The organism is Chromobacterium subtsugae, from assembly GCF_035919665.1.
Taxonomy (GTDB): domain Bacteria; phylum Pseudomonadota; class Gammaproteobacteria; order Burkholderiales; family Chromobacteriaceae; genus Chromobacterium; species Chromobacterium subtsugae.
Genome location: NZ_CP142381.1, coordinates 2,826,951 through 2,939,469, shown reverse-complemented (window position 1 = coordinate 2,939,469; position 112,519 = coordinate 2,826,951). Strand labels below are relative to the sequence as shown.

At 64.4% G+C, this 112,519-nt stretch carries 108 protein-coding genes and 2 tRNA genes (2 of these 110 only partly in view); 52 read left to right on the top strand and 58 right to left on the bottom strand.

The genetic code is table 11. The features are described from left to right. Both U6115_RS14100 and U6115_RS14095 read left to right on the top strand, forming a co-directional pair. Positions 1–207, top strand: the 3' portion of a protein-coding gene (locus U6115_RS14100) for a hypothetical protein (protein WP_146008283.1). 198 nt of this gene lie to the left of the window's left edge; the window shows 207 of its 405 coding nt (coding positions 199–405); its start codon lies beyond the left edge, outside the window; it ends in the stop codon at positions 205–207. Between the two features lie 66 nt (positions 208–273). Beyond that, positions 274–2,982, top strand: coding sequence for a TraM recognition domain-containing protein (locus U6115_RS14095; protein ID WP_146008284.1), 2,709 nt, complete (start codon positions 274–276; stop codon positions 2,980–2,982). 526 nt (positions 2,983–3,508) lie between these two features. On the opposite strand, the gene U6115_RS14090 is transcribed toward U6115_RS14095, so the two are convergent. From U6115_RS14090 to leuC, 3 genes are all read right to left on the bottom strand, one after another. After that, a complete protein-coding gene (locus U6115_RS14090; protein ID WP_230623449.1) occupies positions 3,509–4,771 on the bottom strand; it encodes a 2-hydroxycarboxylate transporter family protein in 1,263 nt (420 codons plus the stop codon). A gap of 123 nt (positions 4,772–4,894) precedes the next feature. Beyond that, complete coding sequence (gene leuD / locus U6115_RS14085) at positions 4,895–5,533, bottom strand: 3-isopropylmalate dehydratase small subunit (protein WP_043580632.1); 639 nt, start codon at positions 5,531–5,533, stop codon at positions 4,895–4,897. After that, positions 5,530–6,960, bottom strand: a complete 1,431-nt coding sequence (gene leuC / locus U6115_RS14080; RefSeq protein WP_043580634.1) for a 3-isopropylmalate dehydratase large subunit — start codon at positions 6,958–6,960, stop codon at positions 5,530–5,532. Before leuC ends, leuD begins: the two co-directional genes overlap by 4 nt. Before the next feature lie 79 nt (positions 6,961–7,039). Here leuC and U6115_RS14075 point away from each other — a divergent pair, with 79 nt between their 5' ends. After that, positions 7,040–7,996 carry a LysR family transcriptional regulator gene (locus U6115_RS14075; RefSeq protein WP_230623450.1) on the top strand — a complete coding sequence of 319 codons (957 nt, stop codon included), beginning with the start codon at positions 7,040–7,042 and terminating at the stop codon, positions 7,994–7,996. 113 nt (positions 7,997–8,109) lie between these two features. On the opposite strand, the gene prmB is transcribed toward U6115_RS14075, so the two are convergent. The 5 genes from prmB to U6115_RS14050 form a co-directional block, all read right to left on the bottom strand. After that, a complete protein-coding gene (gene prmB / locus U6115_RS14070; RefSeq protein ID WP_043580638.1) occupies positions 8,110–9,012 on the bottom strand; it encodes a 50S ribosomal protein L3 N(5)-glutamine methyltransferase in 903 nt (300 codons plus the stop codon). 81 nt (positions 9,013–9,093) lie between these two features. Further along, positions 9,094–10,470 (bottom strand): phosphomannomutase/phosphoglucomutase, encoded by a 1,377-nt coding sequence (locus tag U6115_RS14065; RefSeq protein WP_043580641.1) that lies wholly within the window; start codon positions 10,468–10,470, stop codon positions 9,094–9,096. A gap of 68 nt (positions 10,471–10,538) precedes the next feature. Then, on the bottom strand, positions 10,539–11,567 hold the full coding sequence (gene trpD, locus U6115_RS14060; RefSeq protein ID WP_043580643.1) for an anthranilate phosphoribosyltransferase: 1,029 nt from the start codon (positions 11,565–11,567) through the stop codon (positions 10,539–10,541). A gap of 12 nt (positions 11,568–11,579) precedes the next feature. Continuing rightward, positions 11,580–11,969 (bottom strand): lysozyme inhibitor LprI family protein, encoded by a 390-nt coding sequence (locus U6115_RS14055; RefSeq protein WP_043580645.1) that lies wholly within the window; start codon positions 11,967–11,969, stop codon positions 11,580–11,582. Further along, entirely contained in the window at positions 11,969–12,538 is a 570-nt protein-coding gene (locus U6115_RS14050) for an aminodeoxychorismate/anthranilate synthase component II (protein ID WP_043580647.1), read from the bottom strand. The genes U6115_RS14055 and U6115_RS14050 overlap by 1 nt, the downstream gene beginning before the upstream one ends. 259 nt (positions 12,539–12,797) lie before the next feature. On the opposite strand from U6115_RS14050, the gene U6115_RS14045 reads away from it, so the two are divergent. Then, entirely contained in the window at positions 12,798–14,498 is a 1,701-nt protein-coding gene (locus U6115_RS14045) for an ATP-binding SpoIIE family protein phosphatase (protein ID WP_043580649.1), read from the top strand. Between the two features lie 18 nt (positions 14,499–14,516). On the opposite strand, the gene U6115_RS14040 is transcribed toward U6115_RS14045, so the two are convergent. After that, the gene (locus U6115_RS14040; protein ID WP_043580651.1) at positions 14,517–15,026 is read right to left on the bottom strand and encodes a NuoB/complex I 20 kDa subunit family protein; all 510 of its coding nucleotides are present in this window, start codon (positions 15,024–15,026) and stop codon (positions 14,517–14,519) included. Continuing rightward, positions 15,023–15,967 carry an AraC family transcriptional regulator gene (locus U6115_RS14035; RefSeq protein WP_052258419.1) on the bottom strand — a complete coding sequence of 315 codons (945 nt, stop codon included), beginning with the start codon at positions 15,965–15,967 and terminating at the stop codon, positions 15,023–15,025. Before U6115_RS14035 ends, U6115_RS14040 begins: the two co-directional genes overlap by 4 nt. A 140-nt stretch (positions 15,968–16,107) precedes the next feature. Between U6115_RS14035 and U6115_RS14030 the strand changes: the two genes are divergently transcribed. Beyond that, complete coding sequence (locus tag U6115_RS14030) at positions 16,108–16,572, top strand: hypothetical protein (protein ID WP_043580653.1); 465 nt, start codon at positions 16,108–16,110, stop codon at positions 16,570–16,572. Positions 16,573–16,618: 46 nt separating this feature from the next. Here U6115_RS14030 and U6115_RS14025 read toward each other — a convergent pair whose 3' ends face one another. The 4 genes from U6115_RS14025 to U6115_RS14010 all read right to left on the bottom strand — a co-directional run bounded on the left by U6115_RS14025 (position 16,619) and on the right by U6115_RS14010 (position 19,194). Continuing rightward, the gene (locus tag U6115_RS14025; protein WP_043580655.1) at positions 16,619–17,422 is read right to left on the bottom strand and encodes a hypothetical protein; all 804 of its coding nucleotides are present in this window, start codon (positions 17,420–17,422) and stop codon (positions 16,619–16,621) included. Positions 17,423–17,463: 41 nt separating this feature from the next. After that, entirely contained in the window at positions 17,464–18,198 is a 735-nt protein-coding gene (locus U6115_RS14020; RefSeq protein WP_052258420.1) for a Phenylacetic acid catabolic protein, read from the bottom strand. Between the two features lie 118 nt (positions 18,199–18,316). Continuing rightward, positions 18,317–18,733 (bottom strand): PaaI family thioesterase, encoded by a 417-nt coding sequence (locus U6115_RS14015; protein ID WP_047238200.1) that lies wholly within the window; start codon positions 18,731–18,733, stop codon positions 18,317–18,319. 376 nt (positions 18,734–19,109) lie between these two features. After that, positions 19,110–19,194, bottom strand: a tRNA-Leu gene (locus U6115_RS14010). A 183-nt stretch (positions 19,195–19,377) separates the two neighbouring features. On the opposite strand from U6115_RS14010, the gene U6115_RS14005 reads away from it, so the two are divergent. Further along, positions 19,378–20,067 (top strand): Bax inhibitor-1/YccA family protein, encoded by a 690-nt coding sequence (locus U6115_RS14005; RefSeq protein WP_043580657.1) that lies wholly within the window; start codon positions 19,378–19,380, stop codon positions 20,065–20,067. A 78-nt stretch (positions 20,068–20,145) separates the two neighbouring features. Here U6115_RS14005 and U6115_RS14000 read toward each other — a convergent pair whose 3' ends face one another. The 3 genes from U6115_RS14000 to U6115_RS13990 are packed head-to-tail and all read right to left on the bottom strand — an operon-like array spanning position 20,146 to position 21,498. Beyond that, the gene (locus U6115_RS14000) at positions 20,146–20,517 is read right to left on the bottom strand and encodes a hypothetical protein (protein ID WP_059184246.1); all 372 of its coding nucleotides are present in this window, start codon (positions 20,515–20,517) and stop codon (positions 20,146–20,148) included. Next, positions 20,510–21,073 (bottom strand): hypothetical protein, encoded by a 564-nt coding sequence (locus U6115_RS13995; RefSeq protein WP_043580661.1) that lies wholly within the window; start codon positions 21,071–21,073, stop codon positions 20,510–20,512. Before U6115_RS13995 ends, U6115_RS14000 begins: the two co-directional genes overlap by 8 nt. A gap of 38 nt (positions 21,074–21,111) precedes the next feature. Further along, on the bottom strand, positions 21,112–21,498 hold the full coding sequence (locus U6115_RS13990) for a hypothetical protein (RefSeq protein WP_146008285.1): 387 nt from the start codon (positions 21,496–21,498) through the stop codon (positions 21,112–21,114). Between the two features lie 703 nt (positions 21,499–22,201). On the opposite strand from U6115_RS13990, the gene U6115_RS13985 reads away from it, so the two are divergent. The 6 genes from U6115_RS13985 (at position 22,202) to U6115_RS13960 (ending at position 25,898) form a co-directional block, all read left to right on the top strand. Then, positions 22,202–22,519, top strand: coding sequence for a hypothetical protein (locus U6115_RS13985; protein ID WP_043580664.1), 318 nt, complete (start codon positions 22,202–22,204; stop codon positions 22,517–22,519). A 349-nt stretch (positions 22,520–22,868) separates the two neighbouring features. Beyond that, positions 22,869–23,378 carry a hypothetical protein gene (locus tag U6115_RS13980; RefSeq protein WP_043580666.1) on the top strand — a complete coding sequence of 170 codons (510 nt, stop codon included), beginning with the start codon at positions 22,869–22,871 and terminating at the stop codon, positions 23,376–23,378. A gap of 91 nt (positions 23,379–23,469) precedes the next feature. Beyond that, entirely contained in the window at positions 23,470–24,117 is a 648-nt protein-coding gene (locus U6115_RS13975) for a hypothetical protein (RefSeq protein ID WP_146008286.1), read from the top strand. 2 nt (positions 24,118–24,119) lie between these two features. Further along, positions 24,120–24,737, top strand: a complete 618-nt coding sequence (locus tag U6115_RS13970) for a YcbK family protein (RefSeq protein WP_043580670.1) — start codon at positions 24,120–24,122, stop codon at positions 24,735–24,737. A gap of 55 nt (positions 24,738–24,792) precedes the next feature. Next, positions 24,793–25,461, top strand: coding sequence for a hypothetical protein (locus tag U6115_RS13965; protein ID WP_146008287.1), 669 nt, complete (start codon positions 24,793–24,795; stop codon positions 25,459–25,461). A 50-nt stretch (positions 25,462–25,511) separates the two neighbouring features. Continuing rightward, positions 25,512–25,898, top strand: coding sequence for a hypothetical protein (locus U6115_RS13960; protein ID WP_043580674.1), 387 nt, complete (start codon positions 25,512–25,514; stop codon positions 25,896–25,898). An 82-nt stretch (positions 25,899–25,980) separates the two neighbouring features. On the opposite strand, the gene kdsA is transcribed toward U6115_RS13960, so the two are convergent. Then, positions 25,981–26,826, bottom strand: a complete 846-nt coding sequence (gene kdsA, locus U6115_RS13955; protein ID WP_208856048.1) for a 3-deoxy-8-phosphooctulonate synthase — start codon at positions 26,824–26,826, stop codon at positions 25,981–25,983. A gap of 259 nt (positions 26,827–27,085) precedes the next feature. Between kdsA and U6115_RS13950 the strand changes: the two genes are divergently transcribed. Together U6115_RS13950 and U6115_RS13945 are read left to right on the top strand one after the other, a co-directional pair. Then, positions 27,086–28,069, top strand: a complete 984-nt coding sequence (locus U6115_RS13950) for a nuclease-related domain-containing protein (protein WP_043580677.1) — start codon at positions 27,086–27,088, stop codon at positions 28,067–28,069. 80 nt (positions 28,070–28,149) lie between these two features. Next, positions 28,150–28,854 (top strand): glutathione S-transferase N-terminal domain-containing protein, encoded by a 705-nt coding sequence (locus U6115_RS13945; RefSeq protein ID WP_043580679.1) that lies wholly within the window; start codon positions 28,150–28,152, stop codon positions 28,852–28,854. Between the two features lie 48 nt (positions 28,855–28,902). On the opposite strand, the gene U6115_RS13940 is transcribed toward U6115_RS13945, so the two are convergent. Genes U6115_RS13940 through U6115_RS13925 form a run of 4 tightly spaced genes read right to left on the bottom strand, consistent with a single transcriptional unit; the run spans position 28,903 to position 35,233 of the window. Then, complete coding sequence (locus tag U6115_RS13940; protein WP_043580680.1) at positions 28,903–31,794, bottom strand: bpX6 domain-containing protein; 2,892 nt, start codon at positions 31,792–31,794, stop codon at positions 28,903–28,905. Further along, on the bottom strand, positions 31,787–33,661 hold the full coding sequence (locus U6115_RS13935; RefSeq protein WP_043580682.1) for a hypothetical protein: 1,875 nt from the start codon (positions 33,659–33,661) through the stop codon (positions 31,787–31,789). Before U6115_RS13935 ends, U6115_RS13940 begins: the two co-directional genes overlap by 8 nt. 19 nt (positions 33,662–33,680) lie before the next feature. Next, the gene (locus U6115_RS13930; RefSeq protein ID WP_065202559.1) at positions 33,681–34,121 is read right to left on the bottom strand and encodes a bpX5 domain-containing protein; all 441 of its coding nucleotides are present in this window, start codon (positions 34,119–34,121) and stop codon (positions 33,681–33,683) included. Then, entirely contained in the window at positions 34,118–35,233 is a 1,116-nt protein-coding gene (locus U6115_RS13925) for an AAA family ATPase (protein ID WP_043580726.1), read from the bottom strand. The genes U6115_RS13930 and U6115_RS13925 overlap by 4 nt, the downstream gene beginning before the upstream one ends. A gap of 292 nt (positions 35,234–35,525) precedes the next feature. On the opposite strand from U6115_RS13925, the gene U6115_RS13920 reads away from it, so the two are divergent. Next, positions 35,526–36,521 (top strand): glycosyl hydrolase family 18 protein, encoded by a 996-nt coding sequence (locus U6115_RS13920; RefSeq protein WP_230623451.1) that lies wholly within the window; start codon positions 35,526–35,528, stop codon positions 36,519–36,521. 67 nt (positions 36,522–36,588) lie between these two features. Here U6115_RS13920 and U6115_RS13915 read toward each other — a convergent pair whose 3' ends face one another. Genes U6115_RS13915 through U6115_RS13900 form a run of 4 tightly spaced genes read right to left on the bottom strand, consistent with a single transcriptional unit; the run spans position 36,589 to position 45,454 of the window. Next, positions 36,589–37,980, bottom strand: a complete 1,392-nt coding sequence (locus U6115_RS13915; protein WP_052258422.1) for an efflux transporter outer membrane subunit — start codon at positions 37,978–37,980, stop codon at positions 36,589–36,591. Between the two features lie 5 nt (positions 37,981–37,985). Further along, complete coding sequence (locus tag U6115_RS13910) at positions 37,986–41,090, bottom strand: multidrug efflux RND transporter permease subunit (protein WP_043580686.1); 3,105 nt, start codon at positions 41,088–41,090, stop codon at positions 37,986–37,988. Then, positions 41,087–44,188: an MdtB/MuxB family multidrug efflux RND transporter permease subunit gene (locus U6115_RS13905; RefSeq protein ID WP_043580688.1), complete on the bottom strand. Its 3,102-nt coding sequence runs from the start codon at positions 44,186–44,188 to the stop codon at positions 41,087–41,089. Before U6115_RS13905 ends, U6115_RS13910 begins: the two co-directional genes overlap by 4 nt. Positions 44,189–44,203: 15 nt before the next feature. Next, a complete protein-coding gene (locus U6115_RS13900) occupies positions 44,204–45,454 on the bottom strand; it encodes an MdtA/MuxA family multidrug efflux RND transporter periplasmic adaptor subunit (RefSeq protein ID WP_043580690.1) in 1,251 nt (416 codons plus the stop codon). Between the two features lie 713 nt (positions 45,455–46,167). On the opposite strand from U6115_RS13900, the gene U6115_RS13895 reads away from it, so the two are divergent. From U6115_RS13895 to U6115_RS13845, 11 genes are all read left to right on the top strand, one after another. Further along, a complete protein-coding gene (locus U6115_RS13895; RefSeq protein ID WP_043580692.1) occupies positions 46,168–47,694 on the top strand; it encodes an amino acid permease in 1,527 nt (508 codons plus the stop codon). A 236-nt stretch (positions 47,695–47,930) separates the two neighbouring features. After that, the gene (locus tag U6115_RS13890; protein ID WP_146008288.1) at positions 47,931–48,386 is read left to right on the top strand and encodes a hypothetical protein; all 456 of its coding nucleotides are present in this window, start codon (positions 47,931–47,933) and stop codon (positions 48,384–48,386) included. Between the two features lie 114 nt (positions 48,387–48,500). Further along, positions 48,501–49,202 carry a MarC family protein gene (locus U6115_RS13885; RefSeq protein ID WP_043580695.1) on the top strand — a complete coding sequence of 234 codons (702 nt, stop codon included), beginning with the start codon at positions 48,501–48,503 and terminating at the stop codon, positions 49,200–49,202. 106 nt (positions 49,203–49,308) lie between these two features. Then, positions 49,309–50,442 (top strand): L-threonine dehydrogenase, encoded by a 1,134-nt coding sequence (gene yiaY / locus U6115_RS13880; protein ID WP_043580697.1) that lies wholly within the window; start codon positions 49,309–49,311, stop codon positions 50,440–50,442. 189 nt (positions 50,443–50,631) lie between these two features. Further along, positions 50,632–51,813 (top strand): O-succinylhomoserine sulfhydrylase, encoded by a 1,182-nt coding sequence (locus U6115_RS13875; RefSeq protein ID WP_043580699.1) that lies wholly within the window; start codon positions 50,632–50,634, stop codon positions 51,811–51,813. A 199-nt stretch (positions 51,814–52,012) separates the two neighbouring features. Beyond that, entirely contained in the window at positions 52,013–52,654 is a 642-nt protein-coding gene (locus tag U6115_RS13870; RefSeq protein WP_043580701.1) for a TetR/AcrR family transcriptional regulator, read from the top strand. Positions 52,655–52,734: 80 nt separating this feature from the next. Further along, a complete protein-coding gene (locus U6115_RS13865; protein ID WP_043580704.1) occupies positions 52,735–55,188 on the top strand; it encodes an acyl-CoA dehydrogenase in 2,454 nt (817 codons plus the stop codon). Positions 55,189–55,340: 152 nt separating this feature from the next. Beyond that, the gene (locus U6115_RS13860; RefSeq protein WP_230623452.1) at positions 55,341–55,688 is read left to right on the top strand and encodes an acyl-CoA thioesterase; all 348 of its coding nucleotides are present in this window, start codon (positions 55,341–55,343) and stop codon (positions 55,686–55,688) included. 182 nt (positions 55,689–55,870) lie between these two features. Then, a complete protein-coding gene (locus U6115_RS13855) occupies positions 55,871–57,352 on the top strand; it encodes an OmpP1/FadL family transporter (protein WP_047238405.1) in 1,482 nt (493 codons plus the stop codon). Positions 57,353–57,810: 458 nt separating this feature from the next. Beyond that, complete coding sequence (locus tag U6115_RS13850) at positions 57,811–60,186, top strand: 3-hydroxyacyl-CoA dehydrogenase/enoyl-CoA hydratase family protein (protein ID WP_043581555.1); 2,376 nt, start codon at positions 57,811–57,813, stop codon at positions 60,184–60,186. A 193-nt stretch (positions 60,187–60,379) separates the two neighbouring features. Beyond that, complete coding sequence (locus tag U6115_RS13845; RefSeq protein ID WP_043581557.1) at positions 60,380–61,582, top strand: acetyl-CoA C-acyltransferase; 1,203 nt, start codon at positions 60,380–60,382, stop codon at positions 61,580–61,582. A gap of 132 nt (positions 61,583–61,714) precedes the next feature. On the opposite strand, the gene U6115_RS13840 is transcribed toward U6115_RS13845, so the two are convergent. The 4 genes from U6115_RS13840 to U6115_RS13825 form a co-directional block, all read right to left on the bottom strand. Further along, the gene (locus tag U6115_RS13840) at positions 61,715–62,590 is read right to left on the bottom strand and encodes a hypothetical protein (RefSeq protein WP_052258476.1); all 876 of its coding nucleotides are present in this window, start codon (positions 62,588–62,590) and stop codon (positions 61,715–61,717) included. Positions 62,591–62,880: 290 nt separating this feature from the next. Then, a complete protein-coding gene (locus tag U6115_RS13835; protein ID WP_043581559.1) occupies positions 62,881–64,767 on the bottom strand; it encodes a methyl-accepting chemotaxis protein in 1,887 nt (628 codons plus the stop codon). 103 nt (positions 64,768–64,870) lie between these two features. Beyond that, positions 64,871–65,740, bottom strand: a complete 870-nt coding sequence (locus tag U6115_RS13830; RefSeq protein WP_101527471.1) for an IS3 family transposase — start codon at positions 65,738–65,740, stop codon at positions 64,871–64,873. Then, positions 65,737–66,030 (bottom strand): transposase, encoded by a 294-nt coding sequence (locus U6115_RS13825; RefSeq protein WP_101527445.1) that lies wholly within the window; start codon positions 66,028–66,030, stop codon positions 65,737–65,739. Before U6115_RS13825 ends, U6115_RS13830 begins: the two co-directional genes overlap by 4 nt. An 89-nt stretch (positions 66,031–66,119) precedes the next feature. Here U6115_RS13825 and U6115_RS13820 point away from each other — a divergent pair, with 89 nt between their 5' ends. Then, positions 66,120–66,404 carry a hypothetical protein gene (locus U6115_RS13820; protein ID WP_146008289.1) on the top strand — a complete coding sequence of 95 codons (285 nt, stop codon included), beginning with the start codon at positions 66,120–66,122 and terminating at the stop codon, positions 66,402–66,404. Positions 66,405–66,729: 325 nt separating this feature from the next. On the opposite strand, the gene U6115_RS13815 is transcribed toward U6115_RS13820, so the two are convergent. From U6115_RS13815 to U6115_RS13770, 11 genes are all read right to left on the bottom strand, one after another. After that, the gene (locus tag U6115_RS13815; RefSeq protein WP_043577449.1) at positions 66,730–67,329 is read right to left on the bottom strand and encodes a Vps62-related protein; all 600 of its coding nucleotides are present in this window, start codon (positions 67,327–67,329) and stop codon (positions 66,730–66,732) included. 495 nt (positions 67,330–67,824) lie between these two features. Further along, positions 67,825–67,965: an Arm DNA-binding domain-containing protein gene (locus tag U6115_RS22805; protein ID WP_219945936.1), complete on the bottom strand. Its 141-nt coding sequence runs from the start codon at positions 67,963–67,965 to the stop codon at positions 67,825–67,827. A 263-nt stretch (positions 67,966–68,228) separates the two neighbouring features. After that, positions 68,229–68,316 (bottom strand) — tRNA-Ser (locus tag U6115_RS13810). 98 nt (positions 68,317–68,414) lie between these two features. Continuing rightward, positions 68,415–70,085: a DNA repair protein RecN gene (gene recN, locus U6115_RS13805; RefSeq protein ID WP_043577446.1), complete on the bottom strand. Its 1,671-nt coding sequence runs from the start codon at positions 70,083–70,085 to the stop codon at positions 68,415–68,417. A 19-nt stretch (positions 70,086–70,104) separates the two neighbouring features. After that, positions 70,105–70,980 carry an NAD kinase gene (locus U6115_RS13800; RefSeq protein WP_043577443.1) on the bottom strand — a complete coding sequence of 292 codons (876 nt, stop codon included), beginning with the start codon at positions 70,978–70,980 and terminating at the stop codon, positions 70,105–70,107. A 9-nt stretch (positions 70,981–70,989) separates the two neighbouring features. Further along, positions 70,990–71,658 carry a response regulator transcription factor gene (locus U6115_RS13795; RefSeq protein WP_043577439.1) on the bottom strand — a complete coding sequence of 223 codons (669 nt, stop codon included), beginning with the start codon at positions 71,656–71,658 and terminating at the stop codon, positions 70,990–70,992. Then, positions 71,658–73,946, bottom strand: a complete 2,289-nt coding sequence (locus U6115_RS13790; protein ID WP_052258158.1) for an ATP-binding protein — start codon at positions 73,944–73,946, stop codon at positions 71,658–71,660. Before U6115_RS13790 ends, U6115_RS13795 begins: the two co-directional genes overlap by 1 nt. A gap of 84 nt (positions 73,947–74,030) precedes the next feature. Then, positions 74,031–74,561, bottom strand: a complete 531-nt coding sequence (gene msrA / locus U6115_RS13785) for a peptide-methionine (S)-S-oxide reductase MsrA (RefSeq protein ID WP_043577438.1) — start codon at positions 74,559–74,561, stop codon at positions 74,031–74,033. A gap of 14 nt (positions 74,562–74,575) precedes the next feature. Next, positions 74,576–75,502 carry a histone deacetylase family protein gene (locus U6115_RS13780; protein ID WP_043577437.1) on the bottom strand — a complete coding sequence of 309 codons (927 nt, stop codon included), beginning with the start codon at positions 75,500–75,502 and terminating at the stop codon, positions 74,576–74,578. Positions 75,503–75,509: 7 nt separating this feature from the next. Then, the gene (locus U6115_RS13775) at positions 75,510–75,725 is read right to left on the bottom strand and encodes a DUF1653 domain-containing protein (RefSeq protein WP_043577436.1); all 216 of its coding nucleotides are present in this window, start codon (positions 75,723–75,725) and stop codon (positions 75,510–75,512) included. A 59-nt stretch (positions 75,726–75,784) separates the two neighbouring features. Continuing rightward, positions 75,785–76,240, bottom strand: a complete 456-nt coding sequence (locus tag U6115_RS13770; protein ID WP_052258156.1) for a GNAT family N-acetyltransferase — start codon at positions 76,238–76,240, stop codon at positions 75,785–75,787. A 66-nt stretch (positions 76,241–76,306) separates the two neighbouring features. Between U6115_RS13770 and U6115_RS13765 the strand changes: the two genes are divergently transcribed. Then, positions 76,307–77,254 (top strand): tRNA dihydrouridine synthase, encoded by a 948-nt coding sequence (locus U6115_RS13765; protein WP_043577434.1) that lies wholly within the window; start codon positions 76,307–76,309, stop codon positions 77,252–77,254. A 207-nt stretch (positions 77,255–77,461) separates the two neighbouring features. Beyond that, entirely contained in the window at positions 77,462–78,994 is a 1,533-nt protein-coding gene (locus U6115_RS13760) for a mechanosensitive ion channel family protein (RefSeq protein ID WP_047237683.1), read from the top strand. Positions 78,995–79,015: 21 nt separating this feature from the next. Here U6115_RS13760 and U6115_RS13755 read toward each other — a convergent pair whose 3' ends face one another. Both U6115_RS13755 and U6115_RS13750 read right to left on the bottom strand, forming a co-directional pair. After that, positions 79,016–79,162: a hypothetical protein gene (locus tag U6115_RS13755; RefSeq protein ID WP_167595293.1), complete on the bottom strand. Its 147-nt coding sequence runs from the start codon at positions 79,160–79,162 to the stop codon at positions 79,016–79,018. Positions 79,163–79,178: 16 nt separating this feature from the next. After that, positions 79,179–79,775, bottom strand: coding sequence for a LexA family protein (locus U6115_RS13750; protein WP_043577433.1), 597 nt, complete (start codon positions 79,773–79,775; stop codon positions 79,179–79,181). A 186-nt stretch (positions 79,776–79,961) separates the two neighbouring features. On the opposite strand from U6115_RS13750, the gene U6115_RS13745 reads away from it, so the two are divergent. The 3 genes from U6115_RS13745 to U6115_RS13735 are packed head-to-tail and all read left to right on the top strand — an operon-like array spanning position 79,962 to position 81,676. Then, positions 79,962–80,192, top strand: coding sequence for a ParD-like family protein (locus tag U6115_RS13745; RefSeq protein WP_043577432.1), 231 nt, complete (start codon positions 79,962–79,964; stop codon positions 80,190–80,192). After that, positions 80,189–80,980, top strand: a complete 792-nt coding sequence (gene map / locus U6115_RS13740) for a type I methionyl aminopeptidase (RefSeq protein WP_043577431.1) — start codon at positions 80,189–80,191, stop codon at positions 80,978–80,980. The genes U6115_RS13745 and map overlap by 4 nt, the downstream gene beginning before the upstream one ends. 3 nt (positions 80,981–80,983) lie before the next feature. After that, a complete protein-coding gene (locus U6115_RS13735) occupies positions 80,984–81,676 on the top strand; it encodes a helix-turn-helix transcriptional regulator (RefSeq protein ID WP_043577430.1) in 693 nt (230 codons plus the stop codon). Between the two features lie 16 nt (positions 81,677–81,692). Here the strand turns inward: U6115_RS13735 and U6115_RS13730 are convergent, their stop codons facing one another. From U6115_RS13730 to U6115_RS13710, 5 genes are all read right to left on the bottom strand, one after another. After that, positions 81,693–82,265, bottom strand: coding sequence for a type 1 glutamine amidotransferase family protein (locus U6115_RS13730; protein ID WP_043577429.1), 573 nt, complete (start codon positions 82,263–82,265; stop codon positions 81,693–81,695). A 123-nt stretch (positions 82,266–82,388) separates the two neighbouring features. Next, entirely contained in the window at positions 82,389–82,808 is a 420-nt protein-coding gene (locus U6115_RS13725) for a GNAT family N-acetyltransferase (RefSeq protein ID WP_043577427.1), read from the bottom strand. Between the two features lie 17 nt (positions 82,809–82,825). After that, complete coding sequence (locus U6115_RS13720) at positions 82,826–83,257, bottom strand: GNAT family N-acetyltransferase (protein WP_043577422.1); 432 nt, start codon at positions 83,255–83,257, stop codon at positions 82,826–82,828. Then, the gene (locus U6115_RS13715; protein ID WP_047238607.1) at positions 83,254–83,799 is read right to left on the bottom strand and encodes a GNAT family N-acetyltransferase; all 546 of its coding nucleotides are present in this window, start codon (positions 83,797–83,799) and stop codon (positions 83,254–83,256) included. Before U6115_RS13715 ends, U6115_RS13720 begins: the two co-directional genes overlap by 4 nt. A 137-nt stretch (positions 83,800–83,936) precedes the next feature. Next, positions 83,937–85,046, bottom strand: a complete 1,110-nt coding sequence (locus U6115_RS13710) for a nickel/cobalt efflux protein RcnA (protein WP_043577420.1) — start codon at positions 85,044–85,046, stop codon at positions 83,937–83,939. Between the two features lie 99 nt (positions 85,047–85,145). Here U6115_RS13710 and U6115_RS13705 point away from each other — a divergent pair, with 99 nt between their 5' ends. Then, positions 85,146–85,421 (top strand): metal/formaldehyde-sensitive transcriptional repressor, encoded by a 276-nt coding sequence (locus tag U6115_RS13705; protein WP_043577418.1) that lies wholly within the window; start codon positions 85,146–85,148, stop codon positions 85,419–85,421. 302 nt (positions 85,422–85,723) lie between these two features. Here the strand turns inward: U6115_RS13705 and U6115_RS13700 are convergent, their stop codons facing one another. Then, positions 85,724–86,137 carry a hypothetical protein gene (locus U6115_RS13700; protein WP_043577416.1) on the bottom strand — a complete coding sequence of 138 codons (414 nt, stop codon included), beginning with the start codon at positions 86,135–86,137 and terminating at the stop codon, positions 85,724–85,726. 144 nt (positions 86,138–86,281) lie between these two features. Between U6115_RS13700 and U6115_RS13695 the strand changes: the two genes are divergently transcribed. Continuing rightward, positions 86,282–86,650: a VOC family protein gene (locus tag U6115_RS13695; RefSeq protein ID WP_043577413.1), complete on the top strand. Its 369-nt coding sequence runs from the start codon at positions 86,282–86,284 to the stop codon at positions 86,648–86,650. Between the two features lie 87 nt (positions 86,651–86,737). Here the strand turns inward: U6115_RS13695 and U6115_RS13690 are convergent, their stop codons facing one another. Continuing rightward, positions 86,738–87,175 (bottom strand): MarR family winged helix-turn-helix transcriptional regulator, encoded by a 438-nt coding sequence (locus U6115_RS13690; RefSeq protein ID WP_043577410.1) that lies wholly within the window; start codon positions 87,173–87,175, stop codon positions 86,738–86,740. 81 nt (positions 87,176–87,256) lie between these two features. On the opposite strand from U6115_RS13690, the gene U6115_RS13685 reads away from it, so the two are divergent. Then, entirely contained in the window at positions 87,257–88,351 is a 1,095-nt protein-coding gene (locus U6115_RS13685; RefSeq protein ID WP_043577408.1) for an FAD-dependent oxidoreductase, read from the top strand. Between the two features lie 11 nt (positions 88,352–88,362). On the opposite strand, the gene dsbG is transcribed toward U6115_RS13685, so the two are convergent. From dsbG to U6115_RS13670, 3 genes are all read right to left on the bottom strand, one after another. Further along, the gene (gene dsbG, locus U6115_RS13680; RefSeq protein ID WP_043577406.1) at positions 88,363–89,115 is read right to left on the bottom strand and encodes a thiol:disulfide interchange protein DsbG; all 753 of its coding nucleotides are present in this window, start codon (positions 89,113–89,115) and stop codon (positions 88,363–88,365) included. Positions 89,116–89,294: 179 nt separating this feature from the next. Continuing rightward, a complete protein-coding gene (locus U6115_RS13675; protein ID WP_043577405.1) occupies positions 89,295–90,161 on the bottom strand; it encodes a pilin in 867 nt (288 codons plus the stop codon). 23 nt (positions 90,162–90,184) lie between these two features. Beyond that, the gene (locus tag U6115_RS13670; protein ID WP_043577402.1) at positions 90,185–90,739 is read right to left on the bottom strand and encodes a thymidine kinase; all 555 of its coding nucleotides are present in this window, start codon (positions 90,737–90,739) and stop codon (positions 90,185–90,187) included. Positions 90,740–90,994: 255 nt separating this feature from the next. Between U6115_RS13670 and U6115_RS13665 the strand changes: the two genes are divergently transcribed. Continuing rightward, entirely contained in the window at positions 90,995–92,023 is a 1,029-nt protein-coding gene (locus U6115_RS13665; protein ID WP_160310636.1) for a dienelactone hydrolase family protein, read from the top strand. A gap of 73 nt (positions 92,024–92,096) precedes the next feature. Here the strand turns inward: U6115_RS13665 and U6115_RS13660 are convergent, their stop codons facing one another. The 3 genes from U6115_RS13660 to U6115_RS13650 form a co-directional block, all read right to left on the bottom strand. Next, positions 92,097–92,786 (bottom strand): nitroreductase family protein, encoded by a 690-nt coding sequence (locus tag U6115_RS13660; protein ID WP_043577400.1) that lies wholly within the window; start codon positions 92,784–92,786, stop codon positions 92,097–92,099. Positions 92,787–93,065: 279 nt separating this feature from the next. Next, entirely contained in the window at positions 93,066–93,914 is an 849-nt protein-coding gene (locus U6115_RS13655; RefSeq protein ID WP_043577398.1) for a 23S rRNA (adenine(2030)-N(6))-methyltransferase RlmJ, read from the bottom strand. Positions 93,915–93,926: 12 nt separating this feature from the next. After that, positions 93,927–94,676, bottom strand: coding sequence for a tRNA pseudouridine(65) synthase TruC (locus U6115_RS13650; protein ID WP_043577396.1), 750 nt, complete (start codon positions 94,674–94,676; stop codon positions 93,927–93,929). A 466-nt stretch (positions 94,677–95,142) separates the two neighbouring features. Here U6115_RS13650 and U6115_RS13645 point away from each other — a divergent pair, with 466 nt between their 5' ends. The 6 genes from U6115_RS13645 to U6115_RS13620 all read left to right on the top strand — a co-directional run bounded on the left by U6115_RS13645 (position 95,143) and on the right by U6115_RS13620 (position 101,492). Next, positions 95,143–96,147 (top strand): BMP family lipoprotein, encoded by a 1,005-nt coding sequence (locus U6115_RS13645; RefSeq protein WP_162837608.1) that lies wholly within the window; start codon positions 95,143–95,145, stop codon positions 96,145–96,147. 116 nt (positions 96,148–96,263) lie between these two features. Beyond that, positions 96,264–97,793: an ABC transporter ATP-binding protein gene (locus U6115_RS13640; protein ID WP_043577387.1), complete on the top strand. Its 1,530-nt coding sequence runs from the start codon at positions 96,264–96,266 to the stop codon at positions 97,791–97,793. Next, on the top strand, positions 97,790–98,884 hold the full coding sequence (locus tag U6115_RS13635; protein ID WP_043577384.1) for an ABC transporter permease: 1,095 nt from the start codon (positions 97,790–97,792) through the stop codon (positions 98,882–98,884). Before U6115_RS13640 ends, U6115_RS13635 begins: the two co-directional genes overlap by 4 nt. Beyond that, positions 98,884–99,849, top strand: coding sequence for an ABC transporter permease (locus U6115_RS13630; RefSeq protein WP_043577382.1), 966 nt, complete (start codon positions 98,884–98,886; stop codon positions 99,847–99,849). The genes U6115_RS13635 and U6115_RS13630 overlap by 1 nt, the downstream gene beginning before the upstream one ends. A gap of 111 nt (positions 99,850–99,960) precedes the next feature. Further along, the gene (locus U6115_RS13625; protein WP_043577379.1) at positions 99,961–101,154 is read left to right on the top strand and encodes a molybdopterin molybdotransferase MoeA; all 1,194 of its coding nucleotides are present in this window, start codon (positions 99,961–99,963) and stop codon (positions 101,152–101,154) included. Continuing rightward, a complete protein-coding gene (locus U6115_RS13620; protein ID WP_043577377.1) occupies positions 101,151–101,492 on the top strand; it encodes a 2Fe-2S iron-sulfur cluster-binding protein in 342 nt (113 codons plus the stop codon). The genes U6115_RS13625 and U6115_RS13620 overlap by 4 nt, the downstream gene beginning before the upstream one ends. Positions 101,493–101,548: 56 nt before the next feature. Here the strand turns inward: U6115_RS13620 and U6115_RS13615 are convergent, their stop codons facing one another. After that, positions 101,549–102,640 carry an AI-2E family transporter gene (locus tag U6115_RS13615; RefSeq protein ID WP_052258153.1) on the bottom strand — a complete coding sequence of 364 codons (1,092 nt, stop codon included), beginning with the start codon at positions 102,638–102,640 and terminating at the stop codon, positions 101,549–101,551. Between the two features lie 65 nt (positions 102,641–102,705). Beyond that, positions 102,706–104,502, bottom strand: a complete 1,797-nt coding sequence (locus tag U6115_RS13610; protein WP_043577374.1) for a protein-disulfide reductase DsbD — start codon at positions 104,500–104,502, stop codon at positions 102,706–102,708. A 210-nt stretch (positions 104,503–104,712) separates the two neighbouring features. On the opposite strand from U6115_RS13610, the gene U6115_RS13605 reads away from it, so the two are divergent. The 10 genes from U6115_RS13605 to U6115_RS13560 all read left to right on the top strand — a co-directional run. After that, the gene (locus U6115_RS13605) at positions 104,713–105,513 is read left to right on the top strand and encodes an alpha/beta fold hydrolase (protein ID WP_043577372.1); all 801 of its coding nucleotides are present in this window, start codon (positions 104,713–104,715) and stop codon (positions 105,511–105,513) included. 98 nt (positions 105,514–105,611) lie between these two features. Beyond that, entirely contained in the window at positions 105,612–106,685 is a 1,074-nt protein-coding gene (pheA, locus tag U6115_RS13600) for a prephenate dehydratase (protein WP_043577369.1), read from the top strand. A 61-nt stretch (positions 106,686–106,746) separates the two neighbouring features. Continuing rightward, a complete protein-coding gene (locus tag U6115_RS13595; RefSeq protein WP_043577366.1) occupies positions 106,747–107,337 on the top strand; it encodes an LOG family protein in 591 nt (196 codons plus the stop codon). A gap of 8 nt (positions 107,338–107,345) precedes the next feature. After that, positions 107,346–107,957, top strand: coding sequence for a hypothetical protein (locus U6115_RS13590; protein WP_047236718.1), 612 nt, complete (start codon positions 107,346–107,348; stop codon positions 107,955–107,957). Then, complete coding sequence (locus tag U6115_RS13585) at positions 107,954–108,910, top strand: hypothetical protein (protein WP_052258152.1); 957 nt, start codon at positions 107,954–107,956, stop codon at positions 108,908–108,910. Before U6115_RS13590 ends, U6115_RS13585 begins: the two co-directional genes overlap by 4 nt. A 12-nt stretch (positions 108,911–108,922) precedes the next feature. Further along, on the top strand, positions 108,923–109,504 hold the full coding sequence (locus tag U6115_RS13580; RefSeq protein ID WP_043577364.1) for a uracil-DNA glycosylase family protein: 582 nt from the start codon (positions 108,923–108,925) through the stop codon (positions 109,502–109,504). 103 nt (positions 109,505–109,607) lie between these two features. Continuing rightward, positions 109,608–110,879 carry a nitronate monooxygenase gene (locus U6115_RS13575; RefSeq protein WP_043577362.1) on the top strand — a complete coding sequence of 424 codons (1,272 nt, stop codon included), beginning with the start codon at positions 109,608–109,610 and terminating at the stop codon, positions 110,877–110,879. 339 nt (positions 110,880–111,218) lie between these two features. Next, entirely contained in the window at positions 111,219–111,920 is a 702-nt protein-coding gene (gene folE, locus U6115_RS13570; RefSeq protein ID WP_043577359.1) for a GTP cyclohydrolase I, read from the top strand. 13 nt (positions 111,921–111,933) lie between these two features. After that, positions 111,934–112,356 (top strand): BLUF domain-containing protein, encoded by a 423-nt coding sequence (locus U6115_RS13565; protein ID WP_043577453.1) that lies wholly within the window; start codon positions 111,934–111,936, stop codon positions 112,354–112,356. A gap of 63 nt (positions 112,357–112,419) precedes the next feature. Then, positions 112,420–112,519, top strand: the start of a protein-coding gene (locus U6115_RS13560; protein WP_043577357.1) for an FKBP-type peptidyl-prolyl cis-trans isomerase. 308 nt of this gene lie beyond the right edge of the window; the window shows 100 of its 408 coding nt (coding positions 1–100); it begins with the start codon at positions 112,420–112,422; its stop codon lies off the right edge, out of view.

Below are 112,519 nucleotides of genomic sequence, written 5' to 3'. Positions count from 1 at the left end.
GTCGTTCCGGTCGCGGCCGCGGCGTGGTATTTGCAGGAAGGCAAGGTCCAGCAGCTGCAGGCCCAGACGCGCGAATACCAGCGCCAGGCAGTCAGGTCGGCGGCATTCGACCAGCTTTACCAGGCGGCGGACTCCGGCCTCAGGCTGCGCATGCAGAATGCGGTGGAGCAGGCCGCCGAACAGGCCGGCACGGCCGGTCGGCAATAAGAAAACAGGATCAAGTCTGGCAATGCGAATCATATATCCGGAAGCGGTGCGTTGATGGCGGCCCCGATGCGTCGGAGTCAGGTTGAACGCGACGTCGTTCCCTTTTCCCACAAGGTGCTGGGTTGGCTGCGCCGCCAAGAGCCGGCGTTTCTGACCGGCCTGGGCGTGGTCTACCTGCTGTGCCCGATTTTCCCGCTGTTCACGCTGGCTTTCGCCGGCGCAGCGATGCTGATGTCGCGCAACCGGGTGATAGACCACCCGAAGGGGCCGTTCTGGAAACCGGTGCCCGGCGGCGACAAAAAGCTGGCCTGGACCCGGATGGAAGGGCCGCCGGACAAGGGCGGCAAAGGCGTCTGGTGCATGGGCAACGCCATGGATACCAAGGAAGAGATTTGGGTCAGCGACGACACCATGCGCGTGCACGCCACCCTGTTCGGCACCACCGGCGGCGGCAAGACCGTGGCGCTGGAGGGGCTGATCTGCCAGGCGATCGGCCATGGCTCGGGCGTGATCATGGTGGACGGCAAGTCCGATCCGAAAACCTGGTTCGACATCGTCACCATGGCCAAGATGTATGGCCGCGAGGACGACCTCTTGGTGCTCAACTTCATCTCCTCCACCGGTTTCGAGAAGCTGGCGATCCTGGACGATGACGACGCCGGCGGCGCCAAGGACAAGATGGACTTGCTGGGGCAGATCCACTCCAATACCTTCAACCCCTTCACCTATGGTTCGGCCGACACGCTGACCGAGCTGGTGACCGGCCTGATGCGGCCGGATGGCGGCGGCGACGGCGCGATGTGGCGCGGCCGGGCCGAGGCGATGATACGGGCGCTGATGCGCGGCCTGGTGGCCATGCGCGACGCCGGCAAGATCACGCTGTCGGTGCAGGCGCTGCGCGACTACATGCGGCTGGACAAGCTGGGAGAGCTGGAAAGCGACGAGAGCATCCCCGGTTACGCCCGCGAACAGCTCACCGGCTATCTGGATGAGCTGCCGGGCTTTCGCGAGGCGATCAACGCCAAAAACAACGATCCCGCCGCCTTCGACACCTACTGGGAGCAGGCCAGCAAGCAGCACGGCTTCCTCACCATGCAGTTCACCGAACTCTTGGGCCTGCTGTCCGGCACCTATGGCCATATCTGCAATGTGGAGTGGGGCGATGTCGATTTCCAGGACGTGGTCTACAACCGCCGCATCCTGTACGTGATGCTGCCGGCGCTGGAAAAGGCGCCGTCGTCGCTGGCCAACCTGGGCCGGTTGACGGTGGCGGGCATCAAGAACGCGCTGTCGGTGTCGCTGAAGGCCCAGCTCACCGGCAGCAAGCAGGAGATCGTCGACTCGCGGCCCACCAACTCCGACACCGCGCTCCTGGCCATCATGGACGAATACGGCTCTTACGCGGTGGAGGGGTTCGGCGACGTGGCTGCGCAGGCGCGTTCGCTGGGCGTCAGCGTGATCTTCGCCGGCCAGGATTATCCATCGTTCAAAAAGGGTTCGGAGATCGAGGCCTCGCGCATCCTGGCCAACACCGGCATGAAGATCTTCCTGAAAACCGAAGACCAGGAAACCGCCGACATCGCCATCAAGCGCGCGGGCCAGGGCGTGTATGCCTGGGCCGGAGGCAAGCGCAAGCTGGAAAATTCCGACCGGCTGGTGGATACCGGCGACGCCAGCTACCGCGAGGAAAACCGGCTGACCTATCTGGATCTGGTGGACATGGCGGAAGGCCAGGCCTGGTTCATGAACCGCAATCATCTGATCAAGATGAATACCTTCTATGTGCAACTGGACGGCGCGGTGGCGAAGGACGCCAAGCACAACACGCTGTTCCCGCTGGGCAACGACATGTCAAAGGCGCTGGCCGCCGACAAGATCATGCAGGATGTGATGGGCGTGTCCGAGCCTGGCAAGGGCGGCGAGTCGATGCTGCGCTTCAAGCGGCGCATCTTTGATGATGTCGAGCAGCTGTTCCGCCTGGCCGAGCAGCGCGAGATCCCTGCCGACCCGGGGTCCGGCTGGAGCGCGGCGGAGCAGGCGGCCGGCGCGCTGGAAGAGGATGTTTTCGTGCGCATCAGCGATCTGCAAGCCGAACATGGCTTGTTGATGCGGGCGGCAGTGGTGGCCGAATTGGCCGGCGGCATGCTGGCGGATGTGCCGATGGCGGAGCGGATGGCCGAGCGCGAGGAGGCGGCGCTGGGCGCCAGAATGTCGCCGGATCAGCTGGCCGGCTATGCCGACAGCCTGCTGGAGCAGGCCGAGCTGGAGGGCGGAGCGGCGAGCGATGCGGAACGGGAGCGGATGCCGGCCGAGGCCAAAGCCGGGGTAGCGGCGCCGGATACGGTCGCGGAGGAGGAACATGCGCCGTTGCCGCTGACAGGCTTCTCCGCCGCGGCCTTTTTCCATGCCACCGAAACCGAGGCCGAGCCGGAGGAAGCGCCGGGAGGCAATTTCGACCTGGCGGATCTGGCGGGTTTCTTCGGCGCCGGCGGCGAAGCCGAGCCGCAGAGCCACCAGGAAGAGGAAGGCGGGGTCGATCCTTATCTGAGCGAGGTGCTGCTGGAGTGCGAGGCGCTGGCCGAGGAGCACGGCTTGCTCAAACAGGCCATGCGCATTGATGCCGCGCTGGCGACTCTGCTGGGGCGCGGCGGCGACGCGGAGCGGGAGCTGGACGAGATGGACCAGCAGGCCGGCTATATTCTGGGCAGCGAGGACGCCGGGCAGTTCCTGGAGCTGCTGCTGGCCGAGGCGGAAGAAGAGCGCGCTCAGGTTTAGCGCGTCTCGCGCGACAAAAAACGGCGGCGTCCGCGCAGGTGGATGCCGCCGTTTCGTTTTGCCGTTTGGCGATATTCAGGCTGACTGATCTGCAGCCAGCTCGGTGAGCCAATCTCCCCGGGTCAACATTGACCTCCCCTCGGAAAAACCAGCGGCGAAAAGCGTGCCAACTTTCTGATCAGCACTTACCGCGTCGTCAGCATTCGACGCGCCATCGCGGCAATTCAACTGCGGCAAGGCGCCTATTGTTATCGGCCCACCCTCGAGTTGTTTACCTGGCGGAGATTCAGCCCACGCTTGCGCCTAAGGCGTCGGACACTACGTCTTGACTGCCAATCTCCGGCAAGTCCCCCTGGCTCAAGTCATGCTCTCGCGGACGGGAGGGCGTCCCGCACGGAATGCATGGAGTGGTTCTTTCGTCTCAGATTCTCGATACTCCGCTGGCGCTGCCTGACAAGAGCGCGGGCGCAAAGCCTCTCTGAACGGGAGGCGATTGAGTGGCCGCGGTTTCTTTTGGGGTTGATCGCTAGTGGAGAAGCTTCATCAGCAGCGTGGCCAGAACGATCATGGCCGCCCCGCCGATGCGGGTCGAGATTTGCGCGAAGGGCATCATTTCCATCCGGTTGGCGGCCGACAGGATCGCCACGTCGCCGGTGCCGCCCAGGCCGCTATGGCAGGCGGCGACAATGGCCGACTCCACCGGATACATCTTCAGCAACAAGCCGATGCCGAAGCCGCTGGCCACCATGGCCAGCACGATCACCGCGCAGAGCAGAACATACCCGGGGGTGACGGAAGCCGCCATCTGGTTCCATGGCACGAAGAGGGTGCCCAGCCCAACCAGGATGGCGAATGTCAGATTGCTGGTCATGAACTTGTACATCTGGTAGGCCCCCAGCTCCACCTGCGCCGGCATCACCCTGCTCACCTTGACCAGGGCGGCTGTGATAATCATCAGGATCGGCCCCGGGATGCCGGTAATCGGGGCAAATAAAGACCCCAGGGTGAAAAAAGAACAGGTGAGCAGCAAGCCGCTTCCCATCAAGCTCAAGTTGATCGGCGCTTCATGCTGCGCGGCCAGCAATTCCCGATCTTCCCCGGTTTTGACCAACATGCCATTGCCGCTGAATCGCGGGCGCTTCTTGCCGTAGAAGTGGAGCAGGCCGGCCAGCAGGATGGCGACGACATTGCCGATCAGGGCCGCGGGAATCAGTGTGGCGACAATCTGAGCCTGCGGGATTCGGGTCATTTCGGAATAGCCGATGGAGAGCGGCAGAATGCCCTCGCCGATGCCGCCGCCCAAAATGGGAATGATGATGTAGAAGAAGGTGTGCCAAGGGGTGTAACCGAATAATAGGCCGACAAGCATGCCGGCGGCGACGGCGCCCAGCGTCCCCACCAGCAGCGGGATGAACATCCGCAAAAAGCCCTGCACCAAAACCTTTTGGCTCATGCCGAGAATGCTGCCGACCACCAGACAGGCAATGTAGAGGTATTGCAGATTGGCTGTCTTCATCGCCGTGGTCAGCGCTTTCAGCATGTCGGGGTCGAATAGCTTGTATCCCAGCAATGCCGAGGGGACAAACAGGCAGAGAATGGCCGAGCCGCCGATATGCTTGAGCACGGGAAGCCTCTTGCCAAGCTCGCCCAGCAGGAAGCCGGACAACATCATGACCGCCAGGCCGCCGATCAGGTCGTTTGGCAGGCGATGCGCGATGGCCGCGGCGACCACAATGGCGGCGAGAGATAGATAGAGCGGCAAGGGCAGCGGTCCGATGCGCATGGCCATCAACTTGTTCCAAGGCCTATTGCCTGCCGGCGGGTTGCTAACGGTTTCCTCTATATGCATTTTTGTCTCCTCAGATAGGGCGTGACGGCGCCGCCGGGCCGGTGGCCCGGCAGGGCGCCCCGCTTACGCCAAACGGTTTTTTGTCATGGATGCGATGTCTTTCAGCCAGGGCCGCTGCTGCCAATGCTTGGCGGCGAATGCGTGGATCTGGTCTTGCATGGCCAAGGTCGCGCCTATCATGTCCAGGCTTTCGAGGAACATCCGGCGATGGCGCTCGGACAGCGAGAAAGACGCCGCCAGACTCTTGCTTCGCACCGTCATGGATGCGACATCGATCGCGACCAGGCTGTTTTCCGGCGCGGAGACGTCGGCCAGAATGGCCTCGACATCGGCTTCGGCCAGCGCCACCAGCATCAGGCTGTTGTTCATCGCGTTCGAATAGAAAATCTCGCCGAAGCTGGGGGCGATCACCGCCTGGATGCCGTATTGCCGCAGGCCCCAGACCGCGTGTTCGCGACTGGAGCCGCAGCCGAAATTGGGGCCGGCGACCAAAATCCTGGCCGCCGCGTATTCCGGCCGGTTGAGAACGAATTCGGGCCGGGGTTTCCCATCCGGGCCGAAGCGCATGTCGTATAGCAGGCCTTCGGCCAGGCCCGCCTTGTCGATGCGGCGCAGGAATTGCTTAGGCATGATCTGGTCGGTGTCCAGATTGCTGACCGGCAACGGCGCGGCCATGCCTTCGATTCGGGTGTGAACGGTCATGCTTGGACTCCCAGTTTGCGAACGTCGCTGATGCAGCCGGCGACGGCGGCGGCGGCGGCCATGGCCGGACTCATCAGGTGGGTGATCGCATCCCGGCCTTGGCGGCCTTCGAAATTGCGGTTGGTGGTGGAGGCGCAGCGCTCGCCGGGATTGAGCACGTCGTCATTCATGGCCAGGCATAGGGAGCAGCCGGGTTGGCGCCATTCGAAGCCGGCTTCGATGAACAGCTGCGCCAGCCCTTCCTGTTCGGCCTGGCGGCGCACTTCGCCTGAGCCCGGCACGATCATGGCGCGCACCGTAGGCGCCACGCTGCGTCCGCGCACGATGTCCGCGACGGCGCGCAAGTCCTCGATGCGGGCATTGGTGCAAGAGCCGATGAAGACGCGCTGAACGGGCAAGCCTTCCAGTTGGGCGCCTTCGGCCAGGCCGGTATAGCGCAGCGCCCGCTGCATGGTGAGCCGGTCGGCGCCTTCCGGCGCCGACGCGGCGACGGGGATGCGGCCGCTGATCGGAATGGATTGGTCGGGGCTGGTGCCCCAGGTCACATAGGGCTCGACGTCGCCGGCCTGGAATTCCAACTCAAGGTCGAATGGGGCGCCGTCGTCGCTGCGCAGGGCGCGCCAGTCCGCCTTCGCGGCGTCCAGCGTCGCGCCGGCCAGGTCCGGGCAATGGCGGGCGATGTATTCCAGCGTCAGCGCATCCGGCGCGATGAGCGCGCCGCGCGCGCCGGCCTCGACCGCCATATTGCACAGCGTCATCCGCGCCTCTATCGTCAGCGCTTCAATGGCCTCGCCGCAGAACTCGACCACATAGCCGCGCGCGCCGTGCGCGCCGATCCGGTTGATGATCAGCAGGATCAGGTCCTTGGCGGTGGTGCCGAGCGGCAAGCGGCCGGCGACATGGATGCGCATGGTTTGCGCGAGGCGATACACCAGGGTCTGGGTCGCCAATACGTGTTCGACTTCTGAGGTGCCGATTCCGAAGCCCAAGGCCCCCAGCGCGCCATAGGTCGTGGTGTGGCTGTCTCCGCAGAGAACGACCATGCCGGGACGAATCATGCCCAGCTCCGGCGCGATGACATGTTCTATGCCTTGAAAGCGGTCGTTGGCATCGAACAGCGGGATGCCGTGGCGGTCGCAGTTCTTCTTCAGGTTCGAGGCCTGCAATGCCGAATTCGGCTCCTCGATGATGCGGATCGCCACGGGGTGGGTCGGGATGATGTGGTCGACCACCGCCACGTTCTGGCCGGGTTGCGAGACTGTGCGGCCGGCTTCCGCCAGCCCGGCGAAGGCTTGCGGGCTGGTGTACTCGTTCATGATGTGCAGGTCGGCGTAAAGCAGCACGTTCTGGGTATCCAGACGCGCCACCGTGTGGGTTTCGACCAGCTTCTGGTAAAGCGTTTGGGGTGGGGTTTGCAATGCGGTCACTCTTGTCTCCCGGTGAGCCTGAAAGCGAGGCGGCTTCCTTTGGAGGCAAGTTAGTGGATTGCAAATTTCTGTACAATAATTGAAATATCAAACTGTTTTTAACTTAAATGCAAAAATGAACTCCATATCCGACGTCGCTTTTTTCCTGGAAGTGGTGAAGGCGGGCACGCTGTCCGGCGCGGCGCAAGAACTGGGCGTATCCACCGCCGCCGTCAGCCGTCGCTTGGCCAATTTGGAGGCGCGGCTCGGCATTCGGCTGTTGAACCGCACGACGAGGCGAGCGGCCGTCACGCATGAAGGCGAGCTGTATCTGGCGGAGGGGAAAAAGATTCTTGCGGAGCTGGAGGAGTTGGAGCAAAGGCTGGCCAGCGCCCAGGCCATCCCAAAGGGGCTGCTGCGCGTCAATGCGACCTTCGGCTTCGGCCGCCAGTTCATCGCCCCGGCTATAGCGGACTTTGTCGAGCTTTATCCCGATGTCGACGTTCAGTTATCGTTGTCCGACCGCCCGGTCAATCTGATCGAAGAGGGATTCGATGTCTGCATCCGCTTCGGCGAGTTGCCCGACGCTCGCATCACTTCCAGGAAAATCGCCAGCAATCGCCGCCTGTTATGCGCATCGCCGGCCTATCTGGAGCGTTTCGGCGCGCCGGTCTCCCCGATGGATCTGCAGCGCCACCGCTGCATTGTGATCCGGGAGAGCGACGAAACCTATGGCGCGTGGCACCTTCACTCAGGCAATACGCAAGCCAATGTGAAGGTCCGCGGGACCGTCTCGACCAACGATGGCGAGGCAGCGGTCAGCTGGGCATTGCGGGGGCTGGGGATATTGCTGCGCTCGGAGTGGAACGTCGCGCCTTATCTGCGTTCGGGACGATTGCGCGAAGTGCTCGGCGACTGGCGGTTTCCGGCGGCCGACATTCACGCGGTCTATCCGATGAAGAACAACCTGTCGGCGAAAGTGCGGGCCTTCGTCAGCCATCTGGATAAGCACTTTGAGCCATATCGGCCCAGGGGGGATGGTAAGAGCGGCTGGTAGCATCCGCAAGCGGCAATGTCTTGGCGACCCGGCTCTTGAGTATGATGTCGGAAAGATCGGGATGGATGATAAAAAGCCGCCGACTTTTTCGCGTTGGCGGCTTTGCGGTCTAATTAGATACCGGCGGTTACGATATCTTCGCGCGTCAGCAGGAAGACAAATCCGTCTCCGCTTTGCGTCTCCATCCACATGAAGGGGAGGGTGGGGAAGCATTCTTCCAGCATGTCGCGGTTGTGGCCGATTTCCACCATCAGCACGCCGCGCTCGTTGAGGAAGTCCGGCGCGCGGCGCAGGATTTCGCGGGTGGCGTCCAGGCCGTCTTCGCCGGAGCCCAGCGCGATTTCCGGTTCGTGCAGGTATTCTTCCGGCAGCGCGTCAACCGACTCGGCATCGACGTAGGGCGGGTTGGAAATGATCAGGTCGTATTTTTCTTCTATGCCCTCGAACATATCGGTGTGAACCAGGTTGATCCGGTCCTGCAGGCCGTAATGCTCGACATTGATCGACGCCACTTCCAGCGCGTCCAGAGAAATGTCCACCGCGTCGATTTCGGCATCGGGGTAGTGGTGGGCCAGCTGGATGGCCAGGCAGCCGGAGCCGGTGCACAGGTCCAGCGCGCGGTGCACCAGTTCCGGGTGTTCGATCCACGGCTCCAGCGGCTCGCCCAGCAATTCGTAGATGAAGGAGCGCGGCACCAGCACCCGCTCATCCACGTAGAAGCTGAATTCGCCTTGCCAGGCCTCATTGGTGAGGTAGGCCACCGGCACATGCTCTTCGGCGCGGCGGCGGATCAGCTCCAGCACGTCTTCCAGTTCGGACGGCAGCAGCTTGGCGTCCAGATAGGGGTCGAGCTGGTCTATCGGCAGCTGCAGCGCGGTCAGGATCAGGTAGGCCGCTTCGTCGTGGGCGTTGTGGGTGCCGTGGCCGTAGGTGAGCTCGGCTTCGTTGAAGCGCGTGACGGCGAAGCGCAGCAGGTCGCGCACGGTGCTGAAATGGCTGGCAGCCTGTTGGTACATGGGTTTCCTTTCAATGCAAGGGGGACATGGTCGGCCCATGTCCCCTGGTAGTCTGGCGCTGCCGCCTGGCGGCGGCCAGCTTTAGAACGGCAGCTTGGCGCTGGTGGCGGTGCCCAGCACGCGGCGGAAGTCGCCCTTGATTCTTTCCAGCGCTTCTTCGGTATCGGCTTCGAAGCGCAGCACGATCACCGGCGTGGTGTTGGAGGCGCGGGCCAGGCCGAAGCCGTCCTTGTATTCGACGCGCAGGCCGTCCAGCGTGTTGACTTCCTCGGCGCCGTCGAAGCTGGCGGATTCCTGCAGTTTGGCGATCAGCGCGTGGTTTTCGCCTTCCTTGGCCATTTTCAGGTTCAGCTCCGGCGTGGATACCGCGTTGGGCAGCGCGTTCAGCAGCTCGCTCGGGTCTTCCACGCGCGATAGCACTTCCAGCAGGCGGGCGCCGGTGTAGATGCCGTCGTCGAAGCCGTACCAGCGTTCCTTGAAGAACACGTGGCCGCTCATCTCGCCGGCGAGCAGCGCGCCGGTTTCCTTGATCTTGGCCTTGATGAAGCTGTGGCCGGTGCGCGCCATCACCGGCACGCCGCCGTTTTGCTTGATCCAGGGCTTGAGCAGGCGGGTGGACTTCACGTCGAAGATCACCTTGGCCTTGGGATTGCGTTCCAGCACGTCGGCGGCGTACAGCATCAGCTGGCGGTCCGGCCAGATGATGTTGCCGTCTTTGGTGACCACGCCCAGGCGGTCGCCGTCGCCGTCGAAGGCCAGGCCGATTTCGGCGTCGGTTTTCTGCAGCGCCTCGATCACGTCCTTCAGGTTTTCCGGCTTGGCCGGATCGGGGTGGTGGTTGGGGAAGGTGCCGTCCACGTCGCAGAATAGTTCGCGCACTTTGCAGCCCAGGCGGCGGTACAGCAGCGGGCCGAAGGCGCCGGCCACGCCGTTGCCGCTGTCCACCACGATGTTCAGCGGGCGCTCCAGCTTGATGTCGGAGGTGATGCGCTCGAAATAGGCTTCGGCGATGTCTTCGGTGCGGTAGCCGCCTTCGCCCGCGGCGAGATCGCCGTCGACGATGCGTTGGTACAATTTCTGAATGTCCTGCCCGGCCAGGGTGTCGCCGGCCAGCATCATCTTGAAGCCGTTGTAGTCGGGAGGGTTGTGGCTGCCGGTGACCATCACGCCGGACAGCGTGCCCAGTTGGTGGGCGGCGAAGTACAGCATCGGCGTGGCGACGCGGCCGACGTCGATCACGTCCACGCCGGCGGCGCGGATGCCTTCGGACAGCGCTTCGCACAGTTCCGGGCCGGACAGTCGACCGTCACGACCCACCACGATGGCCCGCACTTTGCGGGCAAGCGCTTCCGAACCCACGGCCTGGCCAATCTGGCGCGCGACGGCGGCGGTCAGCGTCTTGCCGACGATGCCGCGAATGTCATAAGCCTTGAAGATGTCTTTGGATAGTTTGTTCATGATGGTTTTGTTGCGGTCGATTGTGTTTGAAGGGCGGCGCCGCTATCGCAGGCCGCCTTGTCCGTATTTCAGTTGCCGAATTGCCGGCTGAGCGCCACCAGCTGATCCAGCTTCTGGCGCGCCTTGCCGCTGTCCAACGCTTCGCGCGCCATGGTAACACCGTCGGCCAGGCTTGGGGCGATATCGGCGGTATAGATGGCCGCGCCGGCATTGAACAATACGATGTCGCGCGCCGGGCCGGGCTCGCCGTCCAACACCGACAGCAGCCGCAGCCGCGATTGTTCCGCGGTGTCCGCGCGCAGGTCTTTCAGTTCGCAGCGCATCAGGCCGAATTCGCCGGGCTCGACCTGGTATTCCAGTATCTCGCCGTTTTTCAGCTCGGCCACCATGCTGGGGCCGGACAGTGTCAATTCGTCCAGGCCGTCGCAACCATGCACGATCATCACGTGCTTGCTGCCCAGCTGCTTGAGCACGCGGGACTGGATGCCGACCAGATCGGGGTGGAAGACTCCCATCAGCTGCTTGTCGGCATCGGCCGGGTTGGTCAGCGGCCCCAGGATGTTGAAGATGGTGCGCGCGCCCAGTTCCTTGCGTATCGGCGCGACATGCTTCATCGCGCTGTGGTGGTTGGGGGCGAACATGAAGCCCAGGCCGATTTCGTCGATGCAGCGGCCGGCCTGTTCCGGACTGAGGGCCAGATTGACGCCCAGCTGTTCCAGCACGTCGGCGCTGCCGGAACTGGACGATACCGAGCGGCCGCCATGTTTGGCGACGCGTGCGCCGGCAGCGGCGGCGACGAAGGCCGCGGTGGTGGAGATGTTGAACGTGTGCGACTTGTCGCCGCCGGTGCCGCAGGTGTCCACCAGGTTGGCGCGGTCGGCCACCGGCACGTGGGTGGCGAATTCGCGCATCACGGTGGCGGCGGCGGCGATTTCCGAAACCGATTCCACCTTGACCCGCAGGCCGATCAGGATCGCGGCGGTCTGGGCCGGGCTCAATTCGCCGCGCATGATCTGGCGCATCAGGTCCAGCATTTCGTCGTAAAACAGTTCATTGCCGTCGATCAGACGGTTCAGGGCCACTTGCGGGCTGATCATGATGATGGATTCCTATGAGCCTTGGCGGCCAAGCTCGGCCAGCCTTTGCGTGTCCAGGTCGATCTGGCAGGCCAGGCGGGCGCGGTCGGCGCCGTTGCCGCTGGCGTAGCTGGCGGCCAGCCAGTCGCATTGCTGGCGGCGGTAGGTTTGGTACGCTTGCCGGGCGCGCAGCAGGGCGCGGGCGGCGTGGAAGCGGTTGTCGCTGGCGCGGTCCAGCTTGCGCATCGCCGCCAGGCTTTTGTCCTCCTGCGCGGCGAGCAGGCGTTGCGCGTCGGCGTGGCGCTGCTGCAGGCAGGCCGCGACGGCCGGCGTATCGGCGGCGCTTTGCGCGCAGTCGTCCAGCGCGCCCGCCCACGCGGGGGAGGCGAGCAGGGCTAAGGCCAGCGTCAGCCGCATGCGCATCAGGCGAATTCCTTCAGGAAATTGTCCAGCATCTGGTGGCCGTGTTCGGTGAGGATGGATTCCGGATGGAACTGCACGCCCTCGATCGGCAGCGTCTTGTGGCGCACGCCCATGATCTCGCCGTCGTCGGTCCAGGCGGTGACTTCCAGGCAATCGGGCAGCGATTCGCGCTCTATCACCAGCGAATGGTAGCGGGTGCAGGTGACCGGATTGGGCAGGCCGCGGAACATGCCCTTGTCCAGATGGCTGACTGGCGACACCTTGCCGTGCATCAGCTGCTTGGCGTGAATCACCTTGCCGCCGAAGGCCTGGCCTATGCCCTGGTGGCCCAGGCACACGCCCATGATGGGCAGCTTGCCGGCGAAGTGCAGGATGGCCGGCACCGACACGCCGGCCTCGTTGGGGGTGCAGGGGCCGGGGGAGATCACCAGGTATTTGGGCTGCAGTTCTTCTATCTGCTGCAGCGAGATTTCATCGTTGCGGAACACCCTCACGTCCTGGCCCAGTTCGCCGAAATACTGCACCAGGTTGTAAGTGAAGGAGTCGTAGTTGTCTATCATCAACAGCATCGGGGTTAAATCCTTGATTGCGCTGGATTTTGTTGCCATTCCAGCTGTTCAGTGCCCCGGCGGCGCTCTGTCGAGCGCGGGGCGGATATGAGATCCACTATACCGGATAGCGGCGGCATGCGCAGCCTACCGGCGCGGGGGGCGTCCGGCCTCTGGGGGAAGGAAGCCGCAAGCGGCGAGGCCCTGCTTCGGGTTTGACATGGATGCGCTTATGCGTCATATCGCAGATTGAATGGTGTCGGATAGTCAGGAAGCGACGATGGAAAGAACGTTCACCGTGCTGGTGGCGGAAGACGTGGAGGCCACCCGCCGGTTGATGGGGCTGGTGATCGAGGAAATGGGGCATGCGGTGCGGTATGCCGAAAACGGCCGGCAGGCGGTGGAGCAGTGCCGGCGGCAATTGCCCGACATGATATTGATGGACTGCATGATGCCGGTGATGGATGGGCAAGAAGCGATCCGTGAGATCCGCCGGCTTTGCGGCGACCGCTGGCTGCCCATCATCTTCCTCAGCGCCCGCAGCGATGAAGAGGCGCACATCAGCAGCCTGGACGTGGGCGCCGACGACTATCTGGTCAAGCCGATCAACCTCACCATGCTGGCCGCCAAGATCCGGGTGATGCAGCGCATCTGCGAGATGCAAAGCCGGATTTCGGCCGACTCGCAAAAACTGCTCAACTATTACAATATCAACGAGCGGGAGCAGCGTTTCGCCAAGCACGTGCTGGACAGCATCGTCGGCAGCGAGGAGCAGGACCTGCGCGGCGTGTGCGGCTGGCAATTGTCGGCCGAGCAATTCAGCGGCGACGTGCTGGCGCGGGCGCTGTCGCCGACCGGGCAGCTGTGCATCATGCTGGCCGACAGCACCGGCCATGGCCTGTCGGCGGCGCTGGCCTGCTTGCCGGCGGTGGACATTTTCTACGCGATGGTCCGGCGCGGTTTTCCCCTTACCGCGATGGCGCGCGAGATCAACGCCAAGCTGAACCGGCTGCTGCCGGTGGGGCGCTTCGTCGCCGCCGCCCTGGTCGCCATCGACTGGGAGCAAGCCCGCATCGAGGTGTGGAACGGCGGCATGCCCTGCGTGGTGTTCGCCGCCGATGACGGCGCGCTGCTCAAGGAGTGGAAATCGCAGTTTCCGCCGCTGGGCATTTTCGGCGTGGAAGACTTCCGCTGGGAAAGCGAAACCTATTTCTGGGAGCAGAGCGGGCAGCTGGTGCTGTGCTCCGACGGTTTGACCGAGGCGGAAGACGCGCAAGGCCGGCAATTCGGCAGCCGCGGCGTGTTGCAAGCGCTGGCGCGGGCTGGAGAGGACGCGCCGCTGGACGCGATACGGCTGGCGGTGCTGGCGCACTTGGGCGGGGTCAAGAACCGCGACGACATCTCCTTGGGCGTGGTGCGGCTGGAGGCCGACGCGAGCATGGCGGCGGAGCGGGACGCCGAGCCGCTGGAGCGCGACGACGGCGGCCTGCTGTCCAACTGGCAGATCCAGCTGGAATTCAACGCGGAGGAATTGCGCCGCGATCAGGCCCTTCCCATGCTGATAGGCTGGCTGAACCAATTGGGCCTGCGCGGCGGGCAGTTCAAGCAGGTGCTGCTGGTGGTCACCGAGTTGTTCAACAATGCGCTGGACCATGGCGTGCTGCGGCTGGATTCGCAAATCAAAGCGCAACCGGACGGCTATGAGCGCTACTTCGTGCTGCGGCGCGAGCGTTTGAACGGCTTGCGCGAAGGCTGGGTGGCCTTGCGGATCGAGCGCCGCCGCCATGAGGGGCGGGACGGGATATTCATCCGCCTGTGCGACAGCGGCGCGGGTTTCGATCATGTCTCGCTGCTGGAGGGCTTGAGAAGGGAGCCGTCCGAACTGCCGAGCGGCCGCGGCCTGCCTTTGGTGCGGGCCCTGTGCCGCCAGCTGGTTTTCCATGGCTGCGGCAGCGAGGTGGTGGCTGAATTTCCCCTTTGATTCCGGCTGTGGCGGGGTTCAGCGCGGAACGGTCGCGGCGGCGCCCGGCAGCGCCCTGCCGCTGGCGGTGGCGTTGCGCCTCACTTTGGCCTGCAGCTGCATCAGGCCGTAAAGCAGCGCCTCGGCGGTAGGCGGGCAGCCAGGCACGTAGACATCCACCGGCACGATGCGGTCGCAGCCGCGCACCACCGAGTAGCTGTAGTGATAATAGCCGCCGCCGTTGGCGCAAGAACCCATCGATAGCACGTAGCGCGGCTCCGCCATCTGGTCGTAGACCTTGCGCATGGCCGGCGCCATCTTGTTGGTCAGCGTGCCGGCGATGATCATCAGGTCGGCCTGGCGCGGCGTGGCGCGCGGAATCAGCCCAAAGCGGTCCATGTCGTAGCGCGCCGCCGCCGCGTGCATCATTTCCACCGCGCAACAGGCGAGGCCGAAGGACAAATACCACAAGCTGTTGCTCTGGCTGGCGCCGAACAGGCTATCCAGCGTGGTCAGCATGTAACCGTTTTTTTCCAGGCTTGGGGTCATGGCATGGCTTCCGAGTCGACGATGGCGCCACTGTAGCCATGGCGGACGCCGCCGGCTTGTACCGAAACGACATCGGGCGGCAGCAGAATGTCGCGGTTGCCTTCGCCCAGCACCAGCGGCAGCTCGTGGTCCTGGTACTGGATCAGGCTCATTTCCAGGTTGCGGTCGCCATGGCTGCGGCGCAGGAAGTCCCCCGGCGTCAGGCCGGACAGCGCGCGGAAGTCGCGCGCCATGTGCGGCTGATCGAAATAGCCGCAGTCCGCCGCCAATCCGGCCAGCTGGCCGGCGGCATCCGGGCGCGCGAGCAGCAGCCCCATCATGCTGACGAAACGCATTTGGCGGCGGGTGTCGCGCAATGACTGGCCATAGCTAGCCAGGAAGCGGCGCTCAAATTGGCGCAGGCCCAGGCCGCAGCGCTCGGCCAGGGCGCGGCTGTCGGCGAACAGCCAGTCCGGAGGCAGCAGCAAGGGGCCGCCGCCTTTGGCCTCCTCGCGGCGCGCGGCCTGCCGCCGCAGCCAATCTTCCAGTATGCGCGCCATCTGCCAGGGCTGGCGCGCGGCTTGCAGGGCGTCATGCAGCGCATCCGCCGCCGGGCGGCCCGCCAGTTCCTCAAGCGGCCAGCTTTGATCGGCGATGCGCTGGCAATCGAGGGGGAACAGCCTGCTTAGCTGCCCGGTGCGCAGCAAGGCGCTGATGAAGCGCGTGCCGGGCGACAGGCGTATCGCTATCGGCTGGCTGAACGGTCCGCTGACGAAGCATCGGGGCGTGCAGCCCAGCGGGCGGCCGTCGATTTCCGCCTGGCTTTGACCGGCCAGCAGCACGCCGATCTGGGGGAAGGGCGTGGCGGGAATGCGCACGAGGCCGCTGCCCTCCAGCTGGAGATGGAAGTAGCGGATCAGCGGCGCCAGGCGGGGGGAAGGCGGGAGCAGTAGTCTCGACATGCGGTGAATGATATTCGCATGCCGGCCGCCCCGCCCGCATTTTTACCGCGGCATCGCGATTCTTCATGCTTGTGCCATATTGAATGGGCGAGGCCATCGCCGCCGAAGCGAGGTTTCCAGGCATTCGACTAGGAGCGTTTATGAGCGGGCACGGATATTGGGCCGCGGCGATCGCGCTGGCGGCCATATTGAGCGTACAGGCTGCGTCGGCAGCGGATGCCGCCGCGGGGCAGTGCCGGACGTTGACGGATATCGAGGGCCGCTATCGTTGCGCCGGCGAGTGTGTGACGACGGCGGCGGACGGCAGCCGCTCCCTGGTGAAGGTGTCGGGCGAGGAGGATGCGATCCGCCGGTTTGACGGCTCCCAATGGATATATCAGATCGACATCACCGGCTCCGGCGGTTTCGCCGAAACGGAGATAGGCGGGCTGAGCGGCCATGTGCTGCAGACGGCGACGGCCCATGTCTCGGATCAGCAATATCCAGTGCTGGAGGAGTATGCCTTCGCGGCGGACGACCATTGCCGGGCGACCGGCTACGTCAAGACCGTGCGCAATCCGGACCCGGTGGCGCTGAAAGCATGCTCGCTGGCGTGTTCGCGCTAGCGGCATGGCCAAGGCCCGGCGGCTAGCCGAGCCTTGGGCGCGGGGCTTACGCCGCGTGGCCGGCGCAGGCGTGCAGCAGGCTTTGGTCCAGCACGTCCCACATCTCGGCCAACGGATCGATGAAGTCTAGCATGCCTTCCAGGATCAGCGGCGCGGTGGAGGCGGTCAGCGTGGCGGCCACGGCCTCGCGGACGTGGTTCTCATGCTGGCTCTCCGCGCCGCATTCGCCCCAGTGGTCCAGCAGATAATGCATTTCCGGGTCTTCCAGCCTGACGCCGTAATGGCCGGCGTCCACCAGCGCCTGTTTTTCCCCTGGAATCAACGCGCGGTTGGAGATGATTTCCAGCGCGAAGGCGGTGCCCAGGTTGCGCATCGTGGAATCGAAGTCGCTGCGGGCCCGGCGCTGGAAGGCCGCCATGGCCCGCCGGGTTTGCAGCAGCAGGCCGGTTGGGCGCTCATAGCCGGGATGGTCGGCCAGCAGCCGGTCCGATGCCTCCTTGAGCCCGGTTTCCACTTGCTGCTGGTCATTGACGTCGGCGAAGCGCGGGCGCGCGCCGCTGCGGTTGACGATATGGCCGGCCATTCTGGCGAGGTCGGCGCCGTGGCCTTGTTCGGACTGCGCGATTTCCGCCATCAACTGCGCCTGGCTGATCAAGCCCAGCATTTCCAGCGCGCCGGGAAAGGCTTGCCCGGGGCGGGTGGCGGCGCAGAAGGTCTGGATCTGGTGGAATAGAGCGGCGCAGGCTTCCGCATCCGGCGCGGCATGCGCCCAATGCTGGAAGATGGGGTGGGTGTAAGCGCGGTGGCTCTGGACTATCCGGCTTAGCTGTTCAATCGTGGTGGTGCTCATGGGATCCTCTCTTTTCGGTCGAAACCCCCTTTGTGCATGATCTAGAAATATTTTCTGCCGGCGCTGGCGTCGGGGACGCGATATCCCAGCCGGACGATGTGTTGATCGATATCGCGTTGGTAGACCTCCCGCAGCTCATTGTTGGTGCACGTTCTCAGGCCCCATTTCACCGCCAGCCGGCTGCGCCGCGAGTCGGATTTGCCGAACATGTCCAGCGCCATCGGGTACATCTTGTCCAGCGCCTGCTGGGCGCGGTGGCGGGAGTCGGCCTGTTCGCGGGCCCGGCGCATCAGCAAGGCGCCGTGGGCGAAGTGCATGGCCTCCTCCTTGAGAATCTCCCGGGCCTCGATGGCCAGCGGCCGGTATGGACTGTCCACCATCTCCTTGATCTGGTAATGGCCCTCCAGCTCGCAAAGAAAGCTGAAAGCCGCGCGTTCTTCCCAGGTGTTGAAGTCGGTAGTCATGCTTTCGGCGGCGAAAAAGCGGCGCTCTTTCTTGTCTTGTCGGAGCATGTGGGAGGTGTCTATGCCCATTTCGGCCAGCAGTCGGGCAAAGCGGCGGAAATGATCCACTTCTTCGGCGGCGAATTTGACGCAAATGTATCTTTCGTCGGCGTTAGGCGCCAAAGGATAGAAGGAGTCGACATAGGTATCGCCGGCGCTGAGCTCGCCCTCGCCATTGGCCAGCATCTGATGAATCAGGATTTCCCGAAATTCGTCGGGCATGTCCGCCTGCTCGATCGTGCCGGGCGGATGGTGGTATGCATGGTGTTCCATTTGCTTGCCTCTTGAATATTTGGCGTAACGACGCGTTGGTTTCCCCTTGCATGGATCCGGAATGACAAATGCCCAGCCTTCCCGCGCGGCGGCGGGAGCGGGGCGGTGCCCGTGATTTTCAGGCGTTGATATAGGTCAGCGTGTGATGGGAAACGATCTTCCCTTCGCTATCCGTTATGGTGGCGGTGCCGTACAGGATGCGGCGTCCCGCGGTCATGACTTCCGCCTCGCAGCTTAGGTCGGTGCGGGCTGCTCTGAGGAAATTGGTTTTCATCTCCAGCGTCACGGCGGGCGTGTCTACCCCGGCCACCGTCATCAGCGCCAGCCAGAAGGCCACATCGGCCAGCGTCATCATGCTGCCACCTTGCGCCACGCCGCCGGGACGATAGTGCTCGGGTTTCAATGGCAGGCGCAAAATCGCCTTGCCGGGCGAGACGGCCTCGACCTGGAAATTCCACCAGGGGCCGAAAGGCGATTCGGCGAGGATTTTTTTGGCTTGCGCGACATCCAGCAGCAACGGAGCGTCTTGTTTCATCGGGGAATTCTTGCCTTCGGCGCGCGGGCCGGCGATTTGGTTTATGTTCAAACAATCTAGGCGCGGCTGCGGCTTGGCGGCAATCGTAGAACTACGGCAATAAGCAAAAACTGTACTTTAGGATTGCTTTCGCGTGGTGTGATTGTCGAATCGGGGCGGGTTTGGCTGGCAGGGCGGCGGCGCCTGTCGCTTCGCCGTGGCCGGCAGGGCAAACTGTTCGAAGGCCGAGCTAGATTGGGACAGCTTGGGGGCGAATTTGCGACAAGCCATAGCGCATTACAGGGGGCTTGTGAAGGCTTGGTTTGGAGCGCTTATTGAAGGAGGCCTTGATTTACGGGCTTTAAGGCGAAACGCAGGGGTGAAGAAAAACCAGGGATGGTGCGAAAGGAGAGACTCGAACTCTCACGCCTTGCGGCGCTGGAACCTAAATCCAGTGCGTCTACCAATTCCGCCACTCTCGCATTTCGAGACTTGAAAACGAGTGATCTGCCACCCACATTCAATCTCGAAGAGGACGGAATGTTAACCCAACAGCCAGATTAAGACAAGTGTTTGGCCGACGACGGAAACTTATTCCCTCCGACAGGGTCTCTTGCTTACAATTCCAAGCGTTTCACAGAACAACTCACTCAGGAGAGCTTCACATGCACCCGGATTTTCAAACGGCCTATCAATCGACCCCTATGGCGGACGCCCGCCATAAGGTCTTGCGCAATACCTACGGCCTGCTTGGCCTGTCGATGATCCCGACCGTCATGGGCGCCATCGTGGGCACCCATATGAGCTTCGCCTTCCTGGCCGGCAGCCCCATCATCGGCATGCTGCTGATCATGGCGGTGTTTTACGGCCTGGTGTTCGCCATCGAGAAAAACCGCTACAGCTCGGCCGGCGTGTTCCTGATGCTGGGTTTCACTTTCATGATGGGCGTGCTGTTGGGGCCTCTGCTGCAGTTCGCGCTTAAATTCTCCAACGGCGGGCAGCTGATCATGACGGCCGGCGCAGCCACGTCGCTGGTGTTCTTCGTGATGGCGGGCATCGCCTCCACCACCAAGCGCGACCTGTCCGGCCTGGGCAATTTCCTGACCGTCGGCGCCATCGTGCTGATGGTGGCTGTGGTGGCCAACCTGTTCCTGCGCATGCCGGCGTTCCAGCTGATGATCTCCGCCGCCTTCGCGCTGTTCAGCTCGCTGATGATCCTGTGGCAGGTGAAGGTGGTGGTGGACGGCGGCGAGAACAGCTACATCTCCGCTGCCTTGTCCATCTACATCAGCATCTACAACCTGTTCACCAGCCTGCTGCAGCTGCTGCTGGCTTTTGGCGGCAACCGCGACTGATCCAGCCGAGCCGGCGGCGACGCCCGCAACGAAAAACCCTCCGCCTTTGGCGGAGGGTTTTTTCATGGGCGGAGCGATCTAAACCGCCAGGCTCCATGGCAGCGACAGCACCGATTTCAGCTCTTCCTGCCGGTCGGGCCAGCCGCCGGGGCAGTCGCCCGCGGCGCACAGGGCGCTCCGGGCAAGCTGCTGGCAGCAGCCGAGTATCATCATCAAGTCTTCGCTGGTGCCGTGCGCGATCATGAACGCGGCGTCCAGCATGCTGAATTGCATCTCCCGCTCCAGCGCGTCCTGGAAGACGCCGTCGGCGCTGAAGGCTTCGATGCTGATGGCGATGGTGTTTCTAGACGATGGCGATGAAAACAGCTCGATCTGGAAATTGCCTGCCCGGGCTCGTAAAAATTGCCTGACGCGGCTGAATTGCACGGCGTTCGGTTGCGGGCTAAGCATATTGCGCGTGTCGGCCGGTTGCGTCCCGCAGCGCTTCGCTGGCTTGGCGATACCATCCGTTCAGCAGGGTTTCGGCAGCCCTGACGGCGTCTCTGCTCATGGCGGGATTGGTTTTTTTCAGGGATTCGATCAGGCGTATCATGTCCAGCGAGCCATGCCATTCGGATTGGTGCCGCAGAATGGTTTCATGCCATTGGGTGTTTTCCGGGCGGGAGATGTAGCTTGAGTAGCAGCCGAAATCCTGGATGACGTCTTTTTGCTGGATGACGCGGCTGTGCCACGCTTCGTGCTGGTGCTCATGGTGTTCACTGACCAGAGCCCTGGCGCTGAGTTCCCAATCTTCCTGGTGCAGGAATGCCCTGACTACCAGCTGCTTCAGCGGCAGAAAGCCGCTGAGCTGTTCGATCAGCACAAATGAGCCGTGGGGCAGAATCGCCGAGCCTTTGGCGGGTTTGCCCCGGTGCGGAACCCGGCAAGGGTGGGTTTTCCAGTCGGCGCCTCGCATCTGGGTTGGCGACGGGTCGTAATCCGATAGTTTCAGTTCTTTCGCATTCATTTTGCCAAAATCTTTTATTGGGATGCCTCGGGCGCGCCTCACTGGGCGGGGGCGACTTCGTTCATCATGTTCCTGCGTAGATTGCTCAAGACCAGCGCCATCTCGCTGGGCGCCTGCAGCACCGCCTTGCGTATCTGCGAGGCGATTTCATCGGTGGGCAGGTTGTTCAGCTTCAGGTGGTCGCCGATGACGGCGGAGCACAGCAGGAAGTTGAATCCATTCGCTTTTTCCGTCAGGTCGCTCAGCCATTTTTCCGCTTCTTGCTTGTGGCTGGCTGCCTGATTCCTCATGTAGCGCTCCTGCTTGGTGATGCCGGCTTCGTTGGGGTTGCGCGGCTTGACGGCCATGTCGAGCGCGGCTTGCTCCAGCATTCTGATAGCCAGGCATTGCAGGCGGTAATTTTCAAGTGCGTTTTGCGTGCACATGGTGGTGTCCCCGGTCGATGTCGCCGGCGCTACATCGGATTTTTAGACGGCGCGGTGTGATTGCCTGGGCCGGTTTTGCGAGGCTGGTTCGGGCCGAGAGGCTCGTTTGTGGCTTCCTTCTGGGCTTCGTGAGCGATGCGGAGGAAGTGGTTGCGGTCTTCAAGATTCAGCAGCACTTCGGTTGAATGCTCGCCTGGAGCGGCTGCCGCGCCGGCGCTTCCCGCTGCCGCAGCGCCAGGGCTGGTTGTGTCGTGAGCCAATCTGGGTCTCCTGAAAGTGGGGCGTTATGCGGTGGTTTCGGCGCGATGAGGAGGCGCAGAACCGGCATGTCGCACAATATCATGATAAAATGTTCATCATAATAGTAATTATAGTATATGTTTTTCTTTGTAGGCATCAAGGGGTTTCTTCGATGGTGGTTGCTGGCATGGGCTGGGTGTGGCGCTGGCGGCCACTGGCGCTTGAGCATTTGAGTAGTGGATGTTTTATATCTATCTGATTTTTATGTATTTTTGTGATTTCTCTCGGATTTTATTCCATCTACCTGCCTAAGTGGCTCATTTTTTTGTAGTGCTATAGTATGTATTAAACTATAACAAAAATTTTCTATGTGATATTCTCGCCCCGTGTTGGCGAAATGCGCGCGGTCGAGTGGATGCGAAACGGGCGCTTAACGAGGCGGGAAGGGCGGAAAAGAGTTCATATGAGAAAAATTCAAGCGGTGCTCAAGGATATTGCGCAGAAGACCTTGCTGCTGGCCAGTCTGATCGACGAGGCGACCCGCGTCGGCGTATTGAGCCAGGAGCAGGCGGATGATCTGGTGCAGGGGGTGCGCATCCGGGGGCACTTGTCGAACAGTCTCGAAACCATGGCGTACTGGACGGCCAAGGACCTCAATGATCCTGCGCTGGCGGAGGAGTTCCAGGAATTGGTGATCAGCATCCGAGACTTTCTTGCCTGGGTGGATGAGACGGTCGGCAAGCTGCAGGCGGCGCTGCATGACGACAGCGCGGTGGCGTGATGGCGCGCTGGTTATTGGATTGCTAGGCTTGAGTCGCTTGCAATGCGGCGCGCGCCGCGGGTTTGAAGAGAGCCTGTCATGCGGGTTTGCCTTGGCGGCGCCGGCGCGGTTGGGTGCGCCGCTCATTCTCCGTCCCTTTCTTGTGAACCGCCCTGCCGTGTCCCGGCATGAAGCCCGACAAATCAGGCCCTAGTGGGCTTAATAACTCCTTACACTCGGAGTAAATGATTTTTTGTGGCCATGTGGTACACTCTAATAGTAATGAAACTAAAAGAAACAGCACTTTTCTCTAGGCCTTGGCGCCATGAGTCTTCGGTCGCTCACGACAGTCGGGTGAAGGAATAAGAAAATGTACGATGACGGTCGCGTATTTCTGGTGGCTGGATATTGGGCGAAGCTGAAAAAGGCCTTCGCCGCCGCTTCTGTGTATGTGATCGCGGATACCGCGACGATCGCATCGAGCCTGGCGAAACGCTGCATGCCGCAATTCCTGCCGGCTGGCGTGATGAGCCTCGCCGAGGTTCGCCGTTATGTCGCCTACATGAGGCGCATTGTTTCCGGCGACGAGATTTGCCTGATGCAGGAAGGCATCTCGCGCCAGCATGGCAAGCTGCCTGATGATCAGGTGTTTGTCGTGGTCGGTTTTTCCAAGAACCATTCGCCGGATCGGGATCCGGTGGTGAATTTCGTTGCGGCAAAAGGCGAAGCGGAAGCGACGATGCTGCAGCAGAGCGCAATGCCCAGCTTGTCCGTCTCCGGCGTGGCCAGCTTGGCGAAGCTGTTGGAACTGCAGTCCGGAATGGAGCGAGTCGCCTCCGGCGAAATGCCGGCCCTGAAAGAGCAAGGTGTCATTCGGTAATGATCGGGTCTAACGCAAAAGGGTGTGATGGATGTCTACGGTGAACATACCTGTGTATGAGCGTCAACTTGCGGCCGTTCTGCCGGAGGAATTGCGAACCAGCTATTTCAGGGGCGAGGTGCCGGAGTCGATGCGCGAGCGCTTTGACGAGTGGAAACGGCAGGCCTTTCTGGATGGCGGGCCGCCGGCCTCCATGACGGAAAGCAATGTCGCCAAATTCTTTTTGCGCGCGGAAGCGCTCAAGCAGCAGGACGCGCTGGGCGCGATGCCGCTGTCCACGTTGTTTCCGATGAGCAGCGCGCCGATCACCGCCCTGGACGCGGCAGCGGTGCGCCGCGCGGCGGTCGCCGGCCATACCGGCCTGACCCGCGAAGTGGTGGATATGGCGATCCGTCCCGCCGACGTCACGCCGGTGGCGCCCAGGGAAATGCAGAAAATGGCGGCCAGCTTGCAGCAGGCTTCCCAGGCCAAGCCGGAGGGCGTCAACGTGGACCGCAATTTGCTGGATTTCTTCCAGATGCGCGGCAATGCCAAGTACCGCAAGGATTTGATGATCAATGTGGCGCTGGAGGAGGCTCACGGGGCCAAGGGTTTGGCCGAGCGAGTCGAGCGCAGGATGGGGGCGCTGGGGGAGGCCGAGCAGGGGTTGGTCAAGCGGTTGCTGAATGGCGAATCTCCGGCGGATGTGATGAAGGATGCTCGCGCGCCGAAGAAGCCCACATCCTCGCTGGCGATGTAGCCATGGCGAGGTTGATTGCATTGCCGGACTTGTCCCGGCGCGGTTTTCTCCGGCAGGCCGGCGGCGCTTTTCTTGCGCTATCCGGCCTGTCCGCATTGCCGGACCGCTCCGATGCCGAGGCGCTGGCTGTCAGAGAGCAGGCGGGCAATCCGTTCGCGGCCATCTGGGAGCGCCCGCGCGAGGTGGTCATCCACCGCCAGGCAACGGGCGAGCGCCATCGCATCCTGTTATGGCATCCGCAGCAGGGCTGGCTGCGCGATGGTTATGTCGAGGCCTGCAATCTGCTGCGGGATGTGGTGGCGGGAGAGGTGAGGCAGATGGATTTGGGCTTGCTCAATATGCTTTACGCGATCCAGAGCTGGTATCTGGCCAATGGCGTCTACGAGCCGCTGGTGGTGACCTCCGGCTATCGCAATCCGGCGCGCAATCGCGGGATAGAAGGCGCGGCGAAGAATTCCATGCACACCTATGGCAAGGCGGTGGACATGCGCGTGCGCGGGCTCAGCACTGCCCAGCTGTGGCAGATGTCGGCCGCCCTGCGTGCGGGTGGGGTGGGTTACTATCCCGGCAAAGGTTTCGTGCATATTGACACCGGACGCGTTCGTTATTGGCAAGGATAGAAAAAGTTTATTATAATGGTAATTATTTTAAACTATTATTCGGTCGAGGGCGTGCATGGACAGCGATGGCGGTGCAGCGGCGAATGACGGCAGGGCATCTGGCAGGCTGGCGGAATTGCAACGTCGGCTGGGTTGTCATTCGATGCCGGAGCGAAGCCCGGCGGCGCATGCGGACCGTCGCGCCGCGCCTCAATCCTTGCAGACGGTATTGCTGACGGGCGGCGCTGCGGGTTTTTCGCTATTGGCCGCTGCCTTGTGCGGCCCGCTGGATCTTCCCTTTGCCGCAGCTGCCGCTGCCGCCGCTTACTGCGCCTGGCAGTCGCACCAGGATGACAGGCGCAGGCGGCTGGATGCCTGGGAGAGCGAGCAGGCCCGGCTGCGATTCGCGAGGGAAGAAAGCGCTTATGATCAATTGCGGACATTGCGCAAGTCGCAGGTTCTGCGCGCGTATGCCAGCTTGCGCGCGCAAGCGCGCAAGCCCATCCGCAGGGGGAGGCGAAGCGGCATGGTGGTGGAAGATGAGTTGAGCCAGACGGATTTGCAGCAGTTTTTCAAATCGCTCAACAGCGCCGCGCACGATCCAGATGGCCGCGCGGTTTACATTCCCCCAGCGACGCCCAGGGCCGGCGCGCGCGATGGCGGTCTGGAGGATGAGGAGATCGCCAGGCTGTTCGGCGTCGGCGGCAATCAGCTGTTTATATCGGAACAGGGCGCTTCCGAGTGATTTTCCCTGTGGCCGGCCCGGCGCAACCTTAAACCTTGCAGGATATCGACATGCGTTTTTTCGGATTCATCATCAACCCCTTGCTAGCGCCATTCAAGACGCTGGCGGCGATGCACCGCTCGCTCATGCCTGGGGCGAGGGAAAGCGGGGGAAGCGGCTGGACCCGGCCGGACAATCACGAAGCCGTTCGCGTCACCGCCGGCAAAACCTCGCGGCTGATCTGGTACTGCACCGCATGCTGCCCGCTGCTGGCGGCGCTGGCCTTGTTGAAGGGGCTGCCTTATCTGCTGGCTTACAATCTGATGATGGCGGCAGCCACCGGCGTGGTGCTCGCCTTGCGCTACGCGCTGATCGCGCGCCAGATGCAGACTGGCGACTTGGCGCAGTCACGCATCGGCGACGCCTTTCGGCATGGCTGGTGGTTTCCCAAAAGCTGACGCCGGCCGCTTTGGGCGGTCCGGATAAGAAAACGGCGCCGTTCCACCGGGAACCGCGCCGTTTTTGCATGTCTGCGAAGCCTTAGTCGACCTGCAGGGGCGAGAACGACTTGATCAAGTCGTCCAGCGCCTTGAGGTCGGCGAGGAAAGGTTCCAGCAAATGCAGCGGCAGCGCGCTCGGGCCGTCGCACTTGGCTTGCGCCGGGTCCGGATGCGCTTCCAGGAACAGGCCGGCCAGCCCCACCGCCATGCCGGCGCGCGCCAGTTCGGCCACCTGGGCGCGGCGGCCGCCGGATGCGGCGGCGCCGGCTTCGCGTTGCTGCAGGGCGTGGGTAACGTCGAAGATCACCGGGCGGTTGCCGGTCACTTTCTTCATCACGCCGAAGCCCAGCATGTCCACCACCAGATTGTCATAGCCCAGGCAGGTGCCGCGGTCGCACAGGATCAATTGCTCGTTGCCGGCCTCGACGAATTTCTCCACCACGTTCTGGATTTGCGGCGGGCTCATGAATTGCGGCTTCTTGATGTTGATCACGCGGCCGGTTTTGGCCAGCGCCACCACCAGGTCGGTTTGGCGGGCCAGGAAGGCCGGCAGTTGCAGCACATCGGCCACTTCGGCCGCCGCCGCCGCCTGCCAGGGCTCGTGCACGTCGGTGATGACGGGCACGCCGAAGGCGTCTTTGACCGCCTGCAGGATTTTCATGCCTTCTTCCAGCCCGGGGCCGCGATAGGAGTGGATGGACGAGCGATTGGCCTTGTCGAAGCTGCCTTTGAACACGTAGGGGATGCCCAGCTTGCTGGTGACGCGGACGTATTCTTCGGCGCTGCGCAACGCCAGATCGCGCGACTCCAGCACGTTGACGCCGCCGAACAGCGTGAAGGCGCCCTGGTTGCTGACATGGATGTTGGACTGGATGGGAACGTTGATCACGTGGTTCTTCCTATATCGGTAAGGCGCTGGCGCAAGCGGGGTGCCGTTCGGCTGGCCCGAGCTTTTCGCCGCATTGCGGAACGACGACATGATATACCCGGTATTCAGCCGCGCACCATCGCTGCCGCGTCAATTTTCCCATCTCCGAGCTGGCGGACGGCGGAGCAGTCCGGTTTGCTGTTGGGGCTTGAATTCAAAATTCATGATTTAAATAGTACAATAATGCCAATGAACTGTTGGATGGCGGCAAAATAATATGATTTTGAAAGAAAAAGCGTTTACCGAAGCCAAGGATTGGAAACAGGCGGCCGGCGACGCCGCGGAAAAGGAAATGGCTTTTTATTTGCGGCGCTATTTTGCCGACGATCAAGAGGTATACGTCCTCAATGATGTGAGGCTGGAATTGGACGGCGACGCCGCGCAAATGGATCATGTGCTGATTCATCCGGCGGGATTGACCATAGTCGAAAGCAAGAGCGTGTCGGGTAGATTGCAGATGAAGGCCGACGGGCAATGGCTGCGCTGGTTCGACGACCGCTCCTCGGGCATGGCGTCGCCCATCATCCAGGCCAGGATGCAGTCGGAATTCTTGCGCAAATACCTGCGCAGCCGCACCGCGCAGCCCGAGGTGATAGACCGCCTGGCGATGGATGTGATCGTGTCCATTTCCAGCAAGGGCCAGTTCATCCCGCCCAAGGGCATCGACGTGCCGGAGGTGTGCAAGACGGACCAGGTGGGCGAGCGCATCCGCGCCAAATCGCAAGGCGAGGTAGCGTTTCCCGCTTCGCACCGCCGCATCCTGGGCCAGTACCTGGCCAAGATGCATAAGCCACGCGCCGAGCCGGCGCCGGTGGAGTCAGCCGCCCCCATGCCAGCGGCAGCGGTGGCGCCGGCAAAGCCGGAAGCGCCGGCGCTGCAGCATCTGGCTTACATCTGCCCCTTGCTGAAACCGGCCGGATTGTTGCGCAGCCTGGGCGGCGGAGCGGCGCTGCGCAAGGTGTACGCCACTTTGTGCAAGGGCTGCCAATCGCAGCGGCTGGAATTCCGTTACGGCAAATTCGGTTACTACCTGAAATGCTTGGATTGCGGCGAAAACACCGCGATCCGGCTGGATTGCCGGCAATGCGGCAAGCAGACCCGCCTGCGCAAGCAGGAGGAATGCCTGTTCGTCGAATGCAAGGACTGCGATCTATCCGAAGTGCTGCACCGCAATGACCGGCCGCTGCCTGAGTTGGCCTGACGCCATTTGCGGCGGGGCAGGACATTTGGTTTCTTCGCCTTTATAGTGGATGCTTTTCCACCCTGACGATGATGACCGATATGAGCGACCTGTCCGCCTTCCCGATCACCGGCACATGGCCGGCCAAGCATCCCGACCGCCTGCAGCTGTATTCGCTGCCGACGCCAAACGGCGTCAAGGTTTCCATCATGCTGGAGGAGATCGGGCTGCCTTACGAGGCGCATCTGGTCAGCTTCGAGCGCAATGAGCAGCTGTCGCCGGCATTCCTGTCGCTGAACCCGAACAACAAGATCCCGGCGATACTCGATCCCGATGGCCCGGGCGGCAAGCCGCTGGCGCTGTTCGAGTCCGGCGCCATCCTGATTTATCTGGCCGACAAGACCGGCAAGCTGCTGCCCAGCGACCCGGCGGCGCGCTATGAAGCCATCCAGTGGCTGATGTTCCAGATGGGCGGAGTGGGGCCGATGTTCGGCCAGCTGGGCTTCTTCCACAAGTTCGCGGGCAGGGAATACGAGGACAAGCGCCCGCGCGACCGCTACGCCGCCGAGTCGCGTCGTTTGCTGCAGGTGCTGGAAGGCAGGCTGGACGGGCGCGCCTGGATCATGGGCGACGAATACAGCATCGCCGACATCGCCATCTGGCCCTGGGTGCGCAATCTGGTGGGTTTCTACGATGCGGGCGAACTGGTCGGTTTCGCCGACTTTCCCAATGTGCGATGGACGCTGCAGGCCTTCGTTGAGCGGCCGGCGGTGGCGCGCGGGCTGGCGATTCCGACCAGGGATTAGGCCAGGCGCCGGCCGGGAACCGCGTCCGCGGACGCGGTTCGGGCTGGTTCAGGAGACAGTCAGCATGGATATGCTGCAGCGCTCCATGTCCATGGTGACAATGCGGCCCTGCCGGTCGAACATCAGCCAGCTGTCGTTCTGCATCTTCAGTTGCACTTTGGAACCCGCCGGCCAGCTGAAGGCGATGTCGGGAGCGTCGGCGCCGGCGCGGGCCAGCAGCGTGCACACCGCGGCTTCCCGGCTCATCGCCACAGCCAACCAACCGCGGCCGAGCGTGACGTTGAGCGAGCCGCCCGCCATGTCAGGCGGCAGCGCGAGGAAGCTTTCCTTCTGGCCGGGCGGATGGTTGCCCAGCCATGGATGGCCGTTCTTGTCCGCCGCCAGCCAGCAGTAGCGGTAGCTGCCCCAGGGCGAAGGGATCACCGTCGCATTTTTCGCGCTCTCGTGCACGGGGATGTGGCCGCGCGACTGCAGGCGCCGGCCCGGCAGGCTGTATTGCCACAGCTGCATCTTGCCGTCGTCGCCCGCCAGCTCATAGTGCTCGCAGTTCGGGCTGCGCATCACGCGCGCCACCCGGCCCGGCAGGTCGCCCACTTGCCATAGCACGCTGTGCAGGCCGCGGGCCACATCCAGCACGCGGATTTGCCTGTCCTGTCCTACCGCCCAGCCCACGCCGTCGAAACTGTCCGCATAGCAATCCAGCGCCACCGCGCCCAGGTCCTGCTGCTCGCGCCGCGCCAGGTCCAGCCGGTGCACGCGCAACGCGTCGCCGCGCCAGATCACCGCCAGCGCTACCTGGCCGCTGTCCGCCAGCACGATGCTGTCCGCGGGGGCTGGGAAGCGGTGCGCGATTTTGCCGCGCGGATCGACGATGGCCGCGCCCGCTTCTCCCAGCGCGACCAGCAGACGGCCGTTGGCCAGCAGGGCGGCGTCCATGATGGCCAGGCCGGCCAGCGCCGGCGCCCGCAGCCAGCCGACTTCTTTCTGATTTTGCAGCGGATTGGGGAGAGGAGCGGGCAGCTTTCCGGGCAGGTCCGCCTGCAGCAGCCCATCCTGGCTGATGTTGAGCAGTGTTTGCAGTTGGCGGCGGCTGAGCCGGCCTTCACGGTTGTCCTGGTCGACCAGCCAATGGTTGAACATGGCGCGGGCGAGCAGCCGGCTGGCCGGGGTGTGCTGGCCGGCGGCCAGCAGGGCATGGGCGATGGCCGCGCGTTCGGCGGCCTGGTTTTCGCCATCGCGTATCGCCAGTATCCGGCTTTCATGCCGGATCAGGGTGTCCGGCAGCAGCAGCGCGCGCTGCACCAGGGCCTCCGCCGCCAAGTTGCCCCCGGCCTCTTCCGCCTGCGCCAGCCACTGCGCGGCGCGCTCGCGTTGCGACGCGAGCGGCCAGATCGCTTGCGCGGCTTCCAGCCAGCGTCCTTGCTCCACCAGCGATTGCGCCCATTCCTCGCGCAACTGGCGCGCGGCTTCGGGCCAGCGGCTTTCCAGTTGCGGGATGGCGTGGGCAAAGGCGTGGTCGCGCCTGGCCACGGCCAAGGCGCGCGGCAGGTCTCCGGCCTTGCACATCAGCCGCACGATCAGCGCTGCCGGCATGTCCCAGGCCAGCGCCAGTTCCGCCGCCTGGCTGAAGCGCTCGTGTCTTTCCAGATAGTCCAGTGCTTCGGCGTGGGCTTGCAGCAGTTCGGCCAGCACGAACACCGCCTGGTCGATCTTTCCTTCACGGTCGAGCTTGTCAAAAGTGCGGCGGTAGAGCTGGCGCAGGTGCTGGTTCAGCTCGTCGCCAAGCTGGATGGAGGGGCCGGCGCTGCCGTGGCGGGGCGTCAGCGACAGGTCGCGGCGGGCGTTGGGCGTGCCGAAGGCCTGGCCGGTGCTGGCGCCGTCGCCGCCCAGTGGAATGGCATGGCGCAAAGCCTCGTTGATGCGGCCGGTTTCGAACATCGCCAGCATCGCGCGCATATAGGCGGCCTGGCGGCGGCCCAGCACGCGCGATAGGTGGCTGGTCATCGCCGCGCGCGCCAGCCAGTCGCGCCAGGCTTGCGGCATGGCTTGCGCCGCCAGGCGGCGGGCGGGGATCAGCGCTTGCGCGGCCGCGCCGCCCTTGCCCGGTTTGCCTGCGGGCTTGGCGGGCTTGGCGGGCGCAGCTTGGCGCGGCGGGGCGCGGCGATCGCGGAAGCGGTAGGCCAGCGCCGCCAGCGCGAGCAAGGGGAAGAAATGGGAAGGGCCGCCGGAAGATGAGCCGGCATTCGAGCCGGCATCGTATGACGGAGCGGGCGCGTCGCTGCCCGCGGCGATGAGAACGCCCAGGCCGACGCAGGCGGCCAGGACCGCGGCGACGATCAGTCGCTTGCGCCACGGGCTTTGCGGCGCCGGCTGCGCGGAGGCTTCCTGCCGCGGATGATCCAGCGCCTGCAAAAACTGCAGTTGCTGCGGACTGGCCGGCGGCACCGCGCCGCCCAACAACTGGCGCAGGCTCTGCTCGGTGACGGGCGCCTGCTCCACTTGCCGGGGCAGGGTGTGGCGGCAGTCGTACATGTCGACGACGGCATAGGCGGAGGCATCCAGCCAGTCGCCCGGCCGCAGCGCTTCGGCGTCGGCCAGGTTCAGCGCTTGCGCCCGTCCGCCGGTCACCAGCCACAGGTCGGCGGGCGGCAGTTGCTGGTATTCCGCTTCGGTCAGCGGCGCGGAGCACAGCGCGCGGCCCAGCAGCTGCAGCGGCCAGCCGTCCAGCTGCTCGCAAAGTTGCTCGACTGGCGCGGCGTAGCGCAGCAGGTCGCCGTCGGGGAAGCGGTAGGCGCTGGCGCCGGCATGCCAGCCGGCCAGGATGCGGCGCTGCCGCGCGGCCTCGTCGAAGCGGCCGGCCGGCAGCCATTGCCCGGCTATCCAGTGGCGGCCCTGCAGCAGCGGCCGGCGGATCTGCGCGCCGATCGCGGTCTCAGTCATGCTGCTCTCCCGGCGCGGCCTGGCCTTGCAGGCGCAGGGCCACGCATTGTTCGGTCACGGAATACACGATCAATTCTCTTTGCTCGGTCAGCAGCGCGATGGCGGCGCTGGCCGGCGCGTAGCTGATTTTGGCGATGGGATGGATGGGCTGGTACAGGATGAGGATTCGCCCGTCGCAGAGCAGGCCCAATTGGTTTTGCGCCTTATGGAACAGCACCAGCTGGAAGGCGGTGGACGCATCTGCGCGAGGCGCCAGGCCCAGCGCGCTCCAACCGGGCGGCAGTTGGTAGTCGATGCTGGCCGCGGCGGCATGGGGCCGGCCGGCGTGCAGCCGCCAGCATTCGCCCAAGGCGGATGGCTGGCGGACGGCGCAGGCGAACAGATTGGGCTGAGCGAAGCCCAGCAGCGCTTCGCTGTCGGCGGCGCAGGCGCCGGGCACTGTCCATTCATTGTCCAGCGGCCCCAGCGGGCCCTGGCGACTCGACGCCGCAGCGGGACGAGTGGAGCCGGAGGGCGGTTCCGCCCAGAGGCGTCCCAGCCGCAGCTGGCCGGCTTGATGGCGGACGTACAGCAGCGTGCGCGCATCTTGCTGGCACATTGCCAGCACTTCGCGCAGCTGCAGATGGGTGGTGCCTGGCGCCGGGCCGCTGTGCACGCCGCGTTTGCCGGGCGCCACCCAGAACACCAGGTTGCCGACGCGGTCGCGGGCGTAAAGCCTGGCGCAGTTGTCGTGTTGCAGCCAGGCCGCATCCAGCAGGCGGGCGGCGCCGGGCGCCAGTTGCAGCATGTCCTGCGGCGGCAGCTGCACTTTGCCCAGCCCGGGGAGCTGGCTGAAGGCCAGCGTGTCGCCCAGTTGCGCGACCGCGCCTACGGTCTTGCGGGTGAAGGCCAGGCCAAGCGCGCTGCCGGCGCTGCTCCACTGCACGCGGCGCGGCTTCTGCCGCGACGAGCGGCCGGGTTTCGGCACATGCAGCAGCAGGGTTTCTTTTTCTCCCAGCAGGAAGGCGGCGACGTGGCTGCCATCCGGCGACAGCAGCGGGGCGTGGCGCAGCGAGAAGCGGCCGGCCAGTTGCCGGGCTTCGGCCTGGGTGTCGAAATTGCCGGCCAGCAGCGCCCGGCCGGCGGCTTGTGGCGGCAGCGGCAGGGTCAGCTTGCGCTGGCCGGCGCGATCGCGCACCACGATGTCGAGCGCGTCGCCGTCTAGCGTGGGGCGGATGTCGACTTGATGGGTGAAGGCGGAGGCGGCCAGCCCCTTGTCCGGCAGCGGATAGCCTATCAGCCAGCACTCTCCGGGGCGGGTTTCCAGCTGGTCCAGCGCCGCCAGCCATTGCTGGCTGCATTCCTGGTTGAAATTGCGGTAGCTGCGGGTCGCCAGCAATTGGCGCAAGGCGTGGGTTTGCGCGCCTTCGCGCCACTCGCCGGGCGCTTGCAGGCTGCCCCAGGCGAAGTCGCCGCCGGCGGCGCTGGCGCGGCGCTCCAGCAGGATGCACAGCGCCAGGTGGGCGAGCCGGGCGGCGCCAAGCTGCAGATTGCCGCAGTGGAACAGCGCCAGAATGCGGCTGCTGGCGCGGCTTTCGCGCGGGGTGGGCGCGAGGAACAGGTGTTCGTTGCCGGCGGCGCGGCGCAGGAATTCGTCCGGCAATTCGTCGGCCAGCAGCCATTCCGAAGCCAGCAGGCGTTCGTATGGGCCGCGGCGCTGGAGCGCGTCCACGCCTTGCGGCGCTTCGTCGCCGCCGCGGATGGCGGCCTGGAAGCGGCCCAGCGCCGGGCTGAGGCGGCGCAGCAGTTCGCCCATTTCGGGAGCGAGCTCGGCGGAAAAGCCGCTCAGGCAGTCGTGCCAGGGTTTGAGCGCGTCGGGTAGTTGCATGCGGATCAGTCTGTCGGGGTCAGGCGGGGGCGAGCCGCCATTGGCGGCGGATGTCGGCCAGCAGCTCGGCGCTGACCGGCAGCTGCCGATTCAGCGGAATCAGCCGGGCGGGCTCGCGCCACAGCAATTGCGGCCAATGCGGGCTGCGGCGGTGCAGCGCCTGCGCCAGCGCTTCGCTGGGCGCGTCAGGCTGCCACAGGGCCGGCAGCCATAGCCGGCTGAAGTCGGCGTCGGCGCGCGCGTATTCCACGCCATCCACCCAGGGCAGCGCGTGTTCGGGGCCGATGACCACCAGCAGGCCGGGGCCAGCGGTGGCCATCAGCGGCGCGCGCCGCTCGTCCGACATGCGCTCCAGGCGCAGCAGCAGGCGTTGGGCGGCGGCGTCGAAGGCGACGGCGGCCTGGGGCGGCAATGTTTTCGCCACGGGCTGCCAGCGCCAGGGCAGGGCCGGCTGCCTCATGCTGCCACCGTCAGGCGCGCGGCCAGCTCCTGTCTGGCGTTGGCCAGCGTTTCCGGCAGGCTGGCGGCGTCGAAGTTGGCGTCTATCTCGCGCAGCAGGGCTTCGACCGCGGCGCCGCCGTCAGGGTCGGCCAGGCAGGCCTCGGCCGACTCCAGCAAGCGGGCGACGCGCGACAGCGGCTGCACGGCGGCGGTTTCCACCGCGCTGGCCAGCGTGGGATTGGCGCTGGCGGCCAGGCGCTCGCGCAGCGTCTCGCGGGCGGTTTGCTGGGCCTCCTGGGTGGGCAGCACGTACAGCAGCGGCCACAGGTCGGCTTCGCCGGCCTCGTCGCGGCCGGCCAGCGCCGCGGCGGCGGCGATCAAACGCTGCGATTTGACGATGCGGCGGTCGGACAGCGAAATGCCGGCGCCGCGCAACTGGCGGATGGCGTCGGCCAGCAAGGGACGGACCGCATCCATCCGCACGTCCTTGACCGCCGCGCACAGCGTATCCAGGTCGGCCAGACGCATCGCGCTTTCCGGCGCGGCGTCCTCAGCCTGCCAGCCGCCGGCCAGCAGGTCTTCCAGCTGATGGTCGGCCACCGGCTCGACGAAGTTGTACAGCAGGAAGCGGTCGCCGAAGGCGGCCAGCGCCGGGTCGTCTGGCAGCGCGTTGGCGGCGCCGACGCACACTCGCAGCGGGCAGCGCATCTGGGTATGGCCGCGGCGGAAACGGCGCTCGTTCAATACGCCCAGCAGGGTGTTGAGGATGGCGGTGGAGCCGAGGAAGATCTCGTCCAGGAAGACCACGTCGGCTTCCGGCAGCATGCCGGCGGTGTCGGTTTCCACCGTGCCTTCGCGCAGCTTGCGCAGATCTACCGGGCCGAATAATTCGGAAGGCTCGGTGAAGCGGCCCAACAGGTACTCGAAATAGCGGCCGCCCATGCCTTGCGCCACCCGGCGGACCACGGCGCTCTTGGCGGTGCCCGGCGGGCCGACCACCAGCAGGTGTTCCTGCGCCACTGCGGCCAGCATGATCAGTTCGGCCAGCTGGTCTCTGCCGACCAGGCCACGGGTTGCGGTGCGGATGCCGGCGCGTACCTGTGTGGCGGCCTGTTGCGACGGAGATTTCATGATGTTGACATTCAAAATGCGTTATGATCCCAAATTTTCCGCATTGCGTCAAAATGTTAATGCATTGTAACTGATCGTTAATAAATATGTTTTGCGGGGATGCAGGGATGCCGTCGCATGCGCGCAAAGGAGACGGGGTGGCTTTTCTTGATTTTAATAAGTACTTAGTGTTTAAATCGGGAAGCCGCAAAAAAGTTTAAAGCGGCGGCGATAGGATGCGGGCAACTGTATCAAATCAGCCTGGCGCGACGCGCTGGCGCAATCATGAGAAGGTGCGTGCATGAAACGAAAGATGGCAGTCTTGCTGGCCGGCCTGGCTTTTTCTTCCGCGGCGGCCATGGCGGCTCCGGTGGCGCTGGCGTATTACTCGGACTATCCGGGCAATTACGCGGCGTTGACCCGGTACTATGAGAATTTCAACGCGGTGTCGGTCGACTTCTACAATATCGCCAGCGACGGCGCGATTTCCGGGAACGGCGCGGCGCCGCCGACCCAGGCGCTGTCCTTTCTGCGGTCCCGCAAAATCCCCGCTTACGGCTGCGTTTCCAATGTCGACGGCGACTGGAGTCCGGACATCGCCCACGCGGTGTCCACCACCGCGCTGAACCAGTCGGTGGCCAACTTGGTGAAGTTTGCCCAGGCCAACGGCTTTGCCGGCATCAATATCGATTTCGAGGCGGTGGCGCAGGGCGACCGCAACCATTTCAGCCACTTCATTCAAACGCTGGGCCGCGCGTTGCATGCCAAGGGTTTGAAGCTGATCGTCAGCGTGCCGGCGTTTTCCGCCAAGGATTACGACGACCAGGCCAATTACGGCTACGACCTGCAGGCATTGGGCGCGGCGGCCGACTATCTGCAGATCATGACTTACGACGAGGCGATTCCGGCCTGGGATCCGGGCCCGGTGGCAGGTTCCGGCTGGATGGAGGATGACCTGGACTACGCGACGTCGCTGGTGCCGGCCGCCAAGATACTGAGCGGCATTCCAGTCTACGGCTACGACTGGAAGCGGGCTGGCGACGGCGGCATGCTGTACTGGAAGGACACGCAGGCGCTGATTGCCCGCTACGGCGCGCAGCCGCGCTACGACGCGGGCAGCAACTCGCTGACCTTCAGCTATGCCGCGGCCGACGGCAGCCGCCACACGGTTTGGACCGAAAACGCCCGCAGCGTGGCGCTGAAGGCCGGCTTGGTGAACGCCTACGGCTTGGGCGGCGTTTCCACCTACGCGCTGGGCATGGAGAACGCCGCTTTCTGGGCGGCGGTGAGGCAGGGCCTGTCGCAGTAGCGCTTAGGCTAAGGGGGATGAAAAACCGGGCGCAGGCCCGGTTTTTTTCGTGTGGGCGCTGCGGGGCTTACCAACTGCCGCCCAGCGCGGCGATCAAGGCCACGCTGCTGGCGTATTGCCGGTTTTTCACGCTCCACAGATTGTTTTCGGCGTTGATGCGGGTGTTTTGCGCCGACAGCACGTTCAGATAGGCCACGGTGCCGGCCTGGTACTGATTCAGGCTGATCGCTTCCGCCCGCTTGGCCGCGGCCAGCGCCGCGCTTTGCATGCCGGCTTCCTGCTCCAGCAAGCTCTGGGCGGAAAGATTGTCCTCCACGCCTTGCAGCGCGGCGAGCACGGTCTGGCGGTAGCTGGCCACGCTGGCGTCGTAGCTGGCCACCGCCTGGTCGGTTTGCGCGCTGCGCAGGCCGGCGTCGAACAGGGTCAGCGCCAGAGAGGGGCCGACCGACCAGATGCGGTTGGGCAGGCTGACCCAGTCGGCGAAGCTGGAGCCGCGGTAGCCGCCGCTGGCGCCCAGCGACAGGGTGGGGAAGAAGGCGGCTTTGGCGATGCCGATCTGGGCGTTGGCGGCGGCCATATTGCGCTCGGCGGCGGCGATGTCGGGCCGGCGCTCCAGCAGAGTGGACGGCAGGCCGGCCGGGATCTGCGGCAGGTAGGGCGCCTGGGCGGCCGGCGGCAGCGCGAAGCTGGCCGGCGCCTGGCCCAGTTGGGCGGCGATGGCGTGCTCCAGCTGCGCGCGGGTGAGCTGCTTGTCCACCGTCGCGGCCTGCGAGGTTTTCCATTGGCTTTCCGCCGAGGCCACCGCGTCGTCGCCGACGATGCCGGCGGCGTACTGGTTGCGCGTCAGCTGCAAGGTGTCGGCCAGCAGTTTTTCGCTGGCGCGCAGATTGGCCAGTTGGGCGTCGGCCACCGCCAGCTGCAGGTAGGCGGTGGCGAGCTGGGCCTGGCTGCTGAGGCGGATTGCCGCCAGCTGGGCCTCGGAGGCCTGCTGCTTGGCCTTGCCGGCTTCCACTTCGCGCCGCACCGCGCCCCACAGGTCCACCTCCCAGCTGGCCGACAGGCCCAGGTTGTAGGCGGTGGCGGCGCCGCCGCCCGGCGTGGAGACGCCGCGGGTTTTGGCGGCGTTGGCCGACAGGGACGGGAACAGGCCCGCCTGAGCCTGGCGCAGTTGCGCCTGGGCTTCGCGGTATTGGGCCTCGGCCTGGGCGATGGTCGGGCTTTGCCGGTTCAGCGTGTCCATCAGGCCGTTGAGCGTCTGGTCATGGAATACCGACCACCAGTCGCCGCGCGGCATCGCGTCCTGCGGTTCGGCGGTTTTCCAGCGGCCGTCTTCCTTGAAGCTGGCCGGGATGTCCAGCTTGGGTTTGGCGTAGTCGGGGCCGACGGCGCAGCCGGCCAGCGCGGCGGCGCACAGCGCGGCGCACAGCGCGCGTTGAATCGATATTGTTGTTTTCGTCATGGCTATCATTCCTTGCCGCCGCCGGCCAGCGCGTTGCCGAGGCTGCCGCGCCATTTCAGGCACCACAGGCGGAAGCGGTCCAGGTACAGGTAAACGATGGGGGTGGTGTACAGCGTCAAGAGCTGGCTGAGCAGCAGGCCGCCGACGATGGAGATGCCCAGCGGCGTGCGCATCTCGGCGCCGTCGCCGCGGCCCAGCGCCAGCGGCAGCGCGCCGAACAGCGCCGCCAGCGTGGTCATCATGATGGGGCGGAAGCGCAGCAGGCAGGCTTGCAGAATGGCTTCTTCCGGCGGCAGCTTGTGCTCGCGCTCGGCGGAGAGCGCGAAGTCTATCATCATGATGGCGTTTTTCTTGACGATGCCGATCAACAGCAGAATGCCGATCAGCGCGATGATGTTGAATTCGCCGCCGGTGGCCATCAGCGCCAGCAGCGCGCCGACGCCGGCGGAGGGCAGGGTGGAGAGGATGGTGATCGGATGCACCACGCTCTCGTACAGCATGCCCAGCACGATGTACACCGCCACCAGCGCGGCCAGGATCAGCATGGGCTGGCTGTCCAGCGAGGCCTGGAACGACTTGGCCGTGCCCTGGAAGCTGGCGTGGATGCTGCTGGGCAGGCCGGTGTCGGCCAGCGCCGCGTCTATCGCCTTGGTGGCGTCGGACAGCGAGATGCCCGGCGGCAGGTTGAACGAGATGGTGGTGGCGGCGAACTGGCTTTGGTGGTTGACCGACAGCGAGGTGTTGGTCGGTTTCCAGCTGGCGAAGGCCGACAGCGGCGTCGGCTGGCCGCCCGGCGTCTGCAGGTAGATGTTGCGCAGCGCTTCCGGGCTTTGCCAGTACTCCGGCGCCACTTCCAGCACCACGTGGTACTGGTTCAGCGCGTTGTAGATGGTGGACACCTGGCGCTGGCCGAAGGCGTCGTTCAATACCGAATCCACCTGCGACTGGGTCAGCCCCAGCCGCGCCATCGCGTCGCGGTCGAAGACCAGCGAGGTTTGCAGGCCCTTGACCTCCTGGTCGCTGTTCAGATCGGCGAGGAAGGGGATCTTGCTCATCGCCAGCTGCACCTTGGGCGTCCATTCGCGCAGCTCGTTCAGGTCGTCGCCCTGCAGCGTGTACTGGTACTGCGCGTTGCTGGCGCGGCCGCCGATGCGGATATCCTGTACCGATTGCAGGAACAGCTGGGCGCCTGGCTCCTTGGCCAGCTTCTTGCGCAGCCGCGCGATGACCTGGTCGGCGTTTTCCTTGCGTTCGGACAATGGCTTCAGGCTGACGAACATATTGGCGCCGTTGCGCTGGCCGCCGCCGGTGAAGCCCACCACCTTGTCCACCGCCGGATCGGCGCCGACCACGTTGATGAAGCGCTGCAGCTTCAGCTGCATCGCCTGGAAGGAGATGCTCTGGTCGGCCTTGATCATGCCGGTGAGGCGGCCGGTGTCCTGCTGCGGGAAGAAGCCCTTGGCGATCACCACGTACAGAAACACGTTGAGCGCGATGGTGGCGGCGAGGATGGCCATCATCAGCCGGCTGTGGCGCAGCGCCCAGGTCAGCGAGCGGCGGTAGGCGTCCAGCATGGCGTCGAACACCTTCTCGCTCCACTGGAACAGGCGGCCGGGCGGGCGGCGGGCGTCATGGTTTTTCAGCCAGCGCGCGCACAGCATCGGCGTGGTGGTCAGCGACACCACCAGCGACACCAGGATGGCCACCGACAGCGTGACGGCGAATTCGCGGAACAGCCGGCCGATGATGCCGCCCATCAGCAGAATGGGGATGAACACCGCGATCAGCGAGATGCTCATCGACAACACGGTGAAGCCCACCTCGCGCGCGCCTTGCAGCGCCGCCTGGAACGGCTTCATGCCATCCTCGATGTGGCGCGAGATGTTTTCCAGCACCACGATGGTGTCATCCACCACGAAGCCGGTGGCGATGGTCAGCGCCATCAGGCTGAGGTTGTTCAGCGAGAAGCCGGCCAGGTACATCACCGCGAAGGTGCCGACCAGCGACACCGGCACGGTGATGGCCGGGATGGCGGTGGCGCGGCCGCTGCGCAGGAACAGGAACACCACCAGGATCACCAGGCCGATGGAGATCACCAGCGAGCGCTCCACTTCGCTGAGTGAGGCGCGGATGGTGGGTGTGCGGTCCATTACTTCGTTGATCTTGATCGCGGCGGGGATGGAGGCCTGCAGCTTGGGCAGCAGCGTCTTCACCCGGTCCACGGTGTCGATGATGTTGGCGCCGGGCTGGCGGAACAGGATCAGCATCACCGCCGGCTGCTTGGCCAGCATGCCGGCGTTGCGCAGATCCACCACCGAATCCTTGACCTCGGCCACGTCGGAGATGCGCACCGCGCTGCCGTTTTTGTAGCTGATGATCAGCGGCAGGTAGTCGCTGGCCTTGCCGGCCTGGTCGTTGGCCTGCACCTGCCAGTGCTTGTCCTCGTTTTCGAGAAAGCCTTTGGGGCGATTGGCATTGGTGCTGGTGATGGCGGCGCGCACGGTTTCCATGCCGATGCCGTAGTGGTTCAGCTGCATCGGGTTCATTTCCACCCGCACCGCCGGCTGCGCCCCGCCGCCGATGATCACGTTGCCTATGCCGTCCACCTGCGACAGCTTCTGGCCCAGGATGGAGTCGGCGGCGTCGTACATCTGGCCGCGAGTCAGCGAATCCGACGTCAGCGCCAGGATCATGATGGGCGCGTCGGCCGGGTTCACCTTGCGGTAGGTGGGATTGGACGGCATGCCGGTGGGCAGCAGCGAATGGGCGGCGTTGATGGCCGCCTGCACGTCGCGCGCGGCGCCGTTGATGTCGCGGTCCAGGTCGAACTGCAGCGTGATGTTGCTGGAGCCGAGCGAGCTGGTCGACGTCATCTCGGTGATGCCGGCGATGCGGCCCAGCGCGCGCTCCAGCGGCGTGGCCACCGTGGCGGCCATGGTTTCCGGGCTGGCGCCGGGCAGCTTGGCCGACACCGAGATGGTGGGGAAGTCCACCTGCGGCAGCGGCGACACCGGCAGCAGCTTGAAGGCCAGCATGCCGGCCAGCAGGATGGCCAGCGTCAGCAGCGTGGTGGCCACCGGGCGGCGGATGAAGGGGGCCGACGGGATCATGCTTCCGCCTCTTCAGCAGGCTGCGGCTTGTCCTGGCGGCCGAAGCGGCGCGCCAGGCGGTCGAAGGCCAGGTAGATCACCGGGGTGGTGAACAGCGTCAGCACCTGGCTGACCATCAGGCCGCCTACCATGGTGATGCCCAGCGGCTCGCGCAGCTCCGAACCCATGCCGCCGCCCAGCATCAGCGGCAGCGCGCCCAAGAGCGCCGCCATCGTCGTCATCAGGATGGGGCGGAAGCGCAGCAGGCAGGCCTGGTAGATGGCTTCGCGCGGGCTCATGCCTTGTTCGCGCTCGGCTTCGAGCGCGAAGTCGATCATCATGATCGCGTTCTTCTTCACGATGCCGATCAGCAAAATGATGCCGATGATGGCGATCACCGACAGGTCGGTGCCGGACACCATCAGCGCCAACAACGCGCCGATGCCGGCCGAGGGCAGGGTGGAGAGGATGGTGATCGGGTGGATATAGCTTTCGTACAGCACGCCCAGCACGATGTACATCGTGACGATGGCGGCCAGGATCAGCCACAGCGTGTTGGACAGCGACGCCTGGAAGGCCATGGCCGCGCCTTGGAACTTGGTGTCCATGCTGGCCGGCAGTCCCAGGTCGGCCTCGGCCTGGCGGATGGCGTCCACCGCCTCGCCCAGCGACGCGCCCTGCTTCAGATTGAAGGAAATGGTGGCGGTGGGGAACTGGCCCAGGTGGTTGATGGCCAGCGAAGCCGGGCGTTCCTCTATCGTCGCCACCGCGTCCAGCGGCACCGGCCCGCCGCTGGCGGTGGGCACATAGATGCCTTTCAGCGACAGCGGGTCGCGCTGGTGCTGCGGGTCCACTTCCAGCACCACGCGGTACTGGTTGGTCTGGGTGAAGATGGTGGAAATCAGCCGCTGGCCGAAGGCGTCGTACAGCGCGTTGTCGACCGCGGCGGTGGTGACGCCCAGGCGCGAGGCGGTGTCGCGGTTGATGTTGACGTAGGCTTGCAGGCCCTTGTCCTGCAGGTCGCTCGCCACGTCGGCCAGCGATGGCTCCTGTTGCAGCCGGTGCACCAGCTTGGGCACCCAGGCGGACAGGTCGTCCTGGCTGGTGGCTTGCAGCGTGAACTGGTACTGGGTGCGGCTGACGCGCGCGTCTATGGTCAGGTCCTGCACTGCCTGCAGGTACAGCGACATGCCCGGCATTTCATCGGCGCGGGCTTGCAGCCGCGCGAGCACGGTGCGGATGTCGTCGCGCTCGCCCTTGGGCTTGAGGTTGATCAGCAGGCGGCCGCTGTTCAGCGTGGTGTTGGTGCCGTCCACGCCGATGAACGACGACAGGCTGTCCACCGCCGGGTCTTTCAATAGCGCCGAGGCCAGTTTTTCCTGGCGATCGGCCATCGCGCTGAAGGAGATGGATTGCGAAGCCTCGCTGATGCCCTGGATGGAACCGGTGTCCTGCAGCGGGAAGAAGCCCTTGGGCACGTAGACGTACAGCGCCGCGGTCAGCGCGACGGTGCCGATGGCCACCAAGAGCGTGGTTTTCTGGCGGTCCAGCACCCAGGACAGCATCTTGCCGTAGCGGGCGATGATGTCGTCGAAGAACTTGCCGCTGGCGTGGTAGAAGCGGCCCTGTTTTTCCTCAGGCACGTGCTTGAGCAGGCGCGCGCACATCATCGGCGTCAGCGTCAGCGAAATGAAGGCCGAAATCAGGATGGACACCGCCAGCGTGATGGCGAACTCGCGGAACAGCCGGCCCACCACGTCGCCCATGAACAGCAGCGGAATCAGCACGGCGATCAGCGAGATGGTCAGCGAGATGATGGTGAAGCCGATCTGCTTGGAGCCCTTCAGCGCCGCCGCCATCGGCTTTTCGCCTTCTTCGATGTAGCGGGCGATGTTCTCGATCATCACGATGGCGTCGTCCACCACGAAGCCGGTGGCGATGGTCAGCGCCATCAGCGTCAGGTTATTGATGGAGAAGCCGGTCAGGTACATCACGCCGAAAGTGCCCACCAGCGACAGCGGCACCGCCACCGCCGGGATGATGGTGGCCGGCACATTGCGCAGGAAGACGAAGATCACCATCACCACCAGCGCGATCGCCAGCATCAGTTCGAACTCCACATCCTCGACCGAGGCGCGGATGGTGACGGTGCGGTCGCTCAGCACCGCCACGTCGACCGAGCCGGGCAGGGTGGTTTTCAGTTGCGGCAGCAGCGCCTTGATGCGGTCGGTCACCTGGATCACGTTGGCGCCGGGCTGGCGCTGCACGTTGAGAATGACGGCCGGCGTAGCGCCGGCCCAGGCGGCCAGGCGCACGTTTTCCGCCGAGTCCACCACCTTGGCCACGTCTTGCACGCGCACCGGCGCGCCGTTCTGGTAGGCGATGACGACGTTTTTGTATTCCGCCGCCGATTGCAGCTGGTCGTTGCCGTCGACGGTGGACGCCTGCAGCGGGCCGTCGAAGCTGCCCTTGGCCTGGTTGACGTTGGCGTTGGCGATGGCGGTGCGGATGTCTTCCTGGGTCAGGCCGCGCGCGGCCAGCGCCTTGGGATTGCTCTGGATGCGTACGGCGGGCCGCTGGCCGCCGCTGATGCTGACCAGGCCCACGCCTGGCACTTGCGACAGCTTCTGCGCCAGCCGGGTGTCCACCATGTCCTCCAGCTTGGTCAGCGGCAGGGTGGGCGAGCTGACGGCGATGGTCAGTATCGGCGTGTCGGCCGGATTGACCTTGTTGTAGATCGGCGGGCTGGGCAGGTCGGCCGGCAGCAGGTTGCCGGCGGCGTTGATGGCCGCCTGCACTTCCTGCTCGGCCACATCCAGCGTCAGATCCAGGCTGAACTGCAGCGTGATGACCGAAGCGCCGCCGGAGCTGGACGACGACATCTGCGACAGGCCCGGCATCTGGCCGAACTGCCGCTCCAGCGGCGCGGTGACCGACGAGGTCATCACGTCCGGGCTGGCGCCGGGGTAGAGGGTGACCACCTGGATGGTGGGGTAGTCGACTTCAGGCAGCGCCGAAACCGGCAGCATGCGCCAGGAAACCAGGCCGGTCAGCAGGATGGCCACCATCAACAGGGTGGTGGCCACCGGCCGCAGGATGAACGGGCGAGAGGGATTCATGCCGTATCCTTGCGCTTAGTTGGCGGCCGAGGCGTGACGCTTGCCCCAGTCTCCGCTGGCGCCGTGCTTGCGGTGCGGCTTGCCTTCGCTGGCCGCCGCGGCGGCTTCCTGGCTTTGCGCGGCGCGGTCTATCACCTTGACCTTGGCGCCGTTGCGCAGCTTGTCCACGCCGTCTATCACCACCTGCTGGCCGGCGCGCAGGCCGGATTCGATGATGGTGACGTCGCCGGAGGCCGGGCCCACCGCGACCTTGCTGATGCTGACGGTGGAGTCGCTGCCTACGGTGTAGACATAGCTGCCCGCCTTGCCCAGCTGCACCGCGGCGGTCGGCACCACGATGGCGTTCTTGCGCACGCCCAGCTGCAAGTTGACGTTGACGAACTGATTGGGGAACAGCGCCTGTTTTTCGTTGGCGAACTTGGCCTTGATATTGATGGTGCCGGTGCTGGTGTTCAGTTGGTTGTCCATCGCCAGCAGGACGCCGTCGGCCAGCTTGTGCTTGTTGTCGCGGTCCCAGGCTTCCACTTTCAGCTGTTTGTTGTCAGCGGCGGCCTGCAACACCTGCGACAGGCTCACTTCCGGGATGGCGAACACCACATTGATCGGCTGGGTCTGGGTGATCACCACCACGCCGTTGGCGTCGCTGGCGTGCACGATATTGCCCGGATCCACCTGGCGCAGGCCGACGCGGCCGGCCACCGGCGCGGTGACGCGGCTGTAGTCCAGCTGCAGCTTGGCGTTGTCCACCGAGCCCTGGTCCAGCTTGACCGTGCCCTGATATTGTTTGACCAGCGCGTCCTGGGTGTCTACCTGTTGCTTGGAGATGGAGTTCTGCCCCAGCAACTGGCGGTAGCGGGCCAGGTCCAGCTGGGCGTTCTGCAGCAGCGCCTGATCGCGCAGCAACTGGCCCTGGGCCTGGGTCAGCGCCGCGAGATAGGGTCGTGGGTCCAGTTCGGCCAGCAACTGGCCCTGCTTGACCAATTGGCCTTCTTCGAAGTGCACCTTGTCCAGCTGGCCGTCCACCCGGCTGCGCACGGTGACGGTATACGTGGAGTTGACTGTGCCCAGCGCGTTCAGCTGCAGCGGGGCGTCCAGCGTCCGCGCGGCGGTCACGCCCACCGCCATCGGCGCGCCGCCCTTGGCGTTGGCGGCGGCATCCTTGGCGCTCTTGCTGTGCTGGTGCCACCACCAGCCGCCGCCGATGACGGCGATGGCAGCGATGACTAAAGGCAGGCGGTTGGATTTGGCGGACGTGGGGGTCGACATGCGGCGTGCTCCGGACGGACGTTTCACTTGTTATTAACTGGCAGAGCATGACATTTTTTCATGCTTTATGCTGCGTTTATGCTAAAAATCGAGCGGCCTATGCCAGCCGCGTTGTATTTTAAGACTGACCGAATTGTATGAGCCTGGTTTTAGTCCGAGCGCGGTTTGTGTTTGAAATTGTTAACTAAAAATGAGTGTTTGCTTTCTTTGTTGGGTCGGTGCGGATGCTCGATTGCCTTTCCCCATGCTAAGCGTTTGATTCCAGTAGGGCTGCGCAGTCAAAAGACCGAGCCGCGAGGTTTTCAGCCGATTCGTGATTTTTACATTTCATGGACGCGCCGAGGTTTGTCCATTGCGTATGGCGCTGTTCCGCAAGGCCAAGAAATGCGTGCGGAGGGGCGGAGCCGCTCCCAAAATTGGTTGCGCCGCCGCGCCTGGGAGATGGCTGGAACGGGGAGGGCTGCGGCGGGGAGGCGGAATTGTCGCCGGCGCGGTACGGCATGAGCTGGATGCAAGGGCCACAGCGGGTGTGACGGGCGAGTTTGTTTCTTTTGCGAACATGACATTTTCGTTTTTTGCATATTTTGCCTCATCCGGGCTAGGCAATGCGAACGAACGATGTCATTCTTTTCCGCTTTGATTATTCGGGCCCGGCGATCCGCCAGGGCGGCGCGGGGCAATCCCGCGCGGCTGAACATTAGAGCGAGTTGGATATGGACAAGAAACAAGACGCGCCGGAACTGCGGCGCTCGCTGCAGGCGCGCCATCTGTCGATGATCGCCATCGGCGGCTCCATCGGCACCGGGCTGTTCCTGGCATCGGGCGCCACGGTGGCCGGCGCCGGCGCCGGCGGGGCTTTGCTGGCGTACGCGCTGGTGGGCCTGATGGTGTACTTCCTGATGACCAGCCTGGGCGAGATGGCGGCCTTCATGCCGGTGTCGGGTTCCTTCCAGGTATACGGTTCGCGCTTCGTCGACCCCGCCTTCGGCTTCGCCCAAGGCTGGAACTACTGGTACAACTGGGCGGTGACCATCGCGGTGGAGCTGGCCGCGGCCGCCATCATCATGCACTACTGGTACCCGGCGGTGCCCGGCGTGGTGTGGAGCGCGGGCTTTCTGGTGCTGATCTTCGCGCTCAACTATTTCTCGGTGAAGGGCTTCGGCGAAGCGGAGTTCTGGTGCTCGATGCTGAAAGTGGCCACCATCATCGCCTTCATCGTCATCGGCTTTCTGATGATCTTCGGCATCATGACCGAACCGCAGCCGCAGCGCATCGCGCCCGGCCTCGGCGTGATGATGCAGGGCCAAGGGCCCTTCGTCGGCGGCCTGGCGGCCTTTGTCGGCGTGGCCATGGTGGTGGGCTTCTCCTTCCAGGGCACCGAGCTGATCGGCGTGGCCGCCGGCGAGTCCGCCAATCCGGGCCGCACCATTCCGCGCGCGGTGCGGCAGATCTTCTGGCGCATCCTGATGTTCTACATGCTGTCCATCCTGATCATCGGTCTGATCCTGCCTTACAACGATCCGCTGCTGTTGAAGAACGAGATGAAGGATGTCGGCGCCAGCCCGTTCACGCTGGTGTTCAACCGCGCCGGCCTGGCCTTCGCCGCCAGCCTGATGAACGCGGTGATCCTGTCCGCCATCTTGTCCGCCGGCAACTCCGGCATGTACGCGTCCACCCGCATGCTGTACGCGATGGCCAAGAACGGCATGGCGCCGGCCCGCTTCGGCAAGCTGACCGCCGACGGCGTGCCGCGCAACGCGCTGTACGCCACCACGCTGGTGGCCTGCTTGTGCTTCCTGACTTCGCTGTTCGACAGCAACGCGGTATACATGTGGCTGCTCAATTCGTCGGGCATGACCGGCTTCATCGCCTGGCTGGGCGTGGCCATCAGCCATTACCGCTTCCGCCGCGCCTATGTGCGGCAGGGCTATGACCTGGCCGATCTGCCGTATAAGGCCAAATGGTTCCCGCTGGGGCCGCTGTTCGCCTTCGCCTTGTGCATGCTGATCATGCTGGGCCAGAACTACACCGCCTTCACCGCCGCCAAGGTGGACTGGAACGGCGTGGTGGCCACTTATGTCGGCATTCCGCTGTTCCTGGCGCTGTGGTGGGGCTACCGGGTCAAGCACAAGACCCGCCTGGTGCCGCTGGAGCAGGTTGACCTGGCCGACGCCCACCGCAAGGCGCGGGAGCTGCGCGAGGAAAGCCGCGGCGGCAAATTGGCTGAGGCTCAAGCCTGACCGTCGCGGCGAAAGCCGCGCGTAAAAATGAAACAGGCCCTCAGGGGCCTGTTTGCCGTTTGGGCGCGCAATGTGAAAGTTCACGAGCGCTAATGGCCGCCAAGCTGCGCGTTGACCGAAAGCCGCTTCCGCTTTGCGTGTAAAATGCCGGACGACGTGGATTGCGAACTGAAAGAATCTTAATGACGCCTCAACAAATCGTAGGCATGGCGGCCAGGCTGTTCGCGCTGTGGCTGGTGGTGATTTCCTTCCAGTCGCTTGGCATTGCCAGCTTTCTGGGCGGGCGGCCCGATAGCGGCGCTGCGGCGCCATTGCTGTATGTGATGCCGCTGTTGCCTTTGCTGCTGGCCGCTTTTCTTTGGTTTTTCCCGATGTTCATCGCGCACAAGCTGGTGCCGCGCACGCATGACGCCAATGCGCTGAAGATTCCAGGGCGCGAGTTGCTGGCGGCAGGCACAGCCATTCTCGGGCTTTGGGCATCGTTGCGAGCTTTGCCGCAATTGTTCGCGGTGCTGGGCTTGCTGATTGCCGCCGATCGGCCGGCGCTGGGTTTTTACTTCACTCCGGACCGCCGTCTGGATCTGTTGAGCTGCCTGCTGGAAGCGGCGTTCGGGATATTCTTGGTGGCGCGGCCCTGGTGGGTGGCGCGGCGGATTCTGCCGGAAGGGGCGCCGCGGACGGATGCGCAATAGCCGGAACCCCGCTTGGCTGAATTGAATTGGAAAGCCCGCTGGCAAGCGGGCTTTTTTGCGTTTACATTTACGATCCTGAAAAGATTTTAAACATCTGCCCGCGGAGCTGCCCTAATGCCGTTGCTGTCCATCTTCCTGACCAAATTTCTGTTCGTGATGGCGGCGCTGCTGCCCATCATGAATCCGCCGGGCCTGGTGCCCATCTTCATCTCGATGACGGCGCGCAACACGCCGCAGCAGCGCCGCTACCTGGCGCGGCGCATCGCGCTGTATTGCGCCTTGCTGCTGGTGGGCAGCATGTATGTCGGCGGCTATGTGCTGTCGTTTTTCGGGGTGTCACTGCCGGTGGTGCAGATGTCCGGCGGCTTGCTGATCACCTTCGCCGCCTGGCGCATGTTGAACGACACGCCGGCCGAGGCCAGCCAGCCGTCGACCGAGCCGTCGCGCGGCGACAGCCAGGCCGAGCTCAAGCAGCGCGCCTTTTACCCGCTGACTTTCCCGCTGACGGTGGGGCCGGGCTCCATCTCGGTCGCCATCACCATCGGCGCCACGCTCACCGGCAGCGGCAAGGGCATCGTCCGTTACGCGGTGGCGCCGCTGGCGGGCTCCGCCGCCATCCTGGCCTGCAGCGTGCTGGTGTATCTGTGCTACAGCCACGCCGACAAGCTGCTGCGCTACCTGGGCCAGACCGGCTCGGTGGTGTTTCTGCGGCTGTCGGCCTTCATTCTGCTGTGCCTGGGGGTGCAGATCATGTGGGACGGCTTCGGCGAGCTGGCGGCGCAATGGCTGCGCGACAATGCCGCCAGCTTCCACTGACGCGGGCCGCGCCTTGCGGCTTTTGTTGACCTGAGGCAAGGCGGGAGGAGGGCGGCGGGGCGCAGACTATGTTCATGACATCGGTCCACTGAACGGAGACGAAACCATGAGCACCAGCGCTTTCTTCATCCCCTCGCTCAACCTGATGGGCGCCGGCTGTCTGCGGCAAGCCGTCGACGCCATGCGCGGCTACGGTTTCCGCCGCGCGCTTGTCGTCACCGACCAGGGCTTGGTCAAGGCCGGCCTGGCCGGCAAGGTGGCGGAATTGCTGGGCGAGGCCGACATCGAGCCGGTGATCTTCGACGGCGTGCATCCCAATCCCAGCTGCGCCAATGTCGAAGCGGGTCTCGCCTTGTTGCGGGAAAAACACTGCGACGCGGTGGTGTCGCTGGGCGGCGGCTCGCCGCACGACTGCGCCAAGGCCATCGCGCTGGTGGCGGTGAATGGCGGCAAGATCCAGGACTACGAGGGCGTGGACAAGTCGGCCAAGCCGCAACTGCCGCTGGTGGCGATCAACACCACCGCCGGTACCGCGTCCGAAATGACGCGCTTTTGCATCATCACCGACGAGTCGCGCCATATCAAGATGGCCATCGTCGACAAGCACACCACGCCGATTCTGTCGGTCAACGATCCGGAAACCATGGCCGGCATGCCGGCCGCGCTGACCGCCGCCACCGGCATGGACGCGCTGACCCACGCGGTGGAGGCCTATGTGTCCACCATCGCCACCCCCATCACCGATGCCTGCGCCTTGAAGGCGGTGGAGCTGATCGCCGGTTTCCTGCGCCGCGCGGTGAAGGATGGCAAGGACATGGAAGCGCGCGAGCAGATGGCTTACGCGCAATTCCTGGCCGGCATGGCCTTCAATAACGCGTCCTTGGGGTATGTGCACGCGATGGCGCACCAGCTGGGCGGTTTCTACGACTTGCCGCACGGCGTGTGCAACGCGGTGCTGCTGCCGCATGTGCAGGCTTTCAATGCCGAGGCGGCCGGAGGCCGGCTGGGCGATGTGGCCGTCGCGCTGGGCGAGGAGGCGCGCAGTCCGGAAGCCGCCATCGCGGCGATAAGGCGGCTGGCGGCCGATGTCGGCATCCCGGCCGGGCTGGCGCAATTGGGCGTGAAGGACGCTGATATTCCTTTATTGGCGGGCAATGCGCTGAACGACGCCTGCGGTTTGACCAATCCGCGCAAGGCCAGCCACGAAGAAATCTGCGCGATCTTCCGCGCCGCGCTGTAGGCCGCGCACGGCCTCCCGCCTTGCAACCCGCCATCGCAGGATGGCGGGTTTTTTCCTGTTTTTCCCGCCAAATGCCGCGCCGGGCACGACGATAGCGCCGGACGGCATTTAGCAAGCGGGCGGTTTTCAGGCAAGATGGATGGGTAATGACAACCGGCTTCGGCCGGATGATGAGAAAGAGAGAAGCGCATGTCCGACCTGCAACCATCCTCCCTGCACCCGGAAACGCAGGCCATTCGAGCCGGCCGCACCGTCAGCGAATTCGGCGAACACAGCCAGGCCCTGTATCTGACCTCCAGCTTCACCTACGAGTCCGCGGCCCAGGCCGCCGCGATGTTCCTGGGCGAAGTGGAGGGCTACACCTATTCCCGTTTCACCAACCCCACCGTGGCGGCTTTCCAGCAGCGGCTGGCGGCGATGGAGGGCGGCGAGCGCGCCATCGCCACCGCCACCGGCATGGCGGCGATCCAGGCGATCATGATGACGCTGCTGAAGGCGGGCGACCACATCGTATCGTCGCAAAGCCTGTTCGGCTCCACCACCAATCTGTTCGCCGGCCAGCTGTCGAAATTCGGCGTGGCCACCCGTTTCGTCGACGCCAGGGATCTGGCCGCCTGGCGCGCGGCGATCACGCCGGAAACCCGGCTGTTGTTCCTGGAGACACCGTCCAATCCGCTGACCGAGGTGGCCGACGTGGCCGCCATCGCCGCCATCGCCCATGAGCATGGCGCGCTGCTGGTGGTGGATAACAGTTTCTGTTCGCCGGCGCTGCAGCAGCCGCTGGCGCTGGGCGCCGACCTGGTGATGCATTCGGCCACCAAATTCCTCGATGGCCATGGCCGGGTGATGGGCGGAGCGGTGGTGGGCAGCGACGCGCTGATCGAACAAATCTATCTGCATGTGCGCGCGGCCGGGCCGTCGCTGTCGCCGTTCAACGCCTGGACGCTGTTGTCGGGCATGGAAACCCTGCACCTGCGGATGGAAAAGCACAGCGCCAACGCGCTGGAGCTGGCGCGCTGGCTGGAGAGCCTGCCGCAGGTGGAGCGGGTGTACTACCCCGGGCTGGAAAGCCATCCGCAGCATGAATTGGCGCGGCGCCAGCAAAAAAGCGGCGGCGCGGTGGTGTCCTTCGTGGTGAAGGGCGGCCGCGAGGCGGCCTGGCGGGTGGTCGATGCCGCGCAGGTGATCTCCCGCACCGCCAATCTGGGGGATGTGAAGTCCACCATCACCCACCCGGCCAGCACCACGCACGCGCGGGTCAGCCAGGAGGCGCGCGACCGGGCGGGCATCGTCGAAGGGCTGTTGCGCGTCAGCGTCGGTCTGGAAAATGTGGCCGACCTTAAACAAGATCTGTTACGAGGCCTTGACTAAGCCCTTTTAACGCGTGTTTCATTCAAACGGCAGTCTAAAATTGGACTGCCGTTTTTGTATTGCCCTGAGTCGGTGAATGTCGCGGGCATGGTCTTGCCTTGACATTGATCAAATTAAAACGTAAGTTTGAAACGCTTGTTCGAAAGCTGAGATGAGCAAGACTAAACCACAAGCAAATACAATAAAGGCACTGGAGAACATGGAGGCAAGCCGTCCCGACACCGCTACCCGCATTCTGGATGTTGCAGAACGTCTGTTCGTGGAGCACGGTTTCGAGGCGACTTCGCTGCGCATGATCACCCAGCAGGCCGAGGTGAATCTGGCCGCGGTGAACTATCACTTCGGCTCCAAGGACGCATTGTTCGAATCCGTGTTCATGCGCCGGCTGGCCCCGCTGCTGGAGGGCTGCCTGCTAGAACTCGACAAGCTGGAAGCGGAAGAGGGCGAGTTGCCCCTGGATCAGCTGGTATTGTCGTTCATCCGACCCTGCCTGGCGCTGTCCAAGGACCCGTCCCGCGGCGGCGCGATGTTCGTGCGCCTGCTGTCGCGCACGCTGGTGGAAAACCACCGGCTGCTGCGCGAGACCATCTCCCAGCAATACAGCGTATTCGTGCAACGCTATACCAGCGCCTTCCAGAAGGCGCTGCCCCATCTGGAGCCGGAGCAGTTGGCCTGGCGCATGCACCTCGCCTTCAGCGTCATGTTCAACGCTTTCGCCGGTAACGATGTGCTGAAAATCTTCACGCGCAGCCAGATCGTCACCGCGCGGGATCCGGACATGATCGTCAAATATCTGGTGCCTTTCGTGATTGCCGGTTTGGTTTCGCCTGTCGAAGGCTGATTCCGCGCCGCCTGCCGGAGTATGACAAAAGCAAGGCAGCGGTTTGCGGGAGTGAGGGGTCAACACGAGGGTAATACACAATGATTGCTGCCATTCTTCTGATCGCGCTGCTCGGCGCGCTGGCGTACTTCGCCGCGCCGGTGCTGGCCTGGACTGTGGGCATCGCCGCCTGGCTCGCCGCGCTCCAGTTCGTTTTCCATTGTCCGCCGTCCGTCGCCGTCTGGGCGATGTTCGCCGTTGTCGCCGCGGTGCTCAATATCGTGCCGCTGCGCCGCGCGGTGTTCACCGGCCCCGTATTCGGCATCTTCAAGAAAATCACTCCGGCGATGTCGCAGACCGAACAGGAAGCGATCAACGCCGGCACCGTATGGTGGGACCGCGATCTGTTCTCCGGCAAGCCGGACTATCAGCGCCTGCTGTCTTTTCCGGATCCGAAGCTGACGGCTGAAGAGCAGGCCTTCATCGACGGCCCGACCGAACAGCTGTGCGGCATGATCGACGACTGGAAGATCACCCACGAGCTGAAGGACCTGCCGCCGGAAGTATGGCAGTTCATCAAGGACAACGGCTTCCTGGGCATGATCGTCAAGAAGAAATACGGCGGCCTGGAGTTCTCCAACTACGCCCATGCCAAGGTGGTGACCAAGATCGCCACCCGCGGCGGCTCCGCCGCCGTATCGGTGATGGTGCCCAACTCGCTCGGCCCGGGCGAGCTGCTGCAGCACTACGGTACTGAAGCGCAGAAGGACTACTATCTGCCGCGCCTGGCCAAGGGCCAGGAAGTGCCTTGCTTCGCGCTGACCAGCCCGTACGCCGGCTCCGACGCCGGCAGCATTCCCGACTTCGGCGTGGTATGCCGCGGCTCCTACACCCACCCGCGCACCGGCGAGCACTTCGAAAACGTGCTGGGCGTGCGCGTGAGCTGGGAAAAGCGCTGGATCACCCTGGCGCCGGTGGCCACCATCTTGGGCCTGGCGTTCAAGATGTACGACCCCGACCACCTGCTGGGCGACAAGGAAGACATCGGCATCACCTGCGCGCTGGTGCCGACCGAGCACGCCGGCGTGGAAATCGGCCGTCGCCATTTCCCGGGCGGCGCCGCCTTCATGAACGGCCCGACCTGGGGCAAGGACGTGTTCATTCCGCTGGACTGGATCATCGGCGGCCGCGATTTCGCCGGCCAGGGCTGGCGCATGCTGGTTGAGTGCCTGTCGGTAGGCCGCTGCATCTCGCTGCCGGCGATGTCGGTGGCCTGCGGCAAGCTGACTACCTGGACCACCGGCGCCTATGCCCGTATCCGCGACCAGTTCGGCCTGCCCATCGGCAAGTTCGAAGGCGTGGATGAGGCGATGGCCCGCATCGGCGGCTTCACCTACCAGATGGAGGCGTCGCAGGATCTGGCGCTGACCGCGCTGGATAACGGCGAGAAGCCGTCGGTGCTGTCCGCCATCCTGAAGTACCACAACACCGAGCGCATGCGCAAAACCCTGAACGACGCGATGGACGTGCATGGCGGCAAGGCAGTGGTGCTGGGCCCGCGCAACTACCTGGCGCGCGGCTACCAGGCGATTCCGATCGGCATCACCGTGGAAGGCGCCAACATCCTGACCCGTTCGATGATCATCTACGGCCAGGGCGCCATCCGCTGCCATCCCTTCGTGCTGCGCGAAATGAAAGCCGCGATGGCCAACGACGGCGCCGAGTTCGACAAGGCGATCACCGGCCACATCAACTTCGTGATCAGCAACAAGGTGCGCGCCTTCTGGCTGGGCCTGACTGGCGCCTGCTTCGCCGGCAGCCCGAAGGGCGGCGTCACCGCGCGCTACTACAAACAGACCACCCGCCTGTCCAGCGCCTTCGCGCTGCTGTCCGACATGGCCATGTTCAGCCTGGGCGGCTCGCTGAAGTTCCGCGAGAAGCTGTCGGCCCGCCTCGGCGACATGCTGTCCGGGCTGTACATCGCCACCGCCTGCCTGAAGCGCTTCGAGCGCGACGGCGCGCCGAAGGAAGACATCGCGGTGATGAGCTGGGCGGTGGAAAACGCGCTGTACGACGTGCAAGTGGCGATGGACGGCTTTCTGGCCAACCTGCCCAACCGCGCGCTGGCGTGGATTCTGCGCCGCATCATCTTCCCGTGGGGCCTGACGTTGAAGCCGGCGTCCGACCGCGTCGGCACCAAGGTGGCGCGCGCGCTGATGGAGCCCGGCGCCACCCGCGACCGCCTTACCCGCGGCATGTACGTGTCCAAGGATGAAAACGACGCGGTCGGCGTGCTGGGCCACGCGCTGGAGGCCGTGCTGGCGACCGAGCCGGTGGAGCAGAAGCTGCGCAAGCTGGCCCGCGACGGCAAGTTCCGCACCATCACCGCCCGCGAGCGCCTGGCCGAAGCGCTGCAGACCGGCCTGATCACGCAAGCCGAGTTCGACGCCGTCGCCCGCGCCCGCAAGCTGAAGCGCGACGTGATCATGGTGGACGACTTCGACATGAAGCTGGAGCAGCATGATGACAAAATGCTGCAGCGCCTGATTTTCTAAGATCGGCAAAGTGGTACTATCGCCGGACACGCGCGACGTGTCCGGCGTTGACGAAAACGGCTGCGACGCGATTGCGGCCGTTTTCGTCAACGCTTAGCGCCCGGCGGGCAGGAGTTCAAGCAATGGAGCAGCAGGAGCAACGGATTCCGGTCTTGCGAGTCAGGGCCCTGCCCACCAGCACCAATGCCTACGGCAGGGTGCAGGCCGGCTGGCTGATGAGCCAGATCGACATGGCCGGCAGTCTGGACGCCGAACGGCTGTCGCGCGGTCCGGTCACCACGGTGGCGGTCAACGCCTTCCAGTTCGCCGCGCCCATCATGCTGGGCGACGTGGTGGACATGTATGTGGAACGGCTGCGGATAGGGCAGAAGTCCATCACGCTGAAGATTTCGGTGGAGGCGGAGCGGATGGACGGCTCGCACGTGCGCGTGACCGAAGTGATCGCCACCTATGTCGCTATCGACCGCGATGGCAAGTCGCGCCTGCTGGGCCAGGATTGAGGAAAGTGTTGCCGTATTTCCCGATTGTTGTGGAAATGTTGCATTAAAACGAACGTTTGGAACAAAAGCTCTGCGGTTTGGTGGGATTGCTCTAATTCTCTGGTAGCATCGATTATGACTCACGCCATGATTGGGTCATCGTTAATGAAAATATCTACTCAAGAAATATCAGAGAGGGAAGCATGAAGCTCAAGCATCTTAGCCTGTCCGTGATGATCATGGGCACTGCGCTCGGCCTGGCGTCCACTCAGGCGGCTGCCTCGGGTTATCAGTTCGGTTCGCAAAGCGTCTCCGGCCAGGGCACTGCCCATGCCAACGGCGCGGAAGCCAACGATCCGTCCACCATCTTCTCCAACCCGGCCGGCCTGACTAGGCTGGACGGCACCCAGCTCTCCACTGGCGTCACCCTGGTGGTGCCGCACTCCGAATACACTGACAACGGCTCCAAGAATGTGTTGGGCCAGCCCACCGGCGGCGACAACGGCGGCACTTTCGCGCCTAAGGCGGTGGCGGCGCCGACCTTCTACCTGTCCAGCAAGATCAACGACAGAATCACCGCCGGCATCGGCATGTACGTGCCCTACGGCGCCAAGCTGGACTACGGCTTCAACTGGGCCGGCCGCTACGCGCTGAAGAGCATCGACCTGCAGTCGCTGAACATCAACCCGTCCATCGCCTTCAAGTTGGATGAGCGCAATTCTTTGGGTTTCGGAATTTCGGCTCAGTACATGGACGCCACCCTGGAGCAGATGGCTGACGCCACGTCCGGCCTCGCCATGAAGGCGGCCGCAGCTGGCGGCATCACCGGTCCGTATGGTCCGGGGGGGGCGACCGTTACCTTGACCAATCCGGCGCAGATCTCCGCTGTAATGCGGGCTGGCGGCATTGGCGGCGATGGTCTGGCTCACGTTGAGGGTAATGACTGGGGATTCGGCTGGAATATCGGCTACATGTTCCAGTTGAATGAAAACACTCGCTTCGGCCTGGCCTACCGCTCCACTGTGAAGCAATCGTTGCAAGGCTCTTCTACTTGGACGTTCAATAACGTCCAAGGCAATGTGACCATCGGCGGGGTGACGCTGCCTGCCGCTGTCGCGGCCAAGCTTGCGCACCCGGATGCTTCCGCGTCTGTCGATGTCAGCACGCCGGAGACGGCATCGGCCAACTTCTTCCATCAGCTGAATCCGAAAATTGCGTTGATGGGCGATGTGACCTGGGTGCGCAACTCGCGTCTGCAGCAGATCGACATCAAGCAGTCGACCGTTAACGGCGTGGTGCAGGGCGATCTGGTGTTGCATCAGAACTGGAAAGATACCTGGCGCGTGTCGGTCGGCTCCAACTACCAGCTGAGCGATGCCTGGATGCTGCGCGGCGGCTTGGCCTGGGAGCAGTCTCCGGTGAAGTCGGATGACCAGCGCCATCCGGCGATTCCGGATAGCGATCGCATCTGGCTGTCGCTGGGCGCCAACTTCAAGATCAACAAGCAAAGCTCGATCGATATGGCGTACAGTTTCATCGACTTCAAGAGCGCCAACGTCAACTACTCGGATACTTGCAACCCGACCGGCAATAACGGCGCATGTACCGGCAACGGCGGCACGGTCAATGGCAGCTACAAGACCTATCTGCAACTGCTCGGCCTGCAGTACAACTACCGCTTCTAAGCCGTCTTTAATGGCTTGAAACTCCGACAGGGCAGGCGCGCAGCGTCTGCCCTGTTGTCGTTCCGGCACAGTGGGCGGCTTTGTTGCGGCCGCGCCAGCGCCGCATGCAGTTTTTTTACAAAAGCTGCTTTGATTTTGCCCAAAATGGGTTAGACTAATCCGACATAAAAGCGAGTGTTTGATATTTTATCGACGCTGGCCGATCTGCAGGACGATTCCGCGGCGCGCGGGCCGTCCGAATGGTCTACAAAGCGGGTCCGGCAACGGGCCGCGAGTGGTGACGGACCGGAAGAATAGCGAATATCGCCGGCCACGCTATCAAGTAGTACCCGCCTGCGCCGCTCCAGCCTCTGGCGGAGCGGGGGCAGGGCAAGGACGATTCAACGCTCGTCCTTGAAGCAAGCTGGACAGGTTGAGAGGGGCCTGTCTCATGTGTGTTTCAACAAATCGAGGAAACCATGTCTCAAACCAAATTCAATGTGCGCAAGGTAGCCGTGCTCGGTGCCGGCGTGATGGGGGCGCAGATCGCCGCTCATCTGGTAAACGCCAAAGTCCCGACCATCCTGTTTGATCTTCCGGCCAAGGAAGGCGACAAGAACGGCATCGCGCTGAAGGCCATCGACGGTCTGAAAAAGCTGAAACCCTCTCCGCTGGCGGGCAGCGATGTGGTGGCCCACATCCAGCCGGCCAACTACGACGACCATCTGCACCTGCTGAAGGATTGCGACCTGGTGATCGAGGCCATCGCCGAGCGCATGGACTGGAAGGTGGACCTGTACCACAAGGTGGCCCCGCATCTGGGCGAGCACACCATCTTCGCCACCAACACCTCCGGCCTGTCGATCAACAAGCTGGCCGAAGGCTGCCCGGATTCGGTGCGCCCGCGCTTCTGCGGCGTGCATTTCTTCAACCCGCCGCGCTACATGCACCTGGTTGAAATCATTCCCTGCGTGACCTCCGACGCCCACATCCTGGACAACCTGGAACGCTTCCTGGTGTCCACGCTGGGCAAGGGCGTGGTACGCGCGAAAGACACCCCGAACTTCGTCGCCAACCGCATCGGCGTGTTCTCGATGCTGGCCACCATCGCCAATGCCGCCAAGTACGGCATCCGCTTCGACGTGGTCGACGACCTGACCGGCCCGCGTCTGGGCCGTCCGAAGTCCGCCACCTTCCGCACCGCCGACGTGGTGGGCCTGGACACCTTCGCCCACGTGGTGAAGACCATGCAGGACACCCTGCCGCAAGATCCGTGGCACGGCCTGTTCCAGACTCCGGACTGGATGCAGAAGCTGATCGCCGCCGGCGCGCTGGGCGCCAAGACCAAGGCCGGCATCTACAAGAAAGACGGCAAGCGCATGCTGGTGCTCGACCCGGCCAAGGGCGAGTATGTCGGCTCCGGCGAGAAGGGCGACGACGCGGTCAAGGACATCCTGAAGATCGCCGATCCGGCGGAGAAATTCCAGAAGCTGCGCGACAGCGAGCATCCGCAGGCGCAATTCCTGTGGGCATGTTTCCGCGACGTGTTCCACTACATCTCCTACCACCTGGGCGATATCGCCAATTGCGCGCGCGATGTCGATTTCGCCATCCGCTGGGGCTTCGGTTGGAGCGCCGGTCCGTTCGAGACCTGGCAATCCGCCGGCTGGCAGCAAGTTGCGAAATGGCTGCAGGAAGACGTCAAGGCCGGCAAGGCCCTGACCGCCGCCGAACTGCCGGCCTGGGTGCTGGAGAGTGATCGCGCCGGCGTGCATTTCGCCGAAGGCTCGTTCAACGCCGCCGACAAGAAGCTGATTGGCCGCTCCGCGCTGGATGTTTACCAGCGTCAGCTGGCGCCGGCCAAGGTGCTGGGCGAAGCCGTGGCGCCGCTGGGCGAAACCGTGTTTGAAAACGAGGGCGTGCGCGCCTTCACCACCGGCGACGATGTGCTGGTGGTGTCGTTCAAGTCCAAGGCCCACGCCATCGGCCCGGCCGTGCTGGAAGGCCTGAACACCGCCATCGACATCGCCGAAGACCGCTTCAAGGGCCTGGTGATCTGGCAGACCGAAGAGCCGTTCTCGGTCGGCGCCGACCTGCAGTCGATGATGCCGGCCTTCATGATGGGCGATTGGGACGCCATCGATTCGATGATCGGCCGCTTCCAGACCACCGCCTTGCGCCTGCGCTACAGCCAGATCCCGACCGTGGCCGCTACCCAGGGCTATGTATTCGGCGGCGGCTGCGAATTCGCGATGCACTGCGACAAGACCGTGGCGGCGCTGGAGTCCTATGTCGGTCTGGTGGAAGTGGGCGTGGGCCTGCTGCCGGGCGGCGGCGGCTGCAAGGAATTCGCGCTGCGCGCTTCGCAGGAGGCCCGCGGCGACGTGCTGGCGGCGCTGAAGGACTACTTCATGAACATCGCCACCGCCAAGGTCGCCACCAGCGGCGTCGAGGCGCAGGAGCTGGGCTTCTTCCGCAAGGGCGATCCGGTGGTGTTCAACGCCTATGAGCTGCTGTACGTGGCCAAGAAGCAGGCGCTGGCGCTGGCAGAATCCGGCTACCGTCCGCCGCTGAAGGTGAAGGGCTTCCCGGTGGCTGGCCGTTCCGGCGCCGCGTCGATCAAGGGCCAACTGGTGAACATGCTGGAAGGCAACTTCATCAGCCAGCACGACTTCTTCATCGCTTCGCAGATCGCCGACGTGATGACTGGCGGCGATGTGGAGGCCGGCACCCTGGTTAACGAGCAATGGATTCTGGACCTGGAGCGCAAGGCTTTCATGACCCTGCTGAAAAACTCCAAGACCCAGGACCGCATCGCGAACATGCTGACCACCGGCAAGCCGCTGCGCAACTAAGTGCTTGGGGATGATTCTGCTGCGCGTGCCGATCTCAAGGCTGTGATGCTCGCCGTACCACTTGTACGGCTGCGCTTCTCGCCTTGACCTCGGCCCGCTCGCTGCGAATCCTCCCGCAAGCACGGCCAATAGCCAGATGATAGGTCGGTTGATTTCTACCGCTTGGATCAGCCGGCCGACAGGAGAATCGAAAATGAGCAAACAAGTACAAGAAGCTTACATCGTCGCCGCCACCCGCACCCCGGTGGGCAAGGCGCCGCGCGGCATGATGCGCCATGTGCGCCCGGACGACATGCTGGCGCATGTGATCACCGGCGCGCTGGCCCAGGTGCCGACCCTGGACCCGAAACTGATTTCCGACTGCGTGGTCGGTTGCGCCTTCCCGGAAGCGGAGCAGGGCCTGAACATGGCGCGCATCGGCGTGCTGCTGGCCGGCCTGCCCAACACCGTGGGCGGCATCACCATCAACCGCTACTGCTCGTCCGGCATCAACGCCGTGCAGATGGCCGCCGACCGCATCCGCCTGGGCGAAGCCGACGTGGTGATCGCGGCCGGTTCCGAATCGATGTCGCTGGTTCCGATGATGGGCAACAAGGTGTCGCTGAACCCGGAAATCTTCGCCAAGGACGAGAACTACGGCATCGCCTACGGCATGGGCCTGACCGCTGAAAAAGTGGCGCAGCAGTGGGGCGTGTCGCGCGAAGACCAGGACGCGTTCGCGGTGGAATCCCACCGCCGCGCGCTGGCCGCCATCGACGGAGGCAAGTTCAAGAGCGAGATCACCCCGCTGGAAGTGACTTACCGCACGCCGAACCTGGAAACCGGCGAAGTGGTGAGCAAGACCCGCGTGCTGGACACCGACGAGGGCCCGCGCCGCGAAACCACGCTGGAAGGCCTGGCCAAGCTGAAAACCGTGTTCGACGCCAAGGGTTCGGTCACCGCCGGCAACTCTTCGCAGATGTCCGACGGCGCCGGCGCGGTGATCCTGGTGTCCGAGCGCGTGCTCAAGGAGTTCAACCTGGTGCCGCTGGCCCGCTACGTGACCTTCTCGGTCAAGGGCGTGCCGCCGGAAATCATGGGCATCGGTCCGAAGGAAGCCATCCCGGCCGCGCTGGCCCAAGCCGGCTTGAAGCAGGACGACCTGAAATGGATCGAGCTGAACGAAGCCTTCGCCGCCCAGGCGTTGGCGGTGGCGCGCGATCTGGAGCTGGACATGTCCAAGGTGAACCCGCACGGCGGCGCGATCGCCCTGGGCCACCCGCTGGGCGCGACCGGCGCCATCCGCACCGCCACGCTGGTGCACGGCATGCGCGACGCCGGCCTGAAGGGCCACGGCATGGTGACGATGTGCATCGGCACCGGCATGGGCGCCGCCGGCATCATCGAAGTGATGTAAGCCAGCTACCTTCCGCTACCCGCGATAAACCCGCCGGATTCCCGGCGGGTTTTTTCATGCGCGTGCGCGCGCTGGCCGGATGAGAAAAGCCTGCCCCTTGGGCAGGCTTTTCCGCGCCGTGAGATTGCGCGTTTAACGTCCCATGTAACGGATCACGTTCATATTGCCGGAGCTGCGCACCACCACCCAGCCTGCCGGAATCGGCGAGCCCAGCATCACCGTGATTTCCGTCCCCGGCGCGGCGCCCTTGGTATAGCGGATGACATTGCTGTTGCCATTGGCGCGCACCACTACCCAGTCGGCGGGAATGGGCGAGCCCAGCATAACGGTAATCTCGTTGCCATAGCTGGAGCCATTCAGATTGCGCAGCGTGTTCATATTGCCGTCGCCGCGCACGATTGCCCAGCCGTCCGGTATCGGCGAGCCCAGCATCACCGAGATTTCCGTTCCCGGCGCCGCGCCCTTGGTGTAGCGGATGACATTGCTGTTGCCATTGGCGCGCACCACTACCCAGTCGGCGGGGATGGGAGAGCCCAGCATCACGGTGATTTCGCTGCCATAGCTGGAACCGTTGAGATTATGCAGCACGTTCATTTTGCCGTCGCCGCGAACGATCACCCAGCCGTCCGGCGTCGGCGAGCCCAGCATTACCGCGATTTCGGTTCCCAACGACGCGCCTTTGCTGTAGTAGATGACGTTAGTGGTGCCGGTAGAGCGGATCACCACCCAGTCTTTGGGAATCGGAGAGCCCAGCATGACCGACAGCTGCTGAGTGTAGGACGCGCCGTGGGTGTCGGTGATTTCGTTCTGGTTGCCGCTGCTGCGGGTGATGACCCAGCCATCGGGAACCGGCGAGCCCAGCATGATCCATAGCGGTTGGCCGTAATACAACGGCGCGAAGCGCCCGGTTTGAGGGTTGGCGGGCTGTGCGGCGGAGGCGGCATTGGCGCAGGCGGCGCCGGCCAGCAGCGCTGCGGCGGCGATACGGAACAGTGTCTTGTTTGTCATGGAATGATGATCTTGGCGTGCTTGTTGCGGTTGGTCGAATGACGCGTTTGTCGAGCGGTGCGGGGTGTCCGGGCTGTCGCTATTGAAACTGCGCGGCCGGATATTTTAAAATGACTATGTCATTTATTTTATGAGCATGTCGCAATTTTGGCAATCGCGGACGTCGCCGATGGATCGGAGCTGTCGCTGGAGCGGGTGGAAAGGACGGAGGGAGGCATGCGGGCCAATGCCATGCGCGCTTGGCTGCGATAGGGCAGGCAAGCGCGCGGTTGATGGCGTGGGTTTTGGCGCTAGATGCGGAAACGGCTGATCAGCGTATCCTGGCGCGCGACTTTTTCCGACGTTTCATTGCAATGCTGCAATTGCACCTCGGCGACATCGGCCACTTGCTGGCCTATCTGCTGGATATTGCCGGCGCTGTGGCTGATGTCCTGCGCCATGCCGCTTTGACGCTGGATGGTGCTGGCGATTTCGCTGTTTTTGCGGTTGATGTCGGCGATCACGTCCTGGATGCGCAGCAGCATTTCGCTGGTCTGTTCCGCCTCGGCCACGGTATGGCCGGCGCGCTCGCGGCTTTCCTCCATTTTCTGGTGCGCTTGCCCCACCCCGCGTTGCAGCTGCTCTATCGTGCTGCGTATCTCCTGGGTGGCGCTCTGGGTTTGCGACGCCAGCTTGCGCACTTCGTCGGCGACCACCGCGAAGCCGCGCCCCAGCTCGCCCGCCCGCGCGGCCTCGATGGCGGCGTTGAGCGCCAGCAGATTGGTCTGCTCCGCCACGCCGGTAATCACTTGGACGATGGATTCGATATTTTTGCTGAAGGCGGCCAGCTCGCCCATCGATTGCGAAGTTTCCTCCATGGTCTGCGCCAGTTTGCAGATGGACTGGGCGGATTGGGCCACCTGTTTCACCCGGCCATCGGTTTCCTCATGCGCCTGCTTCGCCGCGGCGGCCACGGCGCTGGCATTATTGTTGATTTCCCCGGTGGTGTCGGCCATTTCCTGGATCGCCGATGCCAGGCCGTCCAGCTCCTGCTGCAGGCGGGCGGCCTCGTTGCGGCTTTGGCGGGCTTCGTTGGCGCTTTGCTCGGTGCTGTCGTGCACCGAATGCGAAATCCGCTGGATGTCGCCGACCAGTTGCTGCAGGTAGGCGAGGAAGGTGTTGAGTTCGCGGGCCACCTCGCCGAATTCATCGCTGGCGGAATCGTCTATCCGGCGCGTCAGATCGCCGTTGCCGCTATTGATTTGCGCCAGCGATGACTTCAGCTGCAGCAGCGGCGCCTGCATCAGCCGCCCCATCAGGCTGCTGAGCGCCAGCATGCTCAGGATTACGCCTATCACCGCGCCTATCATCGCCTGCTGGCCCAGCGAGCGGACGTTGGCCATTACCTTGTCGGTGTCCAGGACGATGCCTACCAGCCATTTGGCGTTTTGCAGCTTGTCCAGCGGCTGGAAGGCCACCATCAGCTTTTTGCCGTTCACGTCGATGTCTTGCAGATCCTTGCTCAAGGCCGGCGCTTGTCCGCCGAACAAGTCGGCCACCGATTTGCCGTTCAGCTTGCCGTCGGGGTGGCTGATGATCTTGCCGTCGGCCGACAGCAAAAAGGCATACCCCGCGCCGTTGAAATTGACGGTGTTCAGCGCTTCGGACACGGTTTTCAGGCTGAGGTCGCCGCCAAACGCGCCCTTGACCGCGCCCTTGTCAGTGAGCTTGGCCACCGCCGAGATCAATATCTCGCCGGAGGCGGCGTCGGGGTAGGGATCGGTCAGCGCGGCGCCGTTGGCGTTCTTGGCCACCGGATACCACGGGCGCTTGCGCGCGTCCCAGTCGGGCGGCGGGTTCCATTTGGGATCGTTGGTGATTCTTTTGCCGTCGGTGTCCAGTCCGCCGAAGATCAGCAGAAACTCCTGCTTGTGCTGAGGGCGGTCGAACACTTCCTGAATGCGCTCCGCGCTGAAGCCGGAGTCTATCAGCTGCGCCATCAAATCTATCTGTTTGAGCTTGCCGTTCAGCCAGTTTTCAATCTGCGCCGCCAGCACTTGGCCGGTTTGGGCGATCTCCTGCTGCTTGTCGCGCCTGACGCTGTCGGCGATGCTGCGGTACTGGATCCAGGACAGCGTGGACACGGTGACGGCCAGGACCAGCGCCGAGATGAGTCCCGCTTTGTGAGCTATTTTCATGATCCGACCCTTGCCGTGGCGCTAATTTGATTTAGGTTAGTACATTTTGCGCAATGGACCAGCCGCGGCCGCATGGTCTGTCCCACTCCCCATGGACAGAGGGTTAAGCACTAAGCTCTGAACGGCGGCGTTCGAATTCAATCGGGGTCAGATACCCCAGGGTTGAATGACGTCGTTGGTGATTGTAAAAGCGGATGTAATCAAACACATCCGTACGCGCCTCCTCGTAGCTCCGGTAGTGGGTCAGATAAACACGTTCCGACTTCAATGAACGGAAGAAGCTCTCCATCGCTGCATTATCCCAGCAGTTCCCGGTGCGGGAGTGGCTCGGTACCATTCCGTGCCGTTTCAGCAATGCCTGGTAGTCAAAGGCACAGTACTGACTCCCGCGGTCCGAATGCAGAATCACCTCTCCTGAAGGCTGGCGGCGCGCCACTGCCATCGTCAGGGCAGCATGCACCAGTTCTTGCTGCATTCGATGATGCATGGCCCAGCCCACTATCGCCCGGGAGTACAAGTCGAGCACCACCGCCAGGTACAGCCACCCTTCACCGGTCCGGATATAGGTCATATCCGACACCCAACGCTGATTGATGTCGCCACCAGCAGCAAATTGTCGCTGCAGCAGATTAGGCGCCACGGGTAGAAGGTGTTGACCACCACTGACGGGTCGACAATGTTTACGAGTTCTAACCCTGATACCGTTTCGCCGCATCAGGCCCGCGATGCGATGCCGCCCGCAGGCGAAGCCCTGTGCAAGAAGTTCGGCATGAATACGCCGATGGCCATAAATACCATTGACCTCGGCATGCACCAGCCGGATTTCACGTAGTAGTTGTCGGTTCGCCATCTCTCGCGCCGAAGGTGGGCGGTGTAGCCACGCATAGTAGCCACTGCGGGACACACGAAACAGTTGGCACATCGGGGCTACCGGGTAGCGGTCCGACAGCGCCTGAATCGCGCGGAATTTCACTTCATGGGTTGCGAGAAGATGGCGAGCGCCTTTTTTAGGACATCGCGCTCCATGGTAACGCGGGCCAGTTCATCCCGCAGTCGCTTGAGCTCGGCGGCTTCACCGGTCTGTTTGCCTCGGCCAGAGAAGGCATCGGGTCCTGCGTCTTGGAGTTGACGCTTCCACTTGCCCAGCAGCGACTCGGTAATGTCGAAGGCTTGGGCAACATGCCGTAACGGGGTGCCGGCAAGTACCTGCTCAACCGCTTCGCGCTTGAGGGCCTCCGGGAAAGTACGTCTGGTCTTGATCATGAACACTGCTCCTTGGTGGGGATTATCCACCTTAAGTTAGTGTCCACGGGGAATGGGACAGACCACAGGTTTTGATTCAGCGGACGGATATGAAGCACCGCCGCCATGTTTTGGTACTCCTCGGGCGTCAGCTTGCCGGAGTCGAGCATGCTCGTCATCACATCGTGGGCTTAGCCCGTGGAGAGGTTCTCCAAGTTCAGCTTGCCGGCCGCTTTGGGAGCGGGCGCATCCGACTGCGCTTCGGTCAGCATTCGGACAATCCGGATGCCTGCGCGGCGTCGGCGATTCGGGGCGCGGATGCCACCGGCTTTGCGGAAAGCGCCGGGGTCAGCATTTTTTCTCCGTTGGCGGCTGTCAGCGTACCTTCAAATTAGCCCGGTAGACATAGCCCGGCGAGTTGATCGGGATCGATCAGGATTCAAATGCTCAAGTCATGGGGCATGGTTTGCCTACAGGGGCAGTCCAGGGGCAGGCCATGCGCGTTTCTGGCAAAACAGCGTGGCGTGTCTTGGTTTTGGTTTGCCGGCGCGGATGGCAACATGGTCAAGGTGACTTGCCAGAAGCCATGGAAGCGAACTGATCCGGTGGCGGGGTCAGTATCGTTGACGTGTACGTTTGAGCAGGTGTTTGATGCTGGTTAGGTGAGTTTTACGGCAAAACGGCAAGCATATTGCTTGCCGTTTTGCATGCACCTACCGGTTAGAGTTTGATGCAGTAGAAGGGGCCGCTAGGCCGGCCATAACCTTTGTTGGCATAGAATGCGCCCGGGGCTGAGGCGATAGCGTAAAGGGAAACATCTAGCTCGGCGCCAGATTTCTCATCATTCCAGATGAGGTCTCCTGCGGAGGTCTCCGAGACGAGGTCCCTGCGGATGCAGCGGTAGTTGGGAATGTAGGGCTTGCTGTAATCGCTCTGCGCTACCGAGCCAATGGCTACATAGCCTGCCGGAGCATTCGGCAGCCAGATGGAGCCATCGCTGCTGCCGCCGCTTCCTTTGTCGGTCCATATCAGAGTGTAGTCTATCGGCAGTGCCAGCAAAGGGGCAGAGCCATCGTCATTTTCCACCTCTACCACCTGGATTGCCCCACTCCCTGATTTGCCGTGATCTCCCTGAGCATGATCGCCAATGATGTACTGGTTGGGATTCGTCGGAGCCGGACGCCAGATGCTGACATCCTTGGCGGAGCCGGTTCCTTTGTCGGTGTAGATCGGGTCATGTAGGTAGTTGGAGATTGTGGTAACGATCAATCTGGCGGATCCAGCGTTCAGGATTTGCTTCACGATTTCGGGCGAATTCATATGAAACTCCTAACGGTAAGTAAGTGTGAAATGAGTGATGTTAATTCACTCATAACTAATTTGGCATTAATTCAGTTGTTATGCCTTGTTACTTGTGACAGTTGTAAGGAAGATAAATAAATGCAAATACAGCAAGACGTCCAAGGCTTTGCCCTTGATGCGCGCAGTCTGAGGCTCGGCATGCCGGCTATGGGCAATCGTTTGCTGATATTCCCAATACGCATGTGAGGAACGTGACGGTCGTGCGGAGTGGCAAGTATCGCGCTTACTTTGGGGAGTAGGGGATGGGTGATGAAGTCGTGCTGCCGGGGGGAGAATTTCCGGGCACTGCTGGAGGCGGCGGCCAAGGCTGGCGCGCGCCAAGCGTTTGATGAGGCGGGCGTCGTGTATGCGGTGAAGCTAGCCACGAGAGTAGATGGCGTAGCGGATGCTGTGCTGAAGGCGTTGGCCGGCGACATTGTGATCGGTCTGCTGGGAGCGATCTGGGCCGTCAAGTCAGTCCGAAGCGCTTCGTGCCTCTCTTGCCGATGCAAGCAAGACGTCCGGGTAATTTCCGATTGTGACGGTATCTTGCTTGCCGTCTGCCGGTCGGCAGTACTGTAGGCGCCACGCTTTCTTGCCGTGGGGATCACCCACACAGCCAACCTGCCACCATCATACAGCTTGATAACGGCAAGACCAGGTTTGGCGGGGTTAATCCTGGCCGTGGTAAGTGGAGCAACGAGTTTTGGCATTTTGGGATCCCGTACCGTCACGGCGCAAGCTTATACGAACAAGGCTACCGTCAAAACAGATTGATGTGTGCTGATTGCCGCTTGCCGGAAATGAAAAAGCCGCCAGTCATAGCAAGCAAACTCAAGGGTTTCGCTTACTACCGCTGACGGCTTCTTGCTGCTATTTGGCGGAGGCTGTGGGATTCGAACCCACGGACGGTTGCCCGTCGGCAGTTTTCAAGACTGCTGGTTTAAACCACTCACCCAAACCTCCCCGAAGTGGTTGATGTCAGGACTTTCGCATGCCGAGCGGCTGCCGTTTTTCCTGAATCATTAAGAGCTGCGGATTGTATCCCGACTTGCCGCTTTTGCCTAGAGGGCGGCGGCGTTTGAGGCCAGCATTTCCGCCGCGTGCTCGCGGGTGGTTTGCGTCAGCTCCGCGCCGCCCAGCATGCGGGCGATTTCCAGCACCCGCTGTTCAGCGTCCAGCGGCGAGATGCGGCTGAGAACCTGTCCCTTTTGCTCGCGCTTGCTGACCTGCCAGTGATGCTTGCCGCAGGACGCCACCTGGGGCAGGTGGGTGATGCACAGCACCTGGTAGCGCTGGCCCAGGTCGCGCAGCATGTGGCCTATCACCTCCGCCACGCGGCCGCCGATGCCGACGTCCACTTCGTCGAAGATCAGAGTCGGCACGCTGGCCACCTGGCTGATGACGACCTGCATGGCCAGGCTGATCCGCGATAGCTCGCCGCCCGAGGCCACCTTGGCCAGCGGACGCAGGCTGGTGCCGGCGTTGGCCGCCACCAGGTATTCGATCGATTCCATGCCGTGCGCGCCTGGCTCGGCCAGCGCCGACAGCTCGATGGCGAAGCGAGAGCCGCCCATCGCCAGCCGCTGCATTTCCTTGCCGATGCGCTCGGACAGTTCGCGCGCGGCCTGGCGGCGCTTGCCGGACAGCGATTCCGCCTGCGCGCGGTAGCGCGCCAGGCTGGCGGCTTCGGCCACGCTCAGCGCTTCGATGTCCACGCTGGCTTCCAGCGCGGCCAGCTGCTGCTGCCAGTCGGCCAGCTTGTCGCCCAGATCGGCCGGCTGGATGCGGTATTTGCGCGCCGCGCTCATCAATAGCTCCAGCCGCCGTTCCATTTCGGCCAGCTGGCCGGGGTCCTGGTCGATGTCGCTGGCGTAGTCGCGCAGGCTGTACACCACCTCGCGCAGTTCGGCGTCCACCGAGTCCAGCAGCGACAGGGTGTCGGCCAGGCGCGGGTCCAGGCTGGACAGCTTGGACAGCCGGCTTTGCACTTGGGCCAGCTGGGTGAGGCAGCTGTTGTCCTGTTCGGACAGCGTGTCCACCGCCAGCTGCGCGCTTTGCACCAGTTCGGCCGAGTTGGCCAGCCGGGTGTGGCTTTGGCTGAGGGTGTTCCATTCGTCCGGCTGCAGATTCAGGTCGGACAGTTCGCCGATTTGCCAAGTCAGCCGCTCGCGCTCCACTTCCGATTCGCGCGACAGCCGCTCGGCGTCGTTGCGCGCCTGGCGGGCGGCCTGCCATTCCTGCCAGGCTTTGTGCACGTCGCGGGCCAGCGCGACCGAACCGGCGTAGGCGTCCAGCAACTGGCGCTGGGTTTCGCTTTTCATCAGCGACTGATGGGCGTGCTGGCCGTGGATGTCCACCAGGAATTCGCCCAATTGCTTGAGCTGGGCCAGGGTGGCGGCCTGGCCGTTGACGAAGCTCTTGGAGCGGCCGCTGCGGTCGATCAGACGGCGCAGCAGCAGCACGCCTTCGTCGCCGGACAATTCGTTGGTTTGCAGCCAGGCGTCGATTTCCGGGCGCCGTTCGGTGGAGAACTCGGCGGTGATTTCGGCGCGCTCGGCGCCTTCGCGCACTTGCGCGCCTTCGGCCCGATCGCCCAGCAGCAGGCCCAGAGCGTCCAGCAGAATGGACTTGCCGGCGCCGGTTTCGCCGGTGAGCACGGTGAAGCCGGCGGAGAAGTCCAGCGCGATGCTGTCGACGATGACGAAGTCTTTTACGGTCAGCGAGAGGAGCATGGTGTGTGGTAGGTCCAGGTTACATCAGGCGCTCGCCCCAGTGCAGCTTGTGGCGCAGCATGTCGTAGTAGTTGTAGCCTTCCGGATGCAGGATGCGCAGCGGATTGCGGTAGCGGCGGATCAGCACCCGGTCCATTTCCATCAGGTCGCAGTGCAGCTGGCCGTCGAAATACACGCGCGCGTCCAGGCCGCGGGTGAGCATGAATTCCACCTCGCAGGAGTCGTTGACCGCAATCGGCCGATTGGACAGCGACTGCGGGCAGATCGGCACCAGCGCGATGGCCTGCAGCGTGGGATGCAGGATGGGGCCGCCGGCCGCCAGCGAGTAGGCGGTGGAGCCGGTGGGGGTGGAGACGATCAGGCCGTCGGAGCGCTGGCTGTAGACGAACTGGTTGTCGATGAAGATTTCGAACTCGATCATCGAGCCGACGGCGCCGCGGCTGAACACCACGTCGTTGAAGGCCAGCGCGCTGGCGACTTCGGCGTCTTCGCGCACCACCGAGGCCTGCAGCAGGATGCGGTCTTCCGGCACGAACTGGCCGTGCAGGATGGCGTCGATCGACGTCAGCATCTCGTGCAGCGGAATGTCGGTCATGAAACCCAGCCTGCCCTGGTTGATGCCGACCAGCGGCACGCGGTAGGGCGCAAGCAGGCGGGCGATGGACAGCATGGTGCCGTCGCCGCCCAGCACGATGCACAGGTCGGCCAGCTTGCCCATGTCGTTGCGGTCTATCAGGGCGTGGCCGCCGGCTTCCTCCGCGCTGAGGCTTTCCTTGTCTATCAGCACGGTGGAGCCGCCCGCGGCCAGGTGGTCGGCCAGCTGCAGCAGCGAGGCGGTGATGCCCGGCTTGCTGTGTCTGGCCACCAGGCAGATGTGTTTGAACAGTCTTTCCATGCGGTGATTCTACTGGTTTGGCGGCGCTTCGTTGAAAAAACTGTCTTCGCTGCGTTTCTTGCCGGTGGCTTCCAGCGCCTTCAGGTAGAAGCGCACCAGATCGGCCAGCGAATCCACGCCCAGCTTGCTGAACAGGTTGGCGCGGTGGACCTCGATGGTGCGCGGCGACAAGTCCAGCTCGCGGGCGATTTCCTTGCTGGACAGGCCGTCGGCCACCAGTTCCAGCACTTCGCGCTCGCGGCCGCTGATGCGCGACAGCTGGCCCATCACTTCCTGGGTTTCCTCTTCTTTCTGATGCTGCTGGATGCTCAGCCGTATGCCCTTGCGCAGGCTGTCTATCAGCCGCGCCTGGTCGATCGGTTTGGTGAGGAAGTCTATCGCGCCGGTCTGGAAGGCGCGTCGGCATTGCTCGATGTCGCCGTGGCCGGTGATGAATACGATGGGAATGGCGATGTCGCGCTCTATCAGCTGCTCCTGCAGCGCCAGGCCGGTGATCTGCGGCATGCGGATATCCAGCACCAGGCAGCAGATCTGATTGCCTTGGTAGCCGTCGAGAAACTCCATCGCATTGGGAAATGTGACGGTTTTCATGCCCTGGGCGGTAATGAGCATGGCCAGCGAATCGAGCACCGCCGGGTCGTCGTCGACAATGAATACGGTGGGTGTCGTGTTTTGCATCAGGCTTCTACTCCGGATGGTGCCGCCACGCGGCGTGTGCCGCATGGCAGGTCGATGATGAATTCCGCTCCCGAGCCCGGTTTGTTGCCGGCGATCAGCTTGCCGCCGAAGGCTTCCACCGCGGTTTGGCAAATCGCCAGTCCCAGCCCCATGCCGTTGGGCTTGGTGCTGAAGAACGGGTCGAAAATCCGGTCCAGCTTGTCTGGGGGGATGCCGCTGCCGTTGTCGCTGATGATGAGCTGCACCCTCTCGCCCTGTCGGCGGGTGGTCAGGCTGAGCCGTCCCCAGGGGCGGGTGTGTTCCATGGCTTCCACCGCGTTGCGCGCCAAGTTCAGCACCACTTGTTCCAGCTGGATAGTGTCAGCGTATACCAACGGCAACTCGGTTGAGAAGTTTTGCTCGATGTGGATGTCGTGGTCCTGCAGTTCGTAGTCGAGCAGCGACAGCGCGTTGTGCACAGCCTGATTCAACTGCACCGGCACCAGTTGCTGGTTTTTGCGGGTGACGAATTCGCGCAGCCGGTGGATGATGCGGCCGGCGCGGTCAGCCTGGCTGACCGATGAGGTGAGGGCGCGGCGCAGCATCGCCATGTCGATCTCGTCGTCGTCCAGCAGGCTGAGGCCGGCCTGGCAGTAGCTCATGATGGCGGATAGCGGCTGATTGATTTCGTGGGCGATGCCGGAAGCCATTTCGCCCATGGTGTTGATGCGGGCGACGCGCGCCAGCTCCATTTCGTGCTGGCGCAGCCGCGTCTCGCTGGCCTCCAGCGCGGCCAGCATGCGGCGGCGTATCGGCGCGGTGTCGCGGAAGGTGATCACCGTGCCTATCAGTTGGCCGCTGCGGCCCAGCAGCGGCGCCACCGCGCCTTCCACCAGCAGCTTTTCGCCGTTGTGGCGCTTCAGGTAGCAGTTTTGCGCCAGGTACACCACCTGGCGGCTGGCGATGGCCTGGTCGACCGGGTCTTGCACCGGATTGCGCGAAAACTCGTAATGCAGCGGCACCACCTGTTGCAGCCGCCGTTGCAGCACCTGGGCGGCGGGCAGGCCCAGCAGGGCTTCCGCGGCGGGGTTCAGGTACTGGATGATCTGTCGGGTGTCGATGCTGATCACGGCGTCGCCGATGCCGCGCAGGGCGACGCTGGCGTACTCGCGTTCGCGGAAGATGTCGTCCTGTATCTGTTCGCGCGCCTGGCGGTTGTATTCCAGCAGCGCCAGGATCACCAGCAGCAGGTAGGCGGGCAGCAAGGCGAACAGCGCGCTCAGCAGGATTTCCCCGGGCGAGGCGCGTTCGAACTGCAGCTGCCGGCTCAGCACCAGATCGTAGGGCAGCGCGGCGGCGGACAGGCTGGCGCGGTGGCTGAGCCGGGGCAGCAGGGCGGCGGGCCAGCCGCCGGTCTGGTCGTCGGATTGGCGCAGCAGGGTCACGACGCCAGTGTCGGCGCCGCTGTCGTGGCGTTGCAGCTTCAGGGTGTACCGGTTTTCCAGTTGCGGCGGTAACGCTAGCAGCGGCTTCAGGTACAGCACCTGAACGATCACGCCGTCCGCCTGCTCTATGCGTATCATCGGCACCGGAGAGGGCGGGGAGGCGCGGTAGACCGCCTGAAACAAGGCCAGCCCCAGTTCGCCATTGTTCAGCTGCAGGGTGGGGGACGAAGCTTGGGTATGGCCCAGCGCGCGGTTGATCGAGGAAGACAGCACGCTGTCGTCGAGCAGGTCCAGGCCCATTTCATTCCAGTCCCGCGAGCCCAGGCCGGGCTCCGCCATGCTGAGCGGCAGATAGCGCGGCCGCGGCGGCGCCGGGCGCCAGGCGGCGGCGTCGCGCCAGTTGTTGTGTTGGTCGTGCAGGTAGTCGCGTATCACATAAGGCTTGCCCAGCAGCTGCGATTGCTGCCGTTCGAAGCCGGCGCGCTCGTCTTGGTCGACCAGCGGCTGGTAGCCGATGTAGTAAAGCTGGGGCTGGCTTTGCGCCGCCGCCAGCGCCAGCGAGCGGATGCGGGCCTGGCGGCCGGGGTGGGCGCTGCTGACGATGTCGCCGACCTCCGCTTGCAGCAGTTCGCTATTGCGCAGCCGATGGCTGATGTTCTGCAGCATCAGCTCGGCGGTTTGCTGGAATTCCTGGCGCTGCAGGCGGAGGTCCAGCAGCAGATTGTGCGCCAGCAGCAGGCCGAAGCCCAGCAGCCAGCACAGCGCGGCCAGCCATTTGCTGCGCGCCGATGCGCGGAGCAGCAGCTGCAGATGCGTTTTGATCGCGCAAAAAGGTGACGGGCGGGGCACTTCGACGTCTGGCATGCTTCAGGCTTTGATTGGATGCAAGTATGATGGGCTGCCGCTGGGCGGGCGTCATTATACCGGCGTCGTCCGGTTTTGCGCCGGCTAGTTTCGCATCAGGGCGGCAAATCGGCGGCGTATTTTTGCCAGTTTGGGAGAAATCACCAGTTGGCAGTAGTTTTGCTGCTGGTTCTGCGCGTAGTAGCCCTGGTGGTAGCCCTCGGCCGGATAAAAGCGCTGGGCGGGTTCGACGCGGGTGACGATGGGGTCGGCGAAGACTTGTTCGGCGCGCAGTTCCTGCAGCGTGCGTTCGGCGATGGCGCGTTGCCCGTCGTCCAGATAGAAGATGGCCGACGCGTACTGGCTGCCGACATCGTTGCCCTGGCGGTTGAGCGTGGTGGGGTCGTGCACGGCGAAGAACACTTGCAGCAGGGTGGCGTAGTCGATGCGCGCGGGGTCGAAATGGATTTCAACCACTTCCACGTGGCCGCTGTGGCCGGAGCAGACTTGTTTGTAGTCGGGGTCGGCGGTGTGGCCGCCGCAATAGCCGGACACCACGCGCTCCACGCCGTCAAGGCCGGAGTAGGCGGCGTCCAGGCACCAGAAGCAGCCGCCGCCCAAAATTGCCTTTTCCATAGATTTCTCCTTGCTCAGCGCCGCGGCGAGACGGTTTCGTCCAGCTCCCCGGCGCCGAAGATCCTGCATGCCAGTCTGACGGTTTCAGTCTGGATTGTCACGGTATCCGTAATGGGCACCGCATATCCGCCCGCCATGGCGACGACCAGCGCGGCGCCGTGGCGGCGGCAGGTTTCCATCACCAGGCGGTCGCGCCGCGCCAGCCCTTCCTGGCTGAGGGCCAGCCGGCCCAGGCGATCGCCGCGGTAGGGGTCCGCGCCGGCCAGGTAGTACGCCAGGTCGGGCGAGGCGGCGGCGAATACGCGCGGCAGCGCATCGGCCAGGATGGCCAGGTATTCGGCGTCGCCGGTGCCGTCCGGCAGGTCGATGTCCAGATCGCTGGAGACGCGGTCGAACGGGAAGTTGCGCGCGCCGTGCATGGAAAACGTGAAGATGCGGTCTTCTGTGGCGGTGATGGCGGCGGTGCCGTCGCCCTGATGCACGTCCAGGTCTATCACCAGCGCGCGGCGGATCTGCCCTTCGCTCAGCATCAGCAGCGCGGCGACGGCGACGTCGTTGAACACGCAAAAGCCGCTGCCGCGTCCGCGGCCGGCGTGATGGGTGCCGCCGGCCAGGTTGACGCCGCAGCCTTGCTGCAGCGCGCTGCGGCTGGCGGCGATGGTGGCGCCCACCGAGCGTCGGCTGCGCTCGGCCAGCTGCATCGACCATGGCAGGCCGATTTCGCGTTGCTGCCGAGCGTCCAGGCAGCCGTTCAGCACCGCGTCGACATAGGCTGGGTCGTGCGCGCGCAGCAATTCATAGCGGCTGGCGGCTGGGGCGGGGTCCAGCCGTTCCGGCGCGAATTGCGCCACTTGCTCGGCCAGCAGCCGGTATTTTTCTGCCGGAAAGCGATGGCCGGCGGGCAGCGGCAGCGGAAACTGGTCGGTGCGGTAGATGCGCATGCTGCGGCTACAGCGCCCGGATCAGCGAAAAGCGCGGCATCTGCCGTCCTTCGTGGTCCACGGTTTCGTCGAACATGCCGGCGGGGCGGGTCCACAGCGTGAAGTCGCCGTAAAGCGCGCGGTACACGGCCATCGGCTCACCGGTTTCCGAATGCCGGGCGATGCCCAGCAGCTGGTAATGCCGGCGGTTGCCGTAGTGCTGGTAGATTCCGGGAACAGGCATGCGAGGCTCCTGGGCGCGACGGCGAAGGCGGCTGAGCATGCCGCGCCCAATGGGCGGCGTCAAGAATGCCGGCTGCTCCAGCCATACACGCGAAAATCGCGGTCCAGCGCGAAACCGTGGTTTTCGTACAGCTTTTGGGCGGCCAGATTGTCGTGGGCGGTCTGCAGCATGATTTCTCCGCCTCCCAGGTCGCGGGCGTATTGCTGGCAGCGCTGGATCAGCATCCGGCCGAAGCCCTGGCCCCGGGCGTCCGGCGCCACGAATAAATCATGCAGCATCCAGCAGGGTTGCAGCGATAAAGAGGAAAAGCCGGTATACATCAGGGCGAAGCCTTGCGGGCGGTTGTCGGTCGCGACGACAAACGCCACCGCCTGGCGGCGGCGCAGCCGTTCGCTGAGGAAATCCAGGCACTGCTCCGGCGGCTGGCTTACCTTGTAAAAGGCCAGGTAGGCGGTGAATAGCGGCAGCCAGCTGCCGACGGATTCAGGGGTGGCGATGCTCAGTTGTGTGGCCATCGATAATCTCCGTCATGTTCTTGCGGGGCTGCGTTACAATAACGCCCTTTTTCAGCAGGTTAGACAATGAAGCTGGTGCTTGCCCCGATGGAGGGACTGGTTGACGACGTGATGCGCGATGTGCTGACCCGCATCGGCGGCATAGACATGTGCGTCACCGAATTCGTGCGGGTCACCTCGGCCTTGCTGCCCACGCGCACGTTCATGCGTCTGGCGCCGGAGCTGGAGCGCGCCGGCAATACCCGCGCCGGCGTGCCGGTGCGGGTGCAGCTGCTGGGCTCGGACGCCGCCTGCCTTGCGGAAAACGGCGCCAAGGCCGCCAGCCTGGGCGCGTCCGGCGTTGATCTGAATTTCGGCTGTCCCGCGCCGACTGTCAACCGCCACCGCGGCGGCGCCGTGCTGCTGAACGAGCCCGAATTGCTGCATGAGATCGTCGCGGCGGTGCGCCGCGCGGTGCCGGCGGCTATTCCCGTGACCGCTAAAATGCGGCTGGGCTACGAAGACAAGAGCCGCGCGCTGGAGTGCGCGCTGGCGATAGAAAGCGCCGGCGCTGGCGAATTGACGGTGCATGGCCGGACCAAGGTGGAAGGCTATCGCCCGCCGGCGCACTGGGATTGGATCGCCCGCATCCGCGAAACCGTGGCCATCCCGGTGATCGCCAATGGCGAAGTGTGGACGCTGGACGATTACCGCGCCATCCGCGCGGAAAGCGGCTGTGACACGGTGATGATAGGGCGCGGCCTGGTGGCGTGTCCGGACCTGGCCGCGCGCATTGTCGCCGGCGGTCCGGCTGCGCCGATGGATTGGGGCGACATGATGCCCTGGGTGCTGGATTTCTTCCGCCAATGCTGGAGCAAGTCGGGCGAGAACCGTTATCCGGTGGCCAGGCTGAAGCAGTGGCTGGGCCTGCTGAAGCGCACCTGGCCGGAGGCTGAGCAATTGTTTGAAGCGATACGCCGCGAGCAAGAGCCTGAAAAAATAGACAATATTCTGATGGCAAGATTGGGTAAGTAGATATACTCATACCGCAAAGCGGGATCTGTTGTTAAGATCAAAAAGTGCCTTGTTTCGGTATAAACAAGGCGCTGTAATTTCTGCCGGCCACCTTGGCTGCGGATCTTACACTTCCCCGATACCTTGCAGCCCTCCCTTTCACGGGAGGGATTTTTTTTGCCCGCCGCCATCCGCTATCTATAAAAACAGAAAAGCGGCGGAGATAGCATGGAATCCACATCCTCGGTCGGCTGGCTGGAGCGGCTGATCCCGCCTGTCTGGTACGGCTCGCTTACGGTCTTCGTCGCCGCTACCGCCATTTTCGCCCTTATGCTTTGCCTGGCGCGGCCGGATAGCCGCAAGCGGGTGTCGCGCACCATGCTGATCACGCTGGCGGCGTTGCTGGTGGTCAACTTCAGCGGCCAGACGGGCGCGGGGCAGATGGTGCGCCAGAGCGCCGTGGTGGTGATGGGGCTGGCGCTGATCCGCTTGTGGGCGATGCTGTTGTTCCGGCTGTTCATGCCCGCGCTGCGCCTGCATCCGCCCCGCATCCTCGAAGACATTCTGGTCACGGTCGGCTATATCGGCTGGGGCCTGGTGCTGCTGCGGCTGGCGGGCTTGGACCTTAGCCACATCGTCACCACTTCCGCGGTGATCACCGCGGTGCTGGCCTTCTCCATGCAGGATACGCTGGGCAATATCCTGGCCGGCCTATCGCTGCAGTTCGACAACTCGGTGGAAATCGGCGAGTGGATCAAGGTCGGCGACCTGGTGGGGCGGGTGGTGGAGATCAACTGGCGCGCCACCACGGTGGAAACCCGCAACTGGGAAACCCTGGTAATCCCCAACAGCGTGCTGATGAAGAACCACTTCGCCATCCTGGGCAAGCGCCATGGCTGCGCCCAGCAGTGGCGGCGTTGGGTGTGGTTCAACATCAACTGGGACACGCTGCCCACCCAGATCATCACCGTGGTGGAAAGCTCGCTGCGCGAGGCGCAGCTGCCGGGGGTGGCGTTGTCGCCCGAGCCCAACTGCATCCTGATGGGTTTCGAAAACGGTTACAGCCGTTACGCGGTGCGTTACTGGCTGACCAATCTGGCGGCGGACGACCTGACCGACTCCATCGTCCGCACTCATGTCGACGCCGCGCTGCGCCGGCACAATCTGCGCATGGCCTCGCCGTTTTACAATGTGCTGACCATCAAGGAAAACGAAAAATACATGGAAGCGCGGATGAAAAAGCATCTGGAGGAGCGGGTGCTGGCGCTGCGCAAGGTGGAGCTGCTGTCCAGCCTGAACGACGAGGAAATGGTGGTGCTGGCCGACCAGCTGAAATTCACCCCCTTCGTCACCGGCGACATCATCATGCACCAGGGATCGGTGGCGCACTGGCTTTACATCATGCTGTCCGGCGAGGTGGAGGTGTGGATCAGCCTGGCCGACGGCAACCGCAAGCTGGTGGACGTGCTCAAGGCGGGCAGCTTTTTCGGCGAGATGGGGCTGATGACCGGCGAGTCGCGCTCGGGCACCGTGATCGCTCGCTCCAATGTGGAGTGCCTGCGGCTGGACAAGGATGCGTTCCAGGCCATTCTGGTGTCGCGCAAGGAGTTGGCGGAGACCATCTCTTCCATCCTGGCCGAACGGCTGGAGGAGCGGCGCAACCGGATGCCGGAGGAGTTGCTGGACGGCGGCGACCCGGCGCCGCGCCGCGCCGAACTGGTGGAGCGCATCCGCAACTTTTTCGGCCTGAGCAAGCATTGAGCCTGCCGCCGCGGCGCGGATTCAGACAAACTGCACCGGCATGAAGTAGTCGCGGCCGGGCCGGCTCACCAGCACTTGCGGCTGGCCTTCTATCATCGCCCGGTAGGGGCGCGGCAGCCGTTTCCAATCGTTGAATTTCATCTTGATGCAATTGCTGGGCTTGCCCATTTGACTCTCCTTCGGATCAGTCCACCTTGTGGATGACGCGGGTGACCACGCCCCAGATGAAGAACGAAGCGTCTTCCGGCACTGTGATGGGTTGGTAGGCCGGGTTTTCCGGCAACAGCCGCAGGCCATTCGCGCTTCTTTCCAGTCTTTTGACCGTCAGCTCGCCGTTGAGCGCGGCCACCACCACCTTGCCGTTGCGCGGCTCGCGGCTGCGCTCCACCAGCAGCAGGTCGCCATCGTGGATGCCGGCGCCCTGCATCGAGTCGCCCTTCACCGTCACCATGAAGGTATCGCCGGGGCGGTTTACCAAGTGGGCGTTGAGGTCGATGTCCGCTTCTTTCAGATCATCGGCCGGCACCGGCGAGCCGGCCGGCACGCTGCTGGCGAACAGCGGCAGCGACAGCTCGCTCAACTGGCTCCCCAGCGTGCGGAAATTGCTGGCTTCCTCGCTGTTGGCGGTGCGCCAGCTGCGGTAATCGTCCAGCCATTGCTGCAGGATGGGCTTCAGGGGCTCCGGCACGCGCAGGGCGATGGTCTTGTCGCCGCCGAAGGCGGACTTGCGCCCGGCGCCGCTGCGCTTGCCGCCGCGCGGCTTGTCTTTTGGCTGTTCCATGATTTGATTTTGTACAATATCAAATCGAATTGCAAGCCGGATGGCGCGCCAGCTGTCATCTGTCGGCTGGAAAGGGCGGGAGGGCAGGAAAATGCAGGATGGCGGCTGTGGGTTTTTCGATACGGCGGCTTGCGCGCCGCCGCGGTTTGTTATACGTTTCATATATTATTTGTGTATGGAACGGATATGGGCATAGTCAAGATTTCGGAGCAGATGCATGACAATCTGCGCACCGCCAGCGAGGCGTTGAGCCGCTCGATCAACTCCCAGGCCGAGCACTGGCTGCGCATCGGCATGCTGGCCGAGATCCATCCCGACCTGCGCTACAGCGAAATCTGCCAGCTGTTGCTGCGCTCCAGCCGGGAAGGTCAGGCCTTGGATCTGCGCCAGCAGCAAGCGGCGGAGGCGGGCCGATGAGCGGGGTGAAGATCAAGACGCCGGCCGAGGTGGCGAAGGCGCGCGAAGCGGGCAAGCTGGTGGCGGAGCTGCTGGCGATGATAGGCGAGCACGTGCGGCCCGGCGTCAGCACCGAGGAGCTGGACGCGATCTGCCGCGAGCACATCGTCAAGGTGCAGCGCGCCATCCCGGCCAACATCGGCTACTACGGCTACCCCAAAACCATCTGCGCCTCGGTCAATCAGGTGGTGTGCCACGGCATTCCGTCGGAAAAGCAGATTCTGCAGAACGGTGACATCGTCAATATCGACGTGGCGGTGATCAAGGATGGCTGGCACGGCGACAGCAGCCGCATGTATTTCGTCGGCGCGCCGCGGCCGGAGGCGAAGTTGCTGGTGGATACCTGCCATCGGGCGATGTGGGCCGGCATCCGCGAAGTGCGGCCCGGCGCGACGCTGGGCGATGTCGGCCACGCGATCCAGGCCGTCACCCAGCAGGCCGGCTTCAGCGTGGTGCGCGAATATTGCGGCCATGGCATCGGCAAGGTGTATCACGAGGAGCCCGAGGTGCTGCATTACGGCCGGCGCGGCGCCGGGCTGCGGCTGCGGCCGGGCATGGTGTTCACCATCGAGCCGATGATCAACGCCGGCAAGGCGCCGACGCGCCAGCTGGACGACGGCTGGACGGTGGTGACGCAGGATGGCTCCTGGTCGGCGCAGTGGGAGCATATGGTGGCGGTGACGACGCAGGGCTTTGAAGTGCTGACGCCGTGGCCGGACGGCGAAGGCGGTTATCCGGCGCAGGCTTGAGCGATGGCGCGCGCCGAACGCCTGCTGGACCTGCTGCAATTGCTGCGCCGCCATCGCTATCCGGTGACGGCGGCGGCGCTGGCCGCCGAGCTGGGCATCAGCGTCCGCACCGTGTACCGCGATATCGCCAGCCTGCAGTTGCAGGGCGCTGACATCGCCGGCGAGCCGGGGCTGGGCTACCAGCTGCGGCCGGGCTTTTTGTTGCCGCCGCTGATGTTCGCCGAAGAAGAACTGGAAGCTCTGGTGCTGGGCATGCGCTGGGTGGCGAAGCGGGTCGACGCCCGGCTGGCGGACGCCGCCGGCAACGCGTTGGCCAAGGTGGCTGCGGTGCTGCCGGCCGAGCTGCGCTCGCAACTGGAAGACGCCGCCTTGCTGGTGGGGCCGGCGCAGACCGAGCCCGCCGCCGTCGACATGGCGCGGCTGCGCGACGCCATCCGCCAGCAGCGCAAGCTGGTGTTGCGCTACCGTGACGCCAAGGGCGAGGAAAGCCGGCGAGTGGTGTGGCCGTTCGCGCTGGGTTTTTTCGAGCAGGTGCAGGTGCTGGCGGCCTGGTGCGAGCTGAGGCAGGATTTTCGCCACTTCCGTTGCGACAAGATGATCAGCTGCGACAGCCCGGGCGAGCGCTATCCGCGCCGCCGCCAGGCCTTGCTGCGGGAGTGGCGCAAGCTGCATGGCATCGCGGAAGGCGCGGTGTGACGCCGCCTGGCGGCGCTTAGGCGGGCCTGGCGTGTTCGGCGGCGTGCTGGGCGATGTAGGCGTCCAGATCGGCTCCGCCTATGCCCAATGTGGCCAGGATGGCTGCCATGAAGCTGACCGGAGCGGTGCCGGACGCGGTGACGACGCGCTGGTCAGCGACGGCGTAGGGCACGTCCTGGTAATGCGCGCCGCCGGCATAACCCGGCACCGCCAGGTTTTCCGCCGAATTGGACGTATGGCGGACGCCGTTCAGCACGCCTGCCTGCGCCAGCATGCGGGTGCCGTCGCAGATGCCGGCCAGCGCGATGCCGCGGGCGCGGGCCTGGGTCAGCAGCGGCGTGAGGTCGGGCGCCTGGCCGGTGCGCCACAGCGTGCCGCCGCAGACGATCAATAGGTCCAGCTCGTCGAGGGAAATGGACTCTATCGCCAGGTGCGGAGTCACCATCAGGCCGCCGGAAGACGTAAGCGCCGCGCCGCCCGGCGCGGCGAAGCGGACGTCAAAGCCGTAGTAGCCGCGGCCGGCGGAGTTGATCAGGGCGGTTTCCCAGTCGGAAAAATTCTCTGTGAGCAGGGTGATGGCGCGCGTCATGCGGATTGTCCTTGTCTGGCGTGAATGAAGAAGGCCCGCCGCGGTGCGCGGCGGGCCTGCCAATCTAAGCGGCGCCAGTGACAATTTCTGTCAGCAGCCTGCGTCTCGTTCGCTTGGGGCGTTTTACCGCAGCTGTTCCGAAAAGTGGTGGCAGACGATGTCCATATTGCGGTTCAGGTAGAAGCGGTGCGCGCGGTGGCGCTGCACGCGGGAGTCCAGATGGATCTCGGCGCAGCCGGCGTCCAGCGCGGCCTCGCGCAGCCACGCCATCATCCTGGCGCCGCAGCCTTGCGAGCGCGCCGATTCATCGGTGGACAGGTCGTCCACGTACAGGCTTTTGCCCATCATCAGGTTGCGGTGGATCCGGTAGCCGGCGACGCAGGCCACCTCGCCGTCTTCCAGCAAATAGGCCAGCCGGTAGCCTTCCGCCATCTGCGCGCGCACGACGGCGACGAAGCCGTCCTCTTGCAGATGCGGCCGCAACTGGCGCATCACGGCGAAACAGTCGGCGATTTCCTGGTCGGTCTGCGCGTTTTGGATCAAGCTTTTCTCCTTAGCAGTTAAGGCGCGGCTGGCGGCAGCGCCTCGGAAAAGTGGTAGCTGGATATGCGCATGTCCCGGTTCAGATAGAAGCGGTGCGCGCGGTGGCGGTCGATGCCGGAATCGAGGTGAAGCCTGACGCAGCCTTCCGCGCGCGCGGCCTGGCGCAGCCAGTCCATCATCCGCGCGCCGCAGCCGCGGGAGCGCGCGGCCTCGGCGGTGGACAGCTCGCCCACGTACAGGCTTTTTTCCATCAGCAAATTGCGGCTGATCCGGTAGCCGGCGACGCAGGCCACCTCGCCGTCCTCCAGCAGATAGGCTAGCCGGTAGCCTTCGGCCATCAGTTCGCGCATGGCATCGATAAAGCCCGCTTCTTGCAGGCGCGGCCGCAGTTGGCGCAGCACGGCGAAGCAGCCGGCGATTTCCTGATCGGTCTGCGCTTGCCGGATCATGCGTTTCCACCCTCAGCTATGTGGCTGTACATCCAGAAGTCCCGCGATGGTCCGCGCACCTTGCGGTAGCTGCGCAGCAGGCCCTCGCGCTGGAAACCGCAGCGTTCCAGCACCTGGATGGAGCGCGCGTTTTCCGGCAGCACGGTGGCCTGAATGCGCGCCAGGCCAAGATGGCCATGGCCCCAGGCGAGCAGGCTGGCGCAGGCGGCGCGGGCGATGCCGCGTCCCTGGGCTGCGGGAGACAGGTCGTAGGCGATTTCCGCGCTGGCGTTGACCGTCGCCACGGTGTGGAAACCGGCGGTGCCGAGCAGGTGGTCGTCGCGGCTGTCGGCGATGGCGAAGCGCAGCGCGCTGACTTCGGTGAACTGCTCCGGCTGCCAGGCATAGTGCTCCAGCTCGGACGAGCAGCGCACGTTCCAGCTGGTGTGTCGGTACACCTGGGGGAGGATCAGGTAGTCGTGCCAGGCCAGGATGTCGTCGGGGTACAGCGGTCGCAGCATGGCGTCGGGGTGGTCCAGCGCGGGCATTTCGGTGAACAGCATGCGGGTTCCTTGTTGTTTTGCTTCCAGGGCAACCGTCGCGCGGCGCTTGCTCGCAGGAAGAATATTCTCACCCGATGAATTTTTACCCGGCCGGCATTTTTGCGCAAGGAGCGGCCGCGGCGGCTCGCTCCAGCGGCTCAGGGCAAAGCCGCCCAGCCATGGCAGCCCACATACAGGCCCACCAGCGCGATCAGGCCGCCGGAGAAATAAGGCGCCTTGCGCGCGAAATCGCCGAATCCGCTCCAGCGCCGGGACACGTGCTTGACGCTGACGGCGGCCAGCACGCCGGACGCCACCATGGTCAGCGCCAATCCTATGCCGAAACACAGCACCAGCGTCGCGCCCAGCGCCACTTTCTTCAGCTGCAGGCATAGCAGCAATACGGTGATGGAAGCTGGGCAGGGAATCAGCCCGCCGGTCAGGCCGAACATCACGATCTGGCCGGTGGTGACGTCGCTGTTGGCGAAGCGGCGGCGAATGTCGTTGGCGTGGGCCAGTTCGTGCGGGTCCTGATAGCCATCTGTCAATGCTTCCAGCGCAGCGGCATTGGCCGGCGCCGGATGGCCATGCTCGGCGAAGGCCACGTCGTAGTCGTGGCTGTGATGGCCGTAGCCCAGGCTGAGCCGGGCCATGAACTGGTGCGGTTCGGGGATGGCTTGCTCGGATTCGATAAAGCCGTCGCGTTGGACAAAGGCGAAGCGCTGGCGGCTGCCGTCCGGCCGTTCCGTTTCAACCCAGGCCTGCTCCGCCGGCCAGCCGTGGCCGCGCTTGGCTTCGTCATGCAAGCGGAAGCGCGGCGGCGCGCCATCTTCGAATATCTCTAATCGTACCGTGCCGTGGCCAGTGTCTATGATCCGGCTTTCATCATGCGGGTGCGCATGGCGGTGCCCATGTTGATGTTCGGCGCGCAGATTGTGCCAGGTGCGCCAGACCATCCAGCCCGCCACCGCGACGATCAGCGCCGCCGAAGCCAGCTGGAAATAGGGCCCGGCCTTTTCCATATTCCAGTTGCGGCCGAAATACAGCCCGGCCATCGCCACGGCCCACACCACGGCGGTATGGGACAGGGTAGCCGACAAGCCCAGCAGCACGGCCTGTTTCACCGTGCCGCGCACCGCCACGATGAAGGCGGCCATCATGGTTTTGGAATGGCCTGGCTCCAGGCCGTGCAGGGCGCCCAGCAGGATGGCGCTGGGGATGAACAGCCAGGCATTGCCTTGCTGCAGCAGGGAAGAAAATTCGGTCATGGGGCGCGCTTTCGGCATGTGTATGCGGCGCAGTATACTGCCCCCCAGTATAAATATGCTACCCTCCAGTATATTCCCCAAGATTCAGGCAGAGACGGCATGGCGCATACGATACGAAACAAGGCCAAGTTGCTGGCGCGGGTGCGGCGCATCCAGGGGCAGGCCGCCGCGTTGGAAAAGCGGCTGGATGCGGGCGATGAGGATTGCGGCGCGGTGCTGCAGCAAATCGCCGCCATTCGCGGCGCGGTGAACGGTCTGATGGCGGCGGTGATAGAAGGCCACCTGTCCGAGCATCTGGTGAACGAGCCGGAGCAGGCGCAAAGGCAGCGCGATCTGGACGCGGTGCTGCAGGTGCTCAAGTCGTATCTGAAATAGCTGGGGGCTGCGCGCGCCAGCTTGCATGCGGCGCGCTTGCTCCTGCTGGAGATTTTTGATGGTAAAGGGCGCATAGGGCGGCTGCGGCGATGCTGCCAATCTGTCCGAAGATTGCGCGCGCTTGTTGGTGATGCCTTGTCCCTGGGCCGGCGAAGCCGTACAGGAACAGCAGGCCGTTGTATTTGACAGCGTGAACATAAGGGTAGGCAGACTGGTCCAGCGCGGCGTGATTGTTTCTTTCAATCCGCATCTGAGGCGTTCTTTGCGGCGTGCTGGATCGGGGTGGCGGATAGCCATGCATCTCAGTCTGGGGCGCGGCCTGGCCGGGCAATGGAGGCAAGCGGCCAATGCCGGGACAGCCAGTTCTGGAGCGTTGCCAGCGTCTGCTCTTCTTGCAAGGGATTGTCGCCGAGGCTCAACCACAAGAAGGCTTGCGCTTGAAAGCTTTGCTTGCGCCAGTCGTTTTCCAAACGGGACTTGATTGGTTTCAAATACAGGCACCCTAGATACTGTTTGCCGTCCGGAGTCAGCAGGCAATAGGCAAAGGCCTGGCGCTGTTCGAACTCCGCAAGGTAGCGGCGCAGGTCGGCCAGGTTTTCGTCAAAGCTGATATCGGTAGGTGGCCAGTGATTTTGCGGGCCGAACACATGGCGGATGGCATTGGCGCTGCGGCATACCGCTTGATGGTCGGCTTTGGCATGGTCGGGGCTTAGCATCTCCAGCCTGAAATGGGGGAAGCAAGCTTGGCGGGGCGGGGTGAAGGTCGATGGCTTGAATGCTACTGACAAAAACTGACAGCAGGCTGGCTTAGCATGACTGCATGCCGAAGCGATTTCGGCGCTCACCCAAGGAGAACAGCCATGCAACACCCCGACTTCGTGATTTTGTACGTGGACCAGCCGATGCGCAGCGCAGATTTCTATTCGCGGCTGTTCGATCTGCAGCCGATCCAGCTGTCGCCCACCTTTGCGATGTTCAAGTTCGCGTCCGGCATGCGGCTGGGCTTGTGGTCGCGCCACACGGCGGAGCCTGCCGCCGAGATGATGGGCGGAGGCGGGGAAGTGGTCGTGCGGCTGGAGGATTTCGCCGCGCTGGACGCTTGCCTCGCCGATTGGCGCGCGCAGGGGCTGCGCATTGTGCAACCCATCACGGATATGGATTTTGGACGCACCTTCACCGCGCTGGATCCGGATGGCCACCGGCTGAGAGCCTACGTGCGGACGGAGTGAAAACGAGCGGTTTGGGCCGGTCGCTTGTCTATTGTCCCGCAGACGTTGGCAGTTTGGCGCGGATGCGGGCGGAGGGTTCGGGCGGCGTCAGGGCGCGTCGCCCAGATTGGCGCAGACGCGTTGCAGCAAGCTGGCCAGAACCGCTTCTTCTTCGCGGCTGAAGCCCGCCAGCGCCCTGGCGTTGCCGGCCGCCATCGCAGGAATCGCCTGCGCCAGGCGTTCCCGTCCCAGCGCGGTGGCTTCCACGATTTGCGCGCGTTTGCCGGCGGCGGAGGGGCGGCGCAGGATCAGCTGGTCGCGCTCCAGCCTGGCCAGCGTCTGCGCCATCGATGGCTGCTCCACCTGCAGCAGGCGGGCCAGTTCCGCCTGGGTGGCGGCTTCGCCGTTTTTCAGCGCCGTCAGCACCGGCAGGCTGGCCATGCCCAGGCCCAGCGGCCGCAGTTGCGCCTCTGCATGGCGCGTCAGCGCATGCGCAGCACGCTTGATCAGCCAGGAGGGGACGGTGCGCAATTCGGTCTTCAGCATGGGAGGATTTCGGCTATTTGCATAGGTGCCTATTATATGTAAGCATAGGTGCCTATGTAAATAATCGTCTGGAGATTCGTCATGCTGCTTCCTTCTGGCGTCGCCATTGTCGGCGCGGGGCCCGCCGGCCTGTTGCTGGCCCGCGGCTTGCTTCTGCGCGGCATTCCGTTCACCTTGTTCGATCGCGACGCCTCGGCGGCCAGCCGGCCGCAGGGCGGCATGTTGGACCTGCACCCGGACACCGGCCAGCAGGCGTTGCGCAGCGTCGGCCTGTTCGAATCCTTCCTGCGGATCGCCCGCTATGAAGACCAGGGCATGCGGGTGTTCGACCGGGATGGCCGTCTGTTGATGGAAAAGGGCGCGGAGGGCGGCGACTGCCCTGAAGTGGACCGGGGATCGCTGCGCGACATGCTGCTGGATGCGTTGCCGGCTGGCTGCGTCCGTTGGGGCCATGCCTTGCGCGAAGCGGAGGCGCTGCCGGGCGGCGGCTTCGAGCTGCGCTTCGGCAACGGCGCGGCGCGCCGTTTTGACTTCGTGGTCGGCGCCGACGGCGCCTGGTCGCGGGTGCGGCCCTTATTGTCCCGCGCCGAGCCGATCTACGCAGGCTTGGTGTACCACGAACTGTCCATCTCCGACATCGACGCGGCGCATCCCGAGCTGTCCGCCTTGGTCGGCCGCGGCACGCTGGTGGCCAAGGGCGGCGGCAAGACGCTGTTCGCGCAGCGCAACGCCAACGCGCAAGTGCGGGTCTACGCGGTTTTGCGCCAGGCGCTGGCGGCGGACGGCCGGCGCGCCGCGCCGGCAAGCAAGGCGGAGTTGCTGGCGGCGTTCGCTGATTGGGATAGCAGCCTGCGGCGCTTGATCCAGGCGGCAGACGAGCCGGCGCGGCCGTGGCCCATCCATGCGCTGCCGGTGGGTCATCGCTGGAAGGGGCGCGACGACGTCACGCTGATAGGCGATGCCGCCCATTTGATGGCGCCGGCCGGCGATGGCGCGAACCTGGCCTTGCGGGACGCTTGCGACCTGGCCGCCGCGCTGGGGCGCGACGATTGGCGCGCGGCGTTGCGCAGCCATGAGGCGCGGATGTTCGCGCGGGCGGAGCTTGCCGCGGCGCGCGCGCAGCGGATGCTGGCCGAGGGCGCGGCGGGCGATGGGCGGTTGCGCGAGGTGTCCTGACGCCGCGCCGGCTATTCGCCGTTCATGATCTTGGCCAGACTGGCCGGCGACGGCGCGCCTTGGGCCTTGCGCAGCGCGCCTGTTGCGTCGAGGTAGAAAATGGCGGGGGTGGAGAAGGCGCCGAAGCGCTCCATCAATTGGTGATTGGCGGCCAGTTTGTCGGCGGCGGCGCGCGGCGGGCGGGCCAGCGGCTGGATGCCGCCGCCGGGCTGCCGCTCGTGGCGCGCGAGCGCCGCCTCCGGGTCGGCGTCGGCCAGCAGCGCCATCGCCTTGCCGGGGCTGTCGGCTTCCAGGATGCCCACCAGGATGTGGCGCAGCTGCACCTTGCCGGCGTCCACCCAAGGGCGGGCGTCGCGCCAGAACTGGCTGCAATAGGGACAGTTCGGGTCGGTGAAGACGTAGACCGCGCGCGGCGCTTTGGCGTCGCCGTCCGCTATCCAGGCGCTGTTTTCCAGTTGCCGCAGCATCGCCGCGCCAAACTGCCGGTCCAGCCCGGCCTGGTTCCATTTGTCGCCGCGCGCGTCGGTGATGGCGCCGGCGATGGCGTGTTGGCCGTCCGGGGTCAGATAGACGGTTTGCGGCCGGCTCAGGTAGAGCGCGGCATAGCCGGTGAGGCCGCCGGGCGCTTCGAAACTGTCCAGAATCTCGTAGCCTTGTTGCGCCAGCGCCTGGATGGGCGCCGGCAGCGAAGCGGCGGGGGCTGCCTGCAGGCCGCAGGGCAGGGCCAGCAGCCATGGCAGGCAGCGTTTGCCCAGTGAATTCATCAGTTGCCTCTTGTTGCCGCGCGCGCTGCGGGACTTTGCCGCCGTCAGCGCTGGGGTTGGCGATCGCGCAAGCGCCGAGGCGGATGGGCTTCGGTCCAGCCTTCGCGGCGCGGGATCCAGATGGACAGCGCTTGCGGGCTTATGTTCCGGCGGCTTGGCGCCGAAAGGGACGCGCTTGGCTAGCGCGCGGCGTCTGGCCGGCGGCAGGCGTCGGGCAGGGCGGCATCCGGCAGGGTGCTGCTGCAAACCCAGCGGATCCGGCCCTGGGCATCCGGCACCGGGGCGAGCACCAGGGTGTTGATCTTGTTTCTCGGCAGCGACATAGATAGGGTAAGCGCGCCGCTTTGCTTGTCGTATGCTGCCGCGCGCACGGATTCGGGTTGCGCGCCGGCCGTGTAGCCGCTGTCCGCCAGGGTTGAGGGCAAGGCGCGGCGCTGGCTGTAATACCGGCCTATCGCTTCCTGATAGCCCTGGTTGGCGCTCAGCGCGTCGGCAACCTGGGCGCGGATGGCGTAGTTCTGATAAGCGGGGATGGAGGTTGCGGCAAGCAGGCCCACGCCAAACAGTCCGGCCATGACGATGGCGATGGCTGGCGCGATCCGGCTGACTCCGCCGCTTTTCGCCAGCCACGCCAGGCGGGCGTCCAGATTCGGCCCGGCCTTTTGCGCGCTGAGGCGTATCTTGGCTTGGCAGCGCCGGTAGTAAAAGGCGTCTGCGCAGAGCGGCGGCAACAGCAGCATGCCTGCCATGAAGGCTAGATACAGCAGGGAAAGGAAGCCGCTGGCCTTGGCGCCCGCCAGCGCGGACAGCAGGCCTATCGCCAGCAGGAAGAGTCCGGGCAGCAGATAGTAGATCAGCGCGGGCAGCCACTGCTTGCGGTACAGCAGCCAGAAGAAGGTGATGAACAGATTGGGCCAATGCCAGCCGGCCCCAGGCTTGCCTTGGCTATCGAATCGCAGAAAACGCGCCAGGTAATATTCCTGCCGCTGGGGGCCGATGGCGGCGCGGTACAGCTGCTCGCGTTCGGCTTCGTTGAAGTTTTGCATGGGCGTTCTCAGGCGGCTTGGCGTCAGGCTTTGTGGAAGCAGCGGCCGCACACGGCGCGGTAGCGCGCTTCGCCGCCGATTTCCACTTGCGGGCCTTCCTTCACCCGTTGGCCCGCGCCGTCGATGCGGATATGCATCGTCGCCTTGCGGCCGCAATGGCAGATGGTCTTGATCTCCTCCACGTCGTCGGCCAGAGACAGCAGCCAGGCGGAACCGGGAAAGGGGTGTCCCTGGAAGTCGGTGCGCAGCCCGAAGCAAATCACCGGAATGTTGCGGGAGTGGGCGAGCCGGTGCAGCTGCTGCGCCTGCTCGGGCGTCATGAATTGCGCTTCGTCGATCAGCACGCAGGCGGTGTCGCCGTAATCGTGGGCCAGGAAATCGAAACCGGCGTCGAAAGTGTTGGACTCGCGCTGGATGTTCAGCCGCGAGGTGATCATGCCCACGCCGTAGCGGTCGTCGATGGCGCTGGTGTACAGCGCCACTTTCTTGTCCATCGACTCGTAATTGTTGGCGATTTGCAGCAGCTGGGTGCTTTTGCCGCTGTTCATCGCGGCGTAGCGAAAGAATAGTTTGGCCATGCGGGGTGCGGAAACGGGTGCCGGGGCGCGCAGCATACCATGACGGACCCGGCTTGTGAGGCCCGGCAAAGTGGCGGGCGGACGCGTTTTTGCTTCCCGCTCCACATTTGTTGATGAGTTTTCGCTTCCGCGCGGTTCATCTGCAATGGAAAGACCGCAATATGACTCGGCAAAACTTCACGCTTGCCGCGCCGCATCTTGCGGTCAATGCGTATTTTTCAATTGGGCGTTTACGGAACAAGGGGGTTATCGATCGTGTCAGCCATCTTGAGTCGAGTTTGCTTCATTGGATGGATCGCCTGCTTTGTCGGGAGCGGCGCTGCCCGCGCCTCCGCCATCACGGTAAGCGCCGCGCCGGTTTCGAGCTTGGCCGATGGCCGCGCCGGCGCCTTCGCGTTCGAATCGGTCACGCCGGGGCAGATCATCGATTTCGTCAAGCGCGCGCCAGCGGACAAGGCGGTGGTGACCGGCATGCTGTCATTGCCGCGGCAGGCGCAAGGCCCGGTTCCCGCCGTCGTGATCCTCCATGGCAGCCTCGGCATCAATCCGGGGGAGTGGATGTGGGCCAAGCGGATGAACGAGCTGGGCTACGCCAGCTTCGTCGTCGACAGCTTCTCCGGACGGCATATCGCGGAGACGGAAAAAGACCAGACGCGGCTGTCGATGGCGGCGGATATCGCGGACGGCTATGCCGCTTTGCGCCTGCTGGCCACGCATCCGGCGATCGACCCCAAACGCATCGCCGTGATGGGATTTTCGCGCGGCGGCGTCGCCGCGCTTTATTCGTCGTTGGAGCCATTCCGAAAGGGCGTCATCGATGACGATCTGCGCTTCGCCGCGCATGTCGCGTTCTACCCCAGCTGCGGCATCCACTATGCGGCGAATCATCTGGATGGCGCGCCTGTCCTGATGCTGCTTGGCGGCAAGGACGACTACACGCCCGCCGCGCCTTGCCTCGACTATGCCGATGCTTTGAAGGCCAAGGGCGCGCAGGTGACGGTGAAAGTGTATCCCGACGCCTACCATGCCTTCGACCGGTTCACGCCGCTGCGCGCCGTTTCTAGCGCGACCAGCGCCAGGTTGTGCCATGGCGAATATGACCTGGATTCGGGCCGGTTCACCATGGCCGGCAGCGCTGGCGTCGTGTCTGGAGGCGAGGCGAAGATCGCTGCGCAGGCATGCCTGAGCCGGGGCGTCACCATAGGCGGAGACCCCGTCGGGCGCGAGCAATCGCCGGCGCTGGTCGCCGACTTTCTGAAGTCGGTGTTCGCGAAGGATAGATAGGAGAGGGCGGGCGGCCGCACGGGCTCGCCCGCCGCTTGCGTGTTTTTCCCTGTTCGACTTGGCGAGTGCGGCCTTAGAAGAAGCTGGCGATCTCCTCCAGCGGTTTCTTGCCGATATTGGGGACCATGCAATCGTCCGCCGGGTAGCCGGCCACCAGCAGGATGTAGGGCTTTTCGTGGGCGGGGCGGTCCAGCAACTGATTGAGGAAGTTCATCGGACTGGGCGTGTGGGTGAGGGTGGCCAGGCCAGCGTGGTGCAGGGCGGCGATCAGGAAGCCGGCGGCGATGGAAACGGACTCCGGCACGTAGTAGTTCTTGATCTCGCTGCCGTCCTCCAGCACGGTTTTCTTCTGGCCGAAGATGGCGATCAGGTATGGCGCGGTTTCCAGAAAAGGTTTGTCTGAATCCGTGCCCAGCGGCGCCAGCGCGTCCTTCCACTCCTGCGGCGCTCTGTGTGTATAAAATTCGCGCTCCTCGGCTTCGGCCCCTTCGCGTATCTGCCGTTTCCGTTCCGGGTCGCTGACGACGGCGAAATGCCAGGGCTGGTGATTGGCGCCGGAGGGCGCGGTGCCGGCGGCGCGCAGCGCGTTTTCTATCACTTCGCGCGGCACGGGCTGGCTGGTGAATTCGCGCACGGTCTTGCGGCGGCGGATGTCGGCGTAGAAGGCGCGGGAGCGCTCCACCATTTCCGTTTCCGGGTAGCGCTGAAAGGTGGAGAGCGGGATGAAGGCCGGTTGGCCCTGGTTGAACGGCAGTTTGCTCATGACGGCTCCTTTGGGCGGGATTTGCCGGCGGCATGGCCTTCCATGCTGTTGCGGCGCCGACGCATGGATGATTTCTCTGCGGCCATGCGATGGAATGGCAGCGGCTTTCATTGTAATGCAATCGGCATTATGCATTTGAAAAGCCGCTTGTCATGTAATTTTATTTCAAGTAAAGATACTTGATATGGAATTATCTCGCCGGGAGGGTGGGGAGGCGCTGGCAGGGCGGTAGGCGCAAAAAAAGCGCCCGATTGGGCGCTTGCGGCGTGGCGGAAGGTTTTACAGATCGCCGCCGGTTTCCAGGATGAAGCTGGCTTTGGCGTCTTGGCCCAGATGCTGCGCCAGGTAGGGCAGCACTTCGTTCAGCGTCTTGGGCAGCGTCCATGGCGCATTCAGGATGAACATGCCGCTGCCGTGCATGCCGAAACCGTCGGCGGACGGGCCTTGCACGTGCAATTCGGCGCGCAGCCAGTTCTTGGCCGGCAGCTTTTTCAGCGCCGGGATCATTTCCTTCATTTCCGCGCGCTGCAGGCAGGGGTACCACACCGCGTAGACGCCGGTGGCGAAGCGCTTCAGGCCTTCCTTCAGCGCGGTGTTCACGTTCTGGTAATCGCGTTTGTCTTCATAGGGCGGGTCGATCAGCACCAGCGCCCGGCGCGGCGGCGGCGGCAGGATGGCCTTGATGCCTTCGAAGCCGTTGGCCTGCTGGATCTGCACCCGGCGGCCGCTGCCTTCGAAGTTTTGCTGCAGCAGCTGCGCGTCGGTGGGGTGTAGCTCGAACAGGCGCAATTTGTCGCTTTCCGGCATCACATCGGCCGCGCACCACGGCGAGCCGGGGTAGAACTTCAGCTCGCCGTCCGGGTTCATCCGCTTGACCACCTCCACGTAGCCGCGCACGGCTTCGGGCAGGTCATCGCGCTGCCACAGCCGGGCAATGCCGCTTTCGAATTCGGCGTTTTTGGTGGCGTAGCCTTCCACCAGCGAATAGGCGCCGGCGCCGGCGTGGGTGTCGATATACCAGTAGGGCTTGTCTTTCTGGCCCAGGTAATTCAGCAGTTCGATCTCGATCAGGTGCTTGAGCACGTCGGCGTGGTTGCCGGCGTGGAAGGCGTGGCGGTAGCTGAGCATTATTGTTTTCTTTCAGATGGTTAGTTCGATTCCGGCGGCGCGCGCGGCATCGGCCCAGCCCAGGCGCGTCAGCAGCGCGGAGAAGTTCTCTTCCAGCGGGCAGTCCAGCCGCAGCGGCTGGACGGTGACGGGGTGGGTCAGCCGCATTTCCACGCAGGCCAGCAGCATGCGCGCGCAGTCCAGCTGTTCGGCGAACATCCGGTTGTGGCGGCCCTTGCCGTGGGTGGAGTCGCCGATGATGGGGTGGGCGATGTGCTTCAGATGGCGGCGCAGCTGGTGGCGGCGGCCTGTCAGCGGCGCCAGCTCCACCAGGCTGTAGCGGCTGGTCGGGTAGCGCTCCACCGCTATCGGCAGCTCGATCCGGGCCAGCGTGCGGTAGTCGGTCTGGGCCGGCTGCGGCGCGGTTTCCACCTTTTCGCCTATCCACTCCAGATCGTCCGGGCGGCGGCTGAGCGGATGGTCGATATGGCCGGCGTCGTCGGCATGGCCGCGCACCACCGCCAGGTAGCGCTTGGCCACTTGCTGGCGCTCGAACTGCCAGCTCATTTCGCGGCTGGCGTCCTTGTCCAGCGCGAACAGCAGCACGCCCGACGTGCCCTTGTCCAGCCGGTGCACCGGGTAGACGCGTTGGCCTATCTGGTCGCGCAGCAGCTGGATGGCGAAGCGGGTTTCGTTGCGGTCCAGCACGGTGCGGTGCACCAGCAGGCCGGCGGGTTTCTGGATGGCGATCAGCTGATCGTCCCGATAGAGTATCTGCAGCATGGGAATGACGGGTGTGGCCAGGCCGGGATTGTAGGGCTTGCGCGCCGCTTTGGGTATAGCCGGTTTGCTTTGCGTTCGATCAATTCAAGCAAGAATGGCCATGATTTGAAAGCGATGCGAAAACCATCAAGGCCCGCCCCGCCTGGCTTGCGGACGGATAGGAGCTGCCGGGGCGGGAAATGATTGCGACACGGTATTTCAAAGTCGAGAGGAAATGGTTTACAGCCCGGTTAACGGTCATTACAATTCGCCGCGCTCAGAAGAACGACGAAAGTGGTGTCTGCAGCCGGTTTTTGCATTGCGCAGGGAGCGGTTCAGGCCGCTTCGGCACAGCTGAGGCTGTAGTCCGGCGGTTACATGCCGTCTGCAATTTCAGCTGTCACCATTTCAAGTCCAGCGCTGCGGCACACTGCGCGCCCGCATGGCCCGTGTGCGCGTTGACCAACTAACTCCAAGAGTTATAGAGATGACAATTCAATTGAAACGTATCAGCTTTGCAGTTGCCGCCGCGGTTCTGTCGGCAGCGGCTTGCGCCAAGGACTTCACTCCCGCCGTGATTTACGATTCGGCCGGCAAGTTTGACAAGAGCTTCAGCGAAGCCGCCTACAACGGCGCCGAGCGTTTCAAGAAAGACTTCAAGGTCAACTACCGCGACGGCCAGATCTCGTCCGACGCGCAAAAAGAACAGCTGCTGCGCAAGATGGCCGGCAGCGGCGCCGACGTGGTGGTCGCCGTAGGCTTCAACTTCTCCCAGGCCGTGGAAACCGTGGCCAAGGAATTCCCCAAGGTCAAGTTCACCCTGATCGACGCCGTGGCCAAGGGCCCGAACGTGCAGAGCATCGTGTTCAAGGAACAAGAGGGCTCCTTCCTGGTGGGCATGGCCGCCGCGCTGAAGTCCAAGACCGGCAAAGTGGGCTACATCGGCGGCATGGACATCCCGATGATCCGCGCCTTCGGCTGCGGCTACGCCCAGGGCGCCAAGTACGCCAACAAGAACGTGGCTGTGCTGCAGAACATGACCGGCACCACCCCGCAGGCCTTCAACGACCCGGCGCGCGGCACCGAACTGGCCAAGAGCCAATTCGACCGCGGCGCCGACGTGATCTTCGTCGCTGCCGGCGGCACCGGCATGGGCGTGCTGCAGGCCGCCAAGAACGCCGGCAAGTTCTCCATCGGCGTGGACAGCAACCAGAACTACCTGTTCCCGGGCTCGGTGCTGACCTCGATGGTGAAAAAAGTGGACGTGGCCGTCTACAACACCTTCAAGGACGCCAAGGACGGCTCCTGGAAATCCGGCGTGCGCGTGCTGGGCCTGAAGGAGCAAGCCGTGGATTGGGCGCTGGACAAGAACAACCGTCCGCAGATCACGCCTGACATGGAAAAGAAGATCGCCGCCGCCAAGGCCGAGATCATCAGCGGCAAGATCAAGGTTGTCGATTACCGCGCCAACAACAGCTGCCCGGTACAATAATAAAGGCAGTGACATCCCCGGCCGGTGGCGGGGACGCAGCCGCGATGAGTTTCTCGTCGCGGCTGTTTGTTCATGCCGGGGGGTGGATTTGAATGAAGATCGGGAACATATAAAGCATGACCGAGTTTGCCATTGAGCTGACAGGCATCAACAAGAGTTTTGGCGCCGTGCAGGCCAACCGCGACGTGACGATGAGCGTGCCCAAGGGCAGCATTCACGGCGTCATCGGCGAAAACGGCGCCGGCAAGTCCACGTTGATGAGCATCTTGTACGGCTATTACCAAGCCGACAGCGGCACCATCCGCGTGAACGGCAAGGATGCGCGCATCCGCAACAGCCAGGAAGCCATCCGTTTGGGAATCGGCATGGTGCATCAGCACTTCATGCTGGTGGACACCTTCACTGTGCTGGAAAACATCGTGCTGGGCGCCGAAGGCGGCCGGCTGCTCAAGGGCGGCATGGACGAGGCCCGCGAGCACCTGAAGGAACTGAACCGCAACTACTCGCTGGAAGTGGACCCGGACGCGGTGGTCGGCGAGCTGGGCGTCGGCCTGCAGCAGCGGGTGGAAATCCTCAAGGCGCTGTACCGCGGCGCCGACGTGCTGATCCTGGACGAGCCGACCGCGGTGCTGACGCCGCAGGAAGCCGACCATCTGTTCCACATCCTGCGCTCGCTCAAAGAGCAGGGCAAGACGGTGATCCTGATCACCCACAAGCTGCGCGAAGTGATGGACAGCACCGACAATGTCAGCGTGATGCGCGCCGGCACCGTGGTGGCCAACGTCCGCACCTGCGACGTGGACAAGGAAAAGCTGGCCGACCTGATGGTGGGCCGCAAGGTGACGCTGAAGGTCGACAAGGCCGAGCGCGCGCCGGGCGCGGTGGTGCTGGACGTCAAGAACCTGTGCCTGACCGACGAGCGCCAGGTCAAGCTGCTGGACGGCCTGAACTTCCAGGTGAAGGCCGGCGAGATCGTCGGCGTGGCCGGCGTGTCCGGCAACGGCCAGTCCGAACTGCTGGAAGTGCTGGCCGGCATGCGCGCGCCCAGCGCCGGTGTGGTCGCCTACAAGGGCGAAGACCTGCTCAAGCTGCCGTGCAAGCGCGCGCCGCGCGCCGCCGTCTACCGCCGCATGGGCATCAGCCACATTCCGGAAGACCGTTCGCGCGAAGGCCTGGTGAAGAGCTTCTCCACCTACGAGAACGCCATCCTCGGCTATCACGGCGACAAGACGCTGAACAGCGGCCCGCTGTATTCGCGCAAGAAGCTGGTGGAGCGCACCCGCGACTTCATCGCCCAGTTCGACATCCGCCCGGGCAACCCGCTGCTGCGCGTGGGCCTGCTGTCCGGCGGCAATCAGCAAAAAGTGGTGCTGGCGCGCGAAATCCACGCCAACCCCGACCTGCTGCTGATTGGCCAGCCGACGCGAGGCGTCGACATCGGCGCGATCGAATTCATCCACAAGCGGCTGATCGAGCTGCGCGACGAAGGCAAGGCCATCTTGCTGGTGTCGGTGGAACTTGAAGAAATCCTGGCGCTGTCCGACCGCATCCTGGTGATGGCCGGCGGCCAGATCACCGGCGAAGTGGCGGCCAAAGACGCCGACACCATTTCCCTCGGCCTGCTCATGGGGGGGCACAAGCATTGAAATTCGGACAACCATCCACTCTGCCGCGTTGGGCGCAGCTGACCATCCTGCCGGCGCTCAATCTGCTGGCCGCCTTGCTGGTGACGGGCTTCGTCACCTGGATGATTGGCGAAAATCCGTGGGAATGCCTGCAGTTGCTGATACACGGCGCCTTTGGCTACGGCGAGGGCGCCGGCTACACGCTGTTCTACACCACCAGCTACATTTTCGCCGGCCTGGCGGTGGCCACCGCCTTCCACGCGGGGCTGTTCAATATCGGCGGCGAAGGCCAGGCGTATCTCGCTGGCCTGGGCGTGACGCTGGTGATGCTGGGCTTCGACCACACGCTGCCGTCCTATGTGCTGATTCCGCTGGCGGTGCTGGCGGCGATGGGCTTCGGCGCGGCGTGGGCCTACATCCCGGCCTATCTGCAGGCCAAGCGCGGCAGCCACATTGTGGTCACCACCATCATGTTCAACTTCATCGCCTATTCGCTGATGTTGTACCTGATCAGCCACCAGTTGATCGAAGCCGGCTCGCAAAACCCGACCACCCGCCAGTTCGCCGAAACCGGCTGGATTCCGCAGCTGCACACGCTGTTCTCGTCGCTGCCGAATTCGCCGCTGAACCTGACCTTCGTGCTGGCGCTGCTGGCGTCGGCGCTGTTCTACCTGATCGTCTGGCATAGCCGCTGGGGTTTTGAACTGCGCACCGTCGGCACCAACGAGCACGCCGCCGGCTACGCCGGCATGAGCGTCAGCCGCGTCATCATCATCGCCATGTGCGTGTCCGGCGCGCTGGCCGGGCTGTCGTCGGTGAACGATCTGCTGGGCTCCTCGCACCGGATGAACGTGCTGTTCACCAACGGCGTGGGCTTTGTCGGCATCGCTGTGGCGCTGATGGGCCGCAACCACCCGGTGGGCATCATCCTGTCCGCGTTGCTGTTCGGCGCGCTGACCCAGGGCGGCTCCGACCTGTCGTTTGAAAAACCGATGATCACCCGCGAGATGATCCTGTTCATCCAGGGCTTGATCATCCTGTTCTGCGGCGCGCTGGAAAATCTGTTCGAGCCGTTCATCGCCGGCCTGTTCAAGCGCAAGGACAAAAAATAATGGAAATGTTCTTCAGTCTTCTCGACTCCACCGTCCGCGTGGCGACGCCCCTGGTGCTGGCCGCGCTGGCGGGCATGTTCTCCGAGCGCTCCGGCGTGGTGGACATCAGCCTGGAAGGCAAGATGCTGGTGGCGGCCTTCGCTTCCGCCGCCGCCGCCTACGTCACCCACAACCCGTGGCTGGGCCTGCTGGCCGGCATCATGGCCGCGGTGTCGATGGCGATGGTGCATGCCTTCGTCTCCGTCACCTATAACGGCAACCAGCTGATCTCCGGCATGGCGATCAACACCGTCGCTTCCGGCATCACGCCGGTGCTGGGCCTGGCCTGGTTCCAGCAGGGCGGCAACTCGCCGCAGCTGCCGGACGAAGGCCGCTTCCACGAGATCGTGCTGCCGTTCGCCGACGCGCTGCGCGACGTGCCGGTGGTGGGCCTGGTCTACAGCAAGCTGATTTCCGGCCACAGCATTCTGGTCTACCTCACCGTGTTCGTCGTGATTCCGCTGGTGACCTGGGTGCTGTACAAGACCCGTTTCGGCCTGCGCCTGCGCGCGGTGGGCGAAAACCCGCACGCGGCAGACACCGCCGGCATCTCGGTGGCCAAGGTGCGCTACACCGCCTTGTTCTGGGGCGGCGTGTTGTGCGGCATGGCCGGCACCTATCTGTCTGTCTACCAGACCGGCAGCTTCATCAAGGAAATGACCGCCGGCAAGGGCTTCCTGGCGCTGGCGGCGCTGATTTTCGGCAAATGGCGTCCGGTGCCGGCGGTGATCGGCTGCCTGCTGTTCGCCTTCGCCGATGCGATCCAGATTCGTCTGGAAGGCGTGGAGCTGCCGGTGATCGGCCAGATTCCGTCGCAAGCCATCGCGGTGATTCCTTACGTGCTGACCGTGCTGCTGCTGGCCGGCTTCGTCGGTCGGGCGCTGGCGCCGAAGGCCATCGGCGTGCCTTTCGTCAAGTCGCGCTAAGCCGCGAAGCCGCACCCCGAAAAGCCCGCCGGCTTCCTGTCGGCGGGCTTTTCGCATGCTCGCGCGTGCTATGATGGGCGATCGAATCCGATCCGGACGGGACACATTTTCATGTTGAGCTACCAACAGGCGCGCGACTGGCTGCTGGAACGCGCCAGGCCGCTGAGCGCGCGGCAAATCCTTCTCCTGGCGCAAATTCATGGCCGCGTTCTGGCGGAGCCGGTGCGGGCGGCGCTGGACGTGCCGCCGCACGACAACAGCTCGATGGATGGCTATGCGCTGCGTTGCGCCGACTTCGCCGCTGCCATGCCGGTGTCGCAGCGGATCGCCGCCGGCGCGGCGTCGCAGCCCCTGCAACCGGGCAGCGCGGCGCGCATCTTCACCGGCGCGCCGATCCCGCCGGGCGCCGACGCGGTGATCATGCAAGAGCAGGCGCAGCTGGACGCCGACGGCAAGGTGAGCTTCGCCGCCGCGCCCCGTCCCGGCCAGAACATCCGGCTGCGCGGCGAGGACATCGCCAACGGCCAGGAAATCCTGCCGGCGGGCCGCCGGCTGACCGCCGCCGATCTGGGGCTGGCGGCTTCCATCGGCCTCGCCGCGCTGCCCGTGCTGCAGCCCTTGCGGGTGGCGGTGTTCTTCACCGGCGACGAGCTGGTCGAGCCCGGCCAGCCGCTGGCCGCCGGGCAGATCTACAATTCCAACCGCTACTGGCTGCTGCCGGCGCTGCGGCAACTGGGCTGCGAAACCATAGACCTGGGCGCGGTGCGCGACGACCTGGACGCCACCCGGCGCCTGCTGCGCGACGCGGCGGCGGCCGCCGACGTGGTGATCACCTGCGGTGGCGTGTCGGTGGGCGAAGAGGATCATGTCAAGGCGGCGGTGGAGGCCGAAGGCGAGTTGACGCTGTGGACGGTGGCGATCAAGCCCGGCAAGCCGCTGGCCTGCGGCCGGATCGGCGACGCCGACTTCATCGGCCTGCCCGGCAATCCGGTGTCCGGCTTCGTCACGCTGCAGACGCTGGTGCGGCCTTTCCTGCAAAAGCGGATGGGTTTGCCGTTGGCGGAGCAGGCGATCCAGCGCTATCCTGCGGCCTTCGCCTGGCCGAAGCCGGACGCGCGGCGCAGCGAGTTTCTGCGCGTGCGCAGGACGCTGACGGACGAGGGCTGGCAGCTGGAGCTGTATCCGCAGCAAAGCTCCGGCGCGCTGACCTCCTGCGCCTGGGCCGACGGCCTGGCCTGGCTGGAACCGGGCCAGACGGTGGCGCCGGGCGACAGCCTGCGCTACTGGGCGCTGGACCTGGCATGACGCGCGTCCGCTTTGTCGGCGAGAGCGGCGCCTTGCTTGGCGAGGCGGACGCGCAGGCGGGCGACAATCTGCTGGACATCGCCCGCCTGGCCGACGTGCCGCTGCACTGGCGCTGCGGCCAGGGCACCTGCGGCACCTGCAAGGTGAAAGTGCTGGCCGGCATGGGCGCGCCGCAGCGGCCGGGGCGCAAGGAGCGCAATGTGTTGCTGCGCGCCGGCGCCATCAGCGAGCAGCTGGCGGGAATGGAAGAGTGGGAGGAGGCTCAGCCTTGGCGGCTGGCTTGCCATCTGGCGCTGGCGGAGGGGGCGGATTGGGAAGTGCTGTGTCCCGATGACTGAGCCGAGCTGCCGCGATGAAAAAAGCCCCCGGGAGGGGGCTTTGTCGTTTTCGTGGCTCAGCCTTGCTCGCCCTCGCAGGCCAGCTTCTCGTTGTCGTCGCGCTCCAGCCAGTGGCGCAGCATGGTCAGGCCCACCGCCAGCAGGGTGGGGCCGATGAACAGGCCGATCACCCCCCAGGCGATCAGGCCGCCGATCACGCCGAGGAAAATCACCGACAGCGGCATCTGCGCGCCCTGGCTGATCAACAGCGGCTTGAGCACGTTGTCTATGGTGTTGATCAGCAAGAAGCCCCAAACCAGCAGGAAGATGCCCATGCCGGTGTGGCCGGTGTAGAACACCCAGCCGGCGGCGGGCAGCCAGACGATCAGCGTCGGCATCTGCGCCACCGCGACGATGAAGCACAGGAAGCCCAGCACCAGCGCGCCGGGCACCCCGGCGACCAGCAGGCCGATCACGCACAGTATGGTTTGCGCCAGCGCGGTGCCCACCACGCCGGTGGTGACGCTGCGTATGGTGCGGGCGATGACTTCCGGCAGGTCGCTGGCGGTTTCGCCGCCCAGCTTCACCACGATGCGCTCCACCAGCTCCCACAGCTTGTCGCCGTTGATCAGCAGCAGGCCTGCCACCACGATGGCCAGCACGATTTCCAGCAGGCTGAGGCCCAGGTTGGCGCCGCCTGACAGCAGCCACAGCGCCGCATCGTTGATGGCGGGGCGAATCTTCTCGAAAAAGCCGGGCAGATCGGCCTGCACGCCTTGCCACATCTTCTGCAGGCTTTCGCCGACCACAGGCAGATTCATCAGCCAGGATGGGGCGTCGGGCAGGCGGAAACTGGTCAGATCGTGCGCCAGGTTGGCCAGATGGGGCAGGGTGTCGGCCAGCGTCAGCGCCATCAGCCCGATCGGAATGGCCAGCGCGGCGGACAGCGCCAGCACGATCAGCAGCGCGGCCAGCTTGCGGCGGCCCTTCAGGCGCAGGCACAGCCGGCTGTACAGCGGCCAGGCGGAAATGGCGATGATGGCCGCCCAGGTCAGGGCGCCGAGAAAGGGTTGCAGCACCTTGATGCAGGAAATCACCAGCAGGGCCAGGATGGCGATGCGGAACACGCTGAGGATGCTGATGTTGGGAAAACCATTGGCGACGGGCATGGAAGCTTCCGAGGTGGGTAGGCGGAACGAGACGGCCGGCGCCTGAGACGCCGGCCGGAACGGCGCTAGTTTGCCACCTTGGCCAGCTCCCGGGCAAATGCCTCTGCCGGGGTGTAGCCCACCACGCGGTTGCGTTCGGCCGCTTGCGCGTCGAACAGGATGATGCCCGGCGGGCCGAACAGGCCGAAGCGCTTGAGCAGCGCCTGATGCTCGGGGCTGTTGGCGGTGACGTCGGCGCGCAGCAGCGTGAACCGGCCCAGCTTGGCCGCCACCTGCGCTTGCGGGAAGACCTCGGCCTCCATTTCCTTGCAGGCGATGCACCAGTCGGCGTAGAAGTCCAGCAGCAGCGGCTTGCCCTCGGCCTTGGCCTCGGCTAGCCTGGCGTCCAGCTCGGCGCTGGAATTCACCGGCTGGAAGTTGGCGTGCGGCTGGGCGGCGCCTTCCGCGTTGCTGGCGGCGATCAGCTTGAGCGGGTAGCGCGGATTGTCGGCGCCGGAGAGCAGGCCGACCAGTTGGGCGGCGCCCAGCAGGAACAGCAGCAGACCGAGCGCCTTGCCCAGCCGCGCGCGGCTGCCGGTGCCGGCGGACAGGCTGTCGAACGCGCCGAGGAACACCGCGGCGCCGATCAGCAGCGCCGCCCACAGCAGCATCACCAGCGCGGCCGGCAGGAAGGGGGTGGCCAGCCAGATGGCCAGGCCCAGCATCAGCACGCCGAAGGCCGATTTCACCGCCTTCATCCAGTTGCCGGCGCGCGGCAGCACATGGCCGCCGAAGGTGCCGATGGCGATCAGCGGCAGGCCCAGGCCCAGCGCCATCGCGTACAGCGCCGCGCCGCCCAGCGCCGCATCGCCGGTGCTGCCGATATAGCCCAGCGCCAGCGCCAGCGGCGGCGCGACGCAGGGGCCGATCAGCAGAGCCGACAGCGCGCCCATCAGGAACACGGTGGCGGCCTTGCCGCCGGACAGGCGGTTGGAGGCGTCGTTCAGTCGCGACTGGATGCTGCTGGGGAGCTGGATGGAGAACAGGTCGAACATCGACAGCGCGAACACCACCATCAGCGCGCTGGCGGTCAGCACCACGGCCGGCTGTTGCAGCCAGACGGTGAGCAGCGAGCCGGTGAGGCCGGCCGCCACGCCGACGGCGGTGTAGGTAAGCGCCAGGCCTTGCACGTAGATCAGGGACAGCAGAAAACCGCGGCGGCGGGTAAGTGTGGCGCCCTGGCCGGCAATCAGCGATGAAACGATGGGCAGCAGCGGGTACATGCAGGCGGTGAACGCCATGCCCAAGCCCGCCAGCAAAAAGGTGCCCAGTGTGGGCAGCCACCCTTTGGCTGCCAACTCGCTGTTACCGGCCGACGCTTTTCCCGAGGTGCCGACCTCCGTCCAGGCGCTAAGCTTGTTGCCGGAGCCGCCCGCCTGCCCCACCTTCAGCTTGTGGGTGTAGGGCGGGTAGCAGACGCCGGCCTCGGCGCAGCCTTGCAGCCTGACGTTCAGCTGGAAGTCGGCCGGCGCGCCGGCCGCCAGCGGAATGGCGATGGTCTGCTTGCCGTGGTAGATGACCTGCTTGCCGAAGTAAGGGTCGCTCTTTTCCTGGCCGGCCGGCAGCGCGGGCTTGCCGGTCAGGTCGGCTGGGGCGCTGCTGATGCTGATGCGGTCGCGGTACAGGTAGTAGCCGGGGGCGACATCCAGCGTCAGCTCCAACTGGTCGCCATGGCGGGCGACCTTGGCGGCGAACGCCTGTTCCGGCGGCAGCAGATCATCCTGGTTGACCGCGTGGGCGGGCAGGGCGAAGCTCAGACAGGCGAGCAGCGCCGCCAGCCATTGCCAGGCGGTTCGGTAGGTGGAATATAGGTATGCTTGCACTTGCAGACTCTTCTGGGGGTTGGCGATGAGGGTGTGACGACGCGGACGGAAGACGGTTCCGTTTTTATGCGGCGTGATGCAATATGCATCAAATCACGCGATCCGGCAAACCGGAAGGTCTGCGGGTTCAGCGGCTAGTATATCCGGGCCGGACGGCGGCAGGCAGCCGCCGGCTTGTGAAAAATAAGAATGAGGTTATCAGAGGGGCTTATGCGGGAAACCATACACTTCGCCCACGCCAACAGTTTTCCGGCGTCGGTGTATCGCAAGCTGCTGGGGCGGCTGGCCGAACGCCACCACGTCGGCTATCTCGACACCATCGGGCATGATCCGGCCTACCCGGTCACCGATTGCTGGCCGCGGCTGGTGGAGGAGAGCATCCGCTTCATCGAGTCGAACTACGCCGGCCCGGTGGTCGGCGTCGGGCATTCGCTGGGCGGCTTTCTGATGTTTTACGCCGCCTTGAAGCGGCCGGAGCTGTTCCGCGCCATCATCATCATGGATTCGCCGCTGATGGGGCCGTCGCGCTCCTTCGGCATCTGGCTGGCCAAGCGGCTGGGCTTCATCCAGCGGGTGACGCCGGGCGGCAACACGCTGAAGCGGCGCGACAACTGGGCGTCGGTGGAGATGGTGCGCGATTACTTCGCCCGCAAGCCGGCGTTCGCCCGTTTCGACCCGGAGTGCCTGGCCGACTACGCCGAACTCGGCACCCAGGACGACGGCCGCGGCGGGCGGCGGCTGAAATTCCGCCCGCAGGTGGAGCATGACATCTACGCCACCTTGCCGCACGATTTCCCCCGCCATCGCGGCCGGCTCAAGGTGCCGGCGGCTTTTTTAGCCGGCGCCGGCTCCGACGTGCTGGGCGAATCCGACCTGCGCTTCATGCGCAGGCATTTCCCGATGCGGGTGGAAACCCAGCGGGGCAGCCACCTGTTTCCGCTGGAACACCCGCTAGAGACGGCCGACCGCATCCTGCAGCTGCTGGAGCAACTGGCGCCGCGCCAGCCGTGAGAGCCGGTCTTTTGCGCCAGGTGCTTGCGAGCGGCGGCCATCTCGCGGAAACTTAGCCTATCGAAAGGCCAGTTTGTCATCGTGAAAGACGGGAACCCGTGTCGGAATCACTACTCAAGCAACACCGCGACGCCATCGACGCCATCGACGTCGAAATCCTCACCCTGCTGAACCAGCGCGCCAGCCATGCCCGCGAGATCGGCGAGATCAAGGGCGGCGGCATCATCTACCGTCCGGAGCGCGAGGCGCAAGTGCTGCGCCGGCTCAAGGATCTCAACCCCGGTCCGCTGCCGAGCGAGTCCATCGCCCGCCTGTTCCGCGAAGTGATGTCGGAATGCCTGGCGCTGGAAAAGCCGCTGTCCATCGCCTATCTGGGGCCGGAGGGCACCTTCAGCCAGCTGGCCACGGTCAAGCACTTCGGCCATGCCGCCCGCGCCGTCGCCTGTGCTTCCATCGACGAAGCCTTCCGCCTGGTGGAGTCGCGCGCGCTGGATTACGTGGTGGCGCCGGTGGAAAACTCCACCGAGGGCGCGGTCGGCCGCACGCTGGACCTGATGGTCAGCTCGCCGCTGAAGATTTGCGGCGAAGTGGTGCTGCGCATCCATCACCATCTGCTGCGTAGCGCGGAGGGGTTTGACGGCATCCGCCGCGTCTACGCCCATGCCCAGGCGCTGGCGCAATGCCACGAGTGGCTGAACAAGAACCTGCCGGCCGATGTCGAACGGGTGTCGGTCGCCAGCAATGCCGAGGCGGCGCGGCTGGCTTCGGAAGATGCCTCCGCTGCCGCCATCGCCGGCCAGGCCGCCGCCGAGCGTTACGCGCTGCTGAAACTGGCGGAAAACGTAGAGGACGAGCCCAACAACACCACCCGTTTCCTGGTGCTGGGCCTGCAGGATGTCGGCGTCACCGGCCAGGACAAGACTTCGGTCGTGGTGTCCGCCCCCAACCGCCCGGGCGCGGTGCACCAGTTGCTGGAGCCGGTGGCCGCCAATGGCGTGTCGATGAGCAAGTTCGAGTCGCGGCCATCGCGCGCGGGACTGTGGGACTATGTGTTCTTCATCGACCTGGAAGGCCATCGTCAAGACGAGCGGGTGCAAAAAGCGCTGGCTGGCCTGGGCGAGCGCACCTCCTTCGTCAAGGTGCTGGGCTCCTATCCGGCTGCGGTGTTGTGAGGCTTTAAGACTCCAACGGGGCCGGAACTGTCCGGCCCTTGTTCTTTTGGGAATGCATGAGATGAGCGAGATAAAAGCGATCTGTCTGTTTTGCGGCTCCAACAAGGGCGCCAAGCCCGAATACGAGGCCGCCGCCCGGATTTTCGGCCGCACGCTGGCCGAGCAGGGCGTCACGCTGGTCTACGGCGCCGGCAAGGTGGGGCTGATGGGCGTGGCTGCCGACGCGGCGCTGGAGGCCGGCGGCCGTGTGGTGGGAGTGATCCCCGAATTTCTGAAGGCCAAGGAAGTGGCCCACCTGGGGCTGAGCGAGTTGCACGTCACCGAGACCATGCACCAGCGCAAGGCGCTGATGGCTCAGTTGTCCGACGGTTTCATCGCCTTGCCCGGCGGTTTCGGCACTTTCGACGAGCTGTTCGAGATTTTGACCTGGGCGCAGCTGTCGGTGCATGACAAACCGGTCGGAGTGTTGGATGCGGCAGGCTTCTTCCAGCCTCTGCAAGCCATGGTGCGCCATGCGGTGGAAGAGGGCTTCGTGCCCCCGGGCAATCTCGATCTGTTCCGCATCGACGCCAGCCTGCCGGCCATTCTGGACTGGATGCGGGCTTATCGCCCGCAACCGGTGGCCAAGTGGCTGGAGCTGGCGAAAACCTGATGCCGGCCATGCGTTCTCCGTCCGCCAATCGGGCGACTGTCTGGCAGCGCCTGCGCCGCGCGGCCAGCTGGCCGCTGGTGCTGCTCCTGGCCGCCGTCATCGCGTTTGAAGAGTATGCGTGGGACGAGCTTGCCGCGGGGCTGGCGTGGCTGGCCAAGTGGCCGCCGCTGACGCGGCTGGAGCGCTGGGTGGCCACGCGTTCGCCGCGCGTGGCGCTGGCGCTGTTCCTGTTGCCGGCTCTGGCGCTGCTGCCGGTGAAACTGGGCGCTTTGTTCCTGATCGAGCAGGGGCACGCGCTGTTGGGGCTGGGGGTGATTCTGCTGGCCAAGCTGGGCGGGACGGCGCTGGTGGCGCGCTTGTTCGCGCTGACGCGTCCGGCCTTGATGCAGGTGGCGTGGTTCGTCCGGCTGTACGGGAAGTTCAATGCCTGCCGCGATTGGGCGTTCGAGCGGCTGCGCAGTTCGCTGCCGTGGCGTTGGGCCCGGCTGGCGTTGCGCCGGGTTAGGCGTTGGCGCGGACAGCCGTCGGCATTCTCGCGGCTGGTACGCAGGCTGGCCGGCAAATGGACGCATGCGCGGCGTTCCGAGGGACGGAGCGGCGCGAGAGGGGAAACCGAATGATCATAGTGATGAGCGGCAAGGCCGCGGAAGCGGATATCCAGGCGGTGGCCGAGCGCATCGCCGCCGCCGGCTTGAGCGCCCATGTTTCGCGCGGCTTGGAGCGCACGGTGATAGGCGCGGTGGGCGAGGAGCGCGGGTTGGAGCCGGCGATGTTCGAAGACCTGGCCGGCGTGGAGCGCGCGTTGCGGGTGGTCAGCGAATACCGGATCGTCTCGCGCGAGGCGCAGCCGGAGGGCAGCGCGATCCGCATCGGCCATTGCGAATTCGGCGACGCCGGCTTCGCCTGGCTGGGCGGTTGCGCCTCCGCCCGCGGGCTGGATGAGCTGGCGCCGGTGGCGCGCAGCGTCAGCGAGGCGGGCGGCGGGCTGATGTTCGGCGGCGGCGCGCGCCGTCACGGCAATCCCTATCAGCACCAGACTTTCGGCGTCGCCGAACTGGAGGCCTTGCGCGAGGTTTCCAGCAGTTTTGGCCTGGCCGCTGCGGCGGAGCTGTCCGATGTGCGCCTGCTGGACATGCATCTTGAGCTGCAACTGGACGCGCTGCTGATCGCGCCGGACAGCTTGCGCAATATCGAGCTGTTGCGCGAAATCGGCCGCATCAACAAGCCTGTCATCTTGCAGCGGGACAATCGGACATCGCCGGCCGGCTGGCTGCTGGCCGCCGAGCGCATCGCCGCCGGCGGCAACCACCAGATCGTGCTGTGCGATTGCGGCCGCGAAGGCGACGGCCCGGGGATGGATGTCGGCGAGATCGCCTGGCTGCGGCAGGAGACGCACCTGCCGGTGATCGCGGCGCCGGTCGCCGCCGGCGGGCAAGCGCTGGCGCAGGTGCTGGCGCGCGCGGCGCTGGCCGCCGGCGCGAGCGGCCTGCTGCTGGAGACCGACCGCGACGGCAGAATGGCGGCGGGCGGCCTGGCGGATTGGCTGTCGGGTCTGCAGCCGGTTGGGCGTTAGCAGGGCGATGCGATGACGGCGCTGCCGGAGCTGTTGGGCAAGATCGCCGAATGCCAAGCCTGTGCCTCGTCGTTGCCGCATGCGCCGCGCCCGGTGCTGCGCGCCTCGACGCGTTCGCGCATTCTGCTGGCGGGGCAGGCGCCGGGCAGCCGCGTGCATCAGAGCGGCATCCCCTGGGACGATGCCAGCGGGCGGCGCTTGCGCGAGTGGCTGGGGGTGGACGAGGCGGTTTTTTACAATGAAGACTGCTTCGCCATCGTGCCGATGGGATTCTGTTATCCGGGCACGGGGGCGAACGGCGATTTGCCGCCGCGGCCGGAATGCCGGCGGTTATGGCACCCGCAGTTGCTGCCGCTGTTGACGGATGTGAGGCTGGTGCTGGCGGTGGGGGCCTATGCCCAGGCCTATCACCTGCCGGACCGCAAGGCGACGCTGACGGAAACGGTTGCCGGCTGGCGCGAATATTTGCCGCGCCGCATGCCGCTGCCGCATCCCAGTCCGCGCAATCGGTTGTGGTTGAGCCGTCACCGCTGGTTTGAAGAAGAGCTGTTGCCGGAGCTGAAATTGCGGGTCGCCGCCGCGCTGGAGTCTTGATTCCGGCGGTTTGGGCTCGGCATGAGCAAAAACTCTAAAATTGTGGATTTTCCCCATGCCCCGGGCGATAATGCCGCCCAGCACTATGGAGAGACCCGTCACAATGAAGTGTGTTGATGATTTTCGTCTAAGGCTGGGCAAGCAGGAGCTGGTCCCCGTCATGATAGGCGGCATGGGAGTGGACATTTCCACCGCGACCCTGGCTTTGGAAGCCGCCAGGCTGGGTGGGGTCGGCCACATTTCCGATGCGATGGTTCCCACCGTCACCGACCGCCGCTTCAATACCAAATACGTCAAGAGCAAGCTGGCCCGTTACAAATTCAACGTCGAAAACCCGGACAAGTCGCTGGTGCAGTTCGACCTGGGCCTGCTGGAGGAAGCCACCCGCCTGCATGTGGGCAATACCATGCAGCGCAAGGAGGGCGGCGGCCTGGTGTTCATCAACTGCATGGAAAAGCTGACGATGAACGCGCCGAAGGAAACGCTGCGGGTGCGCATGCGGGCCGCGCTGGACGCCGGCATCGACGGCATCACCCTGGCCGCGGGCCTGCACTTGGGCTCTTTCGCCCTGATCGAAGACCACCCCCGTTTCCGCGACGCCAAGCTGGGCATCATCGTGTCTTCGTTGCGCGCCTTGCAGCTGTTTCTGAAGAAGAACGGCCGCAGCGGCCGGCTGCCTGACTACGTCGTGGTGGAGGGGCCGCTGGCTGGCGGCCACTTGGGCTTCGGCATGGATTGGGCGCAATACGATCTCGCCAGCATTTTCGGCGAAATCCGCGACTGGCTGCGGTCCGAGCAGCTCGATATTCCGCTGATCCCGGCTGGCGGCATCTTCACCGGCAGCGACGCCACCGCTTTTCTGGAAGCGGGCGCCGGCGCGGTGCAAGTCGCCACCCGCTTCACGGTCAGCCGCGAGTGCGGCCTGCCGGAGAAGGTGCAGCAGGAGTATTTCAAGGCCAGCGAGGAAGACATCGAGGTCAACCAGCTGTCTCCCACCGGCTATCCGATGCGGATGATCAAGAGTTGCCCGGCCATCGGCGACAGCATCCGGCCGAATTGCGAAGCCTATGGTTATTTGCTGGACGCCAAGGGCAGCTGCTCCTACATCGACGCCTATCACAAGGCGCAACAAGAGGCCGCGCCGGGCGCCAAGCGCGCGCCAGTATGGGAAAAAACCTGTCTGTGCACCCATATGCGCAATTTCGATTGCTGGACCTGCGGCCATTACGCTTACCGGCTGAAAGATACCTCGCACCGCCGGGAAGACGGCAGCTATCAACTGTTGAGCGCCGAGCACGTGTTTCAGGACTACCAGTACAGCAAGGACAACAAGATCGCGCTGCCTCCCCGCGAGGTGTGCCTGATGGTGGGCTGAGGCGCGATTTTCCGCTTGGTTGGCGGCATCCATTCCCTGAGGGGATTGGGTGCCGTTTTTGCATTGTCGATGGCGCGCGACATGCAGTGGCTTAGGAGGGGCAGCCATTCTAATGGCATTGCGCTTTCCGTTTGTCCATGGCAGTCTTGCTGGCTGTTCTGGCCGGAACCTGCGCCGCAGGCCGGCTGATTGTTTGCATCATCCCCTGGCCTGTTCTACCATCGGCGCAGCAAACGGCTTTGCGGAGCGCCCGTTTGCGGGCGGAGCGCCATGCCTGCATCGCATAGTTGCGGTATATTCCGGAATGATTTCCATTTTCTTGCGAACAAGTAATAAACAATGAGCAAAATCGACAAGCATGACCAGCAGGAAGCGGTTTCCCAAAAAATACGCTATCGCTTGAAACAGGCGGGAGCGCGCTTCCACGCCAACGACAATATCGCCGCCTTCATCGAGGAGGGCGAACTGGACGCCCTGCAGGACGAAGTGCAGGCCAAATTGGCGGGCGTGCTGGAAAGCCTGGTGATCGATACCGAGAATGACCACAATACGCGGGATACGGCCAAGCGGGTGGCCAAGATGTTCGTGCGCGAGGTCTTCCGGGGCCGCTATGCGGCGATGCCGTCCAGCACCGAGTTTCCCAATGTCGAGCGTCTCAATGAGTTGATGATCGTCGGCCCCATCACGGTGCGCAGCGCCTGCTCGCATCATCTGTGCCCCATCATCGGCCGGGTGTGGGTGGGCGTGATGCCGAATGAAAATTCCAATTTGATCGGCTTGTCCAAGTACGCGCGTCTGATCGACTGGGTGATGACCCGGCCGCAGATCCAGGAGGAGGCGGTGTCGCAGATCGCCGAATTGTTGATGCGCAAGCTGCAGCCGGACGGTCTGGCCATCGTGATGGAGGCCGACCACTTCTGCATGCACTGGCGTGGCGTGAAGGACAGCAACAGCAAGATGACCAATAGCGTGATGCGCGGCTCTTTCCTCACCAACCCCGATCTGCGCCGCGAGTTCCTGTCCCTGATGCACAAACCCTGAAAGGAGCATGGCCATGCTGGTTCGCCTGATCTATTGCAGCCGGGCGCAACAACTGATAGACCAGGCGCTGGTGGACGACATCTTGAGCGCCTCGCGTAAATACAATCCCGCTCTGGGTATCACCGGGCTGCTGTGCTACAGCAAGGATGTTTTTATGCAGGTTGTTGAGGGCAGCAGGGCGCATGTCAACCGCTTGTACCTGAAGCTTGCGCGCGATCCCCGCCATCATTCGCTGACCTTGCTGTCTTTTCACGAGATAGAGCAGCGCAAGTTCGCCAACTGGAGCATGGCTGAGGTGGCGCTGGACAAGCTGAACGCCTCGCTGATCCTGCGCCATTCGCCGCTGCCGGCGCTGGAGCCGTTCACCATGCCCGGCGCCGGCGCGGAACGCCTGCTGGAGGATCTGGCCGAATCCGGCAGCATCCAGTACCGCTGAGCATTTTCTCATGCGGGCGGCTTGTCGCCGCCCTCGCTTTACGACATCCACGGAAAACAAACCATGTCCCGATTCCGCATCATCGCCGCGCTGGCCCTGCTGGGCGCCGCAGCGGCAGTCCAGGCGGCGCCCGCCGTCAAAACCTTGCCGTCCGGCGTCAAGA

Coding starts and splice junctions, on each gene's coding strand:
- U6115_RS13595 (WP_043577366.1), top strand. CDS start 106,747: ATGAGCGAGATAAAAGCGATCTGTCTGTTTTGCGGCTCCAACAAGGGC.
- U6115_RS13710 (WP_043577420.1), bottom strand. CDS start 85,046: ATGACCGAATTTTCTTCCCTGCTGCAGCAAGGCAATGCCTGGCTGTTC.
- U6115_RS13960 (WP_043580674.1), top strand. CDS start 25,512: ATGCGTTTTTTCGGATTCATCATCAACCCCTTGCTAGCGCCATTCAAG.
- U6115_RS13645 (WP_162837608.1), top strand. CDS start 95,143: ATGACAATTCAATTGAAACGTATCAGCTTTGCAGTTGCCGCCGCGGTT.
- U6115_RS13715 (WP_047238607.1), bottom strand. CDS start 83,799: ATGCTGTTCACCGAAATGCCCGCGCTGGACCACCCCGACGCCATGCTG.
- U6115_RS14025 (WP_043580655.1), bottom strand. CDS start 17,422: ATGAGCACCACCACGATTGAACAGCTAAGCCGGATAGTCCAGAGCCAC.
- prmB (WP_043580638.1), bottom strand. CDS start 9,012: ATGTACCAACAGGCTGCCAGCCATTTCAGCACCGTGCGCGACCTGCTG.
- U6115_RS14065 (WP_043580641.1), bottom strand. CDS start 10,470: ATGAACAAACTATCCAAAGACATCTTCAAGGCTTATGACATTCGCGGC.
- U6115_RS13780 (WP_043577437.1), bottom strand. CDS start 75,502: ATGCGCATCTACCGCACCGACCAGTTTCCGCTGCCGCTGCCCGCCGGC.
- U6115_RS13695 (WP_043577413.1), top strand. CDS start 86,282: ATGCAACACCCCGACTTCGTGATTTTGTACGTGGACCAGCCGATGCGC.
- U6115_RS13825 (WP_101527445.1), bottom strand. CDS start 66,030: ATGATCAAGACCAGACGTACTTTCCCGGAGGCCCTCAAGCGCGAAGCG.
- U6115_RS13705 (WP_043577418.1), top strand. CDS start 85,146: ATGGCGCATACGATACGAAACAAGGCCAAGTTGCTGGCGCGGGTGCGG.
- U6115_RS14040 (WP_043580651.1), bottom strand. CDS start 15,026: ATGACCCCAAGCCTGGAAAAAAACGGTTACATGCTGACCACGCTGGAT.
- U6115_RS13615 (WP_052258153.1), bottom strand. CDS start 102,640: ATGCCCGTCGCCAATGGTTTTCCCAACATCAGCATCCTCAGCGTGTTC.
- U6115_RS13940 (WP_043580680.1), bottom strand. CDS start 31,794: ATGACTGAGACCGCGATCGGCGCGCAGATCCGCCGGCCGCTGCTGCAG.
- U6115_RS13925 (WP_043580726.1), bottom strand. CDS start 35,233: ATGAAATCTCCGTCGCAACAGGCCGCCACACAGGTACGCGCCGGCATC.
- U6115_RS13765 (WP_043577434.1), top strand. CDS start 76,307: ATGAAGCTGGTGCTTGCCCCGATGGAGGGACTGGTTGACGACGTGATG.
- U6115_RS13730 (WP_043577429.1), bottom strand. CDS start 82,265: ATGACGCGCGCCATCACCCTGCTCACAGAGAATTTTTCCGACTGGGAA.
- U6115_RS13980 (WP_043580666.1), top strand. CDS start 22,869: ATGTACGATGACGGTCGCGTATTTCTGGTGGCTGGATATTGGGCGAAG.
- U6115_RS13885 (WP_043580695.1), top strand. CDS start 48,501: ATGCCGTTGCTGTCCATCTTCCTGACCAAATTTCTGTTCGTGATGGCG.
- U6115_RS13870 (WP_043580701.1), top strand. CDS start 52,013: ATGGAGGCAAGCCGTCCCGACACCGCTACCCGCATTCTGGATGTTGCA.
- U6115_RS13760 (WP_047237683.1), top strand. CDS start 77,462: ATGGAATCCACATCCTCGGTCGGCTGGCTGGAGCGGCTGATCCCGCCT.
- U6115_RS13865 (WP_043580704.1), top strand. CDS start 52,735: ATGATTGCTGCCATTCTTCTGATCGCGCTGCTCGGCGCGCTGGCGTAC.
- U6115_RS13850 (WP_043581555.1), top strand. CDS start 57,811: ATGTCTCAAACCAAATTCAATGTGCGCAAGGTAGCCGTGCTCGGTGCC.
- U6115_RS13700 (WP_043577416.1), bottom strand. CDS start 86,137: ATGCTAAGCCCCGACCATGCCAAAGCCGACCATCAAGCGGTATGCCGC.
- msrA (WP_043577438.1), bottom strand. CDS start 74,561: ATGGAAAAGGCAATTTTGGGCGGCGGCTGCTTCTGGTGCCTGGACGCC.
- U6115_RS13915 (WP_052258422.1), bottom strand. CDS start 37,980: ATGACGAAAACAACAATATCGATTCAACGCGCGCTGTGCGCCGCGCTG.
- U6115_RS14020 (WP_052258420.1), bottom strand. CDS start 18,198: ATGGAACACCATGCATACCACCATCCGCCCGGCACGATCGAGCAGGCG.
- U6115_RS14000 (WP_059184246.1), bottom strand. CDS start 20,517: ATGCTTAGCCCGCAACCGAACGCCGTGCAATTCAGCCGCGTCAGGCAA.
- U6115_RS13590 (WP_047236718.1), top strand. CDS start 107,346: ATGCGTTCTCCGTCCGCCAATCGGGCGACTGTCTGGCAGCGCCTGCGC.
- U6115_RS13970 (WP_043580670.1), top strand. CDS start 24,120: ATGGCGAGGTTGATTGCATTGCCGGACTTGTCCCGGCGCGGTTTTCTC.
- U6115_RS13775 (WP_043577436.1), bottom strand. CDS start 75,725: ATGCCTGTTCCCGGAATCTACCAGCACTACGGCAACCGCCGGCATTAC.
- recN (WP_043577446.1), bottom strand. CDS start 70,085: ATGCTCCTCTCGCTGACCGTAAAAGACTTCGTCATCGTCGACAGCATC.
- U6115_RS13895 (WP_043580692.1), top strand. CDS start 46,168: ATGGACAAGAAACAAGACGCGCCGGAACTGCGGCGCTCGCTGCAGGCG.
- U6115_RS13605 (WP_043577372.1), top strand. CDS start 104,713: ATGCGGGAAACCATACACTTCGCCCACGCCAACAGTTTTCCGGCGTCG.
- U6115_RS13965 (WP_146008287.1), top strand. CDS start 24,793: ATGGACAGCGATGGCGGTGCAGCGGCGAATGACGGCAGGGCATCTGGC.
- U6115_RS13985 (WP_043580664.1), top strand. CDS start 22,202: ATGAGAAAAATTCAAGCGGTGCTCAAGGATATTGCGCAGAAGACCTTG.
- map (WP_043577431.1), top strand. CDS start 80,189: ATGAGCGGGGTGAAGATCAAGACGCCGGCCGAGGTGGCGAAGGCGCGC.
- folE (WP_043577359.1), top strand. CDS start 111,219: ATGAGCAAAATCGACAAGCATGACCAGCAGGAAGCGGTTTCCCAAAAA.
- U6115_RS13670 (WP_043577402.1), bottom strand. CDS start 90,739: ATGGCCAAACTATTCTTTCGCTACGCCGCGATGAACAGCGGCAAAAGC.
- U6115_RS13685 (WP_043577408.1), top strand. CDS start 87,257: ATGCTGCTTCCTTCTGGCGTCGCCATTGTCGGCGCGGGGCCCGCCGGC.
- U6115_RS14090 (WP_230623449.1), bottom strand. CDS start 4,771: ATGGCCATGCGCATCGGACCGCTGCCCTTGCCGCTCTATCTATCTCTC.
- U6115_RS13845 (WP_043581557.1), top strand. CDS start 60,380: ATGAGCAAACAAGTACAAGAAGCTTACATCGTCGCCGCCACCCGCACC.
- U6115_RS13625 (WP_043577379.1), top strand. CDS start 99,961: ATGTTGAGCTACCAACAGGCGCGCGACTGGCTGCTGGAACGCGCCAGG.
- U6115_RS13565 (WP_043577453.1), top strand. CDS start 111,934: ATGCTGGTTCGCCTGATCTATTGCAGCCGGGCGCAACAACTGATAGAC.
- U6115_RS14055 (WP_043580645.1), bottom strand. CDS start 11,969: ATGCGCATGCGGCTGACGCTGGCCTTAGCCCTGCTCGCCTCCCCCGCG.
- U6115_RS14095 (WP_146008284.1), top strand. CDS start 274: ATGCGTCGGAGTCAGGTTGAACGCGACGTCGTTCCCTTTTCCCACAAG.
- U6115_RS13655 (WP_043577398.1), bottom strand. CDS start 93,914: ATGCTCAGCTACCGCCACGCCTTCCACGCCGGCAACCACGCCGACGTG.
- U6115_RS13945 (WP_043580679.1), top strand. CDS start 28,150: ATGAGCGACCTGTCCGCCTTCCCGATCACCGGCACATGGCCGGCCAAG.
- U6115_RS13835 (WP_043581559.1), bottom strand. CDS start 64,767: ATGAAAATAGCTCACAAAGCGGGACTCATCTCGGCGCTGGTCCTGGCC.
- U6115_RS13800 (WP_043577443.1), bottom strand. CDS start 70,980: ATGGAAAGACTGTTCAAACACATCTGCCTGGTGGCCAGACACAGCAAG.
- U6115_RS14045 (WP_043580649.1), top strand. CDS start 12,798: ATGGAAAGAACGTTCACCGTGCTGGTGGCGGAAGACGTGGAGGCCACC.
- U6115_RS13750 (WP_043577433.1), bottom strand. CDS start 79,775: ATGGAACAGCCAAAAGACAAGCCGCGCGGCGGCAAGCGCAGCGGCGCC.
- trpD (WP_043580643.1), bottom strand. CDS start 11,567: ATGATCAGCCCGCAAGTGGCCCTGAACCGTCTGATCGACGGCAATGAA.
- U6115_RS14005 (WP_043580657.1), top strand. CDS start 19,378: ATGCACCCGGATTTTCAAACGGCCTATCAATCGACCCCTATGGCGGAC.
- U6115_RS13575 (WP_043577362.1), top strand. CDS start 109,608: ATGAAGTGTGTTGATGATTTTCGTCTAAGGCTGGGCAAGCAGGAGCTG.
- U6115_RS13585 (WP_052258152.1), top strand. CDS start 107,954: ATGATCATAGTGATGAGCGGCAAGGCCGCGGAAGCGGATATCCAGGCG.
- dsbG (WP_043577406.1), bottom strand. CDS start 89,115: ATGAATTCACTGGGCAAACGCTGCCTGCCATGGCTGCTGGCCCTGCCC.
- U6115_RS13905 (WP_043580688.1), bottom strand. CDS start 44,188: ATGAATCCCTCTCGCCCGTTCATCCTGCGGCCGGTGGCCACCACCCTG.
- U6115_RS13900 (WP_043580690.1), bottom strand. CDS start 45,454: ATGTCGACCCCCACGTCCGCCAAATCCAACCGCCTGCCTTTAGTCATC.
- U6115_RS13935 (WP_043580682.1), bottom strand. CDS start 33,661: ATGCAACTACCCGACGCGCTCAAACCCTGGCACGACTGCCTGAGCGGC.
- U6115_RS13675 (WP_043577405.1), bottom strand. CDS start 90,161: ATGCAAAACTTCAACGAAGCCGAACGCGAGCAGCTGTACCGCGCCGCC.
- U6115_RS13650 (WP_043577396.1), bottom strand. CDS start 94,676: ATGCTGCAGATACTCTATCGGGACGATCAGCTGATCGCCATCCAGAAA.
- U6115_RS14030 (WP_043580653.1), top strand. CDS start 16,108: ATGAGCGGGCACGGATATTGGGCCGCGGCGATCGCGCTGGCGGCCATA.
- U6115_RS13790 (WP_052258158.1), bottom strand. CDS start 73,946: ATGCCAGACGTCGAAGTGCCCCGCCCGTCACCTTTTTGCGCGATCAAA.
- U6115_RS13910 (WP_043580686.1), bottom strand. CDS start 41,090: ATGATCCCGTCGGCCCCCTTCATCCGCCGCCCGGTGGCCACCACGCTG.
- U6115_RS13690 (WP_043577410.1), bottom strand. CDS start 87,175: ATGCTGAAGACCGAATTGCGCACCGTCCCCTCCTGGCTGATCAAGCGT.
- U6115_RS13770 (WP_052258156.1), bottom strand. CDS start 76,240: ATGGCCACACAACTGAGCATCGCCACCCCTGAATCCGTCGGCAGCTGG.
- U6115_RS13640 (WP_043577387.1), top strand. CDS start 96,264: ATGACCGAGTTTGCCATTGAGCTGACAGGCATCAACAAGAGTTTTGGC.
- U6115_RS14050 (WP_043580647.1), bottom strand. CDS start 12,538: ATGCTGTTGATGATAGACAACTACGACTCCTTCACTTACAACCTGGTG.
- U6115_RS13990 (WP_146008285.1), bottom strand. CDS start 21,498: ATGTGCACGCAAAACGCACTTGAAAATTACCGCCTGCAATGCCTGGCT.
- U6115_RS13630 (WP_043577382.1), top strand. CDS start 98,884: ATGGAAATGTTCTTCAGTCTTCTCGACTCCACCGTCCGCGTGGCGACG.
- U6115_RS13735 (WP_043577430.1), top strand. CDS start 80,984: ATGGCGCGCGCCGAACGCCTGCTGGACCTGCTGCAATTGCTGCGCCGC.
- U6115_RS13755 (WP_167595293.1), bottom strand. CDS start 79,162: ATGGGCAAGCCCAGCAATTGCATCAAGATGAAATTCAACGATTGGAAA.
- U6115_RS14015 (WP_047238200.1), bottom strand. CDS start 18,733: ATGAAACAAGACGCTCCGTTGCTGCTGGATGTCGCGCAAGCCAAAAAA.
- U6115_RS13875 (WP_043580699.1), top strand. CDS start 50,632: ATGTCCGACCTGCAACCATCCTCCCTGCACCCGGAAACGCAGGCCATT.
- U6115_RS13720 (WP_043577422.1), bottom strand. CDS start 83,257: ATGATCCGGCAAGCGCAGACCGATCAGGAAATCGCCGGCTGCTTCGCC.
- U6115_RS13820 (WP_146008289.1), top strand. CDS start 66,120: ATGAAGCACCGCCGCCATGTTTTGGTACTCCTCGGGCGTCAGCTTGCC.
- yiaY (WP_043580697.1), top strand. CDS start 49,309: ATGAGCACCAGCGCTTTCTTCATCCCCTCGCTCAACCTGATGGGCGCC.
- U6115_RS13620 (WP_043577377.1), top strand. CDS start 101,151: ATGACGCGCGTCCGCTTTGTCGGCGAGAGCGGCGCCTTGCTTGGCGAG.
- U6115_RS13930 (WP_065202559.1), bottom strand. CDS start 34,121: ATGAGGCAGCCGGCCCTGCCCTGGCGCTGGCAGCCCGTGGCGAAAACA.
- U6115_RS14035 (WP_052258419.1), bottom strand. CDS start 15,967: ATGTCGAGACTACTGCTCCCGCCTTCCCCCCGCCTGGCGCCGCTGATC.
- U6115_RS13950 (WP_043580677.1), top strand. CDS start 27,086: ATGATTTTGAAAGAAAAAGCGTTTACCGAAGCCAAGGATTGGAAACAG.
- U6115_RS13795 (WP_043577439.1), bottom strand. CDS start 71,658: ATGCAAAACACGACACCCACCGTATTCATTGTCGACGACGACCCGGCG.
- U6115_RS13660 (WP_043577400.1), bottom strand. CDS start 92,786: ATGAGCAAACTGCCGTTCAACCAGGGCCAACCGGCCTTCATCCCGCTC.
- U6115_RS13815 (WP_043577449.1), bottom strand. CDS start 67,329: ATGAATTCGCCCGAAATCGTGAAGCAAATCCTGAACGCTGGATCCGCC.
- U6115_RS13855 (WP_047238405.1), top strand. CDS start 55,871: ATGAAGCTCAAGCATCTTAGCCTGTCCGTGATGATCATGGGCACTGCG.
- U6115_RS13920 (WP_230623451.1), top strand. CDS start 35,526: ATGGCAGTCTTGCTGGCCGGCCTGGCTTTTTCTTCCGCGGCGGCCATG.
- U6115_RS13580 (WP_043577364.1), top strand. CDS start 108,923: ATGACGGCGCTGCCGGAGCTGTTGGGCAAGATCGCCGAATGCCAAGCC.
- U6115_RS13745 (WP_043577432.1), top strand. CDS start 79,962: ATGGGCATAGTCAAGATTTCGGAGCAGATGCATGACAATCTGCGCACC.
- U6115_RS13840 (WP_052258476.1), bottom strand. CDS start 62,590: ATGACAAACAAGACACTGTTCCGTATCGCCGCCGCAGCGCTGCTGGCC.
- leuD (WP_043580632.1), bottom strand. CDS start 5,533: ATGACCGTTCACACCCGAATCGAAGGCATGGCCGCGCCGTTGCCGGTC.
- U6115_RS13995 (WP_043580661.1), bottom strand. CDS start 21,073: ATGAATGCGAAAGAACTGAAACTATCGGATTACGACCCGTCGCCAACC.